Annotated in this window: 117 protein-coding genes and 1 riboswitch (1 of these 118 running past the window's edge); of the genes, 73 read left to right on the top strand and 44 right to left on the bottom strand. The window is 70.6% G+C overall.

Going from position 1 to position 108,008, the window contains the following annotated elements; genetic code table 11:
- The 8 genes from VGO10_RS21045 to VGO10_RS21010 form a co-directional block, all read left to right on the top strand.
- Positions 1-1,531: the 3' portion of a hypothetical protein gene (locus tag VGO10_RS21045; protein WP_327471968.1), read on the top strand. The gene continues 329 nt to the left of window position 1, outside the view; only the last 1,531 of its 1,860 coding nucleotides appear in the window; its start codon lies off the left edge, out of view; its stop codon occupies positions 1,529-1,531.
- Positions 1,532-1,559: 28 nt separating this feature from the next.
- Complete coding sequence (locus VGO10_RS21040) at positions 1,560-3,230, top strand: proline--tRNA ligase (RefSeq protein WP_327471967.1); 1,671 nt, start codon at positions 1,560-1,562, stop codon at positions 3,228-3,230.
- The gene (locus tag VGO10_RS21035) at positions 3,212-3,904 is read left to right on the top strand and encodes a CDP-alcohol phosphatidyltransferase family protein (RefSeq protein WP_327471966.1); all 693 of its coding nucleotides are present in this window, start codon (positions 3,212-3,214) and stop codon (positions 3,902-3,904) included. The genes VGO10_RS21040 and VGO10_RS21035 overlap by 19 nt, the downstream gene beginning before the upstream one ends.
- 64 nt (positions 3,905-3,968) lie before the next feature.
- Positions 3,969-4,229, top strand: a complete 261-nt coding sequence (locus tag VGO10_RS21030) for a hypothetical protein (protein ID WP_028075314.1) — start codon at positions 3,969-3,971, stop codon at positions 4,227-4,229.
- Positions 4,230-4,250: 21 nt separating this feature from the next.
- The gene (locus VGO10_RS21025; RefSeq protein WP_327471965.1) at positions 4,251-4,727 is read left to right on the top strand and encodes an FHA domain-containing protein; all 477 of its coding nucleotides are present in this window, start codon (positions 4,251-4,253) and stop codon (positions 4,725-4,727) included.
- The gene (locus VGO10_RS21020) at positions 4,727-5,488 is read left to right on the top strand and encodes a MerR family transcriptional regulator (protein ID WP_327471964.1); all 762 of its coding nucleotides are present in this window, start codon (positions 4,727-4,729) and stop codon (positions 5,486-5,488) included. The genes VGO10_RS21025 and VGO10_RS21020 overlap by 1 nt, the downstream gene beginning before the upstream one ends.
- Before the next feature lie 12 nt (positions 5,489-5,500).
- Entirely contained in the window at positions 5,501-6,034 is a 534-nt protein-coding gene (locus VGO10_RS21015) for an adenine phosphoribosyltransferase (protein WP_327471963.1), read from the top strand.
- Positions 6,035-6,044: 10 nt separating this feature from the next.
- Positions 6,045-6,500, top strand: coding sequence for an SRPBCC family protein (locus VGO10_RS21010; protein ID WP_327471962.1), 456 nt, complete (start codon positions 6,045-6,047; stop codon positions 6,498-6,500).
- Here VGO10_RS21010 and VGO10_RS21005 read toward each other — a convergent pair.
- Positions 6,497-7,429, bottom strand: a complete 933-nt coding sequence (locus tag VGO10_RS21005; RefSeq protein ID WP_327471961.1) for an RNA polymerase sigma factor — start codon at positions 7,427-7,429, stop codon at positions 6,497-6,499. The two genes, VGO10_RS21010 and VGO10_RS21005, sit on opposite strands and share 4 nt — an antisense overlap.
- A gap of 49 nt (positions 7,430-7,478) precedes the next feature.
- On the opposite strand from VGO10_RS21005, the gene VGO10_RS21000 reads away from it, so the two are divergent.
- On the top strand, positions 7,479-7,877 hold the full coding sequence (locus tag VGO10_RS21000) for a PaaI family thioesterase (protein WP_327471960.1): 399 nt from the start codon (positions 7,479-7,481) through the stop codon (positions 7,875-7,877).
- Here VGO10_RS21000 and VGO10_RS20995 read toward each other — a convergent pair.
- Together VGO10_RS20995 and VGO10_RS20990 are read right to left on the bottom strand one after the other, a co-directional pair.
- Entirely contained in the window at positions 7,874-9,592 is a 1,719-nt protein-coding gene (locus VGO10_RS20995) for an NAD+ synthase (RefSeq protein ID WP_327471959.1), read from the bottom strand. The genes VGO10_RS21000 and VGO10_RS20995 overlap by 4 nt on opposite strands.
- A gap of 41 nt (positions 9,593-9,633) precedes the next feature.
- Positions 9,634-11,076, bottom strand: coding sequence for a wax ester/triacylglycerol synthase family O-acyltransferase (locus VGO10_RS20990; protein ID WP_327471958.1), 1,443 nt, complete (start codon positions 11,074-11,076; stop codon positions 9,634-9,636).
- 195 nt (positions 11,077-11,271) lie between these two features.
- Between VGO10_RS20990 and VGO10_RS20985 the strand changes: the two genes are divergently transcribed.
- The 5 genes from VGO10_RS20985 to VGO10_RS20965 all read left to right on the top strand — a co-directional run bounded on the left by VGO10_RS20985 (position 11,272) and on the right by VGO10_RS20965 (position 16,062).
- The gene (locus tag VGO10_RS20985) at positions 11,272-11,820 is read left to right on the top strand and encodes an RNA polymerase sigma factor (protein ID WP_327471957.1); all 549 of its coding nucleotides are present in this window, start codon (positions 11,272-11,274) and stop codon (positions 11,818-11,820) included.
- A 31-nt stretch (positions 11,821-11,851) separates the two neighbouring features.
- The gene (locus VGO10_RS20980) at positions 11,852-12,988 is read left to right on the top strand and encodes an amidohydrolase family protein (protein WP_327471956.1); all 1,137 of its coding nucleotides are present in this window, start codon (positions 11,852-11,854) and stop codon (positions 12,986-12,988) included.
- A gap of 78 nt (positions 12,989-13,066) precedes the next feature.
- A riboswitch (cyclic di-AMP (ydaO/yuaA leader) is annotated at positions 13,067-13,264 on the top strand.
- Between the two features lie 128 nt (positions 13,265-13,392).
- Complete coding sequence (locus tag VGO10_RS20975; RefSeq protein WP_327471955.1) at positions 13,393-13,977, top strand: septal ring lytic transglycosylase RlpA family protein; 585 nt, start codon at positions 13,393-13,395, stop codon at positions 13,975-13,977.
- A gap of 172 nt (positions 13,978-14,149) precedes the next feature.
- Positions 14,150-15,241, top strand: a complete 1,092-nt coding sequence (gene dinB / locus VGO10_RS20970) for a DNA polymerase IV (protein ID WP_327471954.1) — start codon at positions 14,150-14,152, stop codon at positions 15,239-15,241.
- A gap of 11 nt (positions 15,242-15,252) precedes the next feature.
- A complete protein-coding gene (locus VGO10_RS20965; protein ID WP_327471953.1) occupies positions 15,253-16,062 on the top strand; it encodes an alpha/beta hydrolase in 810 nt (269 codons plus the stop codon).
- On the opposite strand, the gene trxA is transcribed toward VGO10_RS20965, so the two are convergent.
- The gene (gene trxA, locus VGO10_RS20960) at positions 16,059-16,802 is read right to left on the bottom strand and encodes a thioredoxin (RefSeq protein ID WP_327471952.1); all 744 of its coding nucleotides are present in this window, start codon (positions 16,800-16,802) and stop codon (positions 16,059-16,061) included. The two genes, VGO10_RS20965 and trxA, sit on opposite strands and share 4 nt — an antisense overlap.
- A gap of 19 nt (positions 16,803-16,821) precedes the next feature.
- Here trxA and VGO10_RS20955 point away from each other — a divergent pair, with 19 nt between their 5' ends.
- The 4 genes from VGO10_RS20955 to VGO10_RS20940 are packed head-to-tail and all read left to right on the top strand — an operon-like array spanning position 16,822 to position 19,736.
- The gene (locus VGO10_RS20955; RefSeq protein ID WP_327471951.1) at positions 16,822-17,625 is read left to right on the top strand and encodes an alpha/beta hydrolase; all 804 of its coding nucleotides are present in this window, start codon (positions 16,822-16,824) and stop codon (positions 17,623-17,625) included.
- Positions 17,622-18,527: an ABC transporter permease gene (locus VGO10_RS20950; protein ID WP_327471950.1), complete on the top strand. Its 906-nt coding sequence runs from the start codon at positions 17,622-17,624 to the stop codon at positions 18,525-18,527. Before VGO10_RS20955 ends, VGO10_RS20950 begins: the two co-directional genes overlap by 4 nt.
- A 10-nt stretch (positions 18,528-18,537) precedes the next feature.
- Positions 18,538-18,945, top strand: a complete 408-nt coding sequence (locus tag VGO10_RS20945) for a DUF3052 domain-containing protein (protein ID WP_327471949.1) — start codon at positions 18,538-18,540, stop codon at positions 18,943-18,945.
- Complete coding sequence (locus tag VGO10_RS20940; protein ID WP_327471948.1) at positions 18,942-19,736, top strand: thioesterase family protein; 795 nt, start codon at positions 18,942-18,944, stop codon at positions 19,734-19,736. The genes VGO10_RS20945 and VGO10_RS20940 overlap by 4 nt, the downstream gene beginning before the upstream one ends.
- 67 nt (positions 19,737-19,803) lie before the next feature.
- On the opposite strand, the gene VGO10_RS20935 is transcribed toward VGO10_RS20940, so the two are convergent.
- Positions 19,804-20,010, bottom strand: coding sequence for a hypothetical protein (locus VGO10_RS20935; protein ID WP_327471947.1), 207 nt, complete (start codon positions 20,008-20,010; stop codon positions 19,804-19,806).
- A 25-nt stretch (positions 20,011-20,035) separates the two neighbouring features.
- Between VGO10_RS20935 and VGO10_RS20930 the strand changes: the two genes are divergently transcribed.
- The 5 genes from VGO10_RS20930 to pdxH are packed head-to-tail and all read left to right on the top strand — an operon-like array spanning position 20,036 to position 24,093.
- Positions 20,036-20,596 (top strand): GNAT family N-acetyltransferase, encoded by a 561-nt coding sequence (locus VGO10_RS20930; RefSeq protein ID WP_327471946.1) that lies wholly within the window; start codon positions 20,036-20,038, stop codon positions 20,594-20,596.
- Entirely contained in the window at positions 20,593-21,768 is a 1,176-nt protein-coding gene (locus VGO10_RS20925) for a low temperature requirement protein A (RefSeq protein WP_327471945.1), read from the top strand. The genes VGO10_RS20930 and VGO10_RS20925 overlap by 4 nt, the downstream gene beginning before the upstream one ends.
- A complete protein-coding gene (locus tag VGO10_RS20920) occupies positions 21,765-22,943 on the top strand; it encodes an aminotransferase class I/II-fold pyridoxal phosphate-dependent enzyme (RefSeq protein ID WP_327471944.1) in 1,179 nt (392 codons plus the stop codon). Before VGO10_RS20925 ends, VGO10_RS20920 begins: the two co-directional genes overlap by 4 nt.
- 57 nt (positions 22,944-23,000) lie before the next feature.
- Positions 23,001-23,393, top strand: a complete 393-nt coding sequence (locus VGO10_RS20915; RefSeq protein WP_327471943.1) for a response regulator — start codon at positions 23,001-23,003, stop codon at positions 23,391-23,393.
- Between the two features lie 37 nt (positions 23,394-23,430).
- Positions 23,431-24,093, top strand: coding sequence for a pyridoxamine 5'-phosphate oxidase (pdxH, locus tag VGO10_RS20910; protein WP_327471942.1), 663 nt, complete (start codon positions 23,431-23,433; stop codon positions 24,091-24,093).
- Here the strand turns inward: pdxH and VGO10_RS20905 are convergent.
- The gene (locus VGO10_RS20905) at positions 24,090-24,980 is read right to left on the bottom strand and encodes a hypothetical protein (RefSeq protein WP_327471941.1); all 891 of its coding nucleotides are present in this window, start codon (positions 24,978-24,980) and stop codon (positions 24,090-24,092) included. The two genes, pdxH and VGO10_RS20905, sit on opposite strands and share 4 nt — an antisense overlap.
- A 150-nt stretch (positions 24,981-25,130) precedes the next feature.
- On the opposite strand from VGO10_RS20905, the gene VGO10_RS20900 reads away from it, so the two are divergent.
- Together VGO10_RS20900 and VGO10_RS20895 are read left to right on the top strand one after the other, a co-directional pair.
- Positions 25,131-25,382, top strand: a complete 252-nt coding sequence (locus tag VGO10_RS20900; protein ID WP_327471940.1) for a hypothetical protein — start codon at positions 25,131-25,133, stop codon at positions 25,380-25,382.
- Positions 25,383-25,489: 107 nt separating this feature from the next.
- Positions 25,490-25,825, top strand: a complete 336-nt coding sequence (locus VGO10_RS20895) for a hypothetical protein (protein WP_327471939.1) — start codon at positions 25,490-25,492, stop codon at positions 25,823-25,825.
- Here the strand turns inward: VGO10_RS20895 and VGO10_RS20890 are convergent.
- The 3 genes from VGO10_RS20890 to VGO10_RS20880 all read right to left on the bottom strand — a co-directional run bounded on the left by VGO10_RS20890 (position 25,822) and on the right by VGO10_RS20880 (position 30,495).
- Positions 25,822-27,459: a histidine kinase gene (locus tag VGO10_RS20890; protein WP_327471938.1), complete on the bottom strand. Its 1,638-nt coding sequence runs from the start codon at positions 27,457-27,459 to the stop codon at positions 25,822-25,824. The two genes, VGO10_RS20895 and VGO10_RS20890, sit on opposite strands and share 4 nt — an antisense overlap.
- Before the next feature lie 39 nt (positions 27,460-27,498).
- Positions 27,499-29,103 (bottom strand): hypothetical protein, encoded by a 1,605-nt coding sequence (locus tag VGO10_RS20885; protein ID WP_327471937.1) that lies wholly within the window; start codon positions 29,101-29,103, stop codon positions 27,499-27,501.
- Between the two features lie 159 nt (positions 29,104-29,262).
- Positions 29,263-30,495, bottom strand: a complete 1,233-nt coding sequence (locus VGO10_RS20880; protein ID WP_327471936.1) for a hypothetical protein — start codon at positions 30,493-30,495, stop codon at positions 29,263-29,265.
- A gap of 273 nt (positions 30,496-30,768) precedes the next feature.
- On the opposite strand from VGO10_RS20880, the gene VGO10_RS20875 reads away from it, so the two are divergent.
- The 3 genes from VGO10_RS20875 to VGO10_RS20865 are packed head-to-tail and all read left to right on the top strand — an operon-like array spanning position 30,769 to position 32,517.
- Positions 30,769-32,013: a DEAD/DEAH box helicase gene (locus tag VGO10_RS20875; RefSeq protein WP_327471935.1), complete on the top strand. Its 1,245-nt coding sequence runs from the start codon at positions 30,769-30,771 to the stop codon at positions 32,011-32,013.
- A 7-nt stretch (positions 32,014-32,020) separates the two neighbouring features.
- Complete coding sequence (locus VGO10_RS20870; RefSeq protein ID WP_327471934.1) at positions 32,021-32,242, top strand: RNA-binding S4 domain-containing protein; 222 nt, start codon at positions 32,021-32,023, stop codon at positions 32,240-32,242.
- On the top strand, positions 32,239-32,517 hold the full coding sequence (locus tag VGO10_RS20865) for a hypothetical protein (RefSeq protein WP_327471933.1): 279 nt from the start codon (positions 32,239-32,241) through the stop codon (positions 32,515-32,517). The genes VGO10_RS20870 and VGO10_RS20865 overlap by 4 nt, the downstream gene beginning before the upstream one ends.
- Here the strand turns inward: VGO10_RS20865 and VGO10_RS20860 are convergent.
- Together VGO10_RS20860 and VGO10_RS20855 are read right to left on the bottom strand one after the other, a co-directional pair.
- Positions 32,514-32,708, bottom strand: a complete 195-nt coding sequence (locus VGO10_RS20860; RefSeq protein ID WP_327471932.1) for a hypothetical protein — start codon at positions 32,706-32,708, stop codon at positions 32,514-32,516. The genes VGO10_RS20865 and VGO10_RS20860 overlap by 4 nt on opposite strands.
- 9 nt (positions 32,709-32,717) lie before the next feature.
- On the bottom strand, positions 32,718-33,695 hold the full coding sequence (locus VGO10_RS20855; RefSeq protein WP_327471931.1) for a LysR family transcriptional regulator: 978 nt from the start codon (positions 33,693-33,695) through the stop codon (positions 32,718-32,720).
- Positions 33,696-33,771: 76 nt separating this feature from the next.
- Here VGO10_RS20855 and VGO10_RS20850 point away from each other — a divergent pair, with 76 nt between their 5' ends.
- Together VGO10_RS20850 and VGO10_RS20845 are read left to right on the top strand one after the other, a co-directional pair.
- The gene (locus VGO10_RS20850; RefSeq protein ID WP_327471930.1) at positions 33,772-34,728 is read left to right on the top strand and encodes a DMT family transporter; all 957 of its coding nucleotides are present in this window, start codon (positions 33,772-33,774) and stop codon (positions 34,726-34,728) included.
- Positions 34,697-35,182: a VOC family protein gene (locus tag VGO10_RS20845; protein ID WP_327471929.1), complete on the top strand. Its 486-nt coding sequence runs from the start codon at positions 34,697-34,699 to the stop codon at positions 35,180-35,182. Before VGO10_RS20850 ends, VGO10_RS20845 begins: the two co-directional genes overlap by 32 nt.
- Here the strand turns inward: VGO10_RS20845 and VGO10_RS20840 are convergent.
- From VGO10_RS20840 to VGO10_RS20830, 3 genes are read right to left on the bottom strand one after another with little or no spacing between them, the layout of a single operon-like run.
- A complete protein-coding gene (locus tag VGO10_RS20840; protein WP_327471928.1) occupies positions 35,179-35,496 on the bottom strand; it encodes an AzlD domain-containing protein in 318 nt (105 codons plus the stop codon). The genes VGO10_RS20845 and VGO10_RS20840 overlap by 4 nt on opposite strands.
- On the bottom strand, positions 35,493-36,173 hold the full coding sequence (locus tag VGO10_RS20835; protein ID WP_327471927.1) for an AzlC family ABC transporter permease: 681 nt from the start codon (positions 36,171-36,173) through the stop codon (positions 35,493-35,495). The genes VGO10_RS20840 and VGO10_RS20835 overlap by 4 nt, the downstream gene beginning before the upstream one ends.
- Positions 36,170-37,213 (bottom strand): LLM class flavin-dependent oxidoreductase, encoded by a 1,044-nt coding sequence (locus tag VGO10_RS20830; protein WP_327471926.1) that lies wholly within the window; start codon positions 37,211-37,213, stop codon positions 36,170-36,172. The genes VGO10_RS20835 and VGO10_RS20830 overlap by 4 nt, the downstream gene beginning before the upstream one ends.
- Before the next feature lie 35 nt (positions 37,214-37,248).
- Here VGO10_RS20830 and VGO10_RS20825 point away from each other — a divergent pair, with 35 nt between their 5' ends.
- The 5 genes from VGO10_RS20825 to VGO10_RS20805 all read left to right on the top strand — a co-directional run bounded on the left by VGO10_RS20825 (position 37,249) and on the right by VGO10_RS20805 (position 43,263).
- Positions 37,249-38,172, top strand: coding sequence for a DMT family transporter (locus tag VGO10_RS20825; protein ID WP_327471925.1), 924 nt, complete (start codon positions 37,249-37,251; stop codon positions 38,170-38,172).
- A gap of 85 nt (positions 38,173-38,257) precedes the next feature.
- The gene (locus tag VGO10_RS20820) at positions 38,258-41,248 is read left to right on the top strand and encodes a choice-of-anchor D domain-containing protein (RefSeq protein WP_327471924.1); all 2,991 of its coding nucleotides are present in this window, start codon (positions 38,258-38,260) and stop codon (positions 41,246-41,248) included.
- 11 nt (positions 41,249-41,259) lie between these two features.
- A complete protein-coding gene (locus tag VGO10_RS20815) occupies positions 41,260-41,994 on the top strand; it encodes an acyl-ACP thioesterase domain-containing protein (RefSeq protein WP_327471923.1) in 735 nt (244 codons plus the stop codon).
- Positions 41,995-42,019: 25 nt separating this feature from the next.
- On the top strand, positions 42,020-42,691 hold the full coding sequence (locus VGO10_RS20810; protein WP_327471922.1) for an MBL fold metallo-hydrolase: 672 nt from the start codon (positions 42,020-42,022) through the stop codon (positions 42,689-42,691).
- Positions 42,692-42,696: 5 nt separating this feature from the next.
- The gene (locus VGO10_RS20805; protein WP_327471921.1) at positions 42,697-43,263 is read left to right on the top strand and encodes a TetR-like C-terminal domain-containing protein; all 567 of its coding nucleotides are present in this window, start codon (positions 42,697-42,699) and stop codon (positions 43,261-43,263) included.
- Positions 43,264-43,265: 2 nt separating this feature from the next.
- Here VGO10_RS20805 and VGO10_RS20800 read toward each other — a convergent pair whose 3' ends face one another.
- The 3 genes from VGO10_RS20800 to VGO10_RS20790 are packed head-to-tail and all read right to left on the bottom strand — an operon-like array spanning position 43,266 to position 46,517.
- Complete coding sequence (locus VGO10_RS20800; protein ID WP_327471920.1) at positions 43,266-43,715, bottom strand: DUF488 domain-containing protein; 450 nt, start codon at positions 43,713-43,715, stop codon at positions 43,266-43,268.
- A 30-nt stretch (positions 43,716-43,745) separates the two neighbouring features.
- Positions 43,746-44,537, bottom strand: coding sequence for a fused MFS/spermidine synthase (locus VGO10_RS20795; RefSeq protein ID WP_327471919.1), 792 nt, complete (start codon positions 44,535-44,537; stop codon positions 43,746-43,748).
- Between the two features lie 18 nt (positions 44,538-44,555).
- Positions 44,556-46,517, bottom strand: a complete 1,962-nt coding sequence (locus tag VGO10_RS20790) for an acyl-CoA dehydrogenase (protein ID WP_327471918.1) — start codon at positions 46,515-46,517, stop codon at positions 44,556-44,558.
- 89 nt (positions 46,518-46,606) lie between these two features.
- On the opposite strand from VGO10_RS20790, the gene VGO10_RS20785 reads away from it, so the two are divergent.
- Together VGO10_RS20785 and VGO10_RS20780 are read left to right on the top strand one after the other, a co-directional pair.
- Positions 46,607-46,876: a type II toxin-antitoxin system prevent-host-death family antitoxin gene (locus tag VGO10_RS20785; RefSeq protein ID WP_327471917.1), complete on the top strand. Its 270-nt coding sequence runs from the start codon at positions 46,607-46,609 to the stop codon at positions 46,874-46,876.
- Between the two features lie 5 nt (positions 46,877-46,881).
- Positions 46,882-47,292, top strand: coding sequence for a type II toxin-antitoxin system VapC family toxin (locus VGO10_RS20780; RefSeq protein WP_327471916.1), 411 nt, complete (start codon positions 46,882-46,884; stop codon positions 47,290-47,292).
- A 17-nt stretch (positions 47,293-47,309) separates the two neighbouring features.
- Here VGO10_RS20780 and VGO10_RS20775 read toward each other — a convergent pair whose 3' ends face one another.
- Positions 47,310-48,302: a flippase-like domain-containing protein gene (locus VGO10_RS20775; RefSeq protein WP_327471915.1), complete on the bottom strand. Its 993-nt coding sequence runs from the start codon at positions 48,300-48,302 to the stop codon at positions 47,310-47,312.
- 31 nt (positions 48,303-48,333) lie between these two features.
- The gene (locus tag VGO10_RS20770) at positions 48,334-48,678 is read right to left on the bottom strand and encodes a hypothetical protein (RefSeq protein ID WP_327471914.1); all 345 of its coding nucleotides are present in this window, start codon (positions 48,676-48,678) and stop codon (positions 48,334-48,336) included.
- A gap of 38 nt (positions 48,679-48,716) precedes the next feature.
- On the opposite strand from VGO10_RS20770, the gene VGO10_RS20765 reads away from it, so the two are divergent.
- A complete protein-coding gene (locus tag VGO10_RS20765; RefSeq protein ID WP_327471913.1) occupies positions 48,717-49,376 on the top strand; it encodes a hypothetical protein in 660 nt (219 codons plus the stop codon).
- 7 nt (positions 49,377-49,383) lie between these two features.
- Here the strand turns inward: VGO10_RS20765 and VGO10_RS20760 are convergent, their stop codons facing one another.
- Both VGO10_RS20760 and VGO10_RS20755 read right to left on the bottom strand, forming a co-directional pair.
- A complete protein-coding gene (locus VGO10_RS20760; RefSeq protein ID WP_327471912.1) occupies positions 49,384-49,899 on the bottom strand; it encodes a GNAT family N-acetyltransferase in 516 nt (171 codons plus the stop codon).
- Between the two features lie 98 nt (positions 49,900-49,997).
- A complete protein-coding gene (locus VGO10_RS20755) occupies positions 49,998-50,861 on the bottom strand; it encodes a calcium-binding protein (RefSeq protein ID WP_327471911.1) in 864 nt (287 codons plus the stop codon).
- Between the two features lie 156 nt (positions 50,862-51,017).
- Here VGO10_RS20755 and VGO10_RS20750 point away from each other — a divergent pair, with 156 nt between their 5' ends.
- The 3 genes from VGO10_RS20750 to VGO10_RS20740 are packed head-to-tail and all read left to right on the top strand — an operon-like array spanning position 51,018 to position 53,522.
- A complete protein-coding gene (locus VGO10_RS20750; RefSeq protein WP_327471910.1) occupies positions 51,018-51,488 on the top strand; it encodes a calcium-binding protein in 471 nt (156 codons plus the stop codon).
- Positions 51,481-52,173, top strand: coding sequence for a response regulator transcription factor (locus VGO10_RS20745; protein ID WP_327471909.1), 693 nt, complete (start codon positions 51,481-51,483; stop codon positions 52,171-52,173). The genes VGO10_RS20750 and VGO10_RS20745 overlap by 8 nt, the downstream gene beginning before the upstream one ends.
- Before the next feature lie 5 nt (positions 52,174-52,178).
- Positions 52,179-53,522 (top strand): HAMP domain-containing sensor histidine kinase, encoded by a 1,344-nt coding sequence (locus VGO10_RS20740; RefSeq protein ID WP_327471908.1) that lies wholly within the window; start codon positions 52,179-52,181, stop codon positions 53,520-53,522.
- A gap of 10 nt (positions 53,523-53,532) precedes the next feature.
- Here VGO10_RS20740 and VGO10_RS20735 read toward each other — a convergent pair whose 3' ends face one another.
- The 3 genes from VGO10_RS20735 to VGO10_RS20725 form a co-directional block, all read right to left on the bottom strand.
- Positions 53,533-53,694: a hypothetical protein gene (locus VGO10_RS20735; RefSeq protein ID WP_327471907.1), complete on the bottom strand. Its 162-nt coding sequence runs from the start codon at positions 53,692-53,694 to the stop codon at positions 53,533-53,535.
- A 262-nt stretch (positions 53,695-53,956) separates the two neighbouring features.
- Positions 53,957-54,115 (bottom strand): hypothetical protein, encoded by a 159-nt coding sequence (locus VGO10_RS20730; RefSeq protein WP_327471906.1) that lies wholly within the window; start codon positions 54,113-54,115, stop codon positions 53,957-53,959.
- A 55-nt stretch (positions 54,116-54,170) separates the two neighbouring features.
- Positions 54,171-55,673, bottom strand: a complete 1,503-nt coding sequence (locus VGO10_RS20725) for an adenylate/guanylate cyclase domain-containing protein (RefSeq protein ID WP_327471905.1) — start codon at positions 55,671-55,673, stop codon at positions 54,171-54,173.
- 88 nt (positions 55,674-55,761) lie between these two features.
- Between VGO10_RS20725 and VGO10_RS20720 the strand changes: the two genes are divergently transcribed.
- The gene (locus tag VGO10_RS20720) at positions 55,762-57,498 is read left to right on the top strand and encodes a CocE/NonD family hydrolase (protein WP_327471904.1); all 1,737 of its coding nucleotides are present in this window, start codon (positions 55,762-55,764) and stop codon (positions 57,496-57,498) included.
- Between the two features lie 50 nt (positions 57,499-57,548).
- On the opposite strand, the gene VGO10_RS20715 is transcribed toward VGO10_RS20720, so the two are convergent.
- Entirely contained in the window at positions 57,549-57,992 is a 444-nt protein-coding gene (locus VGO10_RS20715; RefSeq protein ID WP_327471903.1) for a hypothetical protein, read from the bottom strand.
- A gap of 743 nt (positions 57,993-58,735) precedes the next feature.
- Here VGO10_RS20715 and VGO10_RS20710 point away from each other — a divergent pair.
- Complete coding sequence (locus tag VGO10_RS20710; RefSeq protein WP_327471902.1) at positions 58,736-59,104, top strand: VOC family protein; 369 nt, start codon at positions 58,736-58,738, stop codon at positions 59,102-59,104.
- A gap of 194 nt (positions 59,105-59,298) precedes the next feature.
- Positions 59,299-60,108 (top strand): ATP-binding cassette domain-containing protein, encoded by an 810-nt coding sequence (locus VGO10_RS20705; protein WP_327471901.1) that lies wholly within the window; start codon positions 59,299-59,301, stop codon positions 60,106-60,108.
- A 9-nt stretch (positions 60,109-60,117) separates the two neighbouring features.
- Here VGO10_RS20705 and VGO10_RS20700 read toward each other — a convergent pair whose 3' ends face one another.
- Positions 60,118-60,573, bottom strand: coding sequence for a universal stress protein (locus VGO10_RS20700; protein WP_327471900.1), 456 nt, complete (start codon positions 60,571-60,573; stop codon positions 60,118-60,120).
- 55 nt (positions 60,574-60,628) lie between these two features.
- Between VGO10_RS20700 and VGO10_RS20695 the strand changes: the two genes are divergently transcribed.
- The gene (locus VGO10_RS20695; RefSeq protein WP_327471899.1) at positions 60,629-61,588 is read left to right on the top strand and encodes a cation diffusion facilitator family transporter; all 960 of its coding nucleotides are present in this window, start codon (positions 60,629-60,631) and stop codon (positions 61,586-61,588) included.
- Here VGO10_RS20695 and VGO10_RS20690 read toward each other — a convergent pair.
- Positions 61,585-62,313 carry an SDR family NAD(P)-dependent oxidoreductase gene (locus VGO10_RS20690; RefSeq protein WP_327471898.1) on the bottom strand — a complete coding sequence of 243 codons (729 nt, stop codon included), beginning with the start codon at positions 62,311-62,313 and terminating at the stop codon, positions 61,585-61,587. The two genes, VGO10_RS20695 and VGO10_RS20690, sit on opposite strands and share 4 nt — an antisense overlap.
- A 49-nt stretch (positions 62,314-62,362) precedes the next feature.
- Between VGO10_RS20690 and VGO10_RS20685 the strand changes: the two genes are divergently transcribed.
- Positions 62,363-63,862 carry a hypothetical protein gene (locus VGO10_RS20685; RefSeq protein ID WP_327471897.1) on the top strand — a complete coding sequence of 500 codons (1,500 nt, stop codon included), beginning with the start codon at positions 62,363-62,365 and terminating at the stop codon, positions 63,860-63,862.
- A gap of 3 nt (positions 63,863-63,865) precedes the next feature.
- Here the strand turns inward: VGO10_RS20685 and VGO10_RS20680 are convergent, their stop codons facing one another.
- A complete protein-coding gene (locus VGO10_RS20680; protein WP_327471896.1) occupies positions 63,866-65,383 on the bottom strand; it encodes an NAD(P)/FAD-dependent oxidoreductase in 1,518 nt (505 codons plus the stop codon).
- A 58-nt stretch (positions 65,384-65,441) separates the two neighbouring features.
- On the opposite strand from VGO10_RS20680, the gene VGO10_RS20675 reads away from it, so the two are divergent.
- Both VGO10_RS20675 and VGO10_RS20670 read left to right on the top strand, forming a co-directional pair.
- A complete protein-coding gene (locus VGO10_RS20675; RefSeq protein ID WP_327471895.1) occupies positions 65,442-66,125 on the top strand; it encodes a helix-turn-helix domain-containing protein in 684 nt (227 codons plus the stop codon).
- Positions 66,122-67,315, top strand: coding sequence for a hydroxymethylglutaryl-CoA reductase (locus tag VGO10_RS20670; protein WP_327471894.1), 1,194 nt, complete (start codon positions 66,122-66,124; stop codon positions 67,313-67,315). Before VGO10_RS20675 ends, VGO10_RS20670 begins: the two co-directional genes overlap by 4 nt.
- On the opposite strand, the gene VGO10_RS20665 is transcribed toward VGO10_RS20670, so the two are convergent.
- From VGO10_RS20665 to VGO10_RS20645, 5 genes are all read right to left on the bottom strand, one after another.
- Positions 67,294-67,800: a nitroreductase family deazaflavin-dependent oxidoreductase gene (locus tag VGO10_RS20665; protein ID WP_327471893.1), complete on the bottom strand. Its 507-nt coding sequence runs from the start codon at positions 67,798-67,800 to the stop codon at positions 67,294-67,296. The genes VGO10_RS20670 and VGO10_RS20665 overlap by 22 nt on opposite strands.
- A gap of 151 nt (positions 67,801-67,951) precedes the next feature.
- Complete coding sequence (locus VGO10_RS20660) at positions 67,952-68,851, bottom strand: 4-hydroxy-tetrahydrodipicolinate synthase (protein WP_327471892.1); 900 nt, start codon at positions 68,849-68,851, stop codon at positions 67,952-67,954.
- Between the two features lie 26 nt (positions 68,852-68,877).
- Positions 68,878-69,435 carry an RNA polymerase sigma factor gene (locus tag VGO10_RS20655; protein WP_327471891.1) on the bottom strand — a complete coding sequence of 186 codons (558 nt, stop codon included), beginning with the start codon at positions 69,433-69,435 and terminating at the stop codon, positions 68,878-68,880.
- A 126-nt stretch (positions 69,436-69,561) separates the two neighbouring features.
- The gene (locus VGO10_RS20650; protein WP_327471890.1) at positions 69,562-70,287 is read right to left on the bottom strand and encodes a TetR/AcrR family transcriptional regulator; all 726 of its coding nucleotides are present in this window, start codon (positions 70,285-70,287) and stop codon (positions 69,562-69,564) included.
- 41 nt (positions 70,288-70,328) lie between these two features.
- Positions 70,329-71,033 carry a TetR/AcrR family transcriptional regulator gene (locus VGO10_RS20645; RefSeq protein ID WP_327471889.1) on the bottom strand — a complete coding sequence of 235 codons (705 nt, stop codon included), beginning with the start codon at positions 71,031-71,033 and terminating at the stop codon, positions 70,329-70,331.
- A gap of 190 nt (positions 71,034-71,223) precedes the next feature.
- Between VGO10_RS20645 and VGO10_RS20640 the strand changes: the two genes are divergently transcribed.
- Positions 71,224-71,853, top strand: a complete 630-nt coding sequence (locus VGO10_RS20640) for a hypothetical protein (RefSeq protein ID WP_327471888.1) — start codon at positions 71,224-71,226, stop codon at positions 71,851-71,853.
- Between the two features lie 30 nt (positions 71,854-71,883).
- Here the strand turns inward: VGO10_RS20640 and VGO10_RS20635 are convergent, their stop codons facing one another.
- Together VGO10_RS20635 and VGO10_RS20630 are read right to left on the bottom strand one after the other, a co-directional pair.
- Positions 71,884-72,519 (bottom strand): TetR/AcrR family transcriptional regulator, encoded by a 636-nt coding sequence (locus VGO10_RS20635; RefSeq protein WP_327471887.1) that lies wholly within the window; start codon positions 72,517-72,519, stop codon positions 71,884-71,886.
- 102 nt (positions 72,520-72,621) lie between these two features.
- Complete coding sequence (locus tag VGO10_RS20630) at positions 72,622-73,332, bottom strand: hypothetical protein (RefSeq protein ID WP_327471886.1); 711 nt, start codon at positions 73,330-73,332, stop codon at positions 72,622-72,624.
- A 158-nt stretch (positions 73,333-73,490) separates the two neighbouring features.
- Here VGO10_RS20630 and VGO10_RS20625 point away from each other — a divergent pair, with 158 nt between their 5' ends.
- The 7 genes from VGO10_RS20625 (at position 73,491) to VGO10_RS20595 (ending at position 83,378) form a co-directional block, all read left to right on the top strand.
- Positions 73,491-74,885: an MlaD family protein gene (locus tag VGO10_RS20625; protein ID WP_327471885.1), complete on the top strand. Its 1,395-nt coding sequence runs from the start codon at positions 73,491-73,493 to the stop codon at positions 74,883-74,885.
- Between the two features lie 11 nt (positions 74,886-74,896).
- Positions 74,897-76,219 carry an MlaD family protein gene (locus VGO10_RS20620; protein ID WP_327471884.1) on the top strand — a complete coding sequence of 441 codons (1,323 nt, stop codon included), beginning with the start codon at positions 74,897-74,899 and terminating at the stop codon, positions 76,217-76,219.
- A complete protein-coding gene (locus VGO10_RS20615; protein WP_327471883.1) occupies positions 76,216-77,661 on the top strand; it encodes an MlaD family protein in 1,446 nt (481 codons plus the stop codon). Before VGO10_RS20620 ends, VGO10_RS20615 begins: the two co-directional genes overlap by 4 nt.
- Before the next feature lie 20 nt (positions 77,662-77,681).
- Positions 77,682-79,163: an MlaD family protein gene (locus VGO10_RS20610; protein WP_327471882.1), complete on the top strand. Its 1,482-nt coding sequence runs from the start codon at positions 77,682-77,684 to the stop codon at positions 79,161-79,163.
- Positions 79,163-80,497 (top strand): MlaD family protein, encoded by a 1,335-nt coding sequence (locus VGO10_RS20605; RefSeq protein WP_327471881.1) that lies wholly within the window; start codon positions 79,163-79,165, stop codon positions 80,495-80,497. The genes VGO10_RS20610 and VGO10_RS20605 overlap by 1 nt, the downstream gene beginning before the upstream one ends.
- Positions 80,494-82,017, top strand: a complete 1,524-nt coding sequence (locus VGO10_RS20600; RefSeq protein ID WP_327471880.1) for an MlaD family protein — start codon at positions 80,494-80,496, stop codon at positions 82,015-82,017. Before VGO10_RS20605 ends, VGO10_RS20600 begins: the two co-directional genes overlap by 4 nt.
- Positions 82,018-82,439: 422 nt before the next feature.
- A complete protein-coding gene (locus VGO10_RS20595; RefSeq protein ID WP_327471879.1) occupies positions 82,440-83,378 on the top strand; it encodes a peptidylprolyl isomerase in 939 nt (312 codons plus the stop codon).
- 231 nt (positions 83,379-83,609) lie between these two features.
- Here VGO10_RS20595 and VGO10_RS20590 read toward each other — a convergent pair whose 3' ends face one another.
- Positions 83,610-83,858: a winged helix-turn-helix domain-containing protein gene (locus VGO10_RS20590; protein ID WP_327471878.1), complete on the bottom strand. Its 249-nt coding sequence runs from the start codon at positions 83,856-83,858 to the stop codon at positions 83,610-83,612.
- A 129-nt stretch (positions 83,859-83,987) separates the two neighbouring features.
- On the opposite strand from VGO10_RS20590, the gene VGO10_RS20585 reads away from it, so the two are divergent.
- Both VGO10_RS20585 and VGO10_RS20580 read left to right on the top strand, forming a co-directional pair.
- Positions 83,988-84,557, top strand: coding sequence for a hypothetical protein (locus tag VGO10_RS20585; RefSeq protein ID WP_327471877.1), 570 nt, complete (start codon positions 83,988-83,990; stop codon positions 84,555-84,557).
- A gap of 57 nt (positions 84,558-84,614) precedes the next feature.
- A complete protein-coding gene (locus VGO10_RS20580; protein ID WP_414642273.1) occupies positions 84,615-85,826 on the top strand; it encodes an acyl-CoA dehydrogenase family protein in 1,212 nt (403 codons plus the stop codon).
- Between the two features lie 11 nt (positions 85,827-85,837).
- Here VGO10_RS20580 and VGO10_RS20575 read toward each other — a convergent pair whose 3' ends face one another.
- Positions 85,838-86,209, bottom strand: coding sequence for a TOBE domain-containing protein (locus tag VGO10_RS20575; protein ID WP_327471875.1), 372 nt, complete (start codon positions 86,207-86,209; stop codon positions 85,838-85,840).
- 95 nt (positions 86,210-86,304) lie between these two features.
- Between VGO10_RS20575 and VGO10_RS20570 the strand changes: the two genes are divergently transcribed.
- The 3 genes from VGO10_RS20570 to VGO10_RS20560 are packed head-to-tail and all read left to right on the top strand — an operon-like array spanning position 86,305 to position 88,033.
- Positions 86,305-86,769 carry a cupredoxin domain-containing protein gene (locus VGO10_RS20570; protein WP_327471874.1) on the top strand — a complete coding sequence of 155 codons (465 nt, stop codon included), beginning with the start codon at positions 86,305-86,307 and terminating at the stop codon, positions 86,767-86,769.
- Positions 86,766-87,356, top strand: coding sequence for an RNA polymerase sigma factor (locus VGO10_RS20565; RefSeq protein WP_327471873.1), 591 nt, complete (start codon positions 86,766-86,768; stop codon positions 87,354-87,356). The genes VGO10_RS20570 and VGO10_RS20565 overlap by 4 nt, the downstream gene beginning before the upstream one ends.
- Entirely contained in the window at positions 87,353-88,033 is a 681-nt protein-coding gene (locus tag VGO10_RS20560) for a hypothetical protein (protein ID WP_327471872.1), read from the top strand. Before VGO10_RS20565 ends, VGO10_RS20560 begins: the two co-directional genes overlap by 4 nt.
- Positions 88,034-88,080: 47 nt before the next feature.
- Here VGO10_RS20560 and VGO10_RS20555 read toward each other — a convergent pair whose 3' ends face one another.
- Positions 88,081-88,440: a response regulator gene (locus VGO10_RS20555; protein ID WP_327471871.1), complete on the bottom strand. Its 360-nt coding sequence runs from the start codon at positions 88,438-88,440 to the stop codon at positions 88,081-88,083.
- Positions 88,441-88,487: 47 nt separating this feature from the next.
- Complete coding sequence (locus tag VGO10_RS20550) at positions 88,488-89,150, bottom strand: phosphoribosyltransferase (protein WP_327471870.1); 663 nt, start codon at positions 89,148-89,150, stop codon at positions 88,488-88,490.
- Positions 89,151-89,210: 60 nt separating this feature from the next.
- On the opposite strand from VGO10_RS20550, the gene VGO10_RS20545 reads away from it, so the two are divergent.
- Both VGO10_RS20545 and VGO10_RS20540 read left to right on the top strand, forming a co-directional pair.
- The gene (locus tag VGO10_RS20545) at positions 89,211-90,119 is read left to right on the top strand and encodes a pseudouridine-5'-phosphate glycosidase (protein WP_327471869.1); all 909 of its coding nucleotides are present in this window, start codon (positions 89,211-89,213) and stop codon (positions 90,117-90,119) included.
- On the top strand, positions 90,116-91,012 hold the full coding sequence (locus VGO10_RS20540) for a sugar kinase (RefSeq protein ID WP_327471868.1): 897 nt from the start codon (positions 90,116-90,118) through the stop codon (positions 91,010-91,012). The genes VGO10_RS20545 and VGO10_RS20540 overlap by 4 nt, the downstream gene beginning before the upstream one ends.
- Before the next feature lie 54 nt (positions 91,013-91,066).
- On the opposite strand, the gene VGO10_RS20535 is transcribed toward VGO10_RS20540, so the two are convergent.
- Positions 91,067-91,444, bottom strand: a complete 378-nt coding sequence (locus tag VGO10_RS20535) for a co-chaperone GroES (protein ID WP_327471867.1) — start codon at positions 91,442-91,444, stop codon at positions 91,067-91,069.
- Between the two features lie 34 nt (positions 91,445-91,478).
- Between VGO10_RS20535 and VGO10_RS20530 the strand changes: the two genes are divergently transcribed.
- The gene (locus tag VGO10_RS20530) at positions 91,479-91,991 is read left to right on the top strand and encodes an isoprenylcysteine carboxylmethyltransferase family protein (RefSeq protein WP_327471866.1); all 513 of its coding nucleotides are present in this window, start codon (positions 91,479-91,481) and stop codon (positions 91,989-91,991) included.
- 101 nt (positions 91,992-92,092) lie between these two features.
- Here VGO10_RS20530 and hrpA read toward each other — a convergent pair whose 3' ends face one another.
- A complete protein-coding gene (gene hrpA, locus VGO10_RS20525; RefSeq protein WP_327471865.1) occupies positions 92,093-95,974 on the bottom strand; it encodes an ATP-dependent RNA helicase HrpA in 3,882 nt (1,293 codons plus the stop codon).
- 60 nt (positions 95,975-96,034) lie between these two features.
- On the opposite strand from hrpA, the gene VGO10_RS20520 reads away from it, so the two are divergent.
- Entirely contained in the window at positions 96,035-96,484 is a 450-nt protein-coding gene (locus VGO10_RS20520) for an ester cyclase (RefSeq protein WP_327471864.1), read from the top strand.
- A 14-nt stretch (positions 96,485-96,498) separates the two neighbouring features.
- Positions 96,499-97,647 carry a winged helix DNA-binding domain-containing protein gene (locus VGO10_RS20515; RefSeq protein ID WP_327472009.1) on the top strand — a complete coding sequence of 383 codons (1,149 nt, stop codon included), beginning with the start codon at positions 96,499-96,501 and terminating at the stop codon, positions 97,645-97,647.
- On the opposite strand, the gene VGO10_RS20510 is transcribed toward VGO10_RS20515, so the two are convergent.
- A complete protein-coding gene (locus tag VGO10_RS20510) occupies positions 97,634-99,043 on the bottom strand; it encodes a cytochrome P450 (protein ID WP_327471863.1) in 1,410 nt (469 codons plus the stop codon). The genes VGO10_RS20515 and VGO10_RS20510 overlap by 14 nt on opposite strands.
- 97 nt (positions 99,044-99,140) lie before the next feature.
- Here VGO10_RS20510 and VGO10_RS20505 point away from each other — a divergent pair, with 97 nt between their 5' ends.
- From VGO10_RS20505 to VGO10_RS20495, 3 genes are all read left to right on the top strand, one after another.
- Complete coding sequence (locus VGO10_RS20505) at positions 99,141-100,397, top strand: winged helix-turn-helix domain-containing protein (protein WP_327471862.1); 1,257 nt, start codon at positions 99,141-99,143, stop codon at positions 100,395-100,397.
- A gap of 64 nt (positions 100,398-100,461) precedes the next feature.
- Entirely contained in the window at positions 100,462-101,031 is a 570-nt protein-coding gene (locus VGO10_RS20500; protein ID WP_327471861.1) for a dihydrofolate reductase family protein, read from the top strand.
- Positions 101,032-101,089: 58 nt separating this feature from the next.
- Positions 101,090-102,280: a hypothetical protein gene (locus VGO10_RS20495; RefSeq protein ID WP_327471860.1), complete on the top strand. Its 1,191-nt coding sequence runs from the start codon at positions 101,090-101,092 to the stop codon at positions 102,278-102,280.
- 19 nt (positions 102,281-102,299) lie between these two features.
- Here the strand turns inward: VGO10_RS20495 and VGO10_RS20490 are convergent, their stop codons facing one another.
- Positions 102,300-102,929: a TMEM175 family protein gene (locus tag VGO10_RS20490; RefSeq protein WP_327471859.1), complete on the bottom strand. Its 630-nt coding sequence runs from the start codon at positions 102,927-102,929 to the stop codon at positions 102,300-102,302.
- A gap of 54 nt (positions 102,930-102,983) precedes the next feature.
- Here VGO10_RS20490 and VGO10_RS20485 point away from each other — a divergent pair, with 54 nt between their 5' ends.
- From VGO10_RS20485 to VGO10_RS20470, 4 genes are all read left to right on the top strand, one after another.
- Positions 102,984-104,051 (top strand): hypothetical protein, encoded by a 1,068-nt coding sequence (locus VGO10_RS20485; protein ID WP_327471858.1) that lies wholly within the window; start codon positions 102,984-102,986, stop codon positions 104,049-104,051.
- A gap of 96 nt (positions 104,052-104,147) precedes the next feature.
- On the top strand, positions 104,148-105,284 hold the full coding sequence (locus tag VGO10_RS20480) for a SecDF P1 head subdomain-containing protein (RefSeq protein WP_327471857.1): 1,137 nt from the start codon (positions 104,148-104,150) through the stop codon (positions 105,282-105,284).
- 242 nt (positions 105,285-105,526) lie between these two features.
- Positions 105,527-106,270 (top strand): hypothetical protein, encoded by a 744-nt coding sequence (locus VGO10_RS20475; RefSeq protein ID WP_327471856.1) that lies wholly within the window; start codon positions 105,527-105,529, stop codon positions 106,268-106,270.
- A 405-nt stretch (positions 106,271-106,675) separates the two neighbouring features.
- Positions 106,676-107,413, top strand: coding sequence for a hypothetical protein (locus VGO10_RS20470; RefSeq protein WP_327471855.1), 738 nt, complete (start codon positions 106,676-106,678; stop codon positions 107,411-107,413).
- 496 nt (positions 107,414-107,909) lie between these two features.
- Here VGO10_RS20470 and VGO10_RS21780 read toward each other — a convergent pair.
- A partial coding sequence (locus tag VGO10_RS21780; RefSeq protein ID WP_349258973.1) for an IS3 family transposase occupies positions 107,910-108,008 on the bottom strand: 99 nt, incomplete at its 5' end.

Here is a 108,008-nt window from a genome sequence, read left to right as displayed (position 1 = left end):
CGCCACGGGGACACCGGACTTCGAGGCCGTTGTGGAACCCGACACCGACGGCGACGGCTACGGCGACACCACGCAGGACGCCTGCACGGCCAACGCCGCCGACCACACGGCGCCCTGCAACGGGATGGCGACGATCGGCAGCTCGCTGACGCTTGCGCCCGACCCGCACGGTTTCTCGGCGTCGGGCAACGCGGTGCAGGCGCTCCAGCTCAGCGCTGCCGGCACGATCAGCGCCGCGCCCAAGGCCGGCGTGCTGACCCAGTGGCGTGTGCGTGCGCAGCCCGGCAAGGGCGACACCGTCCTGCAGTTGCTGCGTCCGACCGGCGGCGGGGACACCTCCTACACCGTGGTCGCCGAGAGCGAGCCGGTGCACGCCACGTCGTCCGACGTCATCACCGTCGCTGCCCAGCTTCCTGTCGAGACCGGCGACCGGATCGGCGTGCGCTCGGTCCTCAACGGCGGCAACCGCGACCTCGGGGCAATCGCGTCGCGCGGGGCTGACGAGCTCATCGCCAACGATCCACCCAAGTCGGTTGGCCAGACATGGACGCCGGACACCAGCGCCCCGGCGGGCTTCCGGCTGCTCGTCCAGGCCGACATCGAGCCCGACGCCGACCACGATGGCAAGGGCGACCTCACGCAGGACAGCGCCGACCTCGTGGTGACCGGCAGCGCGCCGTCCGACGTCCCCGCGCTAAAGGGCTGGAGCATGTCCTACACCGTGCGCAACGACGGACCGGACGCGGCGCTGGGCGTCTTCCTGGACGTCACCGGCAACGCCGTCGTGCCCGGGCCGACCACCGGTGACCTGGAGTGCGTCGTCGACGACGACGTCACCAGCCGCTTCGCCTGCAAGCTCGCCAAGCTGCCCGCGGGCGAGTCGGTCAGCGTCGCGCCCGCCTTCATCATGCCGGCGATCCCCCCGTCCCCCGGTGGCACGTTCCTCACGCAGGCATCGGCGATCGCGACGACGCCCGATCCCATCATCACCAACAACGCCGCGTCGCTCAAGGTCGTCGTTCCGTCCCCGCCGCCCTACGTCCCCAACATCCCTCCGCAGGAGCCGTTCGTCATCAAGGCCTGCACCAACATCATCCGCGGCACGCGCGATGACGACGTGCTGCGCGGCACCGCCTTTGGCGACCGCCTCGTCGGCGGCGACGGCGACGACCTGCTCAAGGGCCAGGGCGCTGATGACTGCCTCGAGGGCGGCACCGGCGATGACGTCCTGGATGGCGGCGACGGCAACGACCGCCTCGCGGGCTCGGCGGGCCGCGATCGCCTGACCGGTGGCACCGGTGACGACAAGCTCACCGGCGGCAAGGGCAACGACCGGCTGACCGGCGGTCCGGGCAACGACACCATCTCGCCCGGCTCCGGCCGCGACGTCGTCGACGCCGGCGGCGGCAACGACGCCATCAACTCGGTCGATGGCGTCAAGGAGACGATCGACTGCGGCGCCGGCAAGGACACGGTCCGCGCCGACCGCCACGATCGCCTCAAGCACTGCGAGAAGGTCACGCGCCGCTAGGAGCACGCCGCGCCGTATCGTCCGCGCCATGCGCATGAGCCAGCTCTTCCTGCCGACCGAGCGTCAGCCGCCCGCTGACGCCGAGGCGCTGTCGCACAAGCTCATGGTCCGGGCCGGCCTCATCCGCCAGCTCGGCGCCGGTCTGTGGACGTGGCTGCCGGCGGGCTGGCGCACGCACCAGCGCATCGTGCAGATCGTGCGCGAGGAGATCGACGCGATCGGCGGCCAGGAGATGCTGATGCCGGTCATGCACCCCGCCGAGCTGTGGAAGCGCAGCGGGCGCTACGACAGCATCGGCGGGGAGCTCTTCCGCCTGCAGGACCGCAAGGGCGCCGACATGGTGCTCGCGATGACCCACGAGGAGGCGGTGACCTACCACGCCGCCCAGGTCATCCGCTCCTACCGCGAGCTGCCGATGACGCTGTACCACTTCCAGATCAAGGAGCGCGACGAGCCGCGCCCGCGCGCCGGGGTCCTGCGCACCCGCGAGTTCATCATGAAGGACTCGTACTCCTTCGACCGTGACCAGGAGGGGCTGGAAGCCAACTACCAGCTCCACCGTGAGGCCTACGCGCGCATCTACGACCGCTGCGGGCTGGAGTGGTTCGAGTGCGTCTCCGACGTGGGGATGATGGGCGGCACCGCCGCGCACGAGTACATGGCGCCCTGCGCCGCAGGCGAGGACGACGTCGTCCTCGGTCCGGGCGGCTACAGCGCCAACCTCGAGATCGCGACGGCCGACGCGCAGCCTGTGCCGCCGTTGCGCGACGACGTCAGCGGCGAGCTGCACACGCCCGGCCAGGGGACGATCGAGGCGGTCGCCGGCGGTCTCGGTGTGCCGGCCGGCAACTTGTTGAAGGCCTTCCCCGTGGTGACCGAGTCGCGCGGGTTGATCATGGTCGTCGTGCGCGGTGACCACCGCGTCGGCGAGATCAAGCTGGCCAACGCGCTGGGGGAGAAGTTCCGTCCGGCCCAGGAGGACGAGTTGCCGGGGCCTGCCGGCTTCCTCGGACCGCAGGGCCTCGACGTGCCCGTCGTCTACGACGAGGCGGTCACCCCCGGGCGCTACGTCGCGGGCGCCAACCGGGTTGACCATCATGTCGTCATCGACGTGGAGGCCGGCGAGCGCTTCGACATCCGCACCGTCGAGCCCGGCGACACGATCGGCGGCCAGGTCGTGCGCATCGAGCCCGCGATCGAGGTCGGCAACATCTTCCAGCTGGGCACGCGCTACAGCGTGCCGCTCGGTCTGACCTATGCCGACGAGCACGGCAAGGAGCACAACGTGGTCATGGGGTGCTACGGCATCGGCCCGGCGCGGATCGCCGCGGCGGCCGTCGAGCAGTTCGCCGACGAGCGCGGCATCGCATGGCCCAAGGCCATCGCGCCCTTTGACGTCGAGGTCGTGGCGCTCGGCAAGCCGGGCACGCCCGAGCAGGAGGCGGCCGCCGGGCTCTACCGCCAGCTGCAGGCCGCCGGCTTCTCGACCCTGCTCGACGATCGCGCCTCCGGCACCGGTGAGAAGTTCGCCGACGCCGAGCTGCTCGGCGCGCCGCTGCGCCTGACCGTTGGCAAACGCTCGCTGGAGTCCGGCGCCGCCGAGGCGCAGGTGCGCCGCGGACAGGTCGATCAAGCGGGCGGCATCCCGCTGGCAGAAGCCGCCGAGGCGGTGCAGGCGCTGTGGCCGAGCGTCCCGTAGGCGGCCCGGACGGCCAGCGTGCGACGTCGCGCGAGCGCGCGGCCGCGGCGTGGCAGAACCCGCGTCTGACCTTCCGGCGCCTCTTCGGCCTGGATCGCTCCGGCCCGCCGCCGCCGCAAACGCTCAGCGGCGCGCCGTGGAACGTCTGGACGATCCCCAACGCGATCGGCTTCGTCCGCCTCGCGCTGATCGCGCCGTTGCTGATCCTCGGTCTGTCGTCTGAGAGCGGGACCGACACATGGCCGGCGGTCCTTTTCGCCGTCATCGGCTGGAGCGACTATGCCGACGGCATCGCCGCCCGCGTCACCGGCCAGTACAGCCGCTTCGGCGCGCTGCTGGACCCCGTCGTTGACCGCATGCTCGTCGTCTCCGGCCTGCTGATCTGCTGGAAGTACGAGACGTTGCCGCGCTGGGGCATCGCCGTCTTGATCGCCCGCGAGCTCTATCTGCTGGTCGCCGGGCAGCTTGCGCTGCGGCGCGGCCTGGAGCTCAAGATCAACTGGTGGGGCCGCTGGGGCGTGTGGCCGACGATGAGCGCGATCTTCTTCGCGCTGGTCGGCCTCAGCACGCTGGCGCACATCCTGTTCTACTTCGGTCTGGCCCTCTCGCTGATGGCCGCCGTCGTCTACACCCGGGACGGACTTGCCGCAACAAGAGGTGCACCCTCAAGTTGAGCTTGAGCGGTGACCTTTCGCTGCTATTCTCGCCCGGCCCGTCCCCAGGAGGAGAAGGACCCGCATGGACACGTTCCCCGATCTCGGCTCGCTCTCGGACCAGGAGCTGAAGGATCTCATCCAGCAGCTCACCGAGGAGGAGGTCGACATCTCCTACCGCCGTCGCATCCTGCACGGCAAGATCGACATCCTTCGTGCTGAGCTGGTGAACCGCCTCCGCAAGCGTCATGAGGGCGGCGAGGAGGTCATCACGGGCGCAGACGTCCAGCGACTGACCGACATCCTCGCGGGCCGCGCCGCCGGCGACGAACCGGCGAGCGAGTAATCGGGGGATGACGTAGCGCCGATGGCCCGTCATTGCCCCGAGTGTGGTTTCACCAACGCCGAAGGTGCGAACTACTGCCAGCGTTGCGGCGCGTTCATCGGCGCGCCTGAAGCGGAAACGCCAGAATCGTCGACGGCCACGTATCGCATCGACGAGACCGGCGAGCTAGTCCCGGTCGATCTCGAGGACGTCGTGGCCCAGGGCGGCGGCGCTGCGCTGGTCGTGCGGGCTGGCGGCGGGCGCGTCGGCGAGAGCTTCCCGCTGGAGCGCGACCGCATGACGATCGGCCGGCGCCCCGACTCCGACGTCTTCCTCGACGACGTGACCGTCTCGCGCGACCACGCGCTCGTCGTCCGTCGCGGCGAGGAGTTCCATCTTGATGATCTTGGATCGCTGAACGGAACCTACGTGAACCGTCGTCGCATCGAGTCCCACCACTTGGCCGACGGCGACGAGTTGCAGGTCGGCAAGTACAAGCTCACGTTCCTCTCGCGTTGATGGCCGCCGTGGAGGAGGAGCCGCTCATCGCTGCGACCGAGGAGCGCCCGATCAAGGCGATGACCATCGGAGCGGTCTGCAAGGCGCTGGCCCAGGAGTTCCCGGACATCTCGATCTCGAAGATCCGGTACCTCGAGGACCAGAAGCTGCTGGAGCCGCGGCGCACGCCCGGCGGCTACCGGCTCTACGCCCACACCGACGTCGCGCGGCTGCGCACGATCCTGCGGATGCAGCGCGACGAGTTCCTGCCGCTGCGGGTCATTCGGCAGGAGCTGGCCTCCGGCCGGCTGGACGGCGACGAGGCGACCGTGCCGGCACCGTCGCCTGAGGCGGTCGACGGCGCTCGGCCGCGGCGCCGGCCGTCGATGTCGGTCACTGGTGGTGGGGCGCTGTACACGCTGGAGGACGTGCTCGAGGACACGCGCGCCGAGCCGAGCATGATCGCCGAGCTCGAGGAGTACGGCGTCATCAAGGGCGAGCACCGCGCCGGGACCAAGTACTTCGACGAGACCGAGCGCGAGATCATCCGCGCGGTCACCGAGCTGGCGCGCTACGGGGTCGGCGGGCGCAACCTGCGCGCGTTCCGGACCTCCGCCGACCGCGAGGCCGCGCTGTTGCAGCAGATCCTGGCCCCGGCGCTGCGCTCGCACAACGTCGAGCGCCGCAAGGAGGCCGTCGAGGCGCTGGAGAACCTGGCCGCGGTCACGACGCACCTCAAGCACCTGCTGCTGATCCGCGATCTGCGCAAGATCGTCGGATAGCGGGCCTGCGCCATGGCCGACGTCGACCTGTACTCCTACGTCCGGGACATTCCCGACTTCCCGAAGCCCGGGATCGCCTTCAAGGACATCACGCCGGTGCTCGCGTCGGCGGAGGCGCTGGACGCCGCCGTGACGCAGCTCGCCGACCTCGCGCGCCCGCTCAAGCCCGACGTGGTCGTCGGCGCCGAGGCGCGTGGGTTCCTGCTCGGCGCCGCGCTGGCCCGCGAGCTGGGCGCCGGCTTCGTCCTGGCGCGCAAGCCCGGCAAGCTGCCGCACGAGACGGTGCGCGCCGAGTACCTGCTCGAGTACGGGACAGATGCGCTGGAGCTGCACTCCGACGCCGTCGCCGAGGGAGCCCGCGTCCTGGTCCACGACGACCTGCTGGCGACCGGCGGCACCGCGCGCGCTCTCTGCGAGCTGGTCGAGCAGCTCGACGGCGTCGTCGTGGGTTGCGCCTTTCTGATCGAGCTGGCGTTCCTCAACGGCCGCCAGCGGCTGGCGCAGTACGACGTCAACGCGCTGCTGCGCTACGACGACGGCGAGTGAGGCGCGCGCGATGCCGGTGACGCGCCGCAGCGCGACGATCGCGGCCGTCCCCGCCGCGGTCTGGCAGACCGTCGCCGACCCGCATCAGCTGGCGCGCTGGTGGCCGCGGGTCGAGCGCGTCGAAGGCGTGAGCGGCAGCGGCTTCACCGAGGTGCTGCGCTCTGATCGCGGCGCGCTGGTCCGGGCGGACTTCCGGATCGGCCAGCGCAACAAGCCGCGGCTGGTCGCCTGGTCCCAAGATCTCGAAGGCACGCCGTTCGCCAAGCTGCTGCGGCGCTCAGAGACGACCGTGACGCTGGAGCCCCACGGCGAGGATGCCACGCGCATCGAGGTGCGCCTGGAGCAAAAGCTCCAGGGCATCTCGCGCTTCGGTGGGTTTCTGGTCAAGCGCGCTGCGCGCAAGCAGCTTGACGGCGCGCTGCAGGCGCTGGCGGCGCTGTATGCCGCCACCGCGCCGTCTGACTAGCCGCCGATCGTCCCCTTCAGGATGATCGTGGAGGGCTGCTTGGGCGTGCTGCTCGGCTCGCGCGTGACCAGCAGCTCCTTGTAGCTGGCGAGGTCGCTGGGGGCGGCGACGAGGCCCTGGAGGCGACCCTTGTTGGCGCCCGAGCCGGTGACGACCGGGAAGAAGCCCAGGAACTTCGACTTGGAGCCGTTGCGGACCCAGAGGACGTAGTGGCCGGAGGCCGGCAGGTCCTGGCCGACGATCGCCAGCGCGCGCTGGCCGTCCTGAGAGACGAGGTTGGCGACGCCGAGCGGCTTGTTGGCGCCGCTGGGCGGGGTCAGGTTGATCTGCTGCTCGACCTGGGCGGTCGTGGCGACCGTCGAGGTCTGCGTCGGCGTGGTAGCGGCGTCCTTGCTCTTGTTGTCGTCGCTGCCGCCGATGACGCCGGTGAGGACGAGGACGCCGCCAACGATCACGAGCAGGACAGCGGCGATGATGAGGATGCCGCCGAGACGCGATGAGCGCGCCTGGTCGGCGCGGGCGGCACGGCGAGCGTGCAGCGCGTCGAAGGCCTCGTCGACCTCGGCCGGGTCGGTTGGGATCTCCGGGAGCGAGTCGTCGCCGGCCACGCCGGCAGAGCGCAGCTCGGTGGCGACGCCGCGCGCCCAGTCGCGGCCCGACTGGGAGCTCTCCAGCTGCTCGCGCGTCGTGGCACGGGCCGAGGCGGACTGCTGGCCGAGCAGGTAGTCGCCGATGTCGTCCTGGAAGTCGTCATCGAGATCGGGCAGGCCCGTCGGCCCGACGGCATCGAGCGCAGTGAGCGCGCGGTCACGGACCGCCTCGGTCGAGATCTTCAGCAAGCCCGCGATCTCGCCGTACGTGCGCCCTTGGCGCAGCACGAGCTGGAGAACGGCCTTCTGGTCTGCGGGGAGATCGTCGAAGCGCGCCATGCGGCGCAGGAGGCTAACCGAACGACCGCCGGTATCGTGCCGCTCCCTCATGGATCTTCAGCTTCCCTACGCCCCTGAAGCCGGATTTGACGGGCTTTACGGCCTCGTGCTCGACGCCGTCGACCTCGAAGCGGGCGAGATTCGCGCCCACGTCGAGGTGACCGACAAGGTCAAGCAGCCGGCCGGCCTGGTGCACGGCGGCGTCTTCGCCTCGATCGCCGAGTCGATCACCTCGATGGGCACGTGGTACGCGGTGCAGGCCGGCGGCAAGTCGGCCCAAGGCCTCTCGAATCAAACCTCGTTCCTGCGCCCGATCCTCGGCGGGACCATCCACGCGCTGGCCCGCGTGCGCCACCGCGGCCGCACGACGTGGGTGTGGGAGGTCGAGATCACCGACGACGAGCAGCGCCTCTGCTCGCTCGTCCGGATGACGATCGCCGTCCGTTAACCCCTGTAGCGGTTGGTGATCGGCACGCGGCGGTCGCGGCCGAAGGCCTTGGAGGTGACCTTGATGCCGGGCGGCTGCTGGCGGCGCTTGTACTCGGCGAGGTCGACGAGGCGCAGGACGCGGTCGACGTCTGCTTCGGGCAGGCCGCGGGCGATCAGCTGCTCGCGGCCGAGGTCCTCCTCGACGTAGCCGAGCAGGATCGCGTCGAGGATCTCGTAGGGCGGCAGCGAGTCCTCGTCCTTCTGGTCGGGGCGCAGCTCGGCGCTCGGCGCGCGGGTGACGATCGACTCCGGGATGGGGGAGTGCTCGTCGCGATGCGCGCGGACGTCGACCAAGCGGTAGACCAACAACTTGGGGCAGTCCTTGATGACCGCGAAGCCGCCGGCGCTGTCGCCGTAGAGCGTCGAGTAGCCGACCGACATCTCGGACTTGTTGCCGGTCGTCAGGACCAACCACCCGAACTTGTTGGACATCGCCATCAGCAGGTTGCCGCGGATGCGGGCCTGGAGGTTCTCCTCGGTGATGTCCTTCTCGCGGTCGCCGAAGACGGGTTCCAGGATGCCGTCGTAGAGCTCCATCGCCTCGGCGATCGACAGCTCGTGGAACGCGATGCCGAGGTTCTCGGCGAGCGCGCGGGCGTCGCTCTTGGTGCCCGAGGACGAGAACGGAGAGGGCATGCTCACCGCGGTCACCTTCTCGGGCCCGAGCGCGTCGACGGCCACGGTCGCCACCAGCGTCGAGTCGACGCCGCCGCTGAGCCCGAAGACGACGTGCTCGAAGCCGTTCTTGCGCACGTAGTCGCGCGTGCCGAGGACCAGCGCGGCGTAGACCTCGGCGTCGGCGTCGAGCAAGTCATACACCTCGCCGGCGGGCGCGGGCTCGGCGGCGCGGCCGGCGCTGGTGGTGAAGCGCCCGAGGTGGGCGACGGGGCGGTGCTCGACGCGCCGGGCCAGGCGCGGGCGCGTGTCGCGCAGCCGCGCCGCACGAGCAGCATGGGCGTCGACGTCGGCGATCAGCAGGTGCTCGGCGAACTGCGGCGCGCGGGCGACCACGGTGCCGTGGTGGTCGTAGACCGCGCTCGTGCCGTCGAAGACCAGCTCGTCCTGACCGCCGACCATCGCGCAGAAGGCGAACGCGGTGAGGTTGTCGCGGGCGCGCTGCTTGAGCATCGTCTCGCGCTCGGCGGGCTTGCCGGCCTGGTAGGGCGAGGCCGACAGGTTGACGACGATCTCGGCGCCGGCCAGCGCCTCGTCGACGATCGGGCCATCGGGAACCCAGTCGTCCTCGCAGATCGTCACGCCGACCGTCACGCCGTCGACCTCGATGATCGCCGGCTCGGTCCCGGCCTGGAAGTACCGCACCTCGTCGAAGACGCCGTAGTTGGGCAGGCGCATCTTGCGGTAGATGCCCTGGACGTGGCCGTCGGCAAGGACGGCGAGCGCGTTGTAGACGTCGTCGGCGCGCTCGGGGAAGCCGACGAGCGCGACGATGCCGTCGGCGTCCTGGGCCAGCCGCTCGACCGCCGCGCGCGCGTCGCGCAGGAAGTGCTCCTTGAGCAGCAGGTCTTCCGGCGGGTAGCCGGTGACCGCCAGCTCGGGGAAGGCGACGAGCTGCGCGCCGGCCTCCTTGGCGCGCGCGATGCCTTCGCGGATCGCGGCCTCGTTGCCGGCGAGGTCGCCGACGGTGGGGTTGAGCTGGCTCAGAGCGAGGCGCATGCGCGCTGGACGCTACCCGGCCGTGCGGCCTGTGCGATGGCTCAGGAGCTCGCGACCGGCGTGGGGCGCCGGCGCGGGCCGGTGCGACCGAGGCGCTCGTCGGCCCCGGCAGCCGCGGCGAGGTCGTCGATGGCGCTCTCGAGGTGCTCGGCGATCTCCTCGAGGTCGGGCAGCGCGTCGAAGTCGGCGAGCAGGCCGAAGCCGAGACGCCCGTTGTAGGACATGATCGCGATGCCGAGCGCCTGGTTCTTGGCCAGCGGGACGACGGGGTAGAGGCCGCGCATGCGTCGGCCGAGCAGGAAGAGCTCCACCTGCGGCCCGGGCACGTTGGTGACCACGAGGTTGAAGAAGCGCTGGCGGGCCTGCAGCCGCGCGGCCTGGCTCATGATCGTCGGCGGTGCGAAGTCGGCCAGCTGCGTGAGCGTCTCGGCGCCGACGGCCTGCCCGGACTCCTTGAGGTCCTTCATCGCCTCGTGCACCTGGGCGAAGGCGTCGCGCGGGTCGCGCACGCCGACCGGCAAGGGCGCCCACATCGTCGCCACGCGGTTGCCGAGCGCGCCGTTCTCGGCCTCGGCACGGACCGACACCGGGACCATCGCGCGCAGCTCGAGATCGTCGGTCGCCTCGCCGCGCCCGCGCATCCAGCGACCCAGCGCCAGCGAGACCGCCGTCAGCACGACGTCGTTGACCGTGCCGCCCAGCGCCGACTTGATGGCCTTGAAGCGCGCGAGGTCGGCGTCGACCCACGTGTAGCGCCGGTGCGGGCCGATCGGGACGTTCAGCGGCGAACGCGGGGCGGGGCTCAGGCCGGCGCGCGCCATCGACCCGAGGCCGGCGACGCCATCGACGAGCCGCCCGGCGACCTGGCGTGGTGCGCGGGTCAGCGCGCGCAGGCCGCGGACGGCCTCGGCCGGGACGGTCGTGCGCTCCAGCAGCGCCTCGGCCAGCAGCTCGGTGCTCGTCGGCACCGGGCGCGGCAGCCACGGCGCGGCGGGCTGCGAGACGGGCGTCGGGTCGGCCGCGGTGTCGAAGAGGACCGAGACGACGTCGACGCCGCTGACGCCGTCGACCAGCGCGTGGTGGGTCTTGGAGAGGATCGCAAAGCGGTCCTCGGCGAGGCCCTCGACGAGCAGGATCTCCCACAGCGGCTTGCTGCGGTCCATGCGCTGGCCGAAGATCCGCGCGGCCAGGCGCTTGAGCTCATCGTCGGAGCCCGGGGCGGGCAGCGCCGCGTGGCGGATGTGGTAGTTGGGGTTGAAGTGCGGGTCGTCGACCCAGCGCGGGCGGCCTTGGCCGAGCGGCACGAACGCGAGCCGCTGGCGGTAGCGCGGGACCAGGTGCAGCCGCGATGCGATCGCCTCGACGAGGTCGTCGTAGGCCGGCGGCGGCCCGTCGAAGGTCATGACGGCAGCCACGTGCATGTGGGCGCCACCGTCTTCGAGGTGGAGGAAGGACGAGTCGAGAGCGGTCAGCCGGGCGGGCACGTGACGGATGGTGGCAGCCGCATGGGGGAGGCCGCAAGGCGGTCGTGGACGACGGCGCGAAAGGCAGGTTCTTGCAGGGTGTCTGCACACAGGTTCTACACAGGCTTTGCTAACCTTCAACATCGTGTGTAAGGTGCTGGTGGCACGGGTAGACCCTCTCCGTCTGACCCCTCTCCGGACTTGGAGCACGTAGCGATGGACCTCAGCGATCCCGTCATCTTCGGCCGCATCTACGACGAGCACCGGCGCAGCGTCCACGCGACCGCCCACCGCGTGCTGGGCAGTTCGGCGGCGGCCCAGGATGTCGTCCAGGACGTCTTTCTGCGCGTCTGGCGCAACCCGCAGAAGTTCGACGCCGGCCGCGGCGAGGTCGGCAGCTACCTGCGGCTGATGGCCCGCAGTCGCGCGGTCGATGTCTGGCGCGAGGGGCAGGCCTCCGGGCGGGCCGAGGATCGCTTGAAGGTCGTCGTCGCCCATGACGTCTCCCGCGGCGCCGATTTGCAGCCCGATCACCTGGCGCTTGCCTCGGCCGACCGCTCCGACGTCCGCGCCGCGCTCGGCCGCCTGCCCAACTCCCAGCGCGAGGCGCTGGTGCTCGCTTACTGGGGCGGGCTGACCGCCGACCAGATCGCGACGCGCGCCGGCGTGCCGCTCGGCACCGCCAAGAGTCGGATCCGCCTCGGGCTCGCCCGCCTGCGCGCCGAACTGGGGTCGCTGCGCGCGGAGGACGGCGTAGCCGCCTAACGCCGTTGACCACTCGGGTAGGGTGCGCACCGTGCCGGTGGTCGGTCTGCCCTTCGAAGACGTCCTCGTCGAGCTGTGGTCGCGCGAGCTTGCGTGGCTGGGGGAAAGCGTTTCCTGGTTCGACGCCCACACCCACATCGGCCATCACGATCCCGATGGCTTTGAGGCCGATCCAGAAGAGCTGATCGCGGCGCTGGATGCGGCCGGCCAGCAGCGCGCGCTGGTCTTCGCCATGCAGGAGCCCGACGGCTATCGCGGGCCTAACGACTGGGTCCTGCGCTCGTGTGCGGAATCTGATGGTCGGCTCGTCCCGCTGGCGCGCATCGATCCCAAGGCGCCCGATGCGATGGAGGAGGCGCGCCGCTGTCTGGCGGCCGGCGCCCGGGGCTTCAAGCTCCATCCGCGCAGCGATGGCTTCGTGCTCCCGCACCCGGTTGTCGAGGAGCTCGTCGCGCTGGCCGGAGAGCACCGGCTGCCGGTGCTCTTTCACGCCGGCCGCGGGATCCCTGACCTCGGCGACCCGATCGTGCACCTGGCGACCGAGCATCCGGGCGCCCGGCTGATCCTCGCGCACGCCGGCATCAGCGACTTGGGGCTGCTGGCGCCGCACGTGGGCCGACTGCCGAACATCCTGTTCGACACGTCGTGGTGGCACGTGAGCGACATGCTGACGCTGTTTGCCACCGTGCCGCCCGGGCAGATCTTGTACGCCTCGGACATGCCGTACGGCGGGCCGCGGTATCCGGCGCTGCTGATGCTGCGCTGCGCGCGGGCGGTCGGGCTGACGCCCGAGCAGGCTGCGGTGATCGCCGGCGGTCAGATCGAGCGGGTGCTCGCCGGTGACGACCTCCTGGACCTGGGCCCGGCGGCGGGCACGGGCAACCTCGGCGCCCGCGTGCTCAGCTTCGAGCGGGTGATCAGCTACGTGGCCACGGCCGTGCAGGTCACGTTCCTCCAGGGTGATGCGACCCAGGCGTTCTCGCTGGCGCGCTTGGCCTGCCAGGCGCCTGACGGTGCGCAGCATCGTGAAGTGCTGAATGAGATGGATCGCTACATCGCGGTGTCCCAGCAGCGCATGGCGGAGGGGATGCATCCGTTCGCGAGCTTGTACCCCGCGCTGGCCGCGATGGTCTTGGCGGGCACCGCCGAGGCCCTGCTCTCGGCCTGACAGCTGTCAATGGCTGACCGCTGGTTGTGTGACCCGGTTCACACAGCGGCCCGGGTCTCGGGATAGTCTGAACGAACACTTGTTCGAACGCCGAACCGTCTCCGCCTGATCGGAGACGGGCGGGGGACCCATCTGCCGGTCGTGAGTGCGATCCGACCGGCTGGGGCGAGTCGGGGCCCACTGGCCCCGTAGCGATTGACCGACGCGTGCCCGATGCACGCGCCGCGGCTTGTCGCGAGCCCGACAGCTAACCCCGCAGGCGCTGATCACGTAGGAGGTGCCTCTCCTTGAGGCTCAAGAACCTGCGCGCTTCGGGTCTCACGAGCGCGCTTCTCAGCACGACCATCGTCGCGGCGGGTCCGTCCGTCGCGAGCTCCGATACGCAGTCTCCATTAGCGCCCACCTTGGCCGCGACGCCTGTCGCGATCAAGGCGTCGTCCTCGCTGACCGTCAGGAGCGTGCGGCGCACGGTCATGGCGGGCAACAGCATCGTCGTCCGTGGCGCCCTGCGCCCGGCGGGCGCCGGCCGCGCCGTCTCGCTGCAGCTGGCCAAGGGCAGTGGCGGGTGGAGGACGGTCGACCACGATCGCACCGATCGCCACGGCCGCTACGTCTTGGTCTGGCGCGCGGCGCGCACCGGCACCAAGCGCGTGCGCGTCCACTTCGGCGGCACGCGCGAGCTGTCCTCGTCGCGCCACCTGGCGGGCACGGCCCGCATCTACCGCCGGGCGCTCGCCTCGTGGTACGGCCCCGGCCTCTACGGCGGCCACCTCGCCTGCGGCGGCACGCTGACGCCCGGCACGCTCGGCGTCGCCAACAAGTCGCTGCCGTGCGGCACGAAGGTCACGCTGCATTACCGCGGCCGTACCGTGCGCGTGCCGGTCGTCGACCGCGGCCCCTACGTGGGCGCCCGCGAGTTCGACCTGACCGCCGCGACGAAGGCCAAGCTCGGCTTCGGCTCGACCGGCACGGTTCTCACCACGCGCTAGCGGCATCACCCTGGGCCGTCGAGGGACGACTGTGGGTCCTGAGGACCCCAAAGTCGTCCCTCGATGCACCCTTTGGGTCATCGAGGGACGACTGAACCCCGAGGGCGTGGTGCAGTCGTCCCTCGACGCATGGTGGGGTGGGCGCGTCGGGTGCGCCGCGTACCTTTGACGGGTGGCGAAGCGCGTCATAGCTCACCTCGACTGCGATGCGTTCTTCGCGTCGGTCGAGCTGCAGCGGCGGCCGGAGCTCAAGGGGCTGCCGGTGATCGTCGCCGGCACTGGCCCGCGTGCGGTCGTCACGACCGCGTCCTATGAGGCGCGCAAGTTCGGCGTCGGCTCGGCGATGAGCGCGGCCGAGGCGCGGCGGCGCTGCCCGCAGGCGGTGACGATCCCGCCCGACCACCAGGCCTACTCCGAGAAGTCGCGCGAGGTCTGGGGCCTCGTGCGCGAGCGTGTCGATGTCCTCCAACAAGCCGGGATCGACGAGGCCTACGCCGATCTCACCGGCATCGACAAGCCGCTGCCTTTCTTGCGCGAGTTGATCGCCGCGGTCAAGGAGCAGACCGGCATCCAGATCTCGGCCGGGATCGCGCCCAACCGGCTGGTCGCCAAGATCGCTTCTGACCTCGGCAAGCCCGCGGGCTTCGTGGCGATCGGTCGCGAGCAGTGCGCCGCCCACATCGCCGACCGCTCCCCGCGGATCGTCCCGGGCATCGGCCCCAAGACCGCGGCGCGGCTGGCTGAGATGGGCTACGCGACGCTCGGCGCGCTGCAGAACGCGCCGGTCGTCGAGCTGCAGGAGCGCTTCGGCGAGCGCTACGGCCACGACCTGCACCGTCGCGCGCACCTGCACGACGAGTCGCCGCTGGTCACGACGCGCGTGGCCAAGTCGCGGTCGGTCGAGACGACCTTCGATGTCGACGTCGCCGACCACGCCGAGCTGGAGTCGATCCTGCGCGGGCAGTCCAAGCGGCTGGCCGAGGGGCTGCAGCGCGCCCAGACGCGCGGGCGCACGGTCGCGATCAAGGTCCGCCTCGACGACTGGACGACCGTGACGCGTGCGCGGTCGATCGACGCCTACATCAACGACGAGGCGACGATCATCGCCGTCGCGCTGGAGCTCTTTCGCGAGTACGCGCCGCCGCGGCCGGTGCGGTTGCTCGGCGTGCGCGTTGCGGGCTTCGAAGGTGTCGAGGAGGAGGTGGCGGTGGCCACGCCGCATGAGATCCCGCCGGGCCAGCTCGTGCTCTTCGCCGTCGGGTAGCGTCCTTCGTCATGTCGCATCTGACCGTCGGCGGCCGCCGCCTCTTCCATCAGCGCAGCGGGTCCGGTGAGCCGCTGCTGTTGATCCAGGGCATGAGCGGCACGCACCTCTCCTGGGGCGAGCCGTTTGCCACCGACCTGGCGCGCGACTTCGACACCGTCGCCTACGACCACCGCGGCATCGGCCGCAGCGACCGCGTCGACGAGCCGTTCTCGATCGCCGATCTCGCGCAGGACGCCGCGGGTCTGCTCGACGAGCTCGGCTGGGAGAGCGCGCACGTGCTCGGCATCTCGATGGGCGGCATGGTTGCCCAGGAGCTCGCGCTGCACCATCCGGAGCGGATCCGGACGCTCGCGCTGGGCTGCACCTACTGCGGCGGTCCGGACTCCGTGGTGGCGCCCCAGTCGACGCTCCAGCGTCTCAGCGCGGGGATGCTGTCGGGCGACCGCGAGCTGGCGATTCGCACCGCCTTTGAGGTCAACGTCTCGGCGGCGTTCGCCGCGCAGGAGGGCGCCTATGAGGTGTTCCGCGCGATGGCCAAGTCGCTGCCCGCCCCGGTGCCGGTGATCATGCTGCAGTTGCAGGCGATCGCCGGTCACGACACCAGCGCGCGCCTGCCGTCGCTGGCGCTGCCGACGCTCGTGATCCACGGCGACGAGGACCAGATGCTGCCGGTCGAGAACGGGCGGCTGATCGCCTCGCTGATCCCGGATGCGCAGCTGGAGATCTTCGCGGGGGTCGGCCACATGTTCTGGTGGGAGCAGCCGGCGCGCGCTGCGGAGTTGGTCCGCGCGCACGCGCTGGCCGCGACGCCTGGCTAGTAGAGCGCGCCGGCGAGGCGCCGCCGCGCGTCGCGGGCGAAGGGATGGTCGACGCCGAACGCGTCGAGGATCCCGACGACGACGCGGCGCAGATCGTCCTTGGCGCCGTTGGCCGAGGCGATCGCGTCGATCAGCAGGTCGACCGCCTTCTGCGGGTCGCCACTGTCGAGCGCCGCGAAGGCCTGGATCGCGCCCTCGTCGCCGTCGCGCTCGAGCCGGATGCGCGCGGCGAGGCCGTCGGCTGCGAAGTCGCCCTGAGCGTTGGCCAGCGTGGCCAGCGCACCGTCGAGGTCGCCGCCCTTGCGCTGCAGGATCGCGAGGCGCAGCTTGGCGTCGGCGCGCCCGGGCTCGAGCTCGATGGCGCGGCGCAGCGAATCCTCGTCGCCGGCCTCGATCAGCGCGTCGGCCTCCGAGGGCAGCAGCGCGTCGAAGAACTGCGCGACCTTGGGCGGCGGCACGGCGCCGAGGAACTCCGAGACGACGGCGCCGTCCTTGAAGGCCTTGACGGCCGGGATCGACTGGATCTGGTAATCGAGCGCGATGCGCTGATTGGCATCGGTGTCGACCTTGGCGAGGATGACTTGACCCTCGCGGTCGGCGGCGGCCTTTTCGAGGAGCGGGCCCAGTGAGCGGCACGGGCCGCACCACTCCGCCCAGAAGTCGACGACGACGGGGATCGTCTTCGACTGCTCGATGACCTGCTGTTGGAAGTCCTGTTCGGTGACGTCGATCACGGCCATGTCTCCTAGGGTACGACGGGTGACGCTGTTCCAAGAGCGAAGCGGCTCCGGCTTCCCCGTCGTCCTGCTGCACGGCCTCACCGCGACGCATCGCTACGTCGTGATGGGCTCCAAGGCGCTGCAGCGCGCGGGCCACGACGTGTTGGCCTACGACGCCCGCGGCCACGGCGCGTCAGACCCGGCACCGTCGCTCGACGCCTATACCTACGCGGATCTCGCGGGGGACTTGTTGTCGGTGATGGATGAGGCGGGCTTCGAGCGCGCCGTGCTGGCGGGTGCCTCGATGGGCGCGCACACCGCGGTGCGGGTGGCGCTGGAGCACCCCGACCGGGTGGCGGGGCTCGTGGTGGTGACGCCGGCCTATGACCCGGAGGACTGGCCGGGAGATCTTGGGCGGTGGGACGCGTTGAGCGACGGGCTGCGCGGTGGGGGTGTCGAGGGGTTCGTGGAGGCCTACGGTGATGACGCCCCACCCACCCCCGAACAGTGGCGGTCGACGCTGCAGACGGTCCTGCGCCAGCGGCTCGGAGCCCACGAGCATCCCGACGCCGTGGCCGACGCGCTGAAGGTCGTCCCCCGCTCGCGACCCTTCGAGGCGCGCTCGCAGCTCGGCGAGATCACCGCACCGACGGTCGTCGTGGCCGGCCGCGACGAGCCCGACCCCGGCCACCCGCTGGCGATCGGCAAGTTGTACGCCTCGCTGATCCCGGGCGCGCGGTTGGTCGTCGAGGAGGAGGGCCAGAGCCCGATCGCCTGGCAGGGGGGCCAGCTCTCGAAGGTCATCGCCGCGGTCGCCGCGGAGGCGGCAGCCGCCTCGGCGTGAAGCGGCTCGCCACGCGGCTGATTGGGATCGCGGTCGTTGTCGTCGCGGCCACGACGTGCGCGTGGATCATGTTCCACCTGCTGCGCCCGCAGCTCTTCAAAGGTCAGGAAGACTCGCTGCCGCGGTACCTGGAGCGCGCGTTCCTGCACTTCGACTTCGGCCGCTCCCAGGAGGGCGCGCAGCGGCCGGTGGCAGACCTCATCCGCGAGGGGCTGCCCGCCGACGTGAGCCTGATCGCCGGCGGGCTGCTGTTCGGTGTGGTGGCGGGCGTTGGCGGCGGGATCCTCTGCGCGCGCCGGCCGCGCGGTGCGGTGTCGCAGGCCATGCAGGCCATCGCGATGGTCGCGCTCTGCGCGCCGGTGTATGTCGTCGGGCTGATGGCGCTGCTGCTGTTCGGTGCGGAGATCGGCAGGTTCGATCTCGGGGTCGGCATCCCCTTGCACTACGTCGACTTCGACCACTCACCGACGGGGTGGCTCGGCGCGCTGATCGTCCCCTGGATCGTCGTCGGCCTCCCGCTGGCGGGCATGTGCCTGCGGGTCATGTTGGGGCAGATGGTTGAGGTCAGTGACGAGGACTACATCCGCGCCGCCCGCGCCAAAGGCCTCAGCGACGGGGCCGTCCTGCGCCGCCACGTCGCGCCCGTCGCGCTGGGCCCGACCGCCATGCTCGCCTCCTCGGCGATGCCGTTGCTCATCACCAACGCCGTTCTGGTCGAGCAGGTCTTCTCGGTCCCGGGCGTCTTTCGCGATCTGACCCACTCCATCGGCACCTCGAACACCACGCTCATCCTCGGTATGACCGCCGTCGGCGCCTTGCTGATCGCGACGACCACGCTGCTCTTCGATCTGCTGCAGGTCTGGCTGGACCCGCGGGTGCGGGCGCGGGAGGCGTCGTCGTAGGGTGTCGGCGATGTCTGCCGGCTACTCCGGAACCTCGCTGGTTCAGAAGCTCGGCTTCAAGTCCGGGATGAAGGCGGCGATCCTGGCGGCGCCCGAGGGCTTCGACGCGACGCTCGGTGAGCTGCCCGAGGGCGTCGTGGTCACGACGCGCCTGGGTGAGAGCAAGGACATGGTGATCTTGTTCGTCACCGAGCGGGCGGTGCTGGCGCGGCGGCTGGGTGCCCTGCGGGCGGCGATCGCGCCGGATGGGATGGTCTGGGTGGCGTGGCCGAAGAAGGCAGCGAAGATGGACACCAACATCACGGAGGACGTCGTGCGCGAGGTCGTGCTGCCGACCGGGCTGGTCGATGTGAAGGTCTGCGCGATCGATGCGACGTGGTCGGGGCTGAAGATCGTGATCCGCAAGGAGCTGCGATGACCACCGAGGCCGTCTTCACCCGCGATGGCGAGGCGTTCGTCCCGTCGATCCACGCCCGTGGCCCGTGGGACGCCGGATCGCTGCACGGCGGCGCGCCGACTGCGCTGCTGGCGCATGCGATCGAGGCGCTGGAGACGCCGGGGTCGATGCGCTGCGTCCGGCTCGCGGTCGAGTTCCCGCGCGCGGTCCCACTGGAGCCGGTGCTCGCGAGCGCGCGGCTGACGCGCGGCGGCCGCAAGCTTGCGCTCGCTGAAGCGCGGCTGACGACGCTCGATGGCACGGAGGTCCTGCGCGCCAACGCGACCCTGCTGCGGCGTGGCGACGTCGAACTGCCCCAAGCAGCGCTTCCGGCGCCCGAGCCCGAGGTTCCGGGCCCGCAGGACGGTGCGGTCGAGAGCTGGAGCGGCGGCGGCGAGACCGCGGGCTTTCATCTGACGGCGATCGAGCTGCGCTTCGTTCGCGGCGACTGGGGCCGCGGGCCGGCCCTGGGCTGGTTTCGCTTCCGGATGCCGGTGGTCGCGGGGGAGGAGCCGTCGCCGCTGCAGCGCGCCGTCGCGTTCGCAGACTTCGGCAATGGCCTCAGCCGCGCGCTGGACTTCCGCGAGCACTTGTTCATCAACACGGACTTGACCGTGCACCTGCACCGCGAGCCGGTAGGAGAGTGGGTGTCGCTCGACGCCCGCACCGACCTCGACCGCTCGGGCGTCGGCCAGTCGACCTCGATCCTGCGCGACGAGCAGGGCCGGATCGGCGTCGCCGCGCAGTCGCTCTTCGTCGACACGCGGCGGTAGGCGGCGGCGGACCTGACCGATCCGTGTCGAGCAAAGGGTCCATGTGACCCATACCTCGACACGGACCTCAAGAGCCGAGCTTGACCTTGCGCGCTTTGAAGCGCCGGGCGCGCTTGATCGCCTTCTTGGGCGCGTCGATCACGTAGGTGCGCCTGCCGGTGCGCTGTGCCATCCCGACGGCGCTCAGCCGCTTGGCGACGACCGGGCAGCGCTTGCAGCGCGGGTCGCTCTTGCAGCAGCGCTTCTTGACCGTCACCTCGCGCGGTGTCGCCATCGGTCTGCGAATCTAGCGAGACCCGATGCCGCCGCTCCCGCTCCCGGACCCCGAGCTCGCCGACGACACCATCCGCCTGCGCGCGCCGACCGTGGCCGACGTGCCGGCGATCACCGAGGCCTGCCAGGACCCCGACATCCAGCGCTTCACCTTCGTGCCGGTGCCCTACGGCGAGGACGATGCCCGCGATTGGGTCGCCGGCGCGCCTGCCCGCGCCGCGGCCGGGCAGCAGCTGAGCCTCGTGATCGCCGACGCGGGCGATCGCCCGAAGCTGCTCGGCACCGCCGGCCTCCTGCGACCCGACTGGACCCAACGCACCATCGAGATCGGGTACTGGGTCGCGCCGTGGGCACGCGGGCGAGCGATCGCGGTCCGCGCCGTCAAGCTGCTCGCGCCCTGGGCGCTGCGCACGCTGGACCTGGCGCGCGTCGCCTGCGACGTGGACGTCGACAACGCCGCCAGCCGGCAAGTCGCCCAGCGCGCGGGCTTCGTCGCCGAGGACGTTCCGCTGGCCCCGATCGTTGTCAAAGGCCGGACCTGGAACCTGGTGTCCTACTCGCTGCGACCCGAGCACGTGGCGTCATGACCGAGACGATGGCCGTCACCGAGGGCGCGCCGCCGGAGGCCGAGCCCGAACAGCGCGTCACCGCGCTGGAGCTCTTCTTCGACCTCGTCTTCGTCTTTGCGATCACGCAAGTCACCGGCTTCATCGCCGCTGACCCCGAGTGGATGCGCCTGCTCCAAGGGATGGCGATCCTCATCGTGATCTGGTGGGCGTGGGCGTCGTTTGCCTGGCTGGGCAACACGGCGGGCACCGACGAGGGGCTGTTTCGCGTCACGCTGTTTGCCGCCGCCGGCGGGATGCTCATCGTGGCGATCGCCATGCCGCGCGCGTTCGGCCAGGACGCGCTGGCCTTCGGGATCGCCTACGCGATCGTGCGGGCGCTGCACATCGGCGCCTACGCGATCCTCGGCCGTGACGACCCGCAGTTGGCCCTCGTAGTACGCCGCCTGGCACGGTCGATGCTGCCGGTCGCCCTGCTGCTGGTGCTCGCCGGGCTCGTCGACGGCCCGGTGCGCACGGCCTGCTGGATCCTGGCGATCGTGATCGAGATCGGCGGGCTCTTCGTCTTCGGCGTCGACGGCTGGCGGGTCGACGCGGGCCACATGGCCGAGCGCCACGGGTTGATCGTCATCATCGCCTTGGGCGAGTCGATCGTCGCGCTTGGTGCGGGCGCCGAGGGTCACGCGCTGGACGTCGGGACGATCGTCGCCGTCGTGCTCGGCCTCACGGTGGCCTTCGCGATGTGGTGGGCGTACTTCGACGTCGTCGCGCTGGTCGCTGCGCGTCGCTTCCAGCGGGCCGTGGGTGCCGAGCGGGCGCGCATCGCGCGCGACTCCTACACCTTCCTGCATGCGCCGATGATCGCCGGGATCATCCTGTTCGCCCTCGGCGCCAAGAAGACGCTGGTCCACGTCGACGACGCGCTGGAGGCCGTTCCCGCCGTGGGCCTCTGCGGTGGCGTGGCGATGTACCTGCTCGCCCACGTCGCGTTCCGGCTGCGCAACGTGCACTCCCTCAACACGGCGCGCCTGGCGGTGGCGGTCGTGCTGCTCGCGCTCATCCCGGTGGCGACGGTGATCCCGGCGCTGCTGGCCATGGCGATCGTCGCCGCGCTGATGGTCGCCCTGTTGTCCTATGAGTTCATCCGCTTCCACGAGGCGCGCGAGCGCCTGCGCCACGCGCTGGCGCCGTGAGCGGTCCCAACGACCACCGTCCGCCGCCCGCGCGCCTGGCCGGGCTGCCCGAGCAGTTCTTCACGCAGATCCTCGCGGAGTCCGCGCGCGCGGCCGCTGCGCCCGGGGTGCGGTTCATCGACCTCGGCCGCGGCAACCCGGACGTCCCGCCGCCGGCCCACGCGATCGCGGCGCTGCGAGCCGCCGCGCTGGAGACCGCGACGCCGGCGGTGCACGGCTATCCGCCGTTCGGCGGCCAGGCCGACCTGCGCGCCGCGATCGTCGAGCGCTACCGCGCCGACCACGGCATCGAGCTCGACCCCGAGCGCGAGGTCGCGGTCATCCCCGGCACCAAGACGGGGATCATGCTCGCCTGCCTGGCCACGGCCGGTGACGGCGACACGATCCTGCTTCCCGACCCCGGCTACCCGGACTACCTGTCAGGTGCCGCGCTAGCCGGGGCGCATGTGACCCCGCTGCCGCTGCGGGCTGCCAACGGCTTTCAGCCGGACTTCGAGGAGGCGGCCGCGGCCGTTGCCTCCCCGGCGCTGACCGTCCTCAACTACCCCTCCAACCCGACCGGGGCCGTCGCGGCGCCCGGGACCTTCGAGGCTGCCGTCGCCTTCGCCCACGAGCGCGGCTCCTGGCTGCTCAACGACATGGCCTACGGCTTCCTGGCCTTCGACGGCCACCGCGCACGCTCGATCCTGGAGGTTGCCGGCGCGCGCGACGTCGCGATCGAGCTGTGGTCGGCCTCCAAGATCTATGGGATGGCCGGCTGGCGCGTCGGCTTCGCCGTCGGCTCGGCGAGGCTCATCGCGCGGATCCAGACGCTGATGGACCACATGGCCGCCGGGGTCTGGACCGGGATCCAGCGCGGGCTGGCCGCGGCGCTGCGCTCCGACCAGTCCGACGTCGCCGCGCGCCGCGAGATCTACCGTGCGCGCCGCGACCTGCTGGTCGACGCGCTCACCGCCGCCGGCGCGCCGCCGGCACCCGCGCAGGGGTCGTTCTTCGTCTGGTGGCCGCTGCCCGACGGGCTCACACCGGCGCGCTTGATCGCGGAGGCTCGCGTCGGCGTCGCACCCGGTGAGGGGTTCGGCGCTCAAGGCGCGGGCTGGGCGCGGCTCTCGCTCGCGGTGGCCAATGAAGACCTCGCCGAGGCGGCGCGGCGCCTGGCCGACGCCGCCCGTTAAGGGGGTCGGCGCGCCGAATCGCCCCCGGCGCGCGCCCAGCGCGTTAGATTCAGGTGCATGGCTGAGGCCACGGTCCTCGTGGTGGACGACGACGCGGGTTTCCGCGCCTATGCCCGCGCGGTGCTCGAGGGCGAGCAGTTCCGCGTGGTCGAGGGCGCGAGCGGAGCCGACGCGGTGGAGGTCGCTCTGCGCGAGCGTCCCGACGCGATCCTGCTCGACTGGCGCATGCCCGGCCAGAGCGGCATCGCCGCCTGCCGCAACCTGCGTGCCGAGACGGCCTTGGCGGGCGTGCGCATCGCGGTGATCACCGGCCTCGACGACGAGCGCGACCGGACCCTGGCGCGCCACGCCGGCGCCGACGCGTTCTTCATCAAGGATCCGGACCCCGACGCGCTGACCGGCCAGGTGCGCCGGCTGCTGGCTGCCGGCAACACGCGCGTCGCGCCGTAGCGGCCGGACCGCTCCGCGCGGCCTATGCTCGCGGGCGATGCCCGAGCCGACGGTCCCCGACCACCAGCGCCTGGCGGCGATGCGCCGCAGCTACGAGCGCGGCGGCCTCGCCGAGGGCGATCTGGCCCCGACGTGGAGCACGATGCTCGAGCGCTGGCTCGACGACGCGATCGCCGGCGGCGTGCGGGAGTCGAATGCGATGGTGGTCGCGACGGCCGACGCCGCGGGGCGCCCGAGCCTGCGGACGGTGTTGTTGAAGGGGTTGAGCGTCGACGGCCTGACGTTCTTCACCAACTACGACTCCGACAAGGGCCGCGAGCTGGCCGCCAACCCGATCGCGTCGATCCTCTTTCCGTGGATCGACCTGCAGCGCCAAGTGCGACTCACCGGACCCGCGCGCCGCCTCGACCCCGCGGCTTCGGACGCCTACTTCGCCTCGCGACCCCACGGCTCGCAGATCGGCGCGCTGGCCAGCCCCCAGTCACAGGTCGTCGCCGACCGCGCCGCGCTGGAGGCCGCGCGCGACGCGCTGCAGGCGCGCTACCCCGACGACGTCCCGCGCCCCGACAGCTGGGGCGGCTACGTCGTCACCCCCGACGTCGTCGAGTTCTGGCAGGGCCGTCCCGACCGCCTCCACGATCGCCTGCGCTACCGGCAGACCGGCGACGGCATGTGGGTCACCGAGCGCCTCGCCCCCTAGCTCGTCAGATGCCAGAGTGCGCTGGTGCCGATCGCCTCGCGGCGCACCGCGCCCTCGCCGGCCGCGGCGATCAGCGCGCGCTCGGCGGCGTCCTCGTCGAGCTCGCCCAAGTTGGAGGTCATGCACGCGGCGACCTCGCGCGTGACCGGCGCGTAGGGAAGGGCCCGCAGGACATCGACGGGATCCTCGGCCGGCGGGCGGCGCTCCAGCGTGACGTCGAGGTTGGCCAGCGCCGTGTCGTAGGCCTCCAGCGGCTGGAAGCCGCCGACCTCGAGGCTGCGCCCCTCGCCGCTGGTGAAGATGACCGACGGTGCGGTGTAGCGGACGGCGCCGTCGGTGTTGGCCTCGCGGCCCTGGGCCTCGGTGGGCGAGCCGGCGGCCGTCCGCGAGGCCGCGCGATCGGCCTGGTAGGCGGTCTGCACCGCTTCGCTGTCCAGCGCGGTGATCAAGGTGTCGGCGGCGACGCCGTCGCCCAGCGTCGCCAGCGCGGCGCGCAGGCCCTCGGGCGTGTCGAGCAGCAACGTGGAGGTGAACTGCGCGAGCTGCAGGGCACGGAAGACCAGGAACTCCTGCTCGGGCTGGTGCACCCGCGTGGCGATCACCAGGCGACAGGCCAAGCCGGTACCGGTGGCGCGCTCGCGCGGCTGGCCGCCGAACGGCATGCCGAAGCGGCGGCCGAAGTTCCGGTAGCCCTGAGCGCTGCGCGCTGGTGTGTAACCGGCCTTGATGTAGCGGTCGGGGCCTTCGGACAAGCCGATGAGGACGAGTCGCCAGTCGAGTTGCGCACCGAAGCGCCAGCGCAGCACCGCGTGGGCGGGAGACGCCGAGTAAGCCCACGGGCAGTGCGGGTCGCTGAAGTGCGTGAGGGAGACCGGAGAGGAGGGCATCTCCTGATGGTTGCACGCGCAACGTCATCATGTCGAGTACCTTCGTCCGGACAAGCACTTGCACTAGGTACGAGTTATAGGCAAGGATTTGGTCACGGGACGGCGAACACACGCGGGACGCAGTCCAAACCCCAAGGAGGAGGCCTACTCATGGCAACAGAGCGACCGAGTGGACTGAAGCAGCGTTCTTACCTGATCGGTGGGGACGAGATTAATTGGCTGGAGACGGCCGCCGGCAAGACCAAGCTGACGCAGAGCGATCTTGTGCGCCTGGCGCTGCAGCGCCTGCGCAAGGACCTCGGTGCTGCCCGCAGCCTCAAGCTCGAGGCCGTCGAGGCGCTCGCCAAGGGCACCAAGTGGGCGCCCGTCAAGCGCGGCGGCCCGCGCCGCCGCGCGAGCTAGCAACGAGCTCGCAGACCTGAGTATCGCGGCGCCGCTGCGGACAGACGTCCGATCGGGATGTCTGACACTGCGGCGCCGCGAGCTCGTGGCCGACCAAGGGGATGAAGATGGCGTCCGACCTCGACTACGTCCGCATCATCAACCAGTCGCGGCTTGAGCTCGAGGCCGCTGGCAACCCGTCCTACTTGGTCGTCGTCGTCGACCACGCCGGTGAGCCGCACCTGGCGCCGATGGTCTTCTCGACACCCGGTCCCGCGGTCGATCACGCCACGCGCATCGGGCGCGCCGCGTTCGAGACCGGCGAGCAGGTCGTCATCGTGAGCCGCTCGGTCGCCGACCGCCGCGCGATGTTCACCGTCATGGACCCGCGCACGCAGAAGAAGCTGCACCAACGGCCTGAGGTCGTCGAGGAGACGCTCGCCGACATCGACCGGGCGATCTAGTCGGCCGCGTTCGCGCCTGCGGTGAACTCGTCGCGCTCGTCGGCCACCGCGCGGTACCAGAGCAGCGTCATCGGCTCCTCGTCGGTGAACTGCCAGCCGGGCTCGCCGAGCAGCAGCGCCACCTCGTCGCGGATCGTCGCGTAGAAGCCGCGCCGCTCCGAGCGCCAGCCCTCCAGCGTCTCGGCGCCGACCTCCTCGGGCGCCAGCCACGAGCCGTCGATCTCCAGGAACGGCACCGACGCGACCTGCGTGACCTCGACGGTCGCCCGCCGCCGTCCGACGTGGTCCATGATCGGCAGCCGCTGCCCGATGCGCGGCACGCCGCCCTCCAGCTCCCACTCGCGCGAGAGCGTGACCGACAGCGTCCTGTTTCCGGCGATCACAGCCTGGATGTTGGCCTCGCCGCGGCCGCCGTCCTGCGCGTGGCCGAACTCGAGGAACGGCTCATGCGCGCTGCGCCACGGCGCGAGCGGGATCGTTGCGGTCAGCGCCGTGCCACCGCCCGGCGGGCTGTCGAGCGCTAGCGAGCCGCCGAGCGCGGCCACGCGGTCGCTCAGGCCGGCCAGCCCGCCGCCATCGACGATCGCGGCGCCGCCGCGGCCGTCGTCGGTGATCGTGACGAACGCCTCGCCGAGGCGGTTGGTCACGGTGACGCGCACGACATCGGCCTTGGCGTGCTTCACCGCGTTGGTCAGTCCCTCAGACGCCAGGTAGAAGGCGGTCAGCTCGACGGGCGCGGGCAGGCGCCGCTCGGGCAGCGCGTCGATGTGCAGCGGGATCGGCGAGCGACCTGCCAGCGCCTCCAGCGCGGAGCCCAGGCCCTTCTCGGTCAGTCCGGCCGGGTGCAGGCCACGAGCCAGTTCGCGCAGCTCATCGGTCGCCAGCCGCGCCTCCTGGTGGGCGCGGTCCAGCAGCTCGAGCGCGTCGGCGGGGACGTCCTCTCCCAGCTTGCGGCGCGCGATGCCGATCAGGTGGCCGAGCGCGACGATCCGCTGCTGGGCGCCGTCGTGGAGGTCGCGGCCGATGCGCTGGCGCTCGCCGTCGGCGGCATCAAGGACACGCGCACGCGCCGCCGCGACCTCGGCGTCGCGCGTGCGCAGTGCTGCCTGATGGCGGCGGCGCTCGATCTCGGCGCCGGCGCGCGCGGCGAAGATCCGCAGGACGGCGAGCTCGTCCTCGTCGGGATCGATCGGCTGCGAGGACATCAGCGCGACGTAGGCGACGTGCTCGTCGCCGGCGCCCGGAAGTGCGACGCCGAGGTAGGAGTCCAGTCCGAAGTCGCGGACGTAACGGTCACCGGGATAGGCCTTGCAGGTCCCCTCGGGCAGGACGAGCAGACCCTCGCGCTCGACGGTCGCGCACGGCATGGTGTCGTGCATGTCGAACTCATAGCCCTCGCGCAGCTCGACGCCGTTCTGCCAGGAGGCGAGCACGCGCACGCGGCCCGTGGCGGGCGGCGGGAGATGCTCGCCGATGAAGGCCAACTCGGCACCGTAGGCGGCGGCGAGGTGGCGGACCATCGCCCTTAAGAACGCGTCGCCGACGACGCCGGCCGTGCCCGCGGCGAGGCGGCGCAGGAGGTCGCGGTCGCGGGAGTTGGACGGGTCCTTGGGCGCTTCGGCGGCGGTCGACACTGCCCGCGGATGGTAGCCGTGCGGCCCGCGAGCAGGGCCTCAGCGCGTGTCGAGCGCGACGCCGCGCGGCAGCGTGAACGTCGGGTAGCTGCGCGGATTGCTGGGCTTCTCGCGGACGCTCGTGGCCAGGCGATAGACCGCGGCGGCCTGGCCGGCGGGCGCCTTGACCGTCACGTTGAACGTGCCGTCGGCGCGCGGCTTGAAGCGCTTGACCAGCACGACCTTGTGGCAGGAGACACGGCGCACGAGGCGGATCGTCGCCACCGGCGTCGTGAGCGGCCGGACCACGCGACCGGCGATCGTCACCTTGCCCTTCTTGGAGGTGAGGCTCGAGACGATCAGGCGCCGCTGGAGCTTGAGCGGCAGCGAGAGCTCCTTGCCGATCTCGGCGCGATAGCGGACGCTGTTGGCCTTGGCGTGGGAGGCGAAGTAGGCGCGGGCCGGGATCGGCGCTGTGGTCTGGAAGGACCCGTCCTTGCGGACCTTCGCATGGGCGACCACCTTGCCGGTGGCGCGCAGCCGGATGGCGACCTGCTTCCCGACGTAGCTGCGGTTGGCGGCGCCGAGCAACTTGACGTGGCCGTCTTGCTTGAGCACGTCGACCAGGATCAGCTTGCGATCGCTGCAGGCGAGCAGCTGGTCGGCCACGCTCTGGCCGGCGACGGCTCCCTTGGCCGCGGGCTTGGCCGCCGGGGCGGCGGGCGCGGGCGGCGCGCACGTCCCGGCGGCCGCGGCGACCTTCGCCTCGCCGAGCACGGCGTCGAGGATCGGCCGGCCGAGCAGAGAGATCGATGCGTGCAGCGCGCGCTGTGTCAGGGAGTTGGCGTCGGCGAGTTGCTCGTTGGGCGTGAGCGTGAACGAGAGCAGCTCGGAGGGCGGCAGCGGGATCGGCGGCAGGGCGGCCAGCAGCGGCTTGATGGCCGCGATCACGGGCGTTAGCGCGACGCCCGTGATCGGCGTCAGCCCGAGGCCGTCGAAGACCTGCACCTTGCTCAGGTCGAGGTCGGCGAGCGAGATCGACTGGCCGTTGAGCAGCGGGAGGGCGGTGGTCAGGACGGAGTCCAGCCCGACGTCTTGGCCGAGCAGCTTGACGCCGGCGATGGTGCTGGAGCCCGCCAGCGCGGGAGCGCCCGCCGCACAGCCGACCGACGCGTTGGCCTGCAGCACGTCAGCCGACAGCAGTGCCGGGAACGTCGTCGGCAGCAGGGCGCGGACCGCGCTCTTGATGTCGAGCGTGACGCCGGTGATCGTGGGCAACCCGGGCAGGCCTGGCAACGGGTTGGGCAGCGTGATCGGCTGCAGTGGCAGCGCGTCGATCGCCTGGTTGATCGGCGCAAGCACCTGGTCGAGCACGGCCGAGGTGGGGAGGACCTGGAGGCCGGCGATCGCGCCGGTGGCAAAGCCCTGGCCGGCGGTCGGGTCGGCGACGGTCCGAGCGGTGAGCGCCGAGGCGTTCAGCAGCGGCGGCAGCGCGACGGAGGGCAGTGCCTCGCCCGTAGCGCAGTCGCCGTTGCGACCCTGGACGACGGGCTCGACTGTCTGCGTACCGGCGATCGTCGCCCGCAGCGGGCTGGCCTCGCAATGGAACGCCGGCGCCGCGTGGGCGCTCGTCGTGGCGAGCAGCGACAGCGCTGCCGCTGCCATTCCCGCGACGACTCGTCCGCGGCTGCGCGCCGCCTGACCGAACCCGAAGCTGCTCAACGCTACCCCTGCCTTGCCTTGCTGGTGGACCAACCACGACTGCGGCTGTTCCACTACCCGCCGGTGCGGCATCCCACACCGCACCGGCGAGTGGACCATCGTCTAGCTGAGCGTCATGACCGGCTCGCCCGCGCCCGTCAGGCCGGTGCCCGTGCGACTGCACGTGCCGCCCTTGATCGTGCCGCCGTTGTAGGCCTGGCGCACGCAGTTGCGCAGCGCCAGCTGGCCCCAGTAGTTGGGGTGCAGCGACTCTTGGACCTGGTAGGGCCCGAAGACCGTCGAGACCGTGCGGATCTGGTTGACCCACTCGGTGTTGTCGACGGCGCCGGACTGCGTCCAGGACGTCAGGCCCTTCTCCTCCAACAGCCCGACCGTGTTCTCGCACAGCCGCCGGCCGTTGAAGGTCGACTGCAGCTCGAGGATCTTGATGTTGGTCAGGCCCGTGGCCGTGGCCGCGTTCTTGACCGCGGTGTTGATCGTGGGCAGCGCCGTGGCGTTGGCCCAGTTCGCGTCGTTGTTCCAGAAGCCGCAGCCGCCCGTGTTCTGGCGCGTGTAGCCCGTCTCGGCGTAGCGGAAGCCCGAGCCGTTGGGGATCGGCGACTCGTAGTCCTGGACGACGATCTTGTAGCCGGCATCCGTGTAGCCGGCGTTGGTCATCGCCTGGCGGATGTTGAGGATGCCGTTCTTGATGGCCGTGGTCTGGGCGGTGATGTTGGCCGCCGTGAAGTTGGCCGTCACCGACGAGTCGTCGTTGCAGTAGTCCGGCCACCACGACGGCGAGGTCAGCCAGTCCGTGATGCAGGTCTGGATGATCGACGCGAAGTTGAAGTTGTTGCCGCCGATCGACAGCGAGATCATCTTCACGTTGTGGCTGGTGGCGAAGTTCTGCAGCATCAGCGCCTGGCCCTGGTTGGCGCCGCTGGAGTAGAAGTCCAGGCCGGGCTTGAAGTCCGAGCCGGCGACCGTTGAGGTCTTCGCACCCGAGCACGCGAAGTTCACGCCGTTGACGCCGCCGCCGATGTAGACCTCGGCCGAGTGCGACCGGTGGCAGTTCGGGATCTGCTCAGCCGTGTTGGTGGCGTTGTCGTAGTAGGCGGTGGAGCCGAGCGCGTCGGTGTAGGACGAGCTCACGTTGGAGTTGCCGGCCCAGCGGCCGGCCTCGCCCGAGATGTAGGAGTCGCCCACACTCGTGACCCAGGGCGTCCCCACCCCTGGCCCGTCGGCCCGTGCGGTGCCCGTGTGCTGCAGTGCGAGTGCGCACAGCACCGTCATGGCGATGGCGATGAGCACCCCGGTGCGGCGCGTGACCCCACGCGCCGCGAAGACCTGCGACATGTTTTCTCCTCCTGCGGGTCCGGGGCAGCGGGATGCCGCCCCGACTGGTATGCGAACGTAATCGGTGTGGCTCTGTCCGTGGGAGAACACCCTGCCAATTGGCAGGGTGCCGATCGCCGTGCAGAGGTGCGCCGTGCACGCTGCTAGCCTCTATGGGGCGTACGACACCTCTGTCGTGCGCGAGGCAGCTCGCTTGGGTCCCGCCAGAGTGCGGTTCGGGTCGGCAGTCTCCCCGAATCGTCCGCGGCCCTCAGTGCCGCACTGGAGTTCCCAATGTCATCGAAGACCTTCGCCGATCTCGGCGTGTCCAAGGCCGTGTCCGCCGCGCTGGCCAAGCGCGGCTTCACCGAGCCGTTCGCCATCCAGAACCTGATCATCGGCGACATCCTCGAGGGCCGTGACGTCCTCGCGAAGTCCCCGACCGGGTCGGGCAAGACGCTGGCCTTCGGCGTCCCGATGCTCGACCGCATCGACGCCAACAGCTACGGCCGCCCGTCGGCCCTCGTGCTGGCCCCGACGCGCGAGCTCGCCTCGCAGATCGTCGACGAGCTCTACCCGCTGGCTCACGCCCGCGCGCTGAAGATCACCACGGTCTACGGCGGCGTCGGCATCACCAAGCAGGAGCGCGATGCGGTCAACTCGCACATCGTCGTCGCGACCCCGGGCCGCCTCGAGGATCTGCTGCAGCGCGGCAAGCTGAAGCTCAAGAACGTCAACTTCCTCGTGCTCGACGAGGCCGACCGCATGCTCGACATGGGCTTCCGCCCAGCCGTCGACCGCATCGTGGCCAAGTGCCCGCGTGAGCGCCAGACCGTCTTCCTCTCCGCGACGCTGGACGGCGACGCCGGGCGCATCGCCCGCGAGTACACCACCAACCCGGCCGAGCACGCGATCGAGCCCGACGTCACGACGATCGAGGCGATCGCCCACCGCTTCATCGCGGTCGAGCGCGACGACCGCCTGACGCTGCTGGTCCGCGAGCTGCGCGCCGATCGCGACCTCGCGCTCGTCTTCGTCCGCACCAAGCACGGCGCCGACCGGCTGGTCAAGCGCCTGGCCAAGGAGGGCGTCAAGGCCGTGGCCATGCACGGCGACAAGTCACAGCGTCAGCGCGAGCGCGCGCTGGACCAGTTCGAGCGCGGTGAGGTCGACACGCTGATCGCCACCGACGTCGCCGCCCGCGGCATCGACGTTCGCGACATCTCGCACGTCATCAACTTCGATCCCCCCGAGGACGGCGACACCTACACCCACCGCGTCGGCCGCACCGGCCGCGCGGGCCGCACGGGTGAGGGCGTCACGTTCGTCGGCACCGAGCAGGCAGGTGACGTGCAGAAGATGGCCAGCCAGCTTGGCATCCTCGACCAGTTCGGCCAGAGCGGCCTGCTGCGCTCCGTCCACGGCGGCGCCAAGCCGTCGTCCCAGGGTGGCGCGCCGCGCACCACCGGCGCGCGCAAGCGCCGTCCGCGGTCGCGCAGCGGCTCGGGCTCGACCTCGGGACGCTATTCGGGCCGGTAGGTCGGCGATGGCTCAGGACGTCGCCATCCGCGGGGACATGATCCGCCTCGGCCAGCTGCTCAAGCTCGTCGACCTCGTCGACGGGGGCGGCGAGGTCAAGGACTATCTGAGCGCGGTCGAGGTGTACATCAACGGCGAGCGCGAGGATCGTCGTGGGCGGCAGTTGCATCCCGGCGACATCGTGCGCGCGGGCGCGCAGGAGCTGCGGCTCGTGGCGGGCCCGGCGTGAGCGACCGCCCGCCGACGCGTGAGGAGGTCGCTGTCTCGCTGGCCGTCAACGCGGCGAGCAAGCCCTTCAACATCGCGGTGGCCGTCGTCGCGTTCGTCGCAGTGCTGTTGCTCGGCGCGCCGGCGGTCGTGGCGTTGTTGGTGGCGTTGGTGCTCTACACCGCAGCGGTCGGACGCACGATGTTCGACGGCGATGAGGCCGAGCGCGTCACGCGCAAACACGACGACGGCGGCGCGAGCGAGCCCGAGCAGCAGCCGGACCCGCCGACGACCTAGAGCCCGGCGTGGTTCGGATTCAGCGGCGGCCGCGGATCGTCGCGCGGTGGCTCTTCGCTGCCGCGCTCCTCGGTCCGGCCGGGCTTGATCGGTCTCGGAAGACCGGGCGCCTTGATCTTGAACTTCTTCCCGTCGCTCGTCGTGAGCTCCTGGGGCTTGGGATCGAGCGGCTCTCCGGGGATCGGGCTCATGGCCCGAGGCTACTCCGGTCGACGGCCCTGCCGTGCAGATCGGCGATCGAATCCCTGACGGCTGGCCGGAAGGTCGGGTAGCCCGTCCGCGCGGTCGCGGATGGCGTTGCGCAGCGCCTGCACCGACGGCCGTTGGGCGTCGGCGGCGCGCGTGGCCATGAAGATGGTCCGGTCCACGGCGCCCTCGGCGATGGCGCGTACGGCGATGCCCGGATGACCGTCGACGCCCACCAGGCGTGGCATCAGCGTCAGGGCCTGGCCGGCGGCGACCAATGCGAGGCTGATGACGCTGTCGTTGGTGCGATGCCGGATGTCGGGGTCAAAACCCCCGAGCTCGCGACAGGTCCGCACCGTCACCGCGTCCCAGCCGGCGTCGGGATGGCCGGTGACCCACGCGGCGTCGGCCAGCTCGGCCAGCGGGACAGTGTGGCGATGGCGCAGCGCGGCCGGATGGTCGGCGGGCAGCGCCAGCGCGACCGGGTCGCGGCAGAGGTCCTCGCGCTGCACGCCCGGCGTCCGCGCTCGTGGCTGGTGCTGCCACTCGTCGGCCAGCACGAGGTCGACGTCGCCGAGCACCAGCGCCGGGAGCGACTGCTCGGGCTCGGCCTCGATGAGCTCGCAGCGCAGCTCGGGCGCCGCGACGGCCAACTGCTGCATCGCCGGCACCGCCAGGCGCAGCGCCATCGACTGAAACGACGCGATCCGCGCGCGCCCCGCGACCCGGCCGGCGCCGGCGGCAAGCTCGGCCTCGGCGAGCTCGGCGCGCTCCAGCAGCGCCTCGGCATGGCCGACCAGGATGAGCGCGTCGTCGGTCAGCCGGACGCCGCGGCCGGCGCGCTCGAGCAATGGACGGCCGGCCTCGCGCTCGAGCACCGCGAGTTGCTGCGAGACGGCCGACGGCGTGTACTGCAGGGCGTCGGCCACGGCGGCGATGGTGCCGCGAGCATGCAGCTCGCGCAGCAGGCGCAGGCGGCGAAGGTCGAGCATCGTCCAGCGATGCTACTGATTGATCGTCACGAATCGGCATCGCTTCTACCCTGTCCTAAGCGGCAGGATCGCTGCCATGCGACGTACCGGAGCGCTCTTCTGCCTCGCCTCCGCCGCCGGCTTCGGTGCCATGGGCGTCTTCGGCAAGCTCGCCTACGATGCGGGCGCGACCGTCGAGACGCTGCTGGCGGTCCGGTTCGGGCTCGCCGCCGCGGTGCTCTGGCTGGTGGTGCTGGCCACGGGACGGCTGCACGAGCTGCGCGCGTTGCCACGGCGCGACGTCGGCGCCGCGCTGGCCCTCGGCGCCGTCGGCTACAGCGCGCAGGCCGGCGGATACTTCGCCGCGCTGCGGCGCATCGATCCAGCGCTGCTCGGGCTGCTGCTCTACACGTTCCCGGTGATGGTGACCGTGGCCGCCATCGTCCTCGGGCGCGAGCGGGCCAGCGGCCGGACCGCCGTCGCGCTGGCGCTCTCGAGCGCGGGCATCGTCCTCGTCCTGGCGGGTGCGGCAGGCGGTGCGCTCGATCCGCTGGGCACGGCGCTCGGCCTCGGCGCCGCCGTCGTCTACAGCGCCTACATCTTGATCTCCGATGGCGTCACCGCGCGCGTCGGTCCGCTCGCCCTGAGCACCCTGGTCTGCACCGGCGCCGCGGGGACGCTCACGTTCGTCGGGCTTGCCGGCGGCGGCCTGGACCTTGGCTCCCTGAGCACCGCGGGGCTGGGCTGGATCGCCGCGATCGCGCTGGTGTCAACCGTCGGCGCCGTCGGCCTCTTCTTCGCCGGACTCGCCCGCGTCGGGCCCTCGACGGCCTCGATCCTCTCGACGCTCGAGCCGGTGGTCACCGTGGTGCTGGCCTTCGTCGCTTTCGGCACGTCGCTCGGCCCCGCGCAGCTGGCCGGCGGGGCGCTGGTGCTCGCGGCGGCGGTCACCGTGCAGGCCGGGCACGGTCGCCGACAGACCGGTGGCGATGAGTTCGTAAGCGCCGGCCCGTCTGTGGGATATGCCCAAGATCATCCCCAGCCTGTGGTTTGACACCGAGTCCGAGGAGGCGGCGGCGTTCTACCTCTCGGTCTTCCCGAACTCGCGCGTGCTCGGCGTGACGCGTTACCCCGAGGACGCCCCGCGTGAGGCGGGCATGGTGATGACCGTCGAGTTCGAGCTCGACGGCCAGCGCTTCGTCGGCATCAACGGCGGCCCGCAGTTCACCTTCGACGAGGCCATCTCGTTCCAGATCGACTGCGCCGACCAGGAGGAGGTCGACCGCTACTGGTCGTTGCTCTCGGCCGACGGCGGCTCCGAAGGTCCGTGCGGCTGGCTGAAGGACAAGTTCGGCGTCTCCTGGCAGGTCGTGCCGACCGGCATGGACGAGGTCTTCAACGACGACGACCCCGAGCGCGCTCGTCGCGCGATGGCGGCGATGCTCAAGATGGGCAAGATCGACGTCGCGGAGCTGCGGCGCGCCGCCGACGGCGTGCCGGCCAGCTAGAAGGCCAGGCGCAGGGCGGCCGTCACGGCGGCCGCCCCGATGACGACCCAGATCACCGAGGCGCCGCGCCAGAGCAGGAGGCCCGCGGTGGCGACGCCGACGAGTCGGGCGTCGATGTCGAGCTTGCCGTCGACGATGACGGTCTCGGTCACGACCAGCGCCGCCAGCAGGGCCGCGGGCAGCAGGGAGAGCACCCGCGTGGTGCGCGGATGCAGCTCGCGCGTGCCGACGGCGAACGGCCCGAAGGCGCGGATCGCGAACGTCGTGATCGCGCAGAGCGCGACCGTCAGCCACGCGCGCTCGCCGGCGCTCATGCGCGCACCGCCGCCGTGCGTGGCCGGCGGACGCCGACCAGCGCGATCGCCGATGCGGCCAGGATCCCGATGCCGGGCGGGGCGAGCAGGCCGCCGACGACCGCGACGATCGCGCCGCCGATCGCCGCCGCGGCCGCTTCGGCGTCACGCAGCTCGCCCACGAGCAAGGCCAAGAAGAACGCGGGGAAGACCGCGTCGACGCCCAGCGCCTCGGGGTTGGGCAGCGCCCCGCCGGCTACCACGCCGATGATCGTCCCGGTCTGCCAGGTCAGGTACTGCAGGGCCGAGGAGCCGAAGAGCGTGTGGCGGTCAAAGCGCCCGTCCCCGCGATTGGCCATGGCCCATGACGCGTCGACCACCGCCTGGCCCTCCAGCGCCCGGCGCACCCGGCCGCCCTTCAGCGACGGCCCGATCGCCAGCCCCATGGCGATGTAGCGCGCGTTCATCAGGACGGCCGCCAGCACGGCCGCGGAGACCGAGCCGCCCTGGCCGAGGATCGCGACCGCCGCGAACTGCGCCGAGCCGGCGTAGACGAGGACCGACATCGCGATCGTCGCCAGCGCCGGCAGCCCGGCGGCGCGGGCCGAGATCCCGAAGGAGAGCGAGACGACCAGGCCGGCCGCGGCGAAGGGGATCGCCTGACGGGCACCGGCGACCGCGACGGGGGAGACCCTCACCGATCAGCGGCGCCGGCCGCGCCGCCGACCACCGGCGCACCCGGGAGATCGAACGCGTCGGCCAACAGCTCGTAGGATCGTCGCCGCGCCGCGTGGTCGTAGGTGATCGTGACGGCGATGACCTCGTCGGCTCGATAGTCGGCGGCGAGCTGCTCGAGCTGCGCGCGGACCTTGTCGATCGCGCCCACGATCGTCCGTCGCCCGCGCGGTGGCGCGTCGATCCGCTCGCCCTCGGACTCCAGGAAACGCACCGCCTTCTCCGGCGGCGGCACCGCGATCAGCCGCCCGCGCTGGAGCATCTTGAAGGCCATCCGCGCCGAGGTCGCCAGCAACCGCGCTTCTTCCTCGCTGTCGGCGGCGAGCACCCACGCCGCCACCGCCGTCTGTGGCGCCATGTGGCGCTCGGAGTGCTGGAAGGCCGCCTGGTAGCTGGCGGCGATCGCCGCGCCCTCGGGGCTGATGAAGTCCGCGAACGCATACGGGAGGCCGAGCTCGGCCGCCCAGATCGCGCTCTGCGGCGAGGACCCCAACAACCACGGCTCCGGCGTCTCCGGCCGTCCGGGAAGCTCGGCCAGGCGCGCGAAGCGATGGCCCTCGGGGAACGTCCCGTTCAGGTAGGCGAGCAGTTCCACGAGCTGATCGGGGAAGTCGTTGGGCGCGGCCGAGCGGCGGTCGCGCTGCAAGGCGTAGGTCGTCAGCGGGTCGGTGCCCGCCGCGCGCCCCAGGCCAAGATCGATGCGCTCCGGGAACAGTCCGGCCAGGACGCTGAAGCTTTCTGCGACCTTCAGCGGGCTGTAGTGGGGGAGCATCACGCCGCCGCTGCCGACGCGGATGCGCTGCGTGTTGGCGGCGATCGGGCCGACCAGCACCTCGGGGCTGGGCCCGGCGAGCATCGTGCCGCCGTGATGCTCGGCGACCCAGTAGCGGTGGTAGCCGAGGCGGTCGGTCAGCCGCGCGAGGTCGATCGTGTCGTGCAGCGCCTGCGACCCCGTCGACCCCTCGCTGATCGGGGACTGATCGAGCACGCTGAGCCGGAGCATGAGCCCGACGCTAGCAGCGTACGATCGACAGGCAGATGAGCGCCCGTGCCTGGACCGCCTTCGCGGCCGTGTCGATCCTCTGGGGGATTCCGTACCTGTTCATCAAGGTCGCCGTCGATGACGGCGTCCCGCCGGTCTTCCTCGCCTGGGTGCGAGTGCTGATGGCGGCGATCGTGCTGCTGGCGCTCAGCCAGCGTGCCGGCGTGCTAGCGCCCGCGCTGCGGCGGTCCTACCGGGGCTGGTTCCTGCTCTACGCCGTCGTCGAGATCTGCGGCCCGTTCCCGTTGATCGCCGCCGGCGAGCGCCACGTGGCGTCGTCGCTGGCCGCGATCCTCATCGCCGCCGTGCCGATGATCGTCGCGCTGCTGGCGATCCGCTTCGACCCCTCCGAGCGCGTCACCGGCCGTCGCGCCGTCGGCCTGGTGATCGGCTTCGCCGGGGTCGTCGCGCTCGTCGGCCTGGACGTGTCGGCCGACAGCAGCGCGCTGCTGGGTGCGCTGATGATCCTGCTGGCCGCCGTCGGCTACGCGATCGGGCCGATGATCATCAACCAGCGCCTCGTCGGGCTCGACCCGCGCGCGCTGATGGCGGTGGCGCTGAGCATCGCCACCGTCCTGCTGACCCCGGCCGCGCTGCTGGCGCCGCCGTCGCACACGCCGAGCACGGACGCGATCCTGTCGATCGTCGTCCTCGGCCTCTTCTGCACGGCCGCCGCCTTCGTCCTCTTCGGCGCGCTGATCGGCGAGGTCGGTCCCGGGCGCGCCACGGTCATCACCTACATCTCGCCGATCGTCGCCGTCGCGCTCGGCGTCGCGGTCCTTGACGAGCACCCCGGCGTGGGCGCGGTGGCGGGGCTGCTGCTGATCCTCGCCGGCTCGTGGCTGTCGACCGACGGCCGTCTGCCGCCCGGCCTTGCCCGACGGCTTGCGCGTCGCTCGCCGGCTCCCGGCCGGCTCTGACCACCCTGGCCATCGGTGTAGCCGCAGGCGCCCGCGATCCGCCACCATGGGATCGATGGGTCAGCCCCCGAGACACGGACGTTTCATGCTGCGCCGAACCGCTCGTGCGCTCTGCGCTGCGGCGATCGTTGTGGGAGCGCTGGGCTCGACAAGCGTGGGCGCGAGCGCGGCGGGCATCACCAACAGCGGCGGCGATCTGCGCGACGGCTGGTACGGCGACCAGCCCAAGCTGTCGCCCGACGCGGTCGCTGGCAGCAACTTCGGCAAGCTCTGGGACGCGCCGGTCGACGGCCAGGTCTACGCCCAGCCGCTGGTGGTGGACACCGGCGTCAACAAGAAGAGCGTGATCGTCGCCACCGAGCGCAACGAGGTCTCCAGCTTTGACGCCGAGACCGGCGACAAGAACTGGTCGGTCAACCTCGGCCCGTCCTACCCGGCCAACCTGATCGGGTGCGGTGACCTCAACCCCGACCTGGGCGTGACGGCGACGCCGGTCATCGACACGGCCACCAACACCGTCTACCTCACCCACAAGACCTATGACTCGGGCACCTCGGGACCCGCCGCCTACTACGTCGACGCGCTCGACGTCGCCACCGGCGAGCAGCGCAGCGGCTTCCCGCGGAAGCTGACCGGCACGGCCCAGAACGCGCCCGGCATCAGCTTCGACGCGACCCAGGAGCTGCAGCGTCCCGGCCTGCTGCTGCTTGACGGCGTCGTCTACGCCGGCTTCGGCGGGCACTGCGACTTCACGCCCTACCAGGGCTGGGTCTTCGGGGTGAACACGAGCGGCGACATCACCGCGCGCTGGAGCGCGGTCGCCAGCGGCAACGGCGCGGGCATCTGGCAGTCCGGCGCCGGGCTGATGTCCGACGGCCCCGGGCGGATCTTCCTCTCGACCGGCAACGGCGGCTCGCCGACCCCGCCACTGGCCGCACCGGGCAACGGCATGTACGGCGAGTCGATCGTGCGGCTGGACGTCCAGACCGACGGCACGCTGAAGCCCATGGACTTCTTCGCGCCGTCTGACGCGGCGCACCTCGACGATTACGACGCCGACTTCGCCTCGGGCGGGGTCACGGCCCTGCGGGACTCGTTTGGCACCTCGCAGTTCCCGCATCTCGGGGTGGCCGTGGGCAAGGCCGGCTATGTCTACCTGCTCAATCGCGACGACCTCGGCGGGATCGGCACCGGCGATGGCCGCGGCGATCGTGTCGTCAGTCGCGTCGGCCCGTACGGCGGCGTGTGGTCACGGCCGGGCATCTGGCCCGGCGACGGCGGATGGATCGCCATCCCGACGGCGTCGCCGAGCGGCGGGGAGAACCCCAGCCCGAGCGGCTCGTCGGGCTATCTCAAGCTCTATCGCTACCGCGTCTCGGCCGCGGGCGTCCCGTCGCTCGACGCGCCGGTCCAGTCCGATGACGCGTTCGGCTTCGGCTCCAGCGCGCCGGTGATCACCTCTGACGGCACGACCTCGGGCTCGGCCGTGCTGTGGATCGTGTGGTCGCCCGATGGCGGCGGCGCCGGTGCCCAGCTGCGCGCTTATGACGCGGTCCCGCGCAACGGCCACCTCAACCTGCGCCACTCGTGGCCGATCGGGCAGGCGACGAAGTTCGCGATGCCCGGCGTCGGCGACGGGCGCATCTACGTCGGGACGCGCGACGGCCACATCCAGGCCTACGGGGCGCCGGTCGAGGCCCAGGTCTCTGGCCCCTCGACGACCTTCCCGCTCACCACGGTGGGCACCACGAGCACCGTCAACGTCAAGCTGACGATCAGCGGCACGGTGAAGGTCAACTCCATCGTCGCCTCGTCCTCGCCGTTCGTGGTGGGCACGCCGACGCCGGCCGTCCCCGCAACGTTGGTCAACGGCGACACGATCACGATCCCGGTCGACTTCACCCCGACCGCTCCAGGCTCGGCGGGCGGCATGCTGACCGTCGACACCGACAAGGGGCCCTTCAGCTTCAGCCTGACCGCCACGGGCCAGGCGCAGGCCGCGGTCCTGACCGCGTCGCCGCCGATCGTCTCCTTCGGCGGTGCGGTCGTCGGCGACTCGCAGGCATCGGTCGTGACGTTCGGCAACGGCGGTGGTCAGCCGCTCACGGTCACCGCCATCACGCTGCCGGGTGCGCCGTTCTCGGTCGACGACACGCTGGCTGCGGGGACCGTGATCGGCCCGGGGGAGGCGATCAACGTCACCGTCCACTACCAGCCGACGGTGGTGGGGGAGTTCAGCGATGACCTGGTCCTCGACACGACGGCGGGCGAGAAGACCGTCGGCCTGTCGGGCATCGCGGGCCTCGGGCCGAAGCTGACGCTGACGCCTGCCGGCGGCTGGGACTTCGGCACGGTCACCATCGGTGAGAGCAAGACGGTGGCGGTCACCATGAGCAACACGGGCGACAGCCCCATGAACGTCACGAAGTCCAAGCCACCGACCAACGCGCGCTTCACCGTGCTCGACCCGCTGGACGAGGGCACGTCCATCCCCGCCGGTGAGAGCCGGACGCTGCGCATCAGCTTCACGCCCACCGACGCCGGAGCGGTCAGCGACAAGTGGATCATCAACGCCGGTGACGGCAGCGGCGTGCACGAGATCGCGGTGACCGGGACCGGTCAGATGCCCGCAACGCAGGAGCCGGAGCCGGAGCCGGAGCCGCCGCCCGTCGTCGGCCCCGTCCCGCCGGTTCCTGATGTCGCGCCGATGCCGCCGGGGTTGGGCCCCGAGGTCACGGCGCTCAGCCGCCCCGAGCTGATCGTCGAGAAGCTGCGCCCCGCGCTGTCGGTGACCAAGGCGCAGCTGTCGCGCGACGGGCGCAAGCTCGTGATCCGTGGCCGGGTGACCGCCGCTGCCGTCGGGCCGCTGAGCGTGCAGCTCTCCGCACGGGCCGGCCGCAGGACCGTGACGTCCAGCGCGAGCCTGCGCCTGCGCGGCCACGCGACCTACACCATCACCATGGTGCTCCCGAAGGCGGCGCGGCGGTGGACGCGCCTGCAGATCGTGGCGCACTTCCCGGGCAGCGAACGGGTCTGGCCCGGCACGGGGTCGCTCGTGCTCGTCCGCGGGCGGTAACTTGGCGGCGCGTGAGCGCCTCTGCCGCCGACTTCGACGAGATCGTCGCCCATCCGGGCGCTGGGCGCCGCTTCGAGCAGTCCGTCACCGTCGGGCTGGCCGATACGGCGCCGAGCGGCCGCGTCCGCCTCGATGCGCTTGCGCGCTGGCTGCAGGATGTCGCGCTGGCCGACGTGGTCGACGCCGGCCTCGGCGAGGCCGCGCTCTGGGTCGTGCGCCGCACGCGGCTGGCGGTGACGCAGTTCCCGCGCTTCGGGGAGACGGCGAGCGTCGCGACGTTCTGCAGTGGCATCGGGCGGATGTGGGCGCAACGGCGCACGACCGTGACGACGCCCGGCGGTGCTCTGGTCGAGGCCGTGGCCCTGTGGGTCCACCTCGATCCGGCGAGCCTGCGGCCGGCGCCGTTCGCGCCCGAGGAGCTGGAGCTCTACAGCGCGTCGGCCGCCGGGCGGGAGATCAAGGCGCGGCTGCGCCATCCGGCGCCGGCGGAGGATGCGACGTCGCGGCCGTGGCGCTTTCGCAGCACCGAGCTCGACGTCGCCGACCACATCAACAACGCCGCCTATTGGGCGGTGCTGGAGGACGAGCTGCTCACCGGCGACGCCGAGCCGTCGGCGATCGACGTCGAGCTCGAGTTCCGGACGCCGGCCCAGCCCGGCGAGCACGCCGTCCTGCGCTCCGGCGCGCAGCGCTGGGTCGTGGCCGGGGACGGAGCGGTCCACGCGTCGTTCCTGCTTGACAGATGAAACTACGGGCATTAGCTTTATGGCTATGCCCAACTCCCCGCATCGCTTCACCCGCTTCGGCTTCGTCAACGCCTGGCTCGTCGAAGAGGACGATGGCTTGACGCTGATCGACACCACCATGAAGGGCGCCGGCAAGAAGATCCTCGCCGCAGCTGACGGCCTCGGCGCGCCGATCGTCCGCATCGTCCTCACGCACGCCCACGGCGACCACATCGGCGCGCTGGACGAGCTGGCGGCGGCGCTGCCGGAGGCCGAGGTCATCATCTCGACGCGCGACGCGCGGCTGCTGCACAAGGACATGTCCTTGGACCCGGGCGAGCCGGAGCGCAAGCTCAGCGGCAGCTATCCGGGCGCCGAGACGGTGCCGTCGCGGACGGTGCAGCACGGCGATCGCATCGGCTCGCTGGAGGTCGTCGCGACGCCGGGCCACACGCCCGGCCACATCGCGCTGCTCGACCCGCGCGACCGCACGCTCTACTGCGGCGACGTCTACTCGACCCTCGGCGGGGTGGCCAGCAGCGCCAAGGCCAACCCGCGCTTTCCGCTGGTCCGGATGGGCACGTGGAGCCCGGAGATCGACCTCGAGAGCGCGCGGATCCTGCGGGCGCTGGACCCGGCGCGCCTGGCGCCCGGCCACGGGAAGCTCGTCGAGGCGCCCGGAGCGGCGATGGACGCCGCGATCGCGCGCGTGGGCTGAGCCGCATGCCGCGTGCCGGGTTGGACCATGACGTCGTCGTGGCGGCGGCGGCGGAGATCGCCGACGCCGAGGGCCTGGAGGCCGTCACGCTCGCCCGCGTCGCCGCCGCGCTGGGCGTCAAGCCGCCGTCGCTCTACAACCACGTCGCCGGCCGCGATGGCCTGCTGCGGGGCGTCGCGCTGCTCGGCCTCGGCGAGTTGGCCGCGACGCTGCGCGAGGCTGCCATCGGCCGCTCGGGCGCCGACGGCCTGCAGGCCACGGCACAGGCCTACCGCGCCTACGTCCTGGCGCATCCGGGTCGCTATGCGGCGGGCGCGATCGCCGCGCCGGCGCCCGACGACGCCGAGCACCAGGCTGCGGGCGCCGCTGTTCTCGAGGTCATGCGCGGGGTGTTGCGCCGCTGGTCGCTCGACGACGAGCAGACGCTGCACGCGCTGCGCGCGATCCGGTCAGCCATCCACGGCTTTGCCTCGCTGGAGGCCGCCGGCGGCTTCGGCATCAAGGTCGACCTCGACACATCCTTCCAGCACCTCATCGCCGCCCTGGCCGTGGGCGTCGGGCGCGCGGACTAGACCTACAGGTCGATCACCCGCAGGCCGGGGATCCGGACCGCGAGGCGCTCGGTGACGATCCGGCGGTGGCACTCCGCGGGATCGGCTTCGAGGCACATGAGCGCCGTCGGCGGCCCGCCGCCGGTGATCTCGGCGGCCAGCGTGTCGAGCGCCTCCGAGGAGGCCTCCTCGATGTAGGTGGAGAACTGCGCCGCGCCCTCGGCGATCTGGTTGTGCTTGTAGAACCAGCGGATGTCGGCCGGCGTTCCGAGCTCGCGGCGATGCTCGTAGGCGATGCCGTGCTCGCGCAGCGCGTCGCCCAGCCGGGTCTTGGACATGCCCGGGCGCCGGGACTGGGGGCGGAAGCGCACGTCGATGAGCCGCGGCACGCCGGCCACCTTCAGCTCGGCGATCAACTCGGGTGGGAGGAGGCGCTCGTAGCCGACCGTCCAGATCGTGGGGGAGTTGGCCATCAGGTCGGATGCTGCCCGCCAGCGCCGCGATCAATCCTGCCACGACGCGGTCGAGCGGCAGAGCAGCTCGAGCTCCTCCGCACCGGCCAGGGCGGCAGGTTCCGCGTCGGCCGCCGCGCGCACGCGCAACCGTTCTAGCGGCAGCGGCCCGTGGCCGGCGATCAGGACGACGTTGCCCTGTCGTCGACCTCGGAGCACCGGTCCGGCGCCCAGCGCGGCGACGGTGGCGAAGTGCTCGCGTAGGCCGGCGGCGATCGCGCGGACGTCGTCCATCGGCGGCGTGTCGACCACGTTGATGGCCAACGCGCCGCCGGGCGCGACGACCCGTGCCGCATCGGCCAGCGCGGCGCTGGTGGCGAGATGGCGCGGCACGCGCGCGCCGATGAACGCGTCGATCAGCAGCGCGTCGGCCGAGGCGTCTTCGCGGCCCGCGACATGCGCGCGCCCGTCGGCGATCCGGATCTTCAGCCCCGGCAGCTTGCGCAGCCCGAGGTGCTCGCGCGCGAGCTCGACGACATCGGCATCGACCTCGATGACCTCCTGGCGGCGCGTCCGGGTGCGATCGGTCGCCGCCAGCGACCGCGCCAGCGCGCACCCGGCGCCGCCGACGTGCACGATCCGCCGCGCCCGCAGCGCCTCCACCACGTCTCGCATCCGCCGCAGGTAGTCGAACTCCAGATGGCGCGGATCGGCGAGGTCGATGTACGACGCATCCATCTCACCCTGGCGCAGCAGCCGCCCCGTCGGCCGCTGCCCATCGCGCTGCACAATCAAGTCGCCAGTCTCGGCGAGGATCTCGGGGCCGGAGCGGCGACGGGCCATCCCGGCGGAACCTAGCCGCTATGCGCGAGGCGCTGCACCTGCAACCGCTGCCGCATCGCCCAGCGACGTCTCCGGAATCCCGAACGCCTCGACCAGCCCGGTCGCGTGCGGTCGCAGCGTCGCGCAGAGCGTGTTGACCGCCTTGATGACGGCCTTGGAGCGCGTCGAGGAGAGGCGCCCATGCTCTTGGAACCAGCCGCGGTCGGCCTCGATCGTGCTCAAGGCGTACAAGTCGCACACACGGTCGAGCAGCATGCGCGCGCCCGGGTCCGGGCAGCGATCGATCGCGACGGCAAAGGACTCCAGGACGAAGCAGTCGACATAGGCGCGAGCGGCGGCGATGAGGTGGTCCTGGCAGTCGAGCAGGACCGCGAACGGCTCGCGACCGCCGTCGATGCCGCCCTTCAGCCGGCGCGCGACGCCCGACCTGATGTGGTTGGAGCGCCAGCGCAGCAGCTCGAGCTGGACCTCGCGGCTGGCGAGGTCCTCCTGGTCGTCGCGGCCTGGCAGCAGATCGTCGGCCAGACGCGTGAGCACCTCGCGCATCGCGCTGCGCTCGGCGACGGTCTCGAAGACCTGACCGGCGAAGAAGCTGGCGGTGCCCAACGGGTCGAGCTCGCCCAGCTGGTCGCGGAAGTCGGTCAGCAGGTTCTTGGCGGCGAGCTGCAGCAACACGGTGTTGTCGCCCTCGAACGTGGTGAAGACGTCGGTGTCGGCCTTCAGCGCGGCGAAGCGGTTGCCCTTCAGGTAGCCCATGCCGCCGCAGGCCTCGCGGCACTCCTGGATCGTCGCGGTCGCGTGCCAGGTCGCGACCGCCTTGAGGCCGGCGGCCAGCGTCTCGAGCTCGCGCCGCTCGCGGTCGAGGTCCTCGTCAGAGGTGAAGACGCGATGCAGCCGCGCGACGACGTCCTCCTGGGCGAAGTGCAAGGCATACACCTTGGCCAGTGCGGGCAGCAGCCGCCGCTGGTGGGTGCGGTAGTCCATCAACACGACCTCGTCTTCCCCCGGCGGGCCGAACTGCCGCCGCGACTCGGCGTGACCGACGGCGATCGCCAGGGCGACCTTCGTCGCGCTGATCGAGGCGCCGCAGACGCTGACGCGCCCCTGGATCAGCGTGCCCAACATGGTGAAGAACCGCTTGGTGGGGTTCTCGATGGCGCTCTCGTACACGCCGTTCTCGCTGACCGTGGCGTAGCGGTCGAGCAGGTTGTCGCGCGGCACGCGCACGTCGTCGAACCAGATCCGCCCGTTGTCGACACCGTCGAGGCCGAGCTTGGCGCCGCAGTCCTCGATCCGGATCCCGGGCAGGACGTTGTTGTCGTCATCGCGCAGGGGCACCAGCAGCGCATGGACGCCGCGCGGCTCGCCACCCACGATCAGCTGAGCGAAGACCGCGGCCATGCGGCCGTCGCGCGCGGCGTTGCCGATGTAGTCCTTGCGTGCGGCGTCGTCCGGGGTCGAGATGAGGAACTCGCTTGTGGCCGCGTCGTAGGTCGCCGTGGTGCCGAGCTGCTGAACGTTGGAGCCGTGGCCGGTCTCGGTCATCGCAAAGCAGCCAGGGAGCCTTAGCGATGTGATGTCGCTCAGGTAGGACTCGTGGTGCTTGCGCGTGCCGAGGTGCAGCACCGCGCCACCGAAGAGGCCGAACTGCACGCCGCACTTGACCAGCAGCGACAGGTCGCCGAAGCCCAGCGTCTCGAAGCCGGCAATCGCGCCGCCAACCTGGCCGCGCCCACCGAACTCCTCCGGAAAGCCACGCGCGGTCTCTCCAGCATCGGCCAGCTCCCGGGCCCAGCCGAGCACCTGCGCACGATGCTCCTCGAGCGGCAGATCCGGCCGTGGCGCGTTCTCCGGCTCGCTCAACCACGCGCGGCAGCGGTCGCGGATCTCGGCGTGCTCGCCGTCGAGCAGCGTGCGCAGCGCTGCGAGATCGACCGTCGGAACGGACTCGGGGACAGACGAAGCGGTCGTGGCGGTCATAGAGCCACGAGGATTCCCCGCGGCAGCCGTTCCCATGTGCGTCGATGGACCACCTAGTGGCCCATCGCGCTTCTGCTACTTTCATGTACATGACGACGGTCGGAGTTGCCGAGTTGCGCCAGAACCTCAGCCGCTACCTGCGGCTCGTGGAGCGGGGCGAACGCCTGATCGTCACCGAACGCAACCGGCCGGTCGCAGAGCTGGGCCCGCCACCGAGCACGGGCGACGCGCTCGACCGGCTCATCGCCGACGGGCGCGTCTCGCGTCCCACCCGCCGTGGGCTTCCTGCGCCGCTGGCCCTGGATGGCGACTCGCGCGCGCTGAGCCGAGCACTGGATGAGATCCGCGGCGACCGCTGAGCGCGTTGTCACTCTTCTACCTCGACGCGTCCGCGCTGGTGAAGCTCGTCCGCGAGGAGGACGAAAGCGCGGCGCTTCACCTCTTCCTCGACGGCGCCGATCTCGTCTCCAGCGAGCTGGTGCTGACCGAAGTGCCCCGCGCCGTGCATCGCGCGGCCTTCGACGATCCGGCGCTGTCGACCGACCTGCTCCTGGCACGCGCCGGCGATATGCTCGCTGCGCTCGCCCTGGTGCCGGTCGACCGGGCCGTGCTCATGGCCGCCGGCGCGTTTGCCGAGCCGGTGCTGCGTGCGCTCGACGCGATCCACATCGCCTCGGCCCTCGACGTGGGGCCGATCGACGGCATGGTGACCTACGACGATCGCCAGGCTGCAGCTGCCAGACTCGCCGGTCTGCGCACGGTCGCGCCGAGCTGACCGCGCATCGTGCCCCGCTAGGACGCCACGCTCAGCGCCAGGCGCCGGCGGTGGATGATCCAGGCGATCAGGCCGGCGGGCAGCATCAGCCAGTAGGAGACCAGGCGGTAGGCGAGCGTCGCGACGGCCGCGTCGCCGCCGTGGACGCCGGCGAGCGCGAGCGTTGCCGTCAGGCCTGCCTCGACGACGCCGATGCCGCCCGGCGTCAGGGGGATCTGGGCCAGCAGCTGGGCCGCGACGTAGGCGAGCAGGACCAACGAGAAGGCCGGGTGCGCGCCGACGGCGATGATCGCCGTGACGAGTGCCAGGAGGTCGAAGAGCCAGCGGCCGACCGCCGCGCCGCAGGCGACGAGCAGGCGGTCGCCGAGGCGCTCGGTCACCTCGTCACGCTGGACGACGAGGCGGTCGGGCAACGTCGGCGACAGCGCGCGATCGCCCGGCAGCCGCTCGCTGACCCCGACGACGACCCGTCCGACCCAGCGCAGGGTCTGCTCGCTGCGCGCGGCGGCAAGACCCACGCCGAGCATCGCGGCAAACAGGCCGAGGCCGAGCACGCCCGTCTCGAAGAGCGTGTGGGGCACGCGCAACCCGAAGACGACGGCCGGCAGCGCGAGCACCGGCAGCACGCAGAGCCCCGCGATCTGCAGAACGGTCGCGGCCGCAAGACCTGTCGCCACCGACGCGCGCGGCACGTCGGAGCCGTTGAGCATGTTGTACTGCGTGGCCGCCGCGGTCGCCGCACCGCCCGGAATCACCCGTCCGAGGGCGCCGCCGGCCAGCTGCGATGTCGCGACGCCCAACGTGTCGCGCGTGCCGATCGACAGCGCTTGCAGCTCCCACAGACACCAGCAGGACGCGGCTTCGGCCAGCACCATCCCGACCAGCCACCACGGCTTCAGGTTGGCCACCTTGGGGAAGGCGCCAAGCACCTCGCCGATCGCTGGAGCGACGCCGTAGAGGACCAGGGCGGTGAGGGCGAGCGCCGCCGCGCGCCGTGCCAGGGACGGCATCACTCGCCCACCCTAGAGGGAGCGGCGGCGCTCAGACCGCGATCGCCGGCGTCCAGCCGGCGGCGCCGGGCAGGCGTGGAACCAGCAGGCACTGAAACGCGCCGCAGTCGACGCGCACCGCGGCGCCGGCACTGAGGCCGCCCGGCGCGGACGTGGGTTCGGGGCGCAGCGGATGGAGCCCCAGCTGCGCATGTCCGCGGCGCGACGCCGCAGCGCAGAGCGCGCGCTCGGCGTGTTCCTGGCTGAGGCGCCAGCCCGCCGCGATGAGCGCTGCGCCGTGCCAAAGCTCCCAGCGCCAACGGCGCAACCCGACCCGGTTGGGGGGCAGCGGATGGAGGGCGTAGGCGAAGTGTGGGCCGTCATCGCGCAGCGGCACTCCTCCAAGCTAGCGCGCTCGCAGCCGATACAGGGGAGGTGGGGGAACGATCACGCAGCTTCATCACGCCGCTGGCGGTGCTCCTCGTGCTCTCGCTCGGCGGCTTCGTGCTGCGCGTGCACAGCCGGGCGCAGGCCACCGCGGGCGGCCGGACCGTCGGTCAGATCAGCGCGCAGGAGCGCGCCGCCACCTTCACGTTCGATCCGGGCGTCCCCCCGGCTGATCGCGAGGCGTTCCTGAGTGCCGTCGCTCGTGCGCGGCCCGAGGCCCAGGCGCTGATCGGCGCGATTGATGGCCTCGTCGACGTCCACATCGCCCAGACCGCCGCGGGGACGGTCGGGACCACGCAGTCGGTCGGTGATCGCTACAACGTCTCCGTCAACCTCGGCATCGTCTCGCGCCGCTACGGGCAGCGCGGCATCGACCGGACCGTCCTGCACGAGCTCGGCCACGTCGTGGACTTCGCGCTCGTGCCGGAGGCGCTGGACACCCAGCTCGACGCGGCGATCCCGCAGGGCTACGGCTGCGACAGCCAGAACTCGGGCGGCTGCGCGAGCGCCACCGAGCGCTTCGCCGAGAGCTTCGCCAAGTGGGCGACGGGCGACATCGGCGTCGATCTTTACCTCGGTTACAAGGTCCCGCCGCCCGATGACCTCGCGGCCTGGGGCGCACCGCTGGCCAAGCTGGCCGGCTCCTGACGCACCGTCACCGCAGGCGCGCGTACACAGCGGTGTCGCCGCGGCGGGTGGGCGGGCCCGCTTTCACGTAGGCATTGCGTCGCACGTCCTCCAGCACGTAGCCACAACGCTCGGCGAGCCGCGTGGACGCGACGTTGGCGACCTCGATGAGCAGCGTGAGGCGCTGAAGCTCCTGCTCGTCAAAGGCCCAGCGCGTCAGCGCGGCGACCGCTGCGGTGCCGACGCCACGCCCGCGAGCGGCCGGCGCGACCGTGTAGCCGAGCTCTGCCTCGCCGGCCTCACGGTCGATCGCCACGGCCAGCGCGAGTCCCAGGAACGTCCCGTCGCCGTCCTGCACGGCAAACGCCTCGCGCGTCCGGTCGCGGCGGCCCTCCTCATAGCGCTCCAGCCACCGCTGTGGGAAATCGCGCCGCGGCGGATCCGGAAAGCGCGTGAAGCGCCGGACCTCTGCGTCCTGCGCGAGCAGCGCGAAGTCGGCGAGGTGGTCGCCGCTGAAGGCGACCAGGCGGACGTCGGGCTCCATCCCGACGATCCTAGGACGACGACGGTCGCCGGCAGCAACTGCCGGCGACCGCTGTGCTTCTGGTGTCCCTCGTTGATGAGGGGCCGTGTGTCGGCGCCCTAGGACTGGACGTTGGCGTCCGCGGGGGCCTGCTGGGCATCCTCGGACTTCGACTCCTGCGGCTTGGGCGCCTTGCGGACGACCTTCTCGCACGAGCCGTTGGGGTTGTCGGGCGTGGCGTCGGTGATCACGTCGACCGTGTCGAGCAGCGCGACGTCGTTGCCGTCGCCGCAGGTGATCTTGTCGACCTCGCCGTCGCGGGTGTGGAACGTGTCGTTGCCGGGGCCGCCGTCGAGCGTGTCGCCCGCGGTGTCCACTTCACCATTGGGGCCGGGATGGACGTCGCCACGAGCCAGCGCCCACAGGTTGTCGTTGCCCTCGCCACCGTTGGTGGTGTCGTTGCCGAGGTTGGCGTAGATGGTGTCGTTGCCGGCGCCGCCATCCTGGAGGTCGTCGCCGGTGCCGCCGGCCATGCGGTCGTTGCCGTTCTCGCCGGCCGAGTTGTCGTTGCCGCTGCCGCCGTAGATGCGGTCGCGCGAGTCGCCGCCCTTGAGCGTGTCGTTGCCAGAACCACCGAAGATGCGATCGAAGGAACTCAGGTCGCCCGTGCCGTTGGCGTCGCCGGTGATCGTGTCGTCACCCGCGCCGCCGTTGAGCCAGTCGTTGCCCTGGACGCCGGCGATCGTGTCGTTGCCGGCACCGCCGAAGACCCGGTCGTTGCCCGGACCGCCATTGAGCTGGTCGTCGCCGCCGCGGCCGAAGATGCGGTCGTTGCCGCCGTTGCCGTTGATGGTGTCGGTGACGTTGGTGCCGCGCAGGCGCTCGTTGCCTGGGCCGCCGTTGATCGTGGCCGCCAGCGCCGTGCCGGCCGGCACGATGGCCAGCGCCGCGGTGGCGCCGATGATGGACTTGCGAAATTGCATGTGACGTCGTCCTCCTGGTCGTTGCTTTCCCTGGGAGGCAGGTTCACCGCTTCGGGGTCGCTTCCCAGCGACGTCTCACCCAGTCCTCATGCTCCGTGAGGACTTCATGAGAGGCTTCGCGCACGCGATGACCAGCCGGGAACCTGCGTCATCCTCATGTCCATGCCCCGCATCGTCCTGTCCGTGTTGTTGATCTCGTTGCTGGTGAGCGCCCTCGCGGGCGTGGCGGCGGCTGACGTCGTCACCGGCGGGCGCCAGGCCGACCAGCTCTCTGGGAGCGCGGGCGCCGACGTGATCAACGGACGCGGGGGCGACGACACCATCTTCGGCCGCGGCGGGAACGACCGCATCAACGGCGGCGCGGGCAACGACACGATCGCCGGCGACGCGGGCAACGACATCCTCCGCGGTGGCGCGGGCGACGACAACCTGCTCGGCGGTGCGGGGAACGACCGCATCACCGGCGGGCCCGGCCAGGACCAGATCTACGGTGGCAACGGCAAGGACATCATCAACGTGCGCGACGGCGAGGTCGACACGGTGCACTGCGGCGCAGGGCGCGACACGGTGATCGCCGACGCGGGCGACGTGGTGGGCCACGACTGCGAGGTCATCCGCCTTGGCTGAGCCCGCGGCCGCGGGGCCCGTCGTCCTGCTGGTCGACGACGACCCCGCGATCCGGCGCGCGGTGAGCGCTGGGCTGGAGCTGGAGGGCTTCACGGTGGTGTCGGCCTCCGGCGGACGGGCGGCCCTGGAGGCGGCGGCGCGGATCGCGCCCGCGGTGGTCTTGCTCGATCTCAGCATGCCCGACCTCGACGGGCTCGAGGTGTTGGAGCGGCTGCGCGCGAGCGGCGATCAGGTTCCGGTCTGCGTGCTGTCGGCGCGCGATGAGGTCGACGACCGCGTGGCCGGGCTGCAGGCCGGTGCCGATGACTACGTGGTCAAGCCGTTTGCGCTCGAGGAGGTCGTGGCGCGGCTGCACGCCCTGCTACGCCGGCGGCCGGCCGGCGCCGCCGAGGCGCTGGTGGTCGGCGACCTGCGCCTGGACCCGCGCTCGCGCGTCGTCCGCCGCGGCGAGCGCGAGCTGGAGCTCACGCGCCGGGAGTTCGAGTTGTTGCAGCTGTTGATGCGCAACCCGGGGGAGATCCTCGATCGCGCGCGGCTGCACGAGGAGGTCTGGGGTTACACGTTCGATCCCGGGACCAACGTCGCCGACGTCTTCGTCGGGTACGTGCGGCGCAAGCTCGAGCAGGACGGCGAGCCGCGGGTTCTGCACACGGTGCGCGGCGTCGGCTTCGTCCTGCGAGCCTGAGGGCGATGCGCAGCCTTCGTGGCCGTCTGACGCTCGGCGTCCTGCTCCTGCTCGCGGCCGTGTTGGTCGCGGCGGGCGCCGCGGCGTTCCACGAGATCAACGCCTCCGAGCGGGCGGCGCTCGACGACCGGCTCAAGCGGACCGCGGAGCTGACGCGGCCGACGGCGGTGGCCGCCGTCCAGCAGGAGGTCCCCGCCGACGACCCGCGGCTCGACGCCGTGCTCCGAGCGACGGGCAGTTCGCTGCTCGTCCGGCTCGGACGGATCAGGCTGGTGCATGCCGGCCCGACACCCCCGACGCACGGCGCGCTGCCGCGCGGCCTGTCGACCTTCTCCAGCGACGGCCAGCGCTACCGCGCATACGTCACGACGCTGAGCGATCCGGATCTCGGCGGACGTGCGCGGCTGGAGGTCGTCTCCAGCCTCGGTGGCTTGGAGCACCGCATCGATGAGCTGGAGCGGCGCGTCGCGCTGATCGGGCTCGTCGGTCTGCTGGTGGTCGGGTTGGCGGTGTGGTTGATCGCGTCGGTGCTGCTGCGTCCGCTGCGGCGGCTGCGGACGGTGACGGCGTCGATCGCCGACGACGAGGATCTCGATCGCCGTGTGCCCGACGACCGTGGGCCGGCGGAGCTGCGCTCGGTGGCGCGCTCGTTCAACGCGATGCTCGCGCGGCTGGGCCGCAGCGCGGCCGACCGCGAGCGCGCGCTGGCCGCGACGCGGCGCTTTGCCGCCGACGCCGGCCACGAGCTGCGCACGCCGCTGACCAGCGTGCAGGCGACGCTGTCGGCGCTGCGGCGCCATCCGGAGTTGGACGGCGCACGCCGTGAGGCGATGCTCGACGACGCGCTGACCGAGCAGCGGCGGTTAGTGGACTTGATCGATGGCCTGCAGGCGCTGGCCCGCGGCGATGCGGGGCCGCTGGAGCACGAGCCGGTGGATCTCACCGAACTGGTCGACGAGGTCGTCACCGCGGCCGCGGCACGCCATCCGGGGGTTGTCGTCAGGGCCGAGCTTCCGGAGGCGCCCGTGGTCGTCGAGGGCTGGGAGCCGGGCCTGCGGTTGGTGGTGGAGAACCTCGTCACCAACGCGATCCGCCACGGCGGCGCCCAGGTCCGCGTGGCGCTGGAGGCCGCCGGCCCGATGCTGTCGATCGACGACGACGGCGCCGGCGTTCCTGATCATGAACGCGACCGCATCTTCGGGCCCTTCGCCCGCATCGACGGCGCCGAGACACCGGGCTCAGGGCTAGGGCTTGCGCTCGTCGCGCAGCAGGCCGGCCACCACGGCGCGCGCGTGGAGGTCACCACCGCGCCGACCCTCGGCGGCGCACGCTTCACCGTGCGCTTCTAGAACGCGCTCGCTAACCAGCAGTCTCGAGATCGAGGCCCGGCACGTTGCGGAAGATCCCGTCGTTGGAGACAAGTGGGACGCCGAGGCGCATCGCGGTCGCGGCGATCCAGCGGTCGGCGTTGTGCTCGCGCTGGGCGAGAGCGTGACCTCGTGCCTTGCAGGTTGCCCGCAACTGGCGCAGACCATCACGAGGTCCGGTCCGGTGTGGACGACTTCGACGCGTCCGATCAGCGCTTCGAGTTTGAGCAGCCGTGCCTCGCCCCAGCCACGTTGCAGCGCGCCGTAGCGCAACTCGGTTGCGGTCTGAAACGAGATGAAGGCCGGACGCCCGGTGATGACCGGCGCGTACCTTTCGGCCAGACGGGAACCGGGGACGAGGTCGGCGCTGAAGACGTCGGTGTCGATGACGACCGGCCCACGAGGCCGAGTGCTGCTCACGACTTGACGGCGGCCAGGAAGGCGGCGCCCTCGTCCTCACTAATGTCGTCGATGATCATCTCCTCGTGCGGCGGCAGGGGCCGCGCGCGGCGCATCAACTCCTCGACGGGGAGCTCGCGATTCGGCTCGTGGGTGTCAGCAGCATGCGTCGACACGCAAGCCAGTGTACGCCCCCTTGGCCGCCACCCGGGAGGTGGCTGTGCGTTCAGGCTAGAAGGGCGTTGGGGCTGCGAGGCGTGTCGGTGTCGCGCGCCCGCGGAGGGTCTCGGTGTTGCCGAGGCTCCAATGGCGTGCCTCGTCTTCGCCCGCCCGCGACAGCGCCGCCTCTGAAGCAAGCACGCGACCCTCGTGCTGCTTGGCCAACTCGGTCAGTCGCGAGGCCTCATTGACCGGGTCGCCGATCACGGTGTACTCGAAGCGCTGCTGGGCGCCGATGTTGCCGGCGACGGCGGTCCCCGCCGAAACGCCGATGCCGACGTCGCACTGCGGCACCTCGCGCGCGAGCCGCTCGCGCAGCAGCCGCGCCGCCCGCAGCGCGCCACCTGCGGGGTCGTCGTGGGGCAGGGGCGCGCCGAAGACGCAGAGCGCCGCGTCGCCGACGAACTTGTTGACCGAGCCGCCCTCGCCGTCGACGACTTCGACGACAACATGGAAGAAGTCATTCAACAGCTCCACGACCTCGGCCGGCGGCCGCTGGTGGGCGAGCTCGGTCGAGCCGACCAAGTCGATGAACAACACGGCGACCTCGAGCTCCTCGCCCCCGAGCGTGATCCCGCGCTCCAGCGCCTGGCGTGCGACGTCCTCGCCGACCTGGCGGCCGAAGAGGTCGCGCAGCTGCTCGCGCTCGCGCAGCCCGTCGACCATCTGGTTGAAGCCGGCCTGCAGCAGCCCGAGCTCGCTGCCGTCATAGACGTCGACCTCCGCGCCGTCCTCGCCGCGCTGGACCTGGCGCACCGCGCGACGTACCGCGTTCAGCGGGTCGGCAAGCGAGCGTGCGGTCAGCGCCATCGCCGCCAGGCCGATGACCAGCGCGACGCCGCCGAGCGTCACGGCCGTCGTCGCCACACGCTCCGATGAGGCGTCGATCGTCCCGATCAGCTCGCCGATGCCGACGAGGGTCAACCCGAGCACCGGCACACCCGTGCCGAGCGCCCAGGTCAGCAGGATCCGCGTCGTGATGCCGGGCAGCGCCGGGTCTTCCGGGACCTGGTCGGCCAGCGCGCGAGCGGCCACGGGGCGCAGCACGCGCTGGGCCAGCAGATAGGCGACCGCGCAGGTTCCCGCACCGGCCAGCCCCACGGTGATCGCGACGATCAGCGCCAGCTCGTGGCTGTAGCGCACGTTGAGCAGCGTGAAGACGACGGCGCCGAGGCCCCACAGCACGCCGTGGGCGATCAGCTCGCGCGCGGGGGTGAGCAGGACGACGCGCTGCTCCTCGTCGGTCGGCGGCCGGTCGGCGCGCAGCCAGGCCATCACGGGGCGCAGCAGCCACAGGACCCAGAGCACGCCGGCGGGCACCGCGAAGACGAGGTAGCCGGCGAGCCACGCCACGTTGACGCGCCGCACGTGCGCGGAGTTGGCGACATCCGGCAGCGGCAGCGCGAAGACGATCAGCGCGAAGACGATGAGCGCCCCGATGACGTTGGCGCCGATCATCAGGACCGCGTAGGGGAGGGCGAGCCGGCGCTCCAGGTCAGACGGCGTGCCGAGCATCGGTTCCGGAACCTACTTCCTGGCGCACGCGGATCGACCGCCGACCGCTCTTTCGGGGCCGCACAGCGGTTGGGTTAGCGTGATCGCCATGTCCCACGCCCAACGTCCCGCGCTGCTCGGCGCCGCCGTCGCAACGCTGCTCGCACTGGTCCCGGCCGCCGCCGCATCCGCCGCCGAGCCCGCGCCCTTCGGCCATGCCTGCACGCCCCAGAACGGCGTGCGCTTCTGTCCCACCAGCGACCTCGCCTCGCGCCCGACCAGCTTCGACGGCACGCCGCTGGACGTCGACGTCACGCTGCCGGCGACCGGCGACGGACCGTTCCCCACCATCTTGCTCCTGCACGGCCTCGGCGGAGACAAGACGTCGCTGGAGTCGACGGCGGGTGACCAGTCCTACTCCAACTGGTTCTTCGCCCAGCAGGGCTATGCCGTCGTGACGCCGACCGCACGCGGCTTCGGCAACTCCTGCGGCAAGCCCGAATCCCGGACCGCCGGCTGCGAGGCGGGGTGGACGCGCTTGGGCGACATGCGCTACGAGGTCCGCGACATCCAGACGCTCGTCGGCCAGCTCGTCGACGAGGGCGTCGTCAACCCCGGCGCGATCGGCTCGACCGGCATCTCCTACGGCGGTGGGTTCTCCACCATGTTGGCGTTCCTCAAGGATCGTGTCCGCCTGCCGGATGGCGGCTACGCGCCGTGGACGAGCCCGAAGGGCACGCCGATCTCGCTGACGGCCGCCTGGCCGCGCTGGCTGTGGTCCAACGGCGAGGCGATCTTCACCCGCAACGGCCGCGGTCCGTGGTCGCGGACGCCGACCGGCGTCGAGACCCAGGCCTACGCGGGTGGCATCTTCGCCGTGGCGTTCAGCGGCTTCGTCGCCCCGACCGGCGGCGACCTTTCAAGCGACATCACGCTGTGGAAGACGCAGCTCGACAGCGGCAAGTTCGATGGGTCGACGCGTCAGACGCTTGACAACTCCTACAACTACCACGGTGTTGCGAGTGTTCCCGGCACGCCGAGCCCGCTGCTGCTGCAGTCGGGCTGGACCGACGCGCTGTTCCCCGTCAACCAGGCGCTCGGCGCCTACGACCACATCCGCAAGCAGAGCAAGAGCGCGCCGGTCGCGCTGCAGCTCGGCGACCTCGGTCACGCGCCGGCCGCCAACCACGCCAAGGACGTCGCCGCCTATGACGCTCAGGGTCTCGCGTTCTTCAACGCGTGGCTGAAGGGCACGGGGAGCAAACCGGCGCCCGGTTCGGTCACGGCCTACACCATGACCTGCCCAGCGCTGGCGCCCGCCGGTGGCGGCCCGTTCAAGGCCTCGTCCTTCACGGGGTTGGCTGCCTCGACGCTGCGCTTCGGCACGACCAAGGCATTGAAGATCACCTCGAAGGGCGGGAGCGCAAAGCTGGCCGGCGAGCTGTCACCGCTGTCGACGACCGGCTCGCACTGCGCGACCCACACGCCCGACCGTGGCAGCAGGGCGGTGCTGAGCATGACGTCGAAGGGTCAGACGCTGATCGGCCAGACGGTCATCACCGGCAAGGTGGCGGTGAAGGGACGCTATGGCCAGCTCGACGCGCGCGTCTGGGATCTCGATCCGGCGAGCGGCAAACAGCGGCTGATCGATCGCGGCGCTTACCGACTTAAGGACAATGAGAAGGGCAGCTTCCGCTTCACGCTGGACGGCAACGGCTGGAAGTTCCCGAAGGGGCATCGGATCGTTGTCGAGTTGCTGGGGCGCGATGCGCCGACCTATGGGCCGAGCCCTGCGGTGTTTAGCGCGACGTTGACCAAGGTGAAGGCCGCGCTGCCGGTGCGCTGAGGGCGGGCCGGGTCGCGGCACACATGCCGCGACCCGGCTGCTTCGGTGGTTCAGCGCTGTGTGCGTGCGGCCTTGTTGTAAGTGTCGAAGAGGCGGTCCAGCGCTTGGGCGGCGAGGCGGTCGTGGGTGATCTCGGCCAGGGTCTCGGGCGAGATCGGGCCGTTGTGCTCCGGAAGGCGATCGGCGTTGCTCATCGCGAGGTCATAGCGGCGCAGGCCCAGGAGGTTGATGAGGTCCTCGGTCAAGGGGACCTCGAAGGCCTCCTGGGCCGGGTCGACCTTCTCGGGGTCACAGCCGACGGCGTCGATGAGATCGAACACGTCGCGGTAGCGCCGAAACAGGCCGTGTTGGGCGTCGGGACTGAAGTCGAGCAGGTCTTCGAAGTTGTCGTGCTCGAACATCGCGACCTTCTTGGCCTCTGTGCGCAGGACGTCTGCGGTCTCGCGGTCGACGACGACCATCACGGGCGCGTGGGTACGCTGCGGGGTACTCATGGGAGGTGTAACTCCTTTGGGTCATGCCCCCGGGCCGTTTGCCGCGGTCGCGGGGGTCTTTGATTTGGTTGTGAGCGGAGCCTAGCCGGGTGAGCGGACGGATGTACTCGATTGCGCAGAATCGTTGCGATGTTCGAGAGTCGCCGTCCGGCGAGTGACAACATCAACAACTCCCGGGCGCCGACGGCGGGGTGCTCAGCGCCACCGGGGTCGGGGTGCGCCACGCGGTCTGTCGGCACCGAGGGGAGTGAGCGGGATCGGTGGCTCTCGGCGTTGGCTGGTCGTCCGCCTCGGCTTGGGGAGGGTGGGCCTGTTGGGCGCGGTCTGTTCGCGCCTAACGGGCCCACGTCGGGTCCGCGACGTCGAGCAGGAGTCCTGGGCCTATCTAGCGCGCTCTGCTCGCGTTGAACAGGCCCACCTCCGCGCTCGATCCTTCATGCGCGGATCCGGGTCAGATTGAACGTCAGATGGATGTCGGAAACGACCCGGATCGCGCGCGTTGGCGGCGCGAGGGCGTTGAACCGTGGCGGCGATCCGTGATGTCGTCATCCGCGCGGCGCTCGTTCGGTGCCCACACAAATGAGCGCGGACCACAGTGCACAACTTTCACCCAACGCCGCACATCACGCGAGCGTGGTGGCGATCGTCACGGAGCGCCGCCCAACCGATCCCACACCGCACCCCCGACCCACCGCCCCGAACCCCACGAACGCCGAGAACAGAGCGGAGTAGCCTCGCCAACCATGGCCACCATCATCCCCACCTTCCGCTACGACGACGCCCGCGCCGCGATCACCTTCCTCACAACCGCCTTCGGCTTCGAGGAGCACGCCGTCTACGAGCACGAAGGCGCCGTCGCCCACGCCGAGCTGAAGCTCGGCGACGCCTACATCATGCTCGGCGAGCACCGTGACGCCGGCAGCGACCTCGCCTACGGCGGCTCGACGACCTACGTCGTCATCGACGATCCCGACGCCCACCACGCCCGCGCCGTGGCCGCCGGCGCCGAGATCGTGCGCGAGCTCACCGACCAGGACTACGGCTCGCGCGAATACGCCGCCAAGGACCCGGGCGGCAACGTGTGGTCGTTCGGCACCTACCTGCCGTCCTGACAGAGGAGTACGGGTACCCGCACTTGTGAGTCCGAGACCAAGTGCGGTACCTTTCCCAGCGGCCTTCGCGGGCCACTGTATGCGCGACGTTGTCTGACAGCCCTCCGAGCAGCACCGACCGGCATCAAGCCAAGCCAGGTCGGTTGCCTGCCGCTGTCTCATGACCCCGTCTTCGCTTCCCCTAGGAGTACCGCATGCCGTCGACCCTTCTCGACGCCCGCAGCATCACCCGCCATCACGGCGCCCGCACCGTCCTGCAGGACATCGACGTCCGCGTCGACGCGACCACCCGCCTTGCGCTCATTGGCCCCAACGGCTCCGGCAAGTCCACGCTTCTCCGTGCGCTGGCGGGGATCGAGCCGCTCGATGGCGGGAGCGTGCAGCGCTTCGGCACGGTCGGCTACCTGCCGCAGCTGGCCGACCACCGCGGCACCGCGACCGTGCGCGCGACGATCCTCGAGCGCCTCGGCGTCGCAGGCGCGGCGCGCATCCTCGATCGTCTCCAAGAACGGCTGGCCGGCGGTGACCTCGACGCCGTTGCCCCACACGCCGCAGCATTGGAGCGCTGGCTCGCGCTCGGCGGCGCCGACGCCGACGCTCGTGTCGCTCAAGCGGCCGACGAGCTCGGCCTCTCCGCGACGCTGCTCGACCGGCCACTGGCGACGCTCTCCGGCGGCCAGGCGGCGCGCGCCGGGCTCGCGGTCCTGCGCGCGGCGCGCTTTGACGTCATCGCGCTCGACGAGCCGACCAACCACCTTGACGACGACGGCCTGGAGCGCCTGACGCACCTGCTGGCCTCCAGCCCCGGCGGCTTCGTGCTGGCCTCCCACGACTGCGCGCTGCTGGAGTCCTCCGCCGAGACGCTGCTCGAGCTCGACGGCCGCACGGGGGAGGCGACGTACTACGCGGGCGGCTGGGCTGCCTACGAGAGCGAGCGCGATGCTGCACGCGCCCGCGCCCGCGCCCATGCCCGTGCGGTCGCCGAGCGAGCGCACACGCGCTGAGGTCGCGCTCTAGTCCTCCGGCAGATGCCCGACGAACACCGCAATGCCCGCGTGGTGCAGGACGTGCTGGCTGACCGACCCGAACATCGAGCCGATCCGCCCGAGCCCGCGCGCGCCGAGGACGACCGCGTCGTGGTTGCCGGCCTTGGCCTGCGCGACGATCTCGGGCCCCGCATGGCCGCGGCGCTGGACCGACTCGACCGGCTGGTCGTCGGGGACCGCGTCCAGCGCGGCGCGCATCGTGCGCTCAGCGCCGCGGTCGGCGTCGAGCTGCAAGGCAATGGGGTCGACGCCCGCGCCGTAGGCCAGCGCGGCGCTCTCGTTGACGTTCGGGATCACCGTCAGGATCGTCAGACGCGCGTTGTCGCGCTCGCTCAGGGCGATCGCCATCGCCAGTGCGAGGTCGGAGTGGCGCGATCCGTCGACGGCGACGAGGACGCGGTGGAAGGTCGGACGGTCGGGCATGTCCCTCAGTGTGCCGAACGGGCGTCCGCATGCCGTCGCACTAGGCTTGGCGCCGGTGGCGGATCGCGACAGCACGCAGGACGGCGACGGGCGCGACGCGAGCCTGACGAGCGTCTTCGCCGCGCTGGCGGCCAACACGGCGATCGCGATCGCCAAGGGCGTCGCCGCGGCGCTGACCGGTTCGGCCGCGCTCTTTGCCGAGACGCTGCACACGGTCGCCGACGCCGGCAACGAGGTCTTTCTCTACATCGCGATCCGCCGCAGCGAGCGCGCACCCGACCCGAGCCATCCGCTCGGCTACGGCCCCGAGCGCTGGTACTGGGCGCTGCTGGCCGCCGTGGGAATGTTCGTCGTCGGCGGCGCCGTGTCGATCTGGGAGGGCATCAACGCGCTCGTCCACCCACGTGAGCTGGAGGCGTTCTGGGTCGGCGTCGGCGTGCTGGTGATCGCGATCGTCCTGGACGGCATCAGCCGCACGGTCGCGGTCCGCGAGCTGCGCGGCCGGGCGTCGAAGGCCGACATGCCGCTGCGCCAGTACCTGGCCGAGAGCAACGACCCCACCGTCACGACCGTGTACCTGGAGGACACGATCGACGTGATCGGCGCGTCGCTGGCCCTGACCGCGTTGGTGTTGCACAAGGTCACCGGCATCGAGATCTTCGATCCGATCGCCACGCTGATCATCGGCGGTCTGCTGACCTACGTCGCGATCAAGCTCTCCGGCCGCAACCGGGAGCTGCTGACCAACCAGGCCGTTGCGCCCCGCCACATCGACGCGCTGCGCGAGCGCTTGACCGCCCAGCCCGGCATCACCGCCGTCCACACCATCGAGGCCGTCCACCTCGGACCATCCAGCGTCATGGCCGCCGCCGAGGTAGAGGTTCGCGACGGGATGACCGCCACCGACGTCGCTGTCACCCTCGAGGTCGTTCGCGACACCATGTGCGCGACGGTCCCCGCCATCACGCGGCTCTACCTCACGCCCGTCACGCCGGAGCGGTTGACGGACGACTAGCGCGGATGCATCCCACCGTCGAGCGCGATGACCTTGCTCGTGAGGTACTCGTTGCCCAGCATCGCCAAGGCCATGTCGGCGACCTCGGCGGGGCGGCCGAGGCGGCCGATGGGAACGACGCCGGCGAGGTAGCCGGGGTCGTCGGGGAGCATGTCGGTGGACTCGATCAGCGCGGGCGCGATCGCGTTGACGGTGATGCCGGCCTGCGCGACGCGCGAGGCCAGATGGTGGGTCAGGCCGTGCAGCCCGGCCTTGGACGCCGCGTAGTGCGGGCCGACGATCCCGCCGGTGAAGGCGGCGACCGAGGAGACGAAGAGGATCCGGCCGAACCCGCGGTCGAGCATCGACGGCAGCACGCGGCGCGCCAGGAGATACGGCGCGCGCAAGTTGATGGCCATGGTCTCGTCCCAGGCCCCGGCGTCGACTTCGTCAAACCCGGCCTTGTGGGCCAGCCCGTGGTTGGCGACCAGGACGTCGACGGGCCCGAGCTCCTGCTCGACGGCGTCGATGAGCAACTCGGCGGCGCGCGGGACGAGCAAGTCGGCCGGGATCGCGACCGCACGGCCGCCGCCATCGACGATCTCGGCGACGATCCGGTCGGCGATCTCGTTGCGGTCGCGGTAGTGCACCGCCACCGCCATGCCTTCCGCGGCCAGCCGCCGGCAGAGGACCGTGCCGATCCCGCCGCTGCCGCCCGTCACCACTGCCACTCGACCCTTGAGCATCTCGTGCCAAACCTAGCGCGAGGCCCCACGCGTCTGAGAAGCTCAACGCATGTCCCGGTCCTTTGCGGCGTGCGCCGCGCTGCTCTCGTTGCTCGTCCTCGCCGCGCCAGCCTCCGCCGAGCAAGGCCTCTGGGACGGCACCAAGGGCGTGCAGCACCTGCACTTCAAGACCGCGCCGATCCTCGTCAAGCCGGGGCAGAACAGCATCAACAACGTCCTGGTGGCGCCCGGGCAGAAGCCCAAGGTCGACGGCTACATCGTGCGTGCGCGGCCGGACCTCACCTACCTCGACGGCACGGTGCCGCCGGTCGACGTCATCCACCTGCACCACGGCGTGTGGCTCAACGCGTCGGGCACCTCGCCGGCCTCGCCATTCGGCGCCATCCAGCCGATCTTCTTCGGCGGCGAGGAGAAGACGGTCTTCCGCATTCCCAAGGGCTACGGCTACGCCTACAAGAAGAGCGACACGTGGATCTTGAACGAGATGATCCACAACAACACGCCCAACGCCACCAAGGTCCGGCTGGTGTGGGACCTCGACTTCATCCCCAAGAGCTCGCCGCTGGCCAAGACGGTCAAGCCCGTCATCCCGTTCTGGATGGACGTGCGCCGCGGCTGGGGCTACCCGGTCTTCGACGTCGCCCAGCGCAGCGGCGGCAGCGACGGCCAGTTCACGTTCCCCGATGACGAGACCACCGACCCGTACGCGGGCGGGCCGAAGCAGAACGAGTTCACGATGCCCTACGGCGGCACGGTCGTCGCGGCCGTCGGCCATCTCCATCCGGGAGGGCTGCGCGACGACATCGACGTCACCCGCGAGGGTGCCGGAACCAAGCGCGTCTTCACCTCTCAGGCCCACTACTACGACCCCGCCGGCCCGGTCTCCTGGGACGTCTCGCTGACCGCCTCCAAGCCGAAGTGGCGCGTGGCGCTCAAGGCCGGCGACATGATCGGCATCCACGCCACCTACGACTCCCGGCAGTCGTCGTGGTACGAGAACATGGGCATCGTCCTGCTCTTCGTCGCGCCTAACGAGGCCAAGGGCCCGGACCCGTTCGTCACCAAGGTCGACCCGACCGGCGAGCTGACGCACGGCCATCTGGCCGAGAACGACCACCACGGCGGCAAGCTGGCCGTCTACCCCGACCCGCGCAAGGCGTCCGACGGCGCGGCGACCACCGAGGTCAAGATCAAGGACTTCCAGTTCCAGCCCGGCGACCTCGGCCAGATGTACACCAAGGCGCGCGTCCCGGTCGTCGCGCAGGGGACGAGCCTGGCGTTCGTCAACCAGGACGACCCCGGCATCGAGTGGCACTCGATCACCACCTGCCGTGCGCCCTGCAACCGCCAGACCGGGATCAGCTACCCGCTGGCCAACGGGGCGGCAGGCACCCAGTTCGACTCGGGCCAGCTCGGCTTCGGGCCGCTCGGCGCCTCGCCCGCCGCGCAGCGCGTGACGTGGCAGACGCCAGCGAACCTCCCGCAGGGCACCTACACCTATTTCTGCCGCATCCACCCGTTCATGCGCGGGGCCTTCCGGGTGGAGTGAGGGCTAGGCGGCCACGGGCTCCGGCGCGCGGACCGGCGTCAGCTCGTACGCCGCCGCGTCGAACTCGCGCGTCTCCTTCCAGAAGCGGAAGGTGAAGTCCGGCCAGATGGTGGTGTTCTTGCCCTCGGCGTCGATGTACCAGGAGGCGCAGCCGCCGGTGTTCCACACCGTCTTGCCCATCTTGGACTGCAAGCGGTTGTTGTAGGTGATGACGGCGTCGGGACGGACCTCGACGCGGCCGGCGCCGCTGGCGCGCATCTGCTCCAGCGCACCCAACACGTAGGTGATCTGCGCCTCGATCATGAAGACGATCGAGTTGTGGCCCAGGCCGACGTTCGGACCGACGAGCAGGAACAGGTTCGGGAAGCCGGCCATCGCCGTGCCGCGATAGGCCTGCGGCGAGCGGTGCCAAACCTCGGAGAGCCGCTTGCCTTCCTTGCCCGTGACGATGTTGGCCAGCGGGATGTCGGTGACGAAGAAGCCCGTGGCGAAGATGATGGTGTCGACCTCGTGCAGCGTGCCGTCCGCGGTCACGTAGCCGTTGGGTCGGATCTCGGTGATCGCGTCGGTGACGAGCTCCACGTTCTCGCGGCCCAGCGCCGGGTACCACTTGTTCGACGGCAGGATGCGCTTGCAGCCGATCGTGTAGTTGGGCGTGACCTTCGCGCGCAGCTCGGGATCGGGCACCTGGTCGGCGATGTGCTTGCGGGCGAGCTTCTCCACCGCCTTGAGGATCTGCGGGCGGTAGACGAGGCCGGGAACGAGCAGCTCGCGGCTGAAGTAGACGCCGGCGCGGACGAGGCGCTGCAGCGGCGGGACGGCCTTGTAGAGCGCGCGCTCGATCCGCGTGATCGGCCGGTCGCGGTGGGGGACGACCCACGGGGGCGTGCGCTGGATGACGTCGAGGCGCGCGGCCTGCTGGGCGATCTCCGGCACGGCCTGGATCGCTGAAGCGCCGGTGCCGACGACCGCGACGCGCTTGCCGCGCAGATCGTGATCGTGGTTCCACCGCGCGGTGTGGAAGATCGTGCCCGCAAAGTCCTCGATGCCCGGAAGGTCGGGGATCGACGGCTCGCTCAGCGGACCGGGGGCGGCGACCATGACGTCGGCGGTGTAGCTGCCGGTGCTCGTCTCGATGCGCCAGAGGCTCGCCTCCTCGTCCCAGCTCGCATCGGTGACCTCCGTGTTGAAGCGGATGCGGTCATAGATGCCGAACTTCTCGGCGGTCGCGCGCAGGTAGTCGCGCAGCTCTGGCTGCTTGGGGTAGGTGCGCGTCCAGTTGGGGTTGGGCGCGAAGGAGAAGGAGTAGAGGTGCGACGGGATGTCGCACTGGCAACCGGGGTAGGTGTTGGCCCACCAGGTGCCGCCGACGTCGGCCGCGCGCTCGAAGATGAGGAAGTCGTGCTCGCCGCGCTGCACGAGCCGGATCGCGGTGCCGAGGCCGCCGAAGCCGGCGCCGAGGATGCCGACGCGCACGTGGCGTGGGGCGGTGCCGTTGGGCTGGGGGGAAGAGGGGGTCATCGTCGCTCCGGGGCGTCTCGAAGGAACATGTCTGTCTCGATGGTACACTATTGTCTCTATGAGTGGCCCGAGAGAGATTCACGCGCTGCGCGTCCTGCCTCGTGGCCGCTATGCGGCACCGCGCGCGGTCGTCGTCGAGTCCCAGCGCGAGCGGCTGCTCGTCGCGATGGCCGACGCGATCGCGGCCAAGGGCTACGCCAACGTGGCGGTCGCTGACGTCATCGAGCGCGCGGGTGTCTCGCGGCGCTCGTTCTACGAGCACTTCGCTAACAAGGAGGAGTGCTTCCTGGCCGCCTACGACGCAGGCGTCGAGGCGCTGTTGGGCGCTATCGCCGAGGCCGAAGCGGGCGCCGGCGGCCTGCTGGAGGGCGCACGCGCCGGCACCGAGGTCTACCTGCAGTTGCTCTCCGACAACCCGGCCTTCGCGCGCACCTTCCTGATCGAGGTGCTCGGCGCCGGGCCCGCCGCGCTGGCCCGCCGCGATGCCGTGCACGAGCGCTTCGCCGCGCGGCTCGCCGAGGCGCACGCGGCGTTTGCCGCGGCGGTCGGCCCGCCGGCCGGTGTGCCCGCGCCCGCGCCCTATATCTTCCGCGCCGCCGTCGGCGCGATCCACGAGCTGGTGATCGACCGCTTGCTCAAGGAGGGCGCCGAGGCGCTGCCCGACCTACTGGACCCGATCCTCGAGGTCGAGCTCCGGCTGCTGGGGGCGCCCGCGTCCACGACGAGGAGAGAGACCGCATGACCTTGCCCACCAACACCGCCGACCGCACGCCGGTCCCACGCGATCCGACCGACGACTACACACGCGACGCCGCGCGCCTGCGCCAGGAGTTCCTGACGCAGCGCTCGGGTACCTCCCTGGACCACGTCGGCCACTACTCGCTGGATCCCGCGACGCTGCCGGGCAACATCGAGCACTTCTTCGGCGTCGCGCAGGTGCCAATCGGCGTCGCCGGCCCGCTCCTGGTCAATGGCGAGCACGCCCAGGGGCAGTTCTACGTGCCGCTGGCCACGGCCGAGGGCACGCTCGTCGCCTCCTACAACCGCGGCATGAAGCTCCTGCACGAGGCGGGTGGCGTCACGACGACGATCATCGAGGACCACATGCAGCGCGCGCCCTCGTTCATCTTCCCGAGCGCGCGCGAGGCGCGGGCGTTCGGCGCGTGGCTGATCGAGCGCTTCGACGACATCAAGGCGGTCGCCGAGACGACGACGCGCTCGGGCAAGTTGAAGGACATCGAGCAGTACTCCGCCTCGCGGATCCTCTACACGCGCTTCAACTACACGACCGGCGACGCAGCCGGCCAGAACCTCACCGGCAAGGCGACGCAGGCCGCTTGTAACTGGATCAAGGCCGAGTACCCGGGCATCGAGCAGTACTTCCTGGAGTCAAACTTCGCCACCGACAAGAAGACCTCGCAGGTCAACATGCTGCACACGCGGGGCAAGCGCGTGGTGGCCGAGGCGACGATCCCCGACGCGCTGCTGCGCTCGGTGATGAAGTCCAGCAGCGAGCTGATGTTCCGCGCCCGTCAGGTCTCCAACCTCGGCGGCTTCATGTCGGGCGTCAACAACAACGGCGCGCACTCGGCCAACGGCATCACGGCGATCTTCATCGCCACCGGCCAGGACGTCGCCAACGTCGCCGAGTCCAGCGCGGCCTTCGTCCACGCTGAGCTGCGCCCCAACGGTGACTATTACTACTCGATCACGATCCCGTCGCTGATCGTCGCGACCTACGGCGGCGGGACGGGCCTGGCGACCCAGCGCGAGTGCCTCGAGCTGATGGATTGCTACGGCGACGGCAAGGTTCGCAAGCTCGCCGAGATCATCGCCGCGACCGTGCTCTGCGGTGAGCTGTCACTCGGCTCGGCGATCGTCGCCGAGGAGTGGGTCAAGGCCCACGACGCCTACGGGCGCAACCGACCGTAAGCACGGGACTTCAGCACGACGAGCGGAATCGTCCGCTCGGTGCGGGCCTGGTAATCGCCGTAGGCGGGGTAGAGCTCCAGCAGCGCGGGCCAGAGGCGCTCGCGCTCCTGCTCGGTGGCGACGTGGGCAGTGACCGGCCGGCGCTCGCGGCCGACCTCGACGACGGTCTCGGGCTTGGCGCGCAAGTTGTGGTACCAGGCCGGGTTCTTCGGCGCGCCGCCGTAGGAGGCGACGACGACCATGTCCTCGCCGTCGGGCAGGTAGAGCAGCGGAGCAACGCGCTCCTGGCCGCTCTTGCGCCCGACGTGATGCAGGAGCAGCACCGGCGCGCGGTCCATCGAGCCGGCGATCCGGCCGCCGCTGAGGCGGTAGACCCAGGTGTTGAGGCTCGTGATGACGCCCCACGCCTTGAACGCGAGGCTGCCCGGCGCCGGCGGCTTGCTGGCCGTGCTGAGCTTGCCGTAGATGCCCTTCGAAGGTGCCATGTGTTCAGACATCATCCCTTCAGCGGCAGGCGGACGCGTCGATCACCTGGGACATGCGTCATATCTGCAACCGCTGCCTGCGCCTGTGGCATCCCCGGCGCGACGAGCAGCGCTCGGCCTGCCCGCACTGCGGCGGGGCCCTGCGCCCGCACTAGTTCCGCGCCGCCGCGAAGGCGGCCTGCGCCCGCTGCAGCGCTGCGGGCGTCGCCGGCGCCAGCGGCAGCCGCACGTCAGGCGTCGGGATGCGGCCTTCGGCGTGCAGTAACGCCTTGATCACCGATGGGCTCGGCTCGGCGAAGAGCGCGGCGACTAGCGGCAGCAGCGCCTCGGCGTGTGGCCGGCCGGTCGCGACGTCGCCGGCGGCGCCCGCGTCGAGCATCGCCACCACGCGCTCAGTGCAGAGATGCGACGAGGCGGCGATCGCGCCCGCGCCGCCCATCACCATGGTGGGGAAGAGGAAGGCATCGTCGCCGCCGAGCACCGCGAAGCCCTCGGGCTTGTCGGCCAGCAGCGCGAGCGTGTCGGCATCCAGCGACCCGACAGCCTGCTTGAGGCCCGCGACGTTGTCGGTCGCGGCCAACTCCAAGAGCGCCGTCGCACCCAAGCCGCGTCCCGTGCGGTAGGGGATGTTGTAGGTGATCAGCGGGACCGGTGAGCGCGCGGCGACCGCCTGGAAGTGGGCGAGGATCCCGGCCTCGCTGGGGCGGACGTAATAGGGGACGACGGCCAGCGAGGCGACGACGCCCGGCACGTTCGCAAGCGCCTCGTGGCGCTCGATCGTCGTGCGCGTGTCGTTGGTGCCGGCGCCGACGACGAGCTCGGCGCCGCGATCGGCGCAGACCCGCGCGCAGGCCGCCACCACCGCGTCGCGCTCGGCGCCGTCCAGGGCGCTCGGCTCTCCCGTGGTCGAGAGCGCGACGAGACCGGCCGCGCCGGCGTCCAGTAGCTCGCCGGCGAGGCGCTCGAGGGCGTCGATGTCAACCCCGCCATCGGCGGCAAACGGCGTGATCACCGGCGCCAGCAGGCCGGCCGGGCGGTAGGCGGAGGACATCCGCCCATCCTATGGCGACCGCCCGCTCAGCCCCGGTCGCGCTGGAGGCGCAGGGCCAGCGTGCGCACGCCACGCGAGACGCGTGCGCGCACCGCCTGTTCGTTGATGCCCAGGCGCGCGGCCATCTCCTCGTAGCTGCGCTCTTCGAGGATGCGCAGACGAAGCGCCTCCTGCTGTTCGTGCGACAGGTCGCTCAAATGGGACGCGACGCGGTGGCGGAGCTCCGCGGTCCCGGCGACCTCCTCGATGCGCTCGAGCTCCAGATCAGCCGGCTGTGGACATTGGATGCCGAGACGCTCGAGGGCCCGGGCCTCCGCGCGGTCGCGCCGAACGAAGTGGCTGACCTGGTGGCGGGCGATGCCGTACAGCCAGCCGACGGCCTCCTCGTGCGTCCGCCCGCGAAACTGACGGCGGTTCCTATAGGCCTCGGCGAACGTCTCGGCGGTGAGATCCGCGGCGACGCCGGCGTCCATCGTCTTGCGCGCGATGTATACCGCCATGCTCGGCGCATGGGAGCGGTAGAGCGCCTCCAGCGAGTCGCTGGTGATGGCGAAGCGTGGTGATTTGAGTCGGCGGCGACGCATAGGCGGCGCGGCGACATTAAAGAGACGACAGTGGCTCTAATGCGCCGGCGACCGAGGAGTCTCGCACGGAAACCCGCCGCGCATCGCTGGCGCCCGACGAGCGCAGACGCTGACGGATCTGGCTGCTTAGGAGCGGCTGGTCTGCGTGACGGCCGGCGCCGGCCCGGAGCCGCGGCGCTCGTCCTCGAGCAGCGAGGCCGCCGTCTCCCGACCCACATACGGCAGGAGGACGGAGAAGAGGAGGTCGGGCAGCAGCGCGGGCAGTTGGCTGCCATGGCCCTGCAGCACGCGGGCGTAGACGACCTCGTAAATGCCGCCGACGAGCGTCTCGGCGGTCAAGCTGGGCGGGAGCTTGGACTTCGGCAGCTCCGCGGCGGCAGCCTGCTCGATCAGCTCGGCGAAGGCCTTCATCGTGCGGTTGCGCCGCTCGATCGCGTTGCTGCCGGCCGCCATGACCTCGACGATGCACATGTCGGCGAACGCGGGCTCGTCGGCGACGAACTGCAGGAAGGCGGCGAGGCTGTCGCGCATCTTGGCCGCCAGGCCGTCGGCGGCCTCATAGGCGGAGACGACCACCGTCAGCAGTTGGGTGGTGACCTCGTCATAAGCGGCGAGGTAGACGTCTTGCTTGCCACGGAAGTTGTCGTAGAACGTCCGTCGAGAGACGCCGGAGGTGACCACGATGTCCTCGACGCTCATCGCGACGTAGCCCGACGCGCTGCAGACCTCGGCGACGGCGGCGAGGATCCGCTCGCGCTGGTTGGAGACCACGAACTGCCGCGACAGGCCGTGGCGGCCGGCGGGCAGTTGATGGGACTCGCGGTGACGCTTCTTCGGAGTCTGCTCAGGCACGACTAGTGGAAACATACATGTCTCGCCGGACGCTTTGGGCGTCAGGGCGCGGGGATCGCGCGTTCGGCCGCGGTGCGCATGGTGCGCTCGTACTCGGCCTCGGCGACTTCTGCTCCCACGAACGGCAGCAGCGCGCTGTGCAGCAGCGACGGCAGCAGGCTCGGGAGCTCTTCGGTCCGCTGCGACGTGACGCGCGAGTAGATGACCTCGTAGATCCCGCCCACGATGGCCTCCACGGCGACCGGCGGCGCGGTCGAGGTGGCCAGCGCGTCGCCCTTGGGTGGCTGCAGCAGCGCCTGGAACTCCTCCATCGCCGCCGTCCTGCGCGCGAGCGCGCGCGGTCCTGCAGCCAGCGCCTCGACCACGCACACCTGGGCCAGCACCGGCTCGGACGCGAGCAGGTTGAGGAAGGCGGCGAGGCCGCGGCGCACGCGGGAGGTCCAGCTCTCGCCGGAGGCGAAGGCGCTCGTCACGCCGCTGAGCAGCTGCTCGAGCACGAGCTCGTAGGCCGCCAGGAACGCCTCTTCCTTGTTGGCGAAGTGGTCGTAGAACGTGCGCCGAGAGACGCCCGCGATGGCGATGACGTCCTCGATCCGCATGGCGGCGTAGCCCGACTGGCTGGCGGCTTGGAGCACCGCATCGAGGATCCGCTCGCGCTGGTTGGAGACCACGAATGCCCGCGGGAGTCCGTGCCGACCAGCCGGAAGTTGGTGTGGTGCACGGTTGTGCGACGGACGGGGCTCCACGCCTCAAAACATACTGCTGTTTCTCACCGTCCGCCAGTGCCTCGACGCCCCGATGCGCCCGGACCGGCGTGCGTCAGGCGGCGGACCAACCAATAAGGCTGCGTCACACCGTTCGGCGTGGCGGCTCTTAGAGGGGAGTGTGGTCGATCCGGCGGTCTCAAAGCCGCCGGCAAGCGAACTTGGGGGACGGATGAGGATGCTGAGCGAGGTCCCGACCGGCGCGCGGGCGTGCCCGCCTGACTGCGCGACGTGTGGGCGGCTGCGCGGGGCCGCGGCGGCAGCCGTCCTGATGACCGGGGGAGTGGAGGTCACGATGGCCGATCTGGCTGCGGCCGCCGGGGTGCCGGCGTCGGCGATCGCGCGGCATTGCCCTGAAGGCGCTGCGCGGATCGTGGCCGATGCCTACCGCCGCGCGTCGGGCGAGCTGTTCGCGGAGTACGCGGCATCGTTTCGCCTCGCCGAGTCCTGGCCGGAGCAGCTCGGGGTGGCGCTGGAGCGGATGCTCCGGCGCCTGTCGCAGGAGCCGGACGTCGCCCACCTGTGCTTTGTCACGTCGGTCAGCAGCGGTGAGGAGCTGCGCGAGATCCGTCAGGTCTTCCGCGCCCGCTACGTCGAACTGCTGGCCACCGAGCAGGCGCGCCACGCCAACGACGAGGAGGAGCTCCTACCAGAGCTCGCGCTCGAGTTGATGGTCGGCGCGGTGTTTCGCATGATCGGCGAGCTGGTGGCCGACGGTCGCGCACCTGAGCTTCCGACACTGGCGCGGGATGTGGCGAGCACGGCGCGGGTGTTCGAGCCGAGGGTCGCGCTGACGGCGTGAACGTTGCGCGCCACTGAGCGGCTGTTGCGCTCAGGTTGTCGGCGTTGCCGGCCGCTCGGCCGCGAGAAGGGCGCAGATGGCCGGTGCGAGCCGCGGCAGCGATGCGTGCCGACCGTCGATCAGCCGGCGCTGAACGATGCGGTGGACGGCGCCGAGCACGGCGTGCGCCACGTCGTCGGAGCGCAGCGTCCCGGGCGCGGGTCGCTCCAGCGGGTCCTCGTAGCGGACGACCTCGGCCGCCAAGCGCCCCATCGTCGCCTCGTGGCGCGCGAGGCCCGCGGGCCCGGCAGCGAGGATGTCGATGCAGAGCACGCGCGCATGTGCGGGCCACGCAGCGAAGTAGCGCAACAGGGCGGTCAGCGCAGGCTCCATGGCGGGTCCGGCCTCGGTGACGATCTCCATGGTGTCGTCGCAGACGGCGTCGTAGGTGGCCAGCAGGCACTGCTCGCGGTTGGCGAAGTGCTCGTAGAAGGTGCGGCGTGAGGCGCGGGCGGCGACGATCACGTCGTCGACGGTGACGTCGAGAAAGCCGTTGACCGCCGCGGCCTGGGCCATCGCGGCAAGCAGCCGGCTGCGAGCGCAGGCCGGCCAGGAGCTGGGCACCGCGGCAGCGCCGTCGCGCAGGACGACGGGCCGGGTAAGTTCGGAGAGCGCGGTGGGCGGCACGGGCGACGACCTTCCCTGATCGATGAAGCGTCGCACAGCTCCGGGGGCTCAGACCCGATGAGCCCCCGGAGTTGCACGTGGTCCGGCCCGTGGCCGGGGTGACTACTTACAGGCGACGCTACCGGTGTAGTTGATCGAGCCACCGGTGCTGAGGTCGAACGTGCTCTCGTACGGCCACTTCTTGCTGGCCGGGCAGCTCGTGGTGGCGAGCCAGTCCTTGGCATAGGACTTGCCGCCGAGCGTCACGTTCAACGAGTCGAGCGTGATCGGGATGCCCGCGACGATCTGCAAGGAGGTCGGCACCTTGAAGGTGACCTTGTAAGCCCACTGGCCCGTCGACTTGACGATGGTCGCCGGGACGATCGCCTGCACGCGCGCGGGGTTCTGCAGCACGGTCCAGAACCAGATGTTCTTGCCGCCGCCGTTGATGACGGTGATCGACGGGTGCGTGATGACGGTGTCGGCGTGCGCGTCACCGGTGCCCCTGCCCATGATCGAGTGGGGTGGGCACTTGCTGGGGCCGCCGTGGCTCAACGTCGCCGCCGAGCACTTGGGGTACTTGCTGCCGTTATAGAGGCCGCCCTTGGGGACGAGCACCGTGCCGCCCGTGATGATGGGGTGCTCGACGTCACCCGGGGTGGTGTAGGTGGCCTTGTAGATCAGCTTGACGCCTTGAGGCTTCTTCTTGGTCCCCGCCTTGTTGGGAGACACCGTCGTGGTGGACGTCACGGTCGTCGGCGGGCTCTGGGCAACCGCGACCGCGACCACGACCAGGACCAGCAGGCCCACGGCCGGGATCAGGAACTTGCGCATCAATGCTCTCCTCGTTGGTTCTGCGACGTCGGGGACCGTAACCGCTCCCGGCGTCGGCTGCAAACAGAAATGTCTGCAATGGGAACTCGATCGAGATGCCGAAGTTGCGGCGGCTTTAGGTGCGCTTTCGGTTCCACGTTGCCGCAAAAAACGAGCCCGTGTACATTGCCGCCATCTCCTCCGCGGTACGCCATCCGTCCTGGGCGCCGCGCCGGCTCGCCCTCGCTGCCCTGCTGCTCGTCGCAGCGGTGCTGGCGTGGGTCCTGCTGCGCAGCCATCCCCACGAGTACCGGCTCGTCTTTCCGAGCGCCGGTCAGCTCGTCAAGGGCGATGTCGTGCGCATCGGCGGGACAGCGGCCGGCACCGTCAAGTCGGTAGGTCTCTCCGATGACGACCAGGCACAGGTCGACATCGCCATCAAGGACAATTACGGCCGCCTGCACGAGGGGACGACGGCCACGATCCGCGCCGAGGGACTGACCGGTGTGGCCTCGCGGTACATCGATGTGAGCCCGGCGTCCGAGACGCGGCCGGTTCTCGACGACGGGGCGTTGATCCGGGGCGACAAGACGACGTCGATCGTCGAGATCGACCAGCTCTTCAACGCGCTGGACCCCAAGACGCGCGAGGGTCTCAAGGGGTTCATCAAGGGCTCGGCCGACTGGTACAACGGCAAGGAGCCGGCGGCCAACCTCTCGGCGCAACGGATTCCCAAGGCGCTGGCCGAACTCGGTCAGGTCGCCGACGAGATCACCAGCGACAGCGCGAGCTTCGAGCAGTTCCTGACCGCGACGAGCGATGCGATGGGCACGATCGCCGACCACCGCGCGCAACTCACCGACCTGGTCTCCAACACGCGTCAGACCGCAGCGGCGCTCGCGTCCAACACCACATCGCTCAGCGACGCGCTGCATGAGGTTCCCACGGCGCTCGACAGCGGCAGCGACGCGTTCGTATCGCTGCGCCCGGCGCTCGGCGACCTGCGCAAGCTGACCGACACGACGGGACCGGCCACGAAGAACCTCGAGCCGTTCCTCAAGCAGCTCACCCCAGTGCTGCAAGAGTCCGATCCGGCCTTCGCCAGCCTGCGCAAGATGTTCGCCCAGCCGGGCAAGGCCAACGACCTGCTCGATGCGCTGCGCGACCTGCCGGCGCTTGGCAAGCTCACCGACCGGACGTTCCCGAGCGGTGAGAAGGCGCTGAAGGACTCGACGCCGATCTTCGGCTTCGCCCGGCCCTACGCGCCGGATCTCGTCGCTTGGATCCGAGGCTTCGACGCCGCGGGCGCCGCCTACGACGCCAACGGGCACTACATCCGCGGCCTGCCGATCTTCAACGCCTTCACCTTCACCGACGACGGCAACGGCGGGCACCTGACGCCGCGGCCGGTGGACGAGCGCGGGACCAGTCCGGCATTGACCAGCGGCAACCTGCGGCGCTGCCCGGGTGCATCGACGCCGGCTCCCGCCGACAAGTCGACGCCGTTCGTCGACGACGGCGATCTCGCCGCGCCGGACTGCGATCCGTCCGAGAGCGTGAGGGCGACCGGATGAGGCTCCGTCGCATGGCCGCGCTGAGCGTCGCCGTCTTCGCGGGATCGGTCGCCACCGGCGCGGCGCTGGGCGCCGGCGGAAACGACGACGGCAACGGCACCTACCGCGTGCGTGCGATCTTCGACAACGCGAGCTTCGTGATCGCCGGAGAGGACGTGAAGGTCTCGGGCGTCAACGTCGGGACCATCGACTCGCTCGACGTCGACGACCACCACCGCGCGGTCGTGGTCCTGAAGATCGACGACCCGGCCTTCAAGCCGTTCCGTACCGACGCGAGCTGCGCCATCCGACTGCAGTCGTTGATCGGCGAGCAGTACGTGCAGTGCGAGCCCACCCAGCCACGCGGCGGCGACCGCGCGCCCGCGCCGGAGCTGCCGACGATCAAGTCCGGTGAGCCGGGGGCAGGGCAGCACCTGCTGCCGGTCGCCCGGACGCAGACCCCGGTCGGTGTCGACCTGCTCAACGACATCATGCGGGTGCCCGAGCAGCAGCGGCTGCCGCTGATCATCAACGAGCTCGGCGCCGGCTTGTCAGGGAACGGCGAAGCCCTGCAGGCGGCCTTGCGGCGGGCGAGCCCGGCGCTGCAGTACACCGATCAGCTGGTGGCGGTCCTCGCGCGTCAGAACGCGACGCTGGGCAAGCTGGTCGACGACTCCAACAAGGTGCTCGGGCCGCTGGCCGACCGCCGCAGGGATCTCACGGGCTTCATCAAGAACGCTGGTGCGGCCGGCGCGGCGACCGCGCGCCAGGGCGACGCGCTGGAGCAGAACCTGGCCAAGTTCCCTGCCTTCCTGCGTGAGCTCGGTCCGGCGGCCGACCGGCTCGGCGCGCTGGCCGACCAGACCGGGCCGGCGATCCAGGCGCTGGATGACCAGGCGCCGGCGTTCAACGAGGCGACCGCCCGGCTGGGCCCGCTGACCCAGCAGGCGCGGCCGGCGCTCAAGACACTCGGCAAGGTCGCCGACCAGGGCCGGACGACGTTCCCGAAGATCGACGCGGTCGTCTCGCAGCTCAACGCACTGGGCATTCCACTCGAGCCGCTGGCCGCCAACCTCGGCAGCTTGTCGACCAGCTTCGACAACACGGGCGGCATCGAGAGCCTGATGCGGTTCATCTACTTCTACACGGGCGCGGTCAACGGCGAGGACGCTTCGGGCCACTACACGCGAGCCGGTATCTCGGTCGGCAGTTGCGCGACGCGGACGCCTGACGTCGACCTCGGGTCGGGGTGCTCGGCGAGCTTCTACACCGCCGACAAGAGCGCTGCCGGGGCGTCCGCGGCCCGTGCCAAGACCTCGTCCACGCTGCTGGGCTACCTCCTGGGCGGCAAGTGAACCGGCGGCGCAACAACTCGATCGCGGCCAACCCGATCTTGATCGGCGGAGTCACGGTGCTCGTGACGATCGTCGCGGTGTTCTTGTCCTACAACGCCAACCACGGGCTGCCGTTCGTCCCGACCTACAAGGTCAACGTGGTGCTGCCCGACGCCGCGGGGCTGATCGCCGGCAACGAGGTCCGCATCGGCGGCGCGCGCGTCGGCGTCGTGCACAAGATCGATGCGATCGCGCGACGCGACGGATCGACGGGCGCGCGGTTGGAGCTGGCGCTGGACGACACCTCCAACCACCTGCCGGTCGACAGCGTGGTCAAGGTCCGCCCGAAGTCGTCGCTGGGTTTGAAGTACGTCGAGATCACCCGCGGCACGGCGTCGAGCACGATCCCGGCCGACGGGACGCTGACCGTCCCGCGCGGCACGACGCGGCCGATCGACATCGACGACTTCTTCAACATGTATGACGAGCCGACGCGCCAGGGCTCGACCGACAACCTCTTCGCCTACGGCACCGCCTTTGCCGGGCGGGGTGGCGACATCAACCAAGCGCTGAGCGATCTCGACCCGCTCGTGCAACACCTCGAGCCGGGCGCGCGCAACCTCGTTGCGGCCAGGACGAAGTTCCAGGATCTCTTCCCGGCCTTCGCGCAGGCGGCGGCTGAGGTCGCGCCGGTGGCTGGTGTCCAGGCAGCGCTCTTCGGCAACCTGAACACCACGTTCCGCGCGTTCGCCGACAACGCGGATGCCTTGGAAGCGTCGATCGCGGGCGGCCCGCACGCGTTGGACGTCGCCACGCGCGAGCTGCCGGCGCAGGCTGGCTTCGAGGCCGACAGCACCGAGCTGTTCCGGCGCTTCAAGAAGCCGTTTGCCTCGCTCGCCGCTGCCTCGGTGCATCTGGCGCCCGCGTTCAAGGCGGGCACGCCGGCATTGAAGATCTCGCCGCAGCTCAACGCGCGCATCGTCGCGACGCTCAACGCGCTGGACACGTTCGTCAGCGACCCGCGGGTGCTACCCGCGCTGCAGCGCCTGACCGAGACGGCCAACCTGCTTAATCCGACCGTGGCGTTCCTGGCGCCGACGCAAACGACCTGCAACTACGTGTCGCTGCTGTTCCGCAACCTGGGCAGCGCGCTGTCAGAGGGCGATGCGGTTGGGACGTTCCTGCGGACCGATCCGGTCGTGGCCGCCCAGCTGCCCAACAGCGAGGCGGGCCCGTCCTCGGCCCCGGCCAACGGGCCGCCGGACGACCCGGACCCGAGGAAAACCCCGATCCGCGACACCTATCTCCACAGCAACCCCTATCCGAACACGGCGGCTCCGGGGCAGATCAAGGAGTGCGAGTCCGGCCTGGACAAGTACATCCCGAAGCAGCAGGTCATCGGCAACATCCCCGGCAACCAGGGCACCGCCGTCGACAAGACCAAGCGGGGGGCCGTCAAGTGAGGCGCAACCACAGCCTCGGCATGCCGCCACTACGCGCGGGTCTGTTCGCGATCCTGCTCGCGGCTCTGGTCGCCTACTTCGGCTTCACGAAGGCCGTGCCGTTCCAGCATCACTTCGAGATCCAGGCCGTTGTCAAGAGCTCCAACCTGCTGCGGCCGCACTCGCCGGTGCGCATCGCCGGCGTCAACGTCGGCGAGGTCGTGCGCAGCGGTCGCTATAAGGACACCAACCTGTCGGTCCTCACGCTGCGGATCAACAGCAACGGCCGCCCGATCCACCGTGACGCGACGCTGAAGGTCCGCCCGCGGCTCTTCCTCGAAGGGAACTTCTACGTCGATCTCAAGCCCGGCACGCCCGGCGCGGGAACGCTTGACGACCGCGGCATGATCCCGATCACCCAGACCGGGACGCCGGTGCAGCTCGACCAGGTGCTCACCGCCCTGCAGTCCGACACGCGCGGCTCGCTGCAGGAAGCCGTCAAGGGGCTCGGCACCACCTTCGACGGCAAGCCGACGGCGGCCGAGGATGTCGAGCAGAACCCGGCGGTCCGCGGGCTCACCGCCGGCCAGGCGCTCAACAAGACGCTGGACACGAGCCCGCGCTCGCTGCGCGACACCGCACAGGTCGCCGGTGCGCTGCTCGGTCCCAAGCCCCACGACCTTGCCAAGACGATCCACGGCCTGGGCCAGGTGATGACCACCCTGGCCGATCACCAGACCGATCTGGCCGACTTCATCGTCGACTTCAACACCACGATGAGCACGACCGCGACGCACGCGGCCGATCTGCGCACGTCGGTCGCCGAGCTGGGGCCGACGGCCCGTCATGCCGCGCAGGGGTTCACCGAGCTGAACGCCGCCCTGCCTGCCACGCGCCAGTTTGCGCGCAACCTGACGGCAAGCCTGCCCGAGCTGCCGGCGACGATCGCCGCCGCCAAGCCCTGGCTCGAGCAGGCCCGCCTGGCGCTGAGCGAGGAGGAGGCCGGCGGCCTGCTGCACCGTCTCCAGCCCGCCACGAAGAACCTGGCCGCCTGGGGCCACGCGACGCGCGAGTGGCTGCCGCGCATCGATGCCTTCAACCGCTGCGCGACCGACGTGCTGATCCCGACGGGCAAGCTGAAGGTCGACGACGGTGCGCTCTCGGCCAACACGGAGAACTACAAGGAGTTCTGGTACTCCTTGGTCGGGATGGCCGGGGAGGGCCAGTTCTTCGACGGCAACGGCGGCTACCTCCGGCTCCAGGCTGCCCACGGCGCGTCGCCGATCGTGACGGGCAAGACCAACTACTCCAACTTCCCCTTCATCGGCAAGCCGACGCTGCCGCCGCTGAGCACCCGCCCTGCCTACGGCAACAAGCTGCCGCCCTTCGTGCGCTCGGTGCCGTGCGCGAGCAATCCCGTCCCAAACGTCAACAACGCCGCGTCGACGGGGCCGCGTGACGGTGCCAGTCCGAACGGCCCGGCGCCCGACGACAAGGCCGTCGACGGCGGAGGCGGCGGCTGATGCGCGGCGTCCGCAAGCAGCTGGGCAACGCGATCTGGCTCGGCCTCATGATCACGTGCGGGCTGCTCGTCGGCGGCTACCTGCTCGCTCACCAGCGCGTGAACTGGCCGACGTGGACCCCTGGCCTGGGCAAGCAGTACTTCTACGTCAACGCCGAGTTCACAAACTCCGCCGGTGTGCTGCCCGGCCAGGGCAACGCGGTGACGATCGCCGGCGTCAAGGTGGGAGAGATCACCGGCGAGGAAGTCAAGAACGGCCGCGCCGTGCTCAAGCTGCGCATCGACCACAAGTACGGCCACGTCCACCCGGACGCGACGCTGCTGCTCCGTCCAAAGACCGCGCTCAAGGACATGGTCGCCGAGCTCGATCCGGGCCGCAGCGGACACCTGCTGCGCAGCGGCGACACGCTGCCGGTCAGCTCGACCAACCCGGATGTCAACTTCGACGAGATCCTGAGCGGGCTCGACGGCGACACGCGCGCGGCGCTCGTCGCGCTGCTGCAGGGCGCCGGGACGGCGCTGGGCGGCAACGGCGGGCGTGAGCTGGCCTCCACGCTCAAGCGCTTCGAGCCGCTCTCGCGCCACGCCGAGGAGGCACAGCGGCTGGTCGCTCAGCGGCGCGTCAAGCTCCGCAAGGTGATGGGCAACTTGTCGCTGCTGGCCCAGGAGCTCGGCGCGCGGGACAAGGATCTCGGCGAGTTCGTCAACTCCAGCGCCGCCGTCTTCCGTCACTTCACCGCGCAGAACGACAAGCTCGGCGAGACGCTCTCGCTGCTGCCGACGGCGCTGAAGAAGAGCGACGTCGCCCTCGGCAAGCTCGACACGCTGAGCACGACGCTCAAGACCGGGCTCAAGGACCTAGCACCCGGCGCCAAGGCGCTGGGACCGTCGCTCCGTGACACGCGCCCGTTCTTCAAGGACACCACGCCGGTGATCCGCGACTCACTGCGGCCCTTTGCGCATGATGCCAAGCCGGTGGCAGCCAAGCTCGTGCCCACCGCCGGGCACCTGGCCAAGGCCACGCCGGACTTGGACACGTTGACCAAGATGTTGAACAACTTGGTTGCCGAGCTGGCCCACGACCCGCCCGGCAATGGCGTTCACGGCAACAGCTACCTGTACTACGTGCCGTGGGCCGGCCACAACACCAACTCGGTGATGGCCTCTCAGGACGGCATCGGCCCGGTCCGGCACACGCTGGTCCTGTTCCCCTGTGGGACGCTCGACCTCCTGGGCAAGACCGCGCTGGACATCAAGGACAACCCGACGTTGGCGACGACGCTCCAGCTCCTCGACACGCCGCCGGTCGGATCTTGTGGGGCGGGTGTCAAGTGATCAAGACCGTCCCCACCTTCGGCCGCATCGCCGTCATGGCGATCTTCGCGCTGTCGAGCTTCGGCGCGTGCCTCTACCTGTGGATGGCCTTCGGCGGCTCGTCGCCGCTGCGTCCCAAGGGCTATGAGCTCCACATCGCCTTCCCGGAAGCCACACAGCTGGCCAACCAGTCCGACGTCCGGATCTCCGGCGTCAGCGTCGGCAAGGTCGTCAAGCTCAAGCCCGACGGCAACCGCACGCTGACCACGATCCGGCTCGATCACCAGTTCGCGCCGATCCCGCAGAACACGAAGGCGATCTTGCGGGTGAAGTCGCTGCTGGGGGAGACCTACGTCGAGCTGACGCCCGGCGATCACAAGGGCCCGCAGGTCCCCGACGGCGGCACGCTCAACCCCGGGCATGTCGCGCCGACCGTCGAGCTCGACGAGATCCTGGCGACCTTCGACGCGCCGACGCGCAAGGCGTTCCAGACGTGGATGCAGTCCCAGGCCGCGGCGGTGCAGGGACGTGGCGCGGACATCAACGCGTTCTTCGGCGAGCTGCCGGGCTTCACGGACAAGTTCGAGCGGCTGTTCGAGACGCTTGACGCCCAGCAAGCGGCAACGAGCAAGGCGATCTCCTCGACGGGCGAGGTCTTCGATGCGATCAGCGAGCGCGAGGGGGAGCTGCGCGGCCTGGTGACGGACTCTCAGCGGCTCTTCTCTGTCACGGCCGCTCGCAACGACGACCTGGCCAAGATCTTCCAGCGGCTGCCGCGCTTCGAGCGCGAGAGCAGCGCGACGCTGCCACAGCTGACCGAGTTCGGCAACCACGCCCAGCCGGTCGTGCGCCAGCTGCAGCCGGCGGCGACCGCGATGGGCCCGGCGTTCGACGCGCTCAACAAGGTGGCGCCGCAGTTCGACGGCTTCTTCAGCCAGCTCAAGCAGGTCGTCGACGCGTCGCAGAAGGGGCTGCCGGTGTTCAACCGCATCCTCGGCAACTTCCCGGAGCTGCTCGACGCGTTCCAACCGTTCCTGCGCAACGTCAACCCGATCATCGATCACGTCTCCCAGAGCAAGCACGAGGTGACGGGCTTCCTGGCCAACACGGTCGGCGCGTCGGAGGCCTTCGACATCGGGGGCGAGTCGAACTCCAGCTTCGGCACGCTGGGGGGCACCGACAGCAGCGTCCGCTACCTGCGGCTCGCTCAGTTCCTGACCCCGGAGTCGCTGGCGTACTACCCGCGGCCGCTCGGAACGTCGCGGTTGAACCCGTACGCGGCTCCGGACTCGCTCGTCGCCGGGCTGAAGTCCGGCGGGTCGATCTTCGGTACCGGTCCGTGTCCGGTCGGCAACGTCGCGATCCCGACGACCTCGGATCCGGAGAGCCTTGCGCCACTGATCCAGCAGTACGCGTTCCGGGCCGACAGCGGTGATGCTGTCGCCGCCCCGCCCTGCAAGGTCCAGGGCGCCTACCCCGGACACAGCACGAGCTTCCCGCAGCTGCGCGCCGAGCCGGCGAGCACCTCACCGCCCGGCTGACCTCGGCAAGACCGCCTGTTCGAACCGCAGCGAGCGCTGGGCTCGTGTCTGGACAGACACGAGCCCATTCCTGCAGCCCGATCCTACTTCTCGCCGTTGACCGCTAGCCAGGTGAGAAGACTAGCGCCATCCCATGCCACGCTTGCTGATGACCTCACTGCTGGCGCGAGGCCTCCGGTCCGCGTTGCCCAGAGACTGTCCGTCGTGGTGGGAAGTCTTCACCTTAATCATCTCTCAGTCACTTACGCCGAGAGCACGGCGCATTTAAGCAGTGAGGTCTCCTGACACGGACCACTATCAGTACAGAAGCGTGGCAAAAGCTCCAATTTCACCCGCGCGATTTAGCTCTGTGCTGTGCTCCGCACGTCATAATCACGACGCGAGCTACACAGTGGTTCGCAGATTGGAGCGCATTCGTGCGTATGTTGAACAAGAGTCTCGGTGGGCTCGCGGTCCTGGTGACGGCGTCGCTCCTGGGTTACGTTGGTATGGCGACAGCCTCGACGCCTACGGCTGCTCAGCGGACGGCGTTCGCCGCACTGCGCGGCGCACCGACGACATCGGTGCCGGCTGCTGTCTCCCACTTCATCGACTCCCAGACGGGGCGCCAGTTCGGTGTGGACGCTCGCAATGTCCACCGCGTCGCGGCGCCTGGCGGGGGATCATGGTCGGTGCTTTCAGGTGACTCCGGGTTGTGCGTCGTATTCGAGACGAAGGAGAACATCTCGGCTTGTGCCGACAACGCCCAAGCGAAGGCCGGGGCACTTCAGGTGCTGTTGATTTCTCCGAAGCAGCCAGCACCCGGCGGTCCCAAAACGTCTGCCACCGATGGTCCCACGACGCAGGTCGGCCTGGTTCCTGACGAGGTCACCACCGCTACCGCCACGTTGCAATCAGGCGACGTGTCAGCTGTCGTTCCCAATCCAAGCGGGCTGTACGCCGTCAAGTCGGGCTACCCGCTGGCATCGCTGGCGCTCCACCGAGTCGGCAAGCCGTCGGTGGTGGTCAAGATGGGGGCATCGCGACCGTTCAAGCGGCAGAAGCCGGTCGCACACGCCGCGCTCAACCACGTTGCGTACTTGTGCACCAGCCCTGGCTTTTTAGGGTGTGTGATCAACGCGGGTGGCCTCTGGATGGCGAACTGGTTGCCGATTGCCCTGATTGACGTGTACAGCGGCGATGGATGGCCGATGTGCGGCAATGCGCTCAACAGCAACGGTACCTGGGCAGGTACGACCTTCTGTAATGGCGGAATTGGCGCGATTGGGCATCCGTACAATCAGAGCACCCGACTGGGCTGGGGCGGCCCAGGTCCGAACGTCGCTCAGATGATCGGAGGGGAATCCGTGGGGTATAACTAGTCGCAGAACATCGGGTGGCAGCGTTGTGCTGCCACCCGATTGCCGGGCGGGTCGTCTCAATCCGCTAGTGCCGAGCGGCCGAGGCCAGCCGCCGCGTTTCCGAGCCCAGGAGTTCGCCCAGGGCAGCCATCACCTCGGCGCACGGTGCGCCGCAGGTCAGACCATGCACGGTGATGGCCCTGTGCGCGCGCTTCAGCCGTCGCAAGTGCTTAGTCTCAAGCGTCGGGCACGTCAACTACTGCGGGCGTACTCGTCCAAAAGCGTGACCAGGCGCGCCCAATCTTCGCCCTTTCCGCGGTAGACGCGGTGGGTCGTGTTGCCGGGGCCGCTCTCCCGCACCTCGATGCGGGCCACCTCCACGTACCCAGCCTGGACGAGCTTTCGTAGCGCGTAGTTCACGGCTGGAAATCCCACGCCCACGCGCTCCGCCAGTTGCGCCGCGGTCATCTCGCCTTCGCTGAGCGCGAGCAGAATCGGCAAGCGCACTGGATGGTGTAACTCGCCTAGGAGGGCTAAGACGCGTTTTGGGACGCCCAAGATCGGGCGACACTAAGCGTGGGGGGCACCTAGACGCACTTCTAGCAGCGCTAATTGATTATAGCTGCCATAATGGATTTGCGCACCTATTCCTGGCGGCGTGTGACGGGCCCGGGCGAGCCCATTGGCGCGCCGATCACCGAGGAGTCCATGAACAACGAGCACCGAACACCGGCGTCCGTTCAAAACGAGGAGGACAAGGCGAGGCGCCGTGCGACGATGCGCCCGCATCCCAGCCGCGACAAGATCGTCGATGCGATGCGGGCGTACGGCAGGCCCCTGAGCCCGACGCAGCTTTCAAAGATCATTGGTCAGCCGCTCGGCGCGACTGCATATCACGTGCGGGCGCTGTTCTCGGCGGGGGTCGTGGATCTAGCTGACAATGGTCGAGTGTGGCGTGCAGCGGAGCGCTTCTATGTGCTGGTCGAAAACAGTGGGCGAGGGGTTCCGCTCTCCGGTCTGGCCGAGCAACTGCTCCTCCTTACCGGCGCGACAACGGTGCCGGCTGCTGACGGTGGTTATCCATCACCTGCCGTCGTAGACGAGCAGGCACTCTTCGAGTTGACCGAGATCATCGACACGATCACGCCGGAGGTCCGGGAGCTCGCCGCGGCCTCTACCCAGCGCGCGGGCGCCGCATAGTCGACTCGCCGTCGCAGGTTCGTGAAAGCTGGACCGGGCCACCGTGACAGTGGCATCCTGAGCGGCGTGTCCCTTCCCGCTGTCTCGATTCCCGTCCTGAGCACCCACGCGGAGGCGGTCGCCGCCGCCCACGCGGTAGCGGAGGCGCTCGCGCAAGACGTGGTCGCGCGGGATCGCGCTGGATCGGAGGTCGTGCCGGCCGAGGTGCTGGCGACGCTCGACGCCAGCGGGCTGCTCGCCATCACGGTGCCGCGTGCGAACGGTGGGCCGGAGCTCGGCATGGCGACGTTGGCCGAGGTGACGCGGATCCTCGCCGCCGTCGACCCGGCGATCGCGCAGGTCCCGCAGGCCCATTACCTGTTCGTCGACGTGCTGGCGGTGTGGGGAAGCGAGCAGCAGTGCGCGCGGCTCTTCGGTGACGTCCTGGCCGGTGCGCGGATCGGCAATGCGCTGGCCGAGCGCGGGGGGCAGCACGCACAGGATCTGAAGGTGCGCATCGCCGGCGGCGTCCTGGACGGCACGAAGTACTACTGCACGGGTGCGCTGACGGCGCGCTGGATCGCGGTCAGCGCGCTCGACGATGACGGCCGTCTGGTGGCGGCGTTCGTGGCGCGCGACGCGCCGGGCGTGACGGTCGACCGCGATTGGGATGTCCTCGGGCAGCGGGCGACGATCAGCGGAACGGCCAAGTTCGACTCCGTCGCGCTCGATCCCGCGCTGGTGCTCGACTACGCGCATGCCTACGAGGTGCCTCAGCAGCTCGGCGCGCGGGCGCAGCTCGTGCATGCGGCGATCGAGGTCGGCATCGCAGGCGGTGCGCTGCGCGACACGCGCGCCTACCTGCGCGAGAAGGCGCGGCCCTCGACCGAGGCGGTGCGCGCGGGTGCGGCGGTCGCGGCCGATGATCCCCACGTTCTTCACCGCTACGGTCGCGCGGCGACGCGCGTGCGGGCGGCCGAGGCGCTGCTGGCCGACGCGGCGGCGGCGCTCGACGCGATCGGTCTTGAGCCGGCCGACGCCGAGGCGGCCGCACGCGGCTCCCTGGCGGTCGCGGGCGCCAAGGCCTTCGCGTCAGAGGTCGCGGTGGAGGTCTCCAGCGAGCTCTTCCAGCTCTGCGGCACCTCCTCGACGGCATCGAAGTACGACCTCGACCGTCACTGGCGCAATGCACGCACCCACAGCGTCCACGATCCGCTGGACTGGAAGTACCACCACATCGCGGCCTACGAGCTGGCCGACGTGCTGCCGCCCAACCACAGCCAGCTTTAGTCCGGTAGCTGCTACCGCTCGACGATCACGTTCGTGGACTTGATCACGGCCGTCGCGGTCATTCCGGGACGCAGATCGAGGTCGTCGACGGCCTCGCGCGACATCAGCGAGACGATCCGAAATGGACCGCACGCCATGTCGACCTGGGCCATCACGCCGTCGCGCTGGACGGCGACGACCACGCCCGAGAGGCGGTTGCGGGCGCTGGTGCGGTCGCGCGACGTACGCTCGCGCAGCAGGCCGGCCAGCGCGTCGGCGGGCAGGTAGCGCTGGCCGCCGTGGCGCTCGAACGTGATGCGGCCGTCGCGCTCCCAGCGACGCAGCGTGTCAACGCTCAGGCCGAGGGCGGCGGCTGCCGCACCGATGCGCACCATGTTCTCCATATGGCCCAAGCTACTTCGCGACGGCGCTGAAAGCGAAGTGATCGTGCGCATCCGGCGTGCGGGAAGGATCCAGACGGTGCGGAGTCTCTGCAGATATGACCCGCCTCCTCACCTCCGTCGCAGCACTTGTCGTGGCCGGCGCGCTGATGGCCGGCTGCGGCGGGGGCTCGTCGTCCTCCTCCAGCGGCGGCGGTGGCTACGGGAGCCAGGCACCCGCCAAGACCACGGCCGCCACGACCCCCGCTGCGGCGCCCGCGGCCTCCTCCGGTGGCAAGCTCGCGATCAAGGCCGACGAGAGCAACGGGCTCTCCTTCGACCCCAAGACGCTGAAGGCCAAGGCCGGCACCGTGACGATCACCATGGACAACCCCAGCGGCGACAGCCAGCCGCACGCGGTCTCGGTCGAAGGCCCCGGCGGCGTCTCCGCGTCGGGCCAGATCGCCCAGCCCGGAAGCACCTCCAAGGTGACGCTGAAGCTCAAGCCCGGCAAGTACACGTTCTTCTGCCCCGTGGATGGCCACCGCGCCGCGGGCATGGAAGGGACGCTCACGGTTCAGTGACCACCGCCTCGACGCACGGCGTCATCGCGGCTACGGTCCGTGGCGTGCCCGACGAGGGTCAGCGCCCGCTGGACCCCCAGCGGCTCGGCGATCACGTCGACCGGCTGTATCGGGCTGCCCTGGCGCTCTGCGGCAACCGCCACGACGCCGAGGATCTCGTCCAGGAGACCTACGCGCGCGTGCTGGCCCGCCCGCGGTTCCTGCGCCACGACGATGACCTCGGCTACCTGCTGCGCGTGCTTCGCAACACCTTCCTCAACCGGCTGCGCACCCAGAGTCGGCGCCCGGCGCCGCTCGAGCTCGACGACGAGCGCGACGGCCTGCCGCGCGCGTCTGACCCGCGCCATCCCGAGGCGGCGCTGGAGGTCAGCGAGCTTTTGGGCGCGATCGCCGGCCTGCCTGACGACCAGCGCGACGCCGTCGTCGCGATCGACATCGTCGGGCTCAGCTACCGCGAGGCCGCCCGTGCGCTGCGCACCAAGGAGGCAACGATCACCACCCGCCTGCATCGCGGTCGCGCGCGCCTGGCCAAGACGCTGTCGGCGACGCTCGGCGAACCTGTCCGCGACACCACCCCACACCGATGACCGCCCACCACACCCCGCCTTCCGAAGATCCGCTGCCCGGCGACGCCGAGAGCGCCGCGATCGGCCGCCACATCCAGCAGCTCGCACGAGAGGTCGAGGCGCCTGCGACGTTGCGGATGCGCTTGGCGGACGCACAGCCGAGCGCCGGCACCCGGCGGCGTTTCGCGCTGCCGGCGCTTGGCGGTCTCGGACTGGCGGCGCTCGCCGCCGTCGTGCTCCTGCTCGTCGGTCTCGGTGGAGGCTCGAGCGCGCCCTCAGTCGACGATGCGGTTGCGCTGGCACTGGCGCCCGCCACGGCGCCGGCGCCGGCAATCGATCCGGTCAACACGCAGGTCGTGCGTGAGCGGATCGGCGGCATCACGTTCCCCAACTACAGCTACGCCTGGCCGAAGTGGAAGACGACGGGCGCCCGGCGCGATCGGCTCTCGGGGCGCGATGCGATGACCGTCGTCTACCGCGGACCGCGCGGCGACGTCGGCTACACGATCGTCGACGGCAAGCCGCTGGACCCGCCTGATGGCGCCCGCCACGTGCGCGCTGGTGGGGTCGACCTCTCGATCGTGCGCCGCGACGGCGCGACGGTCGTCACCTGGGAGCGCGACGGCCACACCTGCGTCCTGGCGGGCCGCGGCGCCGGCGTCGAGCAGCAGCTCGTGCGCTTCGCCGCCTGGGCCTGACGCTCGGCCTCGTTGCAGGAGCAGCGAGGGCGAGCCCGCGCGTCGCGCTAGGCGGTGACCTTCTCGATCGCCGTCAGGACCCGCTGGGCCTCAAACGGCTTGGCGATGAAGTCCTTGGCGCCGGCCTTGACGGCCTCCAGCACCTTGGATTCCTGGCCCAGCGCGGAGCACATGACGACGGTGGCGCCGGGATCGATCGCGATCAGCTCGCGCAGGGCGGTCAGGCCGTCCTTCTCGGGCATCGTGATGTCGAGCGTCATCACGTCGGGGCGAAGCTCCTGGTAGCGCTCTACGGCCTCGTTGCCGTCGGCGGCTTCGCCGACGACCTCGTGCCCACCGCTGGTGAGCACGTCGGACACCATGCGGCGCATGAAGGCTGCGTCGTCAACTACGAGAATGCGTGCCATGTCCCCCTCGGTGGTCGGCCGCGTGGGTCGGACCTGAAATCGCGTGGTCAGCTGACCAACCTGGCCCACGCTCGCGCCAGGATCGCGCCGACGGCCTCATCGGCGACCGGATCGAAGTGCTCGTACCAGGCACCGACGGCCTTGAATGGGTGCGGAACGAACGGGCAGACGACGGCCTCGGCGTCGGCCTCCAGCAGAGCGCAGGCCTCCCCCGAGCCGACCGGCGCGACGGCGACGACGCGCGCGGCGCCGCGGTGACGGAGGGCCAGAACGGCGACGCGCATCGTCGCGCCGGTGGCCAGGCCGTCGTCGACGACGACGATCGTGCGATCCGCGAGGGCGGGCGCGGCGCGGGCACCGCGGTACCGCAGCTCACGGCGTCGCAGCTCGCGCTCCTGCTCGTCGATCACCTGCGCGATCCGCCGGTCGTCGAGGCCGGCCGCCAGGACGATCTCCTCGTTGAGCACCCACGCGCCACCCGAGGCGATGGCGCCGAACGCCAGCTCCGGCTGCTCCGGCACCCCGAGCTTGCGCACGAGCAGGACGTCGAGCGGCGCGCTGAGCGCCGCTGCGACCGCGGCGCCGACGGGCACGCCGCCGCGGGGGAGGGCGAGGACGAGCGGCGGCCCGCCGGCCGGATCCAGCTCGGCGGCGACCAGCGGCGCCAGCCGGCGGCCCGCGTCGGCGCGATCGACGTAGCGCTGCTCCATGGACCGACGACTGCCCGTGCGCGGGCGCGCCCAACCGTGTCGGCGCTAGCGTGCGAGGCGATGATCGCCGTCGCTTCCGAGGTCGCAGACGCGCTGGCCGCAGGCGCTGCCGTCGTCGCGTTGGAGTCCACCATCGTCGCTCACGGGCTGCCGCGGCCGCAGAACGCCGAGGTCGCGCGCCAGATCGAGGCGGCGGTCCGCGAGGGCGGCGCGGTGCCGGCGACGATCGCGCTGGTCGACGGCACGGTGCGCGTCGGGCTCGACGAGGCGGCGCTGGAGGCGATCGCCACGCGCGACGACGTCGTCAAGTGCAGCGCACGCGATCTGCCGATCGCCGCGGCGCGCGGGGCGACGGGCGCGACGACCGTGGCGGCGACCGCGCACGTGGCCGCGCAGGTGGGCATCGGGCTGTTCGCGACCGGCGGTCTCGGCGGCGTGCATCGTGAGGCGGCCGCCACGTGGGACGAGTCGGCCGACCTCGTCGCGCTCGCCCGGACGCGCATCTGCGTGGTCTGCGCGGGCGTGAAGTCGATCCTCGACATCCCGGCCACGCTGGAGCGGTTGGAGACGTTGGGGATCGGCGTCGCCGGCTACCGCACCGAGCAGTTCCCCGCCTTCTATCTCACCGACAGCGGGCACACGCTGCCGTGGCGGCTGGACGCGCCAGGAGAGATCGCGGCGGTGCTCGCTGCGCGCGACGAGCTGGGGTTGGAGGGCTCGGCGATGGTGATCGCCAACCCGCTGCCAGAAGACCAACAACTTGATCCCGAGCTGCACGAGCGCGTCCTGCGCGAGGCGCTGGCCGCCGCGGCGGCCGAGGGCGTGAGCGGCCGCGACGTCACGCCGTTCCTGCTCGCGCGCTTCCACGAGGGCACCGGCGGTGAGTCGCTGCGGGCCAACGTCGCGCTCGTGCTTGCCAACGCGCGCCTGGCGGGGGAGATCGCGAGCGCGGTCGTCGCGCGCGGATGACCTCGCCGGCCGCGATCGTCGTCGTGGGCGATGTGATGGTCGATGTGGTCGCGGCGGCGGCCGAGCCGCTCGCGCACGCGTCTGACACCGACGCGCGGGTGCGCTGGACGGGTGGTGGGGCGGCGGCCAACGTCGCGGCGTGGTTGGCGTCCGAGCGTGTGCCGGTTGCGCTGGTCGCACGCGCGGGTGGCGATGTGGCCGGTCGTGGCGCGGTGGCCGAGCTGCGCGACGCCGGAGTTGATGTCCATGTCGCGTTGGATGGCGAGCGCGCCACCGGGACCTGCGTCGTCGTGATCGGTGTCGATGGCGAGCGGACGATGCTGCCCGACCGCGGAGCGAACCTCGCCTTGGCGCCCGACGACCTCCCGGCCCAGCTGTTCGCGCCGGGCGGCCATCTGCACCTGTCGGGCTATGTGCTGCTGCACGACGGCCCGCGCGCCGCGGGGCTCGCCGCGCTGGACCACGCGCGCGAGGCGGGCATGACGATCTCGATCGACCCTGCCTCGGCGGCGCCGCTGGCGGCCCGCGGGATCGAGCGCGTCCTGCGCTGGATCAGCGGCGTCGACCTCCTGCTCCCGAACCTCGACGAGGCGCGCGTGCTGACCGGCGAGGAGGAGCCGGAGGCCGCGGCGCGAGCGCTGGTGATGCGCGCGGGCGTGCGCGAGGTCGTCGTCACGCTCGGCGCGGGCGGAGCGCTGTGGACCGACGGTTACGCCATCGTGCGGGCGGCGGCACCGCAGGTCGAGCGCATCGTCGACACCACCGGCGCGGGCGATGCCTTCGCCGCCGGCTGGCTCGCAGCGCGACGCGCCGGAGCCGACCCGCAGACCGCCCTCGCCGCAGCCTGCGCGTTGGGCTCCCGCGCGGTCACCCGCACCGGCGCCCGCCCCTAACCCGCCAGCCAGCCAGCTAGCGTCGAGGGACGATTGAATCTCGCTCTGCGAGATTCAATCGTCCCTCGATGGCCCTCCGGTGTCGGCGTCGGCGTCGCGATCTGCATCAACGTGCGTGGCCTTCGGCTCGCGGACCTCTTCGAGCACGCCGAGGATCTCGCCGACGCGGCAGACCAGCAGCCGCTCTTCGTCGACCTCGATCCACGCGCCGGCCGAGGCCGGGAAGACGACGTGGTCGCCGGGGGCGACCGGCATACGCACGCCGACGTGCTCCCACCAGTCCAGGCCCTGACCGACGGCGAGCACGATCCCGTGTTGTGGCGGCGGCTCGTTGGAGCCGGCGGGCACGAGCAGTCCGGAGCGACGGAAGCGCTCGGGCTCGAGCTCCTTGATCACGATGCGGTCAAACAGCGGGCGCAGGAGCTGCTTCATTGCAGGCAGCGTACGAGACGTAGCTTGCGGCAGGATGCAGCGCGTGCATCGGACACGGACTGCCGCCGGAAGCATCGCGTTCTTCCTCGCCGGTCCCGGGCTCGAGGCGGGCGTGGGACCGTGGCTGCTCGTGCTGGCCGCCGGCAGCGAGATCGACGGCTGGCCGACCATCCTTCGCATCCTCGGTGCGCTGCTGATGCTCGCGGGGATCGCGACACTGCTGGACGTCTTCGCTCGCTTCGTCCGCGACGGCGGTGGCACGCCGTCGCCCGCCGCACCGACCGCGCACTTGCTCGTCGGCGGCGCCTTCCGGCACGTGCGCCACCCGATGTACGTCGCGACCGCGACGGTGATCGTCGGCGAGGCGCTGGCCTTCGCGCAGCCCGTCCTCCTCGTGGCCGCCGCCGCGTATCTCACCGCGATGGCGACGCTCGCCCATGCCGTCGAGGAGCCGCGGCTTGCTCGCCGCTTCGGCGCTCCTTACGAGATCTACCGGCAGGCCGTTCCCGCCTGGATTCCACGGTTACGGCCATGGAACGCTGATTAACTTCGCATGAGGGGGTCTGACCCCTCTTGCGCGTTTGTCCTGCAATGACCGCGAAAGCAATTGTTGAGTGCAGACGTAGGGTCTGACCCCTCGCTACCTCGCTAGGGCGCCGGCGCGTCGTCGAGCAGCTTGCGGATCCGCTTGGCGCTGACCGGCCCGCGCACGCCGAGCGCCTGGGCGAAGTGGCTGACGCGTAGCTCCTGCAGGAGCCATCCCGCGTCGAGCGCCGCCGCGGGAATCGGCCGTCCGAGCGACACGTAGGCCTTGATCCGCTCGCGCTGCTCGGCCTCGAGTGCGCGCACCGCGTTCATACGGTCGCGATCGACGGCGACCGTGTCGGGCAGCCGCTCCAGCCGGCGGTCGGCGGCCTTGAGGTAGCGCACGATGTCGGGCAGCCGCGCGGCGCCGGTCGCGGTGATGAAGCCGGGGTAGACGAGATGGCCGAGCTGCTCGGCGACGTCCTGGCGGGCGTCGCGCAGCGTCGGCGCGACCATCGACTCCATGCGCCGGTGCAGTTCGGCGCGGGCCTCGAGGATCGCCGCGACGTCGCGCATGATCGCGACCGCGCGGTCGGCCAGTGAGCCGGCGACATGGTCGCGCAGGCGCGCGAAGCTGGGACCGTCCCATGCCGGGCCGCCGGCCTCGTCCATCAGCGCGTCGGCCGCCGCGGCAGTCGCGTCGTCCACGACCGAGGGAAGGCTCCCGTGGGGCGTCGCGGCCAGCAGCAGCTGCGCACGATTGCCGAGCTGTCCCGCGACATGACGCGTGGGGGAGGGCGTCGTCAGCAGGAGCAGGCGGCGCGTGCCGGCGCGCATCGCCGCACCCTGTGCCGCGCGCGACTCCATCATCTTGACGTCGACGTGGTCGCCACGGTCGACCAATGCCGGGAAGGCGCGGCCCGCCTCGCCGGCGGCGCGCAGTGCGATCTCGCGTGGCAGGACGTCGATCGACCACGAGGTCAGCCCGGTGTGCTCGTACGCGGCGGTCGCCGCCGACAGCGCGGCGCGCAGCCGCGGGCGGACCTGCTCGCGCACGGCGGCCAGATCGGTGCCCGAGGCGAGCAGCGCGCCGGCTTCATCCTCGACGGCGAACGTCATCTTAAGATGGGTCGGCAGGGCGTCGGGGTCGAAGGCCGCGGCCGGAACGAGCGCGCCCTTGATGCTGGAGACCTCGCGGGCAAGAACATCCACCAGCGGGCCCGAGCGCGGCTTCATCCGCTCCACGGCCAACGCCGCCGTCTCGGGGACCGGCACCAGCGGACGGCGCAGCTCCTTCGGCAGGCCGCGCAGCAGCGCGGTGACCAACTCCTCGCGGAACGCCGGCACCAGCCAGTCAAAGCCCGTCGCGCGCAGTTGCGGCAGCACGGCGAGCGGGACGTGGACGGTGACGCCGTCGTGCTCGCTGCCGGGCTCGAAGGCATAGGTCAATGGGAGTACGAGCTCGCCCTGGCGCCAGGCGTCGGGACGACCCACGCCGTTCAAGGCATCGCGCGCCTCGGACCGTACGAGCAGCTCCAAGGTGTAGGTCAACAGCGAGGGATCGGTGCGGCGCGCCTCCTTCCACCAGCGGTCGAAGTGGGCGGCGCTGACCACCTCCGCCGGCACGCGCGCGTCAAAGAAGTCATAGAGCGCGTGGTCGTCGACCAGCACGTCGCGGCGCCGCTCGCGCTGCTCCAGCGCGTCGACCTCCTCCAACACCCGCGCGTTGTCGGCAAAGAAGCGATGGCGCGTGTCCCAATCGCGCTCGACCAGCGCGCGGCGCAGGAAGAGGTCGCGCGACAGCTCCGGGTCGATCTTCGCGTAAGAGACCTTGCGGCCACCGACGATCGGCAACCCGTACAACGTGACGCGCTCGGTGGCCACGACCTCGCCGCGGCGCCGCTCCCAGCGCGGCTCGAAGTAGGTGCGCTTGACGAGGTGCTCGGCCAGCGGCTCGATCCAGGCCGGCTCGATCCGCGCCGCGGTACGGCCGAAGAGCCGTGCGGTCTCGACCAGCTCGGCGACCATCACCCAGCTCGGCTGCTTGCGGGCCAGGGTGGAGCCGGGGAAGATCGAGAAGCGTGCGCCGCGTGCGCCCAGGTAGTCCCGCTTCGCGACATCGCGCATGCCGATGTGCGACAACAAGCCCGAGAGCAAGGCAAGGTGGATGTGTTGGACCTCGCCGGGCTCCTGGTTGCGCTTGACGCCAACCTCCTTGGCCGCCTGGCGCAGCTGGCCGACCAGATCCTGCCACTCGCGCACCCGAAGGAAGTGCAGGTACTCGGCCTTCAGCCGTTTGCGGAACTGGCTGCCCGACAGCTCGCGCTGCTGCTCGCGCACGTAGGACCACAAGTTGAGATAGGAGGTGAAGTCCGAGTGCTCGTCCTTGAAGCGCGCGTGCAGCTGGTCAGCCTGGGCCTGGTGGTCAACCGGTCGCTCGCGCGGGTCCTGGATCGACAGCGCCGCCGCGATGACGATGACCTCCTCGACGCAGCGCAGGCGGTCGGCCTCGAGGATCATCCGTGCCATCCGCGGGTCGACCGGCAGCCGCGCGAGCTTGCGTCCTACCGGCGTCAGCCGCTTGCCGGTCGGCTGGGCGGGATCGATCGCGCCGAGCTCGTGCAGGAGGTTGACGCCGTCGCGCACCTGCCGCGCGTCGGGCGGGTCCAGGAACGGGAAGTCGCTGACCGCTCCGAGATCCAGCGCAGCCATCTGCAGGATCACGGACGCGAGGTTGGTCCGCAGGATCTCCGGGTCGGTGAAGCGCGGGCGCTCCAGGAAGTCCTGCTCGTCGTAGAGCCGGATGCAGATGCCGTCCGAGGTCCGTCCCGAGCGGCCCTTGCGCTGATCGGCCGAGGCCTGGGAGATCGGCTCGATCGGCAGCCGCTGCACCTTCAGCCGCGCGCTGTAACGACTCATCCGCGCCAGGCCCGTGTCGACCACGTACTTGATGCCCGGGACCGTCAGCGACGTCTCGGCGACGTTGGTGGCCAGCACCACGCGCCGGCGGTTGTGCGATTGGAAGACCTTCTGCTGGTCGGCGTTGGAGAGCCGCGCGTAGAGCGGCAGGACGTCGATGTCGTCACGCAGCCTGCCCCGCAGGGCGTCGGCGGTGTCGCGGATCTCGCGCTCGCCGCTCAAGAACACCAACACGTCGCCCTCGCGGCTCTCGCGCAGCAGCTCCTCGACGGCGTCGCCGATCGCCTCGGGCTGATCGCGCTCCGGGCCGCCATCGGTCAGCGCGAGCGGCCGGTAACGCACCTCGACCGGGAAGGTGCGGCCGCTCACCTCGACCACCGGCGCGTCACCGAAGTGGGCGGCGAACTGCCCGGGGTCGATCGTCGCCGAGGTGATGATCAGCTTCAGGTCGGGTCGCTTGGGCAGCAGCTGGTGCAGGAAGCCGAGCAGGAAGTCGATGTTCAACGAGCGCTCGTGGGCCTCGTCGATGATGATGGTGTCGTAGCGACGCAGCAGCCGGTCGCGCTGGATCTCGGCCAGCAGCAGGCCGTCGGTGACCAACCGCACCAGCGTGCGTTCGTTCGAGCTGTCGTTGAACCGCACGGCGTAGCCGACGGCTTCGCCGAGGTCGACGTCGAGCTCGTCGGCGATCCGCTGGGCGACCGTGCGCGCTGCCAGCCGCCGTGGCTGCGTGTGCGCGATCGCCCCGCGGATGCCGCGGCCCAGCTCCAAGCAGATCTTCGGCAACTGCGTGGTCTTGCCCGAACCGGTTTCACCAGCGACCACGACGACCTGATAATCGCGGATCGCCGCCAGCAGGTCGTCGCGTCGCGCGCTGACCGGGAGCGCCGGCGGATAGGTGATCTTCGGGACGGCGTCGCGGCGACGCTGTACCCGTTGCTCGGCGATCGCGAAGTCGCGGTCCAGCCGCGCCAGCGCCGCCTCGTCCTCAGGGTGGCGGTGCGCGCGCTCCAGCCGCCGGCCGAGCCGGTGCTCGTCGACCAGCGTCAGCTCCTCCAGGCGCGTTCTGAGCTCGGCGAGCGGCACGCCCGCGAGGATAGGTGTCGCCGGTCTCTGCCGCCTCGCCTGCCGTGTTACGGTCGCGCCATGTCTGAGACCGAGACGTTGCGGACCCGTCGCGAGGCCGTCGTGCGCGAGCACATGGACTCCGAGAACCGTCACGACTTCGACGCGACGCTGCAGACGTTCGACCATCCCCGTTACGAGATCATCGCGACCGGCGACGTCTACGACGGCGCCGAGGCGGTCTCGGAGTACTACCGGACCTCGCGGGCGGCCTTTCCGGATCAGCGCAACGAGAACGTCGTGCTGTACCACGCCGACGACGGCGTCATCGTGGAGTTCGACCTGCTCGGCACGCACGAAGGCGAGCTGCGCGGGATCGCGCCGACCGGCAAGAGCTTTCGCTGCCGGATGGCGGCGTTCTTCCTCTTCGAGCCGGGCACCGACCGGATCGCGATCGAGCGCGTGTACTTCGATCAGGCGACGATCGCGGCGCAGCTGCTGGGCCACGACGACGTGCCCGCCGCGGAGTAACCGCGCGGGGCAGGATCCGCCCTTGCTCGCGCGCGGGTAGCGTCCGGCCGATCGCCACCTCGCCGAAGATCCTCGATGCCCACGCGCTCAACCGCGCGCTGTTAGCTCGTCAATGGCTGCTGGAGCCGCGGCGCGCCACCGCGCTGGAGGCGATCGAGCAGCTGGTCGGGCTGCAGGCTCAGGACGTCAAGGCGCCCTACTTCCAGCTGTGGGCGCGGCTGGTCGACTTCGGACCGCAGGAGCTGTCGATGCTCCTTGAACAGCGGGCCGCGGTGCGGATCGTGCTGATGCGCGGGACGATCCACCTCGTCTCCGCCCGGGACGCGCTGCTGCTGCGCCCGCTCATGCACGACCTGATCGGCCGCGCCACCGAGGGCAACTGGAGCGTCGGTGACGTCGACCGCGCGGCCCTCGCCATCGCCGGCCGCGAGCTCGTCGAGACCGAGCCGCGGACCTTCGCCCAGCTCGGCGCGCTGCTGGCCGAGCGCTTCCCCGACGCCGACCCGCCCGCGCTGGCCCAGCAGATCCGCGCGCTCGTGCCGCTCGTGCAGGTCCCGCCGCGCGGGCTGTGGGGACAGAGCGGCGCCGCGGCGCACACCTCGATCGAGCAGTGGCTGGATGGCGTCGACGTCCCGCAGCCATCGCTCGGCGACCTCATCCGCCGCTACCTCGGCGCCTTCGGCCCGGCCAGCGTGCAGGACATGCAGAAGTGGTCGGGCCTCTCGCGCCTGCGGCCGGCCTTCGAGGATGCCCGCAGCGAGTTGGTGTCCTTCTCCGACGCGGTGACCGGGCGCGAGCTCTTCGATCTGCCCGTCGCCCCGCGCCCGCCGGGCGACACGCCGGTGCCGCCACGCCTGGTCGGCCCCTTCGACAACCTGATCCTCTCGCACGCCGACGCGACGCGCGTGCTGCCGACCAACTACCGGCGCCTCGTGATGACCCAGAACGGCCTGATCGCCGGGATGGTCCTGATCGACGGCTTCGTCGCCGGCAACTGGCGGATCAAGACCACCAAGAAGCAGGCGCTGCTGACCATCACGTCCTTCAGCGGCAAGGCCTACAAGAAGACCGACACTGCGGAGCTGCAAAACGAAGGCGAGCGTCTCCTGCGCTTCGCCGCGCCCGACGCGCCCGCCGCCGACGTCGTCTTCAGCGCCGGTTGAGGACGATCACGCGCGCGCCGGCCGACGGGATCATCGTCACGTTGCGGTGCACCGCGCGCTCGGGCTCGGCGTCGACGTAGGTGATGTCCAGCCGCCGCGCCATCGTCTCCAGCACCACGCGCTGCTCGGCCATCGCCAGCGCCGCGCCGAGGCAGCGCCGGATGCCGCCGCCGAACGGAATCCACGTGTAGGTCCCGGGCTTGTTGTCGTCCCAGCGCTCGGGGCGGAACGCGAACGGATCGGGGTAGACGTCCGCGCGGTGGTGGATCAGCAGGATGCTCATCGTCACCGGCGTGTCGGCGGGAACGGAGAAGTCGCCCAGGCGCCACGGGACCATCACGCGGCGGCCGATGATCGGGATGACCGGGCGCGAGCGCATGCCCTCGGTGATCGTCGCCTCGACGGTGCGCGCCGATAGGGCCTCGTCCTCGCCGCGGACGGCGTCGCGCAGGCGGTCGTGCGCGGCGGGCGTGCGGACCAGCCGCTCCCAGATCCATGCCAGCTGGTTGGCGGTCGTCTCGTGGCCGGCGAGGACGAGCGTCAGCAGCTCGTCGCGCAGCTCGCGGTCGCTGAGCTCCTCGCCATCCTCGGTCCGCGCTTGCAGCAGCAGCGACAGGATGTCGCGGCGTTCCTCCAGGTCGGTGGCCTGTCGGCGCTCGCGGATCACTTGATAGGTCGGACGGTCGAGGATGTCCAGGCCGATCTTGGTGATGCCGACCGGCTCGTCGCGGCCGATGTTCATCAACTCGGCCAGTTGCGCGCTCTTCCACGTCGAGGCCTGCACCAGTCCGCGAACGGCGCGGCGCAGCGCGTGCTCGGGCGTCCCGCGCTGCGGCTTGCCGTCGATGCCGAAGATCCCGGCCATGATCACGTCGAGCGTGATCGCCTGCATCCGCGGCGCAAGCGCGATCGGGCTGTTGAGCGCCCAGGTGTCGATCTCACGATTGGTGGCTTCGACGATCATCTCCTCGTAGCGCGCGATCGCCTCGCCATGGAACGGCGGCAGAAGCAGCTTGCGCTGACGCAGGTGGCGCGGGCCGATGGCGGTGAGCACCGAGTTGGGCCCGACGATCGGGCGCAGCGGCGACTCGCCGGTCAACGACACCGCGTGGTCGGCCTTGGCGGTGAAGAGCGATTGAACGTGATCGGGATGCGAGGTGATCACCGGGCCGCCGGGCACGATGCCCTGCATCCGGAAGACCTCGCCGTGGCGCCGGCGGGCGCCGAAGACGAACTCGATCTGCCGCTGGTTGAAGCGCAGCATCTGCAGCGCACGGGGCAGATCGATCTGCGGCGGGGCGGGCAGCGTCGCCGCCTGCGCCTCGTCGATCGGTCCGGCGGGCGACGGCGGCGCGATGCCGATCAGCGGTTCGGTGACTGCGGGAGCGAGGCTCATGACATCACTCAGTGTGACACCGATCGATGTCGCATCTGTGCGGTCCCGCACGGAGCTGACCATTCGGTCAGAAGACATACGGCAAGATGATGCGCTCGTGGCCCGCTCGCTCGCATCTTCCACACCTGTCAGGGGCCGCCGTCGAGAGCGCCTGTCGGCCGTCGAGGCGCGGCGCGTTGCGCTCGCCGCCCAGGGCTTTGCCGAGCCACCGCTGACTCGCGCGGTCGACACGCGCGCGCTGCGCGGCCGCGTGCTCGACCGCGTCGGCCTGATCCAGATCGACTCGGTCAACGTGCTGGCGCGCGCGCACTACCTGCCGACGTTCAGCCGGCTGGGGGAGTACGACATCGGGCTGCTGGACAAGTTGTCGCACTACGCGCCGCGGCGACTGTTCGAGTACTGGGGTCACGAGGCGTCGCTGATCCCGGTCGAGCTACATCCGCATCTGCGCTGGCGGATGCGCCGCGCGCACGACGACGCGTGGGGTGGGATGCGGCGCATCGCCACCGAGCGGCCGGAGCTCGTGGCCGCCGTCTTGGAAGACCTGCGCGAGCGCGGTCCGCTGACCGCGTCGCAGTTGGCCCAGCACGACGAGCCGCGTGCGCCGAAGGGACCGTGGTGGGATTGGTCGAACGTCAAGCGCGCGCTGGAGTTCCTGTTCTGGAGCGGGGAGATCACGAGCGCGCGGCGGCGGCGCTTCGAGCGGATCTACGACGTGCCCGAGCGCGTGATCCCAGCTGACGTGCTGGCGGCCCCGACACCCGACGACGATGTCGCGCAGCGCGAGCTGCTTCGCGTTGCTGCGCGGTCGATGGGGATCGCGACCGAGCCCGACCTGCGCGACTACTTCCGTCTGCCAAGCGCCGAGTCCAAGCTGCGCGTCGCTGAGCTGGTCGAGGCGGGTGAGTTGCTGCCGGTCGCCGTGGAGGGCTGGAGTGCGCCCGCGTATCTGGCACCGGGCGCGCGCGTCCCGCGGCGCGTCGATGCACGCGCGCTGGTGGGGCCGTTTGACTCGTTGATCTGGGAGCGCCCGCGCGTCGAGCGCCTCTTCGGCTTCCGCTATCGGATCGAGATCTACGTGCCCAAGGAGCAGCGGGTCCACGGGTACTACGTCTTGCCGCTGTTGCTCGGCGATCAACTGGTCGCCCGCGTGGACCTCAAGAGCGATCGCGCCGGGAGCGCGCTGCTCGTCCAGGCGGCGCATGCCGAGCCGGGCACGGGCGTCGGGACGTCGGACGTCGCCGAGGCGCTGGCGGTCGAGCTGCGCCGGATGGCGTCGTGGCTGGGGCTGGACGACGTGGTCGACGTAGGGGCGGGCGATCTGTCGCCGGCGCTGCGGGCGGCGCTTGCGTAACCGATGAGTTCTGCGCGTACCGCACGTCCATGATGCGACCACGAAGCGACGAATGGAGCAGACAATGCGCAAGTTGATCATCACGGAGTTCATCTCGCTGGACGGCGTCATGGAGGCGCCGGGCGGCGAGGCGGGTTATGCCCATGCGGGCTGGGTCGGGGCGTTGTTCAGCGACGAGCTCGGCGCCTACAAGTTCGAAGAGCAGAACGCCGCCGACATCCTGTTGTTGGGGCGCGTGACCTATGAGGGGTTCTACGGCGCGTGGCCGCACCGTGAGGGCCCGATGGCCGAGAAGATCAACACGATGACCAAGTACGTGGTGTCGTCGAGCGCCGTTGAGACCAGCGATTGGCAGGACGTGACGGTCATCGGCGAGGACGTTCTGGATGGTGTTGCCGTGCTGAAGGAGGGGGAGGGCGGGCCGATCCTGATCGCCGGTAGCCGGACGCTCGCGCAGTCGCTGCTGACCGCCGGCCTCGTCGACCAGGTCAACCTGCAGCTCTTCCCGGTAATCCTCGGCAGCGGCGCGCGGTTCTACCCGGAGTCGCCGGACAAGCTGGCGCTCGAGTTGGTGTCCTCGCGTGAGGTGCCCAACGGCGTGCTGCTGCAGAGCTACCGGCCGAAGGCCGGCTGAGCTGCGACTGTCGCTTGGCCGGCGCACCGGGTTGCGGCGCGCCGGCCAAGTCGTGAAGATGGCGCGCGTGCTCAGAGGACTGCCGCGCTATCTCGTGGGACTGCTGTCGTTGTTGGTGGTGATGCTCGCGGCGGCGGCGCCGCCCGCAGGCGCTGCCGGGTCGGGGACGTCAGATGCGTTGAAGGCTGACCTGACGAGTCTCGTGGGGCAACTGTCGGGCGGTGGAAGCTCGGCGCCACAGGTGCACATGGCCAAGGCGAAGCTGATCGTCGCCGCCTACGACGACCAGGTCGGCGGCGTTTCGGCCGCGCGGGTCATCGGTGACCTCGACTGCATCTCGCTCAACGTGCAGAAGGCGCGCGGCACGTCCAAGCGCAGCACCGTGCGCGCCCGATTCGCCGGCGCCCGCGGCTGCTCGAGCGATCTCGCCAAGCGGGCGAGCGCCGGTGGCGCCAACGGATTGGCCTCGGATCTGGCGAGCGTGGGGGCCACGTTGAAGGCCATGGGCGCCAAGGCCGTCGCCGGCAAGGCGTTCGGCGCCAAGGCCACCGCGCTGCGCAAGACGCAGTCGAGCATCGTGGCGCGGCGTTTTGTCAGCGACACGCTGCACGGTGTGCCGTTCAACCAGGTCTATGACGACCTCGAGTGCATCGACGTCAAGGTCGAGGCCGGCCGCGCCAGCGGCGCAGCTTCCTGCGCCAAGCGCCTGCTGCGTCGATCCACGTCGTTGGCGCCGGCCAAGGACCCGGTGACCTTTGGCAGCGACCTCACCGGCGCGGCCGTGACGCTGCCCGACCGCTTCGCGCCCGACGACACGGAGTTCTGGACCAGCGCGCTGACGGTTCCCGCAGCGGGGACGATCACGGCCTTCCGGCTGAAGACCGGCGACAGCCCGGTGGACCTGCCGCTGCGCTTCTCGGTCGTCCGGCCCCAGGGTGACGGCACGGTCGTGGTCGTGACGACGACCAACCCCGTGTATCCACTCGCTGCTCACGACGCGGGCGTCCACACCTACCCGACCAGCGGGCTCAGCTTCGCCTGCTGCAAGGTCAAGGCCGGCGACATCGTCACCGTCGACAACTCCGGCACGACGACACCCGGCGCCTACGTCTGGTTCGCCGCCCGGTCGGACATGACCACGCTGTCACACACCTCCAACGGCGACAGCCAAAACGCGGGCGTCGTCTGGTCGCCGATTACGCATGCGGGGTATGAGGTGCTGTTGCAGGTGGTGCTGCAGCCGGAGTGACTGGAGCCGGAGGGCCTCGCTAAGGCGTCTGTCCGCGTCGCCGTGCCCGGCGGCGGTCGGGAACGCTGAGCACGAGGAGCAGCAGCCAGAACCACTTCGCCAGCGATTGGGAGATCTCGTAGGCGATCGGGATTGAGATCAGGAAGACGAGCGCCCGGCTGGCCGCGCTGACGATCACCTCGCGTCGTCGGTGGCCAGACGGGTCGGGCTCCGAATCGGCGTAACGGTCGCCGCCCATCGCGACGAGCGTCATCAGCCCGCCGAAGATGATGGTGAGGCCGACGTTGCCGGCGTAGAGGGCGACCGCCAGCGGCTCGTCATAGCGTCCCAGCACCGCCGTGGTGAACGGCATCAGCGCGATGAGCGCCAGCAGCGCCGTGTTCACGAGCACCAAGCGCCCGCTCGCGCGCCCCAGCGACGCGAAGAGCTTGTGGTGCTCGTACCAGAACAGCCCGATCACGGCAAAGCCGATCCCATAGGCCACGAAGTCATCGGAGAGGTCGGAGATGGCCGAGCCGAGGTCGCTGCCGGGGACGTCGGGAACGTCGATGTTGAGGACCAGCAGCGTGATCGCGATCGCGAAGACGCCGTCGCTGAACGCCCCGACTCGATCAAGCTCTCTCCGCTCGGTCGCGGTGGCAGAAAGCATCTGCCGATCATCAAACTGATCGTGTCGGATGCTGAGTCGGTCATGCTTGCCTGCATGGGCCTTCTGGACGATGTGCTGTGGAACCTCGGCCCCGAGGTGCCGACCCTCGTCGGCCGTCGGGCGGGACGTGTCCTGCGCAAGGGCGAAGCGTCTGAGGCGACGATCGTCGGCATTCTCGTCGAGCGGACCACAGACGGAGACAGCACCGAGCCCGAGTATCGCTATGCGTTGGACGTGCGCAACGGGCTCGGGACGTCACGCGTTGGCGTGCGCCAGCGGCTGAGCGTGAAGCGCAGCGACGCCCATGTCGGGGCGACCGTCCCTGTCAAGGTGCTCGACGACAAGGTCGTCATCAACTGGGGGCGCCGGCTCGGAGCCGACGAAGAGATCACGGTCGGCACCTGGCGGATGGTGGACCCGCCGTCCGAAGGGGTGGAGGACCGATGGCGTCGAGACGAGCGGCGACGCATCGATGCCGGGGCACCGGGCTCGATCACCGTTCTGCGCGTAACACCGGTGACAAGTGCCTTCGGCCCGACCGAGAACCTCGACCTCGACGTGCAACTCGCGCCGGCAGACGGCACAGGCGCGGAGACCCGTCGTCTCGAGCGCGTGTTGCCTCCGGACTATGCGCGGTTTCTCGTGGAGGTTGGCGCCATCCTGCCGGTCGGCATCGACAAGGACGGCCGGCGGATCACCATCGACTGGGAGGGCGCAGCCAACGGCGGCGCCGGCCTCGACGCGGCGCCGCCCGGGCCGCCGCCGCTCCCACCGCCAGCAGCGCCGGACGCTCGAGCGCCGTCGAACGGGGCAGGCGACCGTGCCATCCGCGCGGTCGACGCGTTCGTGGCCCGCCGAGTCGGCGCCGGCGATCCGGCAGCCGTCGGCGACGTGACGCTGGAGACCTATGTCGAGATTCAAGTCGGCCTCATCCTCGACCGCGTCGCGCCGGCGGACGCCGACGCCTACGCGACGCGCCAGGGCGTGCCGGCCGGCACCTGGGCGACGGTCGACGCGGCGTGGAAGGCGCGGACCATGACTGCGGAGTACGCCACACAGTTCGGCGCGCTGTTCAGTGAGCGGATGAAGGCGGCCAAGAAGGAGCGCAAGAAGCGGCGTTGACCTGCGCTGTAGGTGGTGCTGCAGCGGCGGACAGACACGTCAGCCCGCTCGCCCGATACGGTGCCGCAGCACATGAGTGCAAGAAACCGCTGTCTGATGACTGCTGCTGCTCTCGTTGCGGTCGGTGTGGTGGGTGGAGGCTGTGGTCAAGGGCGCGCCAAGCGCTCGGTCAGCACGGAGTCGGCAACGACGCTGGCCCGCGAAGGCGGCGTGCGCCTTGTCTACGTCGCCAAGCCCACGCGCTACGCGACCGTCAACGCCGCGTCGCTGCGGCACACGATGCTCGTCGTGGAGCGACGCTTGGCGCTGCTCGGCATCCGCGATGCGGACGTACACGGATCGGGCAACCAGCTCATCGTCACGCTGCCGAATGTCAGGAATGAGGATTCGGCCGAGCAGCAGATCGGCACAACGGCGCTTCTGGCGTTCTATGACTGGGAGATCTCGGTCCTGGGTCCCGACGGCAAGCCGGACCCGACCGATGAAGGCATGACGGGTGGCATGAGCGCTGGTCAGCCGGGTGCGGGCACGCAGACCTATTACGAGGCGGTCACCCGCGCGTCGAGGTTCAAGCCGACCAACGAGCCCGACGACACGACCACCGGCCTGTTCTACGGGGTCGACAGCAAGGCCAAGACGGTGCTCTGCGGGCCGCAGGGCACCGAGGCCGACGCCCGTGATGCCTGCCAGAGCTCGGGCGAGCGGCCGTCTTCGTTCGTCGAGGTGCCGCGGGGTTCTGTCCTCGTCCAGGCGGAGGCCGACAGCACCAACAAGGCCGCGCAGGCGCTCGCCCAGGATGCGTATTACATCCTCAAGGACGATCCGGCGCTGCTCAGCCGCGATGTCAAGGACCCGGAGCAGAACACCGACAACGGCGCCGGCGGCTCGGGTCAGCCCGATGTCACGTTCAGCTTCACCAAGGACGGGCGCAGGAAGTGGCAGAGGCTGACGCGCGCGGTCGCGCAGCGCGGCCAGGCCGCGACGTTGCCCGGCGTCCCGCCGAGTGCCGCCGCGAACCACTTCGCGATCGTCCTCGACAACAAGCTGATCTCGGTTCCGTACATCGACCCGCAGCAGAACCCGGACGGCATCGATGGCTCCAAGGGCGCGCAGATCTTGAGCGGCTTCACGATCACGTCGGCTCAGCGCCTGGCCAACCTCATCAAGACCGGGCCGCTGCCGCTCAAGCTGGAGCTGCAAGCGACGTCGCGCATCAAGCCAAAGGCCGGCTGAACGCCCGGGCTTGTTTCTTCTCGCTATACATAATCCCTACTAAGTCCAGGAGTCGTACCGGAGCCCTTGTGACGTATGGGTCCCTGTGTGGTGGACATGTCTGTGACGAGCAGCCACCACGAGACCCGCCTCGCAAAAGCCGAAATCATCGTGGACCTTGAGAATCCGCGCTGGACCGACGGCCCGAAAGCGGGCCGCGGGACCATGGATTCTGGCCGCGACCTCGACTAGGATTCGGCGCAATGCACACGCATGTGTTCCGAACCACTCGGGGCCGGTCACGGCTGGCGACGGCCGCCGCCCTGATCGTCTGTGGACTACTTCCCAGTACCGTCGGCGCCGCAATCTCTCCCAGCAGGCTGATCGTCCCGTACAAGTCGATCGGCCCGGTGCGCCTTGGCATGACCGTCGTGGCCGCTAAGAGTGTCATCCCGCACTTCAAGTGGACCCACGGCTGCCGCTGCGGCGGGGGAGGCGACTTCTTCGCGGACTTCACGGGAGCCAGGCCGAACGATCGGGTGGACCGAGTCCTCGCCGAGCACGGCAAGTACAAGCTTGGAACGGGCGTAGGGCTGGGCATGAGCCTCACCGAGGCCGGCAAGCACATGCCGAGCCTGCGCTGCACCGGCGACAACAAAGCCCTCGTGGGCTCCGGCTATCTCCTCGTGTTCGAGCTTAGGTATGCCTCGGGCAAGATGCAGCCTTCGGCGTGTGGCGCTCACCAGACGACCGACGTCATCAGCGGCGGTCGACGCCGCTGCGACCAATGGGAACTACGGTTCTACCGTCAGGGACACCTTCCTCCGACTAGCACGGTTCAGGCCGTGTACATGGAGCGTGCGTGGCTGTACAACGGTAAAAACTACCGCTCGAATTGCCTGACGTTCGGTTGCGACCCAAAGTCTCCTCGCCACAACGCGCAGTACAACACTTGCATCCGGGTCACCTCAGACACACCGCCGACGGAGGACCAGTCGCGATCGTAGGGGCCGCCCACGCATGGCGGCCACCGTGCGCCGGAAAGTGGCCCACGTTGTATCACTCTATGTAATCAGCACTTACATTCAGTCGGGGACACGACACCAACATCGGCCAGATTCCGTATGGTTGACATGCCCTCCGCACAAGCCCAGGTGCCGTGGACTCAAACTACCCTAGACCGCGGCCAGCGCGATCGGAAGGGCATAGCATCCGCCTCTCGTCCCGCTGGGGGTATAGGACCCTGAGGGCGGCTGAAGCCGTATGAGGCCCAGGTTGGCGCGACTGGCTACAGCCGTCCTCTCTTGCGTCGACCACAGCACTCGAATATGGTGCGTAGCATGGCCGCTCTAAAATGTTCCGCATTCGCGTGTCTAGGCTTTCTTCTACTTGCCGTCCTTACATCTGCGTCGGTGTATGCCGATGGGGCTCCATCGATCGCCAGCGGCACCCCAATTACGTTGGGGCTGCAGCAATTCGGGAACAGTGCGAACGCCACGACGCCTGGCTACAACGGCGACATCGACGGCCACTTTCATGGCGGTGCGGTGTGCGGCGGTGCTTCACTCACCCAATTCTGGTCACTCCAAGTCGTTAGCGGTGACCAGATCCTCACGGACTGGGAAGCCCCGCAACAGCAGTTCCAGACCAGGTTGACTTTTCTCCCTGTGGGCACAACCGACTATGAGCTGGCCACCGTCCAGCCAATCGCCGCAAGCGAGGTAGCCGCCAACGGCAAGGCTGAGCTGCGTTACACCGCAACGCGGAGCGGGTCAATGCCCGTGGCTTTCTGCCGCATCAACAATGAGCCGGGCGGGCCGTACGACTTCACTATCTACGCCCGCCACGCTGTTCGCCTCGCCTTACGCGCCCCCGTTGCCTTACACGACACCGGCAATCTCAAGGTGCACGTCAGCGATCCAGACGGTCTCGGGATCACCAGTAGGCAACTGACGATTGCCGTGCAAGCACGTTCAGGAGGTGCATGGAAGACGCTCGGAACCGCGAAGCCGTCGCACGGGGTCGCCGCGGTGCACTACAGCGCGCGGAGTCTTCCCGCTGGTCGCTACGACCTTCGATTGCGTGCTCATGGGTCCAGCTTTGTCACGACCGACCAGACCGTTCGGGGCGGTGCACGCCGCACTCCGTAGTCAACCGTGTGCTTGGTCGACGACACGATGGCCGTTGCCGACACGGTCTTGTTCCGAGCATTAGTTCAGACGTCGCCGATGTGCGTCAGCGATGATCTTCTTGTGGCTCTTAACGAGCTTGGGGGCGGTGGATTCCCACGCAATTACCTGTGTCTGAGCCGACACGGCCGGGGCCTGGATTCACCATGCACGATGCCGGCATACATCGTCGCGAACACAGCGCCGTCCTCGACGAACGCTTGGATCTTCGCCTGCTGTTCGGTGTGCCCTTCCATGAACGGTAGCTCACATCGCGGAGGTACTCGGTGGTCTCGAGGACAGCCTTTCCACGCTTGTTCAGCTTCTTGTTCATGAACCCCGTGACTTGCCGGCCGCAGCCGCAAAAGCAGTAGGTCGCCACGTGACGCAGCCTACCTTTGAACCATTCCGAGTCGCCGCGGTCGCGCGGGGCATGGTGGAGTGGATCCCGTCGTGTGGACAGTGGGGGCTTGCGGGGCTAGCCGTTGATTTTGGGGTTGTTGGTCATTGAATCATTCTCATACTGGGCGGGTGAGAGGTAGCCCAGGGTCGAGTGTCGGCGGGTGGTGTTGTAGAA

It is taken from the genome of Baekduia sp. (assembly GCF_035996765.1).
Taxonomy (GTDB): domain Bacteria; phylum Actinomycetota; class Thermoleophilia; order Solirubrobacterales; family Solirubrobacteraceae; genus Baekduia.
This window is presented reverse-complemented; position numbering and strand designations above follow the sequence as displayed.

Excerpts from the sequence above, each read along its gene's own strand:
- VGO10_RS20540 (WP_327471868.1), top strand. The coding sequence starts at position 90,116 with ATGACCTCGCCGGCCGCGATCGTCGTCGTGGGCGATGTGATGGTCGAT.
- VGO10_RS20620 (WP_327471884.1), top strand. The coding sequence starts at position 74,897 with ATGGCCGCGCTGAGCGTCGCCGTCTTCGCGGGATCGGTCGCCACCGGC.
- VGO10_RS21030 (WP_028075314.1), top strand. The coding sequence starts at position 3,969 with ATGGACACGTTCCCCGATCTCGGCTCGCTCTCGGACCAGGAGCTGAAG.
- VGO10_RS20520 (WP_327471864.1), top strand. The coding sequence starts at position 96,035 with ATGTCTGAGACCGAGACGTTGCGGACCCGTCGCGAGGCCGTCGTGCGC.
- VGO10_RS20655 (WP_327471891.1), bottom strand. The coding sequence starts at position 69,435 with ATGCGTCGCCGCCGACTCAAATCACCACGCTTCGCCATCACCAGCGAC.
- VGO10_RS21000 (WP_327471960.1), top strand. The coding sequence starts at position 7,479 with ATGGATCTTCAGCTTCCCTACGCCCCTGAAGCCGGATTTGACGGGCTT.
- VGO10_RS20905 (WP_327471941.1), bottom strand. The coding sequence starts at position 24,980 with ATGCCCTCCTCTCCGGTCTCCCTCACGCACTTCAGCGACCCGCACTGC.
- VGO10_RS20720 (WP_327471904.1), top strand. The coding sequence starts at position 55,762 with ATGTCCCACGCCCAACGTCCCGCGCTGCTCGGCGCCGCCGTCGCAACG.
- VGO10_RS20605 (WP_327471881.1), top strand. The coding sequence starts at position 79,163 with ATGCGCGGCGTCCGCAAGCAGCTGGGCAACGCGATCTGGCTCGGCCTC.
- VGO10_RS20555 (WP_327471871.1), bottom strand. The coding sequence starts at position 88,440 with ATGGCACGCATTCTCGTAGTTGACGACGCAGCCTTCATGCGCCGCATG.
- VGO10_RS20530 (WP_327471866.1), top strand. The coding sequence starts at position 91,479 with ATGCAGCGCGTGCATCGGACACGGACTGCCGCCGGAAGCATCGCGTTC.
- VGO10_RS20475 (WP_327471856.1), top strand. The coding sequence starts at position 105,527 with ATGCACACGCATGTGTTCCGAACCACTCGGGGCCGGTCACGGCTGGCG.
- VGO10_RS20820 (WP_327471924.1), top strand. The coding sequence starts at position 38,258 with ATGCTGCGCCGAACCGCTCGTGCGCTCTGCGCTGCGGCGATCGTTGTG.
- VGO10_RS20800 (WP_327471920.1), bottom strand. The coding sequence starts at position 43,715 with ATGGCCAACTCCCCCACGATCTGGACGGTCGGCTACGAGCGCCTCCTC.
- pdxH (WP_327471942.1), top strand. The coding sequence starts at position 23,431 with ATGCCCGAGCCGACGGTCCCCGACCACCAGCGCCTGGCGGCGATGCGC.
- VGO10_RS20965 (WP_327471953.1), top strand. The coding sequence starts at position 15,253 with ATGTCGCATCTGACCGTCGGCGGCCGCCGCCTCTTCCATCAGCGCAGC.
- VGO10_RS21020 (WP_327471964.1), top strand. The coding sequence starts at position 4,727 with ATGGCCGCCGTGGAGGAGGAGCCGCTCATCGCTGCGACCGAGGAGCGC.
- VGO10_RS20895 (WP_327471939.1), top strand. The coding sequence starts at position 25,490 with ATGGCGTCCGACCTCGACTACGTCCGCATCATCAACCAGTCGCGGCTT.
- VGO10_RS20715 (WP_327471903.1), bottom strand. The coding sequence starts at position 57,992 with ATGAGTACCCCGCAGCGTACCCACGCGCCCGTGATGGTCGTCGTCGAC.
- VGO10_RS20985 (WP_327471957.1), top strand. The coding sequence starts at position 11,272 with ATGGACCTCAGCGATCCCGTCATCTTCGGCCGCATCTACGACGAGCAC.
- VGO10_RS20675 (WP_327471895.1), top strand. The coding sequence starts at position 65,442 with ATGAGTGGCCCGAGAGAGATTCACGCGCTGCGCGTCCTGCCTCGTGGC.
- VGO10_RS20830 (WP_327471926.1), bottom strand. The coding sequence starts at position 37,213 with ATGCTCCGGCTCAGCGTGCTCGATCAGTCCCCGATCAGCGAGGGGTCG.
- VGO10_RS20685 (WP_327471897.1), top strand. The coding sequence starts at position 62,363 with ATGTCCCGGTCCTTTGCGGCGTGCGCCGCGCTGCTCTCGTTGCTCGTC.
- VGO10_RS20570 (WP_327471874.1), top strand. The coding sequence starts at position 86,305 with ATGACCCGCCTCCTCACCTCCGTCGCAGCACTTGTCGTGGCCGGCGCG.
- VGO10_RS20845 (WP_327471929.1), top strand. The coding sequence starts at position 34,697 with ATGCCCAAGATCATCCCCAGCCTGTGGTTTGACACCGAGTCCGAGGAG.
- VGO10_RS21010 (WP_327471962.1), top strand. The coding sequence starts at position 6,045 with ATGCCGGTGACGCGCCGCAGCGCGACGATCGCGGCCGTCCCCGCCGCG.
- VGO10_RS20855 (WP_327471931.1), bottom strand. The coding sequence starts at position 33,695 with ATGCTCGACCTTCGCCGCCTGCGCCTGCTGCGCGAGCTGCATGCTCGC.
- VGO10_RS20630 (WP_327471886.1), bottom strand. The coding sequence starts at position 73,332 with ATGCGCAAGTTCCTGATCCCGGCCGTGGGCCTGCTGGTCCTGGTCGTG.
- VGO10_RS20710 (WP_327471902.1), top strand. The coding sequence starts at position 58,736 with ATGGCCACCATCATCCCCACCTTCCGCTACGACGACGCCCGCGCCGCG.
- VGO10_RS20500 (WP_327471861.1), top strand. The coding sequence starts at position 100,462 with ATGCGCAAGTTGATCATCACGGAGTTCATCTCGCTGGACGGCGTCATG.
- VGO10_RS20840 (WP_327471928.1), bottom strand. The coding sequence starts at position 35,496 with ATGAGCGCCGGCGAGCGCGCGTGGCTGACGGTCGCGCTCTGCGCGATC.
- VGO10_RS20700 (WP_327471900.1), bottom strand. The coding sequence starts at position 60,573 with ATGCCCGACCGTCCGACCTTCCACCGCGTCCTCGTCGCCGTCGACGGA.
- VGO10_RS20795 (WP_327471919.1), bottom strand. The coding sequence starts at position 44,537 with ATGGCCCGTCGCCGCTCCGGCCCCGAGATCCTCGCCGAGACTGGCGAC.
- VGO10_RS20610 (WP_327471882.1), top strand. The coding sequence starts at position 77,682 with ATGCCGCCACTACGCGCGGGTCTGTTCGCGATCCTGCTCGCGGCTCTG.
- VGO10_RS21025 (WP_327471965.1), top strand. The coding sequence starts at position 4,251 with ATGGCCCGTCATTGCCCCGAGTGTGGTTTCACCAACGCCGAAGGTGCG.
- VGO10_RS20945 (WP_327471949.1), top strand. The coding sequence starts at position 18,538 with ATGTCTGCCGGCTACTCCGGAACCTCGCTGGTTCAGAAGCTCGGCTTC.
- VGO10_RS20825 (WP_327471925.1), top strand. The coding sequence starts at position 37,249 with ATGAGCGCCCGTGCCTGGACCGCCTTCGCGGCCGTGTCGATCCTCTGG.
- VGO10_RS20880 (WP_327471936.1), bottom strand. The coding sequence starts at position 30,495 with ATGTCGCAGGTCTTCGCGGCGCGTGGGGTCACGCGCCGCACCGGGGTG.
- VGO10_RS20850 (WP_327471930.1), top strand. The coding sequence starts at position 33,772 with ATGCGACGTACCGGAGCGCTCTTCTGCCTCGCCTCCGCCGCCGGCTTC.
- VGO10_RS20480 (WP_327471857.1), top strand. The coding sequence starts at position 104,148 with ATGACTGCTGCTGCTCTCGTTGCGGTCGGTGTGGTGGGTGGAGGCTGT.
- VGO10_RS20885 (WP_327471937.1), bottom strand. The coding sequence starts at position 29,103 with ATGGCAGCGGCAGCGCTGTCGCTGCTCGCCACGACGAGCGCCCACGCG.
- VGO10_RS20760 (WP_327471912.1), bottom strand. The coding sequence starts at position 49,899 with ATGGAGCCCGACGTCCGCCTGGTCGCCTTCAGCGGCGACCACCTCGCC.
- VGO10_RS20595 (WP_327471879.1), top strand. The coding sequence starts at position 82,440 with ATGTTGAACAAGAGTCTCGGTGGGCTCGCGGTCCTGGTGACGGCGTCG.
- VGO10_RS20940 (WP_327471948.1), top strand. The coding sequence starts at position 18,942 with ATGACCACCGAGGCCGTCTTCACCCGCGATGGCGAGGCGTTCGTCCCG.
- VGO10_RS20725 (WP_327471905.1), bottom strand. The coding sequence starts at position 55,673 with ATGCTCGGCACGCCGTCTGACCTGGAGCGCCGGCTCGCCCTCCCCTAC.
- VGO10_RS20665 (WP_327471893.1), bottom strand. The coding sequence starts at position 67,800 with ATGGCACCTTCGAAGGGCATCTACGGCAAGCTCAGCACGGCCAGCAAG.
- VGO10_RS20775 (WP_327471915.1), bottom strand. The coding sequence starts at position 48,302 with ATGCCGTCCCTGGCACGGCGCGCGGCGGCGCTCGCCCTCACCGCCCTG.
- VGO10_RS20870 (WP_327471934.1), top strand. The coding sequence starts at position 32,021 with ATGGCTCAGGACGTCGCCATCCGCGGGGACATGATCCGCCTCGGCCAG.
- VGO10_RS20930 (WP_327471946.1), top strand. The coding sequence starts at position 20,036 with ATGCCGCCGCTCCCGCTCCCGGACCCCGAGCTCGCCGACGACACCATC.
- VGO10_RS20755 (WP_327471911.1), bottom strand. The coding sequence starts at position 50,861 with ATGCAATTTCGCAAGTCCATCATCGGCGCCACCGCGGCGCTGGCCATC.
- VGO10_RS20785 (WP_327471917.1), top strand. The coding sequence starts at position 46,607 with ATGACGACGGTCGGAGTTGCCGAGTTGCGCCAGAACCTCAGCCGCTAC.
- VGO10_RS20995 (WP_327471959.1), bottom strand. The coding sequence starts at position 9,592 with ATGCGCCTCGCTCTGAGCCAGCTCAACCCCACCGTCGGCGACCTCGCC.
- VGO10_RS20915 (WP_327471943.1), top strand. The coding sequence starts at position 23,001 with ATGGCTGAGGCCACGGTCCTCGTGGTGGACGACGACGCGGGTTTCCGC.
- VGO10_RS20670 (WP_327471894.1), top strand. The coding sequence starts at position 66,122 with ATGACCTTGCCCACCAACACCGCCGACCGCACGCCGGTCCCACGCGAT.
- VGO10_RS20935 (WP_327471947.1), bottom strand. The coding sequence starts at position 20,010 with ATGGCGACACCGCGCGAGGTGACGGTCAAGAAGCGCTGCTGCAAGAGC.
- VGO10_RS20875 (WP_327471935.1), top strand. The coding sequence starts at position 30,769 with ATGTCATCGAAGACCTTCGCCGATCTCGGCGTGTCCAAGGCCGTGTCC.
- VGO10_RS21015 (WP_327471963.1), top strand. The coding sequence starts at position 5,501 with ATGGCCGACGTCGACCTGTACTCCTACGTCCGGGACATTCCCGACTTC.
- VGO10_RS20560 (WP_327471872.1), top strand. The coding sequence starts at position 87,353 with ATGACCGCCCACCACACCCCGCCTTCCGAAGATCCGCTGCCCGGCGAC.
- VGO10_RS20545 (WP_327471869.1), top strand. The coding sequence starts at position 89,211 with ATGATCGCCGTCGCTTCCGAGGTCGCAGACGCGCTGGCCGCAGGCGCT.
- VGO10_RS20805 (WP_327471921.1), top strand. The coding sequence starts at position 42,697 with ATGCCGCGTGCCGGGTTGGACCATGACGTCGTCGTGGCGGCGGCGGCG.
- VGO10_RS20495 (WP_327471860.1), top strand. The coding sequence starts at position 101,090 with ATGGCGCGCGTGCTCAGAGGACTGCCGCGCTATCTCGTGGGACTGCTG.
- VGO10_RS20660 (WP_327471892.1), bottom strand. The coding sequence starts at position 68,851 with ATGTCCTCCGCCTACCGCCCGGCCGGCCTGCTGGCGCCGGTGATCACG.
- VGO10_RS20790 (WP_327471918.1), bottom strand. The coding sequence starts at position 46,517 with ATGACCGCCACGACCGCTTCGTCTGTCCCCGAGTCCGTTCCGACGGTC.
- VGO10_RS20750 (WP_327471910.1), top strand. The coding sequence starts at position 51,018 with ATGTCCATGCCCCGCATCGTCCTGTCCGTGTTGTTGATCTCGTTGCTG.
- VGO10_RS21040 (WP_327471967.1), top strand. The coding sequence starts at position 1,560 with ATGCGCATGAGCCAGCTCTTCCTGCCGACCGAGCGTCAGCCGCCCGCT.
- VGO10_RS20490 (WP_327471859.1), bottom strand. The coding sequence starts at position 102,929 with ATGCTTTCTGCCACCGCGACCGAGCGGAGAGAGCTTGATCGAGTCGGG.
- VGO10_RS20585 (WP_327471877.1), top strand. The coding sequence starts at position 83,988 with ATGGATTTGCGCACCTATTCCTGGCGGCGTGTGACGGGCCCGGGCGAG.
- trxA (WP_327471952.1), bottom strand. The coding sequence starts at position 16,802 with ATGGCCGTGATCGACGTCACCGAACAGGACTTCCAACAGCAGGTCATC.
- VGO10_RS20485 (WP_327471858.1), top strand. The coding sequence starts at position 102,984 with ATGGGCCTTCTGGACGATGTGCTGTGGAACCTCGGCCCCGAGGTGCCG.
- VGO10_RS20810 (WP_327471922.1), top strand. The coding sequence starts at position 42,020 with ATGCCCAACTCCCCGCATCGCTTCACCCGCTTCGGCTTCGTCAACGCC.
- VGO10_RS20575 (WP_327471875.1), bottom strand. The coding sequence starts at position 86,209 with ATGGAGAACATGGTGCGCATCGGTGCGGCAGCCGCCGCCCTCGGCCTG.
- VGO10_RS20680 (WP_327471896.1), bottom strand. The coding sequence starts at position 65,383 with ATGACCCCCTCTTCCCCCCAGCCCAACGGCACCGCCCCACGCCACGTG.
- VGO10_RS20925 (WP_327471945.1), top strand. The coding sequence starts at position 20,593 with ATGACCGAGACGATGGCCGTCACCGAGGGCGCGCCGCCGGAGGCCGAG.
- VGO10_RS20860 (WP_327471932.1), bottom strand. The coding sequence starts at position 32,708 with ATGAGCCCGATCCCCGGAGAGCCGCTCGATCCCAAGCCCCAGGAGCTC.
- VGO10_RS20740 (WP_327471908.1), top strand. The coding sequence starts at position 52,179 with ATGCGCAGCCTTCGTGGCCGTCTGACGCTCGGCGTCCTGCTCCTGCTC.
- VGO10_RS20900 (WP_327471940.1), top strand. The coding sequence starts at position 25,131 with ATGGCAACAGAGCGACCGAGTGGACTGAAGCAGCGTTCTTACCTGATC.
- VGO10_RS20690 (WP_327471898.1), bottom strand. The coding sequence starts at position 62,313 with ATGCTCAAGGGTCGAGTGGCAGTGGTGACGGGCGGCAGCGGCGGGATC.
- VGO10_RS20550 (WP_327471870.1), bottom strand. The coding sequence starts at position 89,150 with ATGGAGCAGCGCTACGTCGATCGCGCCGACGCGGGCCGCCGGCTGGCG.
- VGO10_RS21005 (WP_327471961.1), bottom strand. The coding sequence starts at position 7,429 with ATGGCGCGCTTCGACGATCTCCCCGCAGACCAGAAGGCCGTTCTCCAG.
- VGO10_RS20640 (WP_327471888.1), top strand. The coding sequence starts at position 71,224 with ATGAGGATGCTGAGCGAGGTCCCGACCGGCGCGCGGGCGTGCCCGCCT.
- VGO10_RS20535 (WP_327471867.1), bottom strand. The coding sequence starts at position 91,444 with ATGAAGCAGCTCCTGCGCCCGCTGTTTGACCGCATCGTGATCAAGGAG.
- VGO10_RS20705 (WP_327471901.1), top strand. The coding sequence starts at position 59,299 with ATGCCGTCGACCCTTCTCGACGCCCGCAGCATCACCCGCCATCACGGC.
- VGO10_RS20510 (WP_327471863.1), bottom strand. The coding sequence starts at position 99,043 with ATGAGCCTCGCTCCCGCAGTCACCGAACCGCTGATCGGCATCGCGCCG.